Raw genomic sequence first — 114178 nt, 5'->3', positions numbered from 1 at the left:
GGGGCGGTCGCGGTGGCGTCATACCGGGGACACGCAGGGTACGGGCTTGGTACCGTGCATGTGCACACTTCGGGGCTGACGAGTCAGGGGTAGTGATGCTTCCAGCGGACATGGGCGGCAGTCTCAGCAACGCGAAAATGCTTGCTGACGGCGCTCAGGGCTTGCACGCGGCTGCGGCCAAGGGGGACATCGAGGTCGAGCCGACCGGCGGCCAGGCGCTGATCAGGGCCATCGACAAGCTCCAGGGCTTCATCAACGAGCAGGAGGGCAACGCTGTCAACCGGCAGCAGGAGCCGCCGCTCGGTGACAGCAACGGCGCTCGGGTGATCAAGCCCTTCGTGGCGAGCGTCGCCTCGGACCCCGGCCAGGGGTTCTACCCGATGCTGAAGCACCTGCGTACCCAGCTGAACACCTACAAGGACGCCATCACCATGGCGATGAACAACTACAAGGCGACGGATCTCAGGCAAGCCTCCGGTATGAACCGGATCAACAGGTGAGCCGGGCGGAGACGAACACGATTATGAAGCGGATTCTGCTGGCCGCGTCGACGTTCGCGCTGCTCGGGGCGGCTGTCGCGTGCTCGGAGAACGCCACTGGGACGCCGTCGGCGTCAGGCGGTGGATCGACGACCGCCACGGAGATGCCACCTCCGCCGCCACTTCCCACGGGAGGCGGCACGGCGCCGACCACGACCGACTCCGAGGGCTCCAGCGGCCCGCTGGCCGGCAAGTCCCCGTGTGCGCTGCTCAGCCCGGCGGAGCTGACCCAGATCGGGATCTCGGCCGCGGGCAAGGAGAGCAAGCAGGGCATCGTGCGTCAATGCCGCTGGTCGCAGGGGGACAGCCAGGCGTTGGGCATCGTCGACACCGCGGGGCTCGCGAACATCACGGGTGCGACTGAGAAGGCGCCGGTGCCCACGGTCGGCCGGCATCAGGCCGTCCGGTGGACCGCCGGCACCGGCAACACGTGCTCGGTGAGTCTCGAGCTGACGTCGACAGCGAGGGTGGACGCTCAGGTGGTGGCCACCGACGCGAGCAGTGCGTGTCCGAAGGCGATGAAGTTGGCTCAGCTCGTCGAGCCGAAGTTGCCGTGACCAGGGGGAGGGGTAGGTAGAGATGCCAGAGGGAAACACGCCGCCTGCGAACAACCCGGGCCAGTCCGGTAACCCGGCCGCGCCCGCGCCGAACACCATGCACGCCGGCCAGGGCAACAACTACACGATCGTCGAGGGCGAGCACGCCTCCACCAGCACCGAGCTGAACGAGAGCGCGCGCAACTCGTTCAAGCTCGACCGCGGCGGCACCGAGCCCGGCGCGAACAAGTCGATCAGCCAGCGCCAGCAGGAGTCGCTCGCCCGGCAGAACCAGCAGCTCACCGCCGAGGCGCAGTCCACCCGCCCCGCCCCGAGCCTGCCGGCGTCCAACTACATGGCCGTGCAGCACCCGGAGCTCAAGCAGCGGATCAACCAGAACGTCGACCCGTCCTCCGTACGCGAGTCCGGCGACAACTGGATCACCACCGGCAACGCGCTCGTGGACTTCCAGACCGACGTGAAGAGCGCGATCACGCAGAGCGAGACCGGCTGGCGCGGCTCCGCGGGCAACCAGGCCCGCCAGTACTTCGCCGAGATCGGCACCTGGGTGGGCAAGACCGGCACCGCGGCCAATCTCGCCGGCACGCAGATGCAGTCGCAGGCCGACGCGCTGCAGACGGCCAAGACCAACATGCCCGAGCCGATCCACTACGACGTCAACGAGGCGAACACGCGCATCCGCAACGCGCCGCCCGCCGAGGCGTGGAACGTGTACTACAAGGAACTGGACACCTACAACAAGCACGTCGAGGCGCACCAGAGGGCCGCGACCACGATGACGCAGTACGACTCCGCCCTCGGCGGCACCAAGATGCCCGCCTTCACCCAGCCGCCGGCCCTGTTCAGCGGCGGCGGTGGCAAGGAGAGCACCGGCAGGACGGCCAGCACCACCAGCTCCGGCACCGGCGCGCCGACGGTCAACCGCGGTGGCCCCGGTGGATCCTCCTCCGGCACGCCCGGCACCGGTAGCGGCGGTGGCAGCGGCACCAACCCGCCGCCGAACGTGGGCGGCAACCAGCCCGGCCCGGTGGTCGGCAGCGGCGGCACCGGCACCACCGACCCGTCGTTGCACAACCCGTCGGGCCCGCCGAATGTCAACACCGGCCCGAACATCGGCGGCGGTAACCAGAACCAGAATCTCGCCGGCGCCCCGCCGATGATGGGGCCGATGGGCCCAGGCGGCATGGGCGGCGACGACTCCGAGCGAGGCCGAGGCGGTCGCGGCTTCGGGCCGGGCGGCTCGGGCAACCGCGGGTTCGGCCCGGGTGGTTCCCCCGCCGGCCCCGGTTCCGGCGCGGGCGCGCGGCCGGGCGGTATGCCTGGTGCCGGAATGGCCGGTCCCGGTGGTGTGGCCGGCGGTCGTGGTGGCGGTGCCGGACGTGGCGGCATGGGCGGTATGCCGATGGGCGGTGCCGGTGCGCAGGGTGACGAGGACCAGGAGCACCAGCGGCCGACGTACCTGGTCGAGGCGGACCCAGACGCCCTGTTCGGCACGGACGAGAAGACCGCACCGCCGGTGATCGGCGGCTGATGATCAACTCGTTTTCGCTGTCGTTCGCGGCGGCGGACATCGTTTCCGAGATGCTCCAGGTGAACCTTCGGCTGTACCCCCTGCAGTTCCCCTCGTTCGGCGAGCTGATCGAGGACCGCAAGCGCATCGGCGGCGCGGTGATGACCGACCTGGACAAGCGCGGCCTCGCGCGCGGCGGGCGGCTGGACCCGGAGGTCGTCGAGGCGGTCCGCCTGGTCAACTTCTACGACCGGGCCATCGCGGTCCTCGGCAGCGCCGGTGAGCGCAAGATCTTCGCCAGGCTGGCCGCGGCCGGCAAGCAGGCGGTGCTCGTCCAGATGGAGGACCAGCACCTCAAGTTCGAGACGATCCGGCCCGAGTCGCTGGTGCACACGGCGGTCAACCTGCTGCCGGACCTCAAGCCGGGGCCCGGGCAGTCGGTGACGGTGGCCAAGGAGCCGCCGGAGCCGAAGCACCGTGCGGTCGACGACGAGGATCGCGGCTTCTTCGAGGCGGTGCAGGCGCCGAGCAACTCCTCCGACGCGCGCCGCCGCGCCGCCGAGGCGATGCTCGACCGGCCGCGAATCGGTGCCGGCTTCTTCGTGGTGAGCACCCGCGACCGGCTCGGCCGCGAGACCCAGGCACCCGGGCTGACCTGGTTCGACACCGACGCCGGGCGGTATCTCGTGCAGGCGCACGCCGGCCCGAACGGCGGCGACAGCGGCACGTACTCGCCGGCCGACAAGAACCGGATGGCCCAGCAACTGCAGGAGCTGCTGGACACCGTCGGCACCTCGTGACCTGGCACTGCTCCGGACGGCCGAACCTGTACGCGATCGGGAACCCCACCGACTAGGGCATCATCGAACCGGTGCACCGGAACGCACGAGTGGGGCGGTAGCGATGGCCGAGGACCGACACGGGAGTCCACCCGCTCAAACCAGCGAGCAGATGCGCGACGACGCCGCGCGGTCCGCCGAGCGGGACGACGTCGACGGCTGGTTTCTGATCGACCTGCTGAACAAGGTGCGCAACATCGGCCAGCGCGAGCAGATGTACGACCAGGCGCTGGCCGACCAGTCCCGCGCGCTGGCCGACGGGCAGACGCTGCGCGACACCCCGGCCGTGCCGAAATCGGTGTACCTGGCGGTGCCGCACCCCGAGCTGCGAAACCGGATCGACGGGGTGAGCCCGGAGCAGATCGTCGGGGTCGGGGACGACTGGATCGCCACCGGCAGGGCCATGCGCGACTTCGAGGCGGACGTCGGGCGGGCGGTCACCGCGTCCCGGACGTCCTGGCGGGGCACCGCCGGCGAGGCGGCGCGCGACTACCTGGAGGCGGTCGGCAAGTGGGTCGGCCGGGCCGGTGACGGCGCCGGCCTGACCGGCACGCAGATGAACATGCAGGCGGACGCGGCGAGCACGGCGCGCGCCACCATGCCGCCGCCGGTGCCGTTCGACGCGAACGCCGCGGCAGCCGAGGTCCGCGCCGAGCAGCACCCGATGCGGATCATGACACTGCACGCGCAGCACCTGGCCACGCACGCCGCTTCCCAAGTGGCACACCAGGAAGCCGCGCGGGTGATGGCGCAGTACGACAGCTCGCTGGCCGGCACGACGATGCCCGCGTTCGCCAAGCCGCCGACGTTCGGCAGCAAGGGCGGCGATCGCAAGGAGCTCAACGACGAGTGGTTCGGCCACGACAAGCCGGGCGCTGACAAGGTTCTGGTCAAGCCGCTTGACAAGACCGGTGAGCCCGCAACGGATTCCCGCGCCGGCGACGGTGACAGCGACGGGAAACGGATCGAGAAGACGCCGGACGTCCGCGACACCGACGATTCGAGATCGCGCGACGACCGCCGGCTCATCGACCCGTACCGCCCACCCATCGACGACGGCCGGCTCACCGATCCGCGCGGCTACCAGGACCGAGGAACGACCGACCCGTCCTGGACGGTCACCCCGGACGACCAGCGTCAGCAGCGGCCGACCTCGTACCAGCTTCCGCAGCAGCACGCCCAGCAGGCGCACACGCCGCCATTCGGCCCGCCGATCGGCGGCCCGCCGTCCGGGTACGGGCAGAACGGCGATCACGGGCGCACCGGCCGCGGCTACGGGCCGACCGGATCACCGGCCGGTCAGGGCGCGAACAGCGGCCACAACGCCGGCGCACGCGGTGCGAGTGGCGTTGGCGGGGAGCACGGCGCGGCCGGGCGCGCGGGCGGCGGGATCGCCGGTGGCGCGCGCGGCGGGCACGGCGGTCACCCCGCGGGCGCCCCGATGGGCGGGCGCGGCCAGGGTGAGGAGGACAGCGAGCACCAGCGGCCGTCCTACCTCGTGGAGGCCGACCCGCACGGCGTGTTCGGCACCGACGAGCGCACCGCACCACCGGTGATCGGCGGATGACCGCTTTCCACCTGTCCCTTCGTGAAGCGGACATCCTCGCCGAGCTGATCGCGGTCAACCTGCGCGTGTTCCCGTTCCAACTGCCCACGCACGGCGAGCTGGTCGCCGAGCGTCAGCAGCTCGGCTATCAGGTGGTGGCCGCACTCGAGGAGCGCGGGCTCGCCAGGCAGGGCACGCTGGAGCGGCACGTGGCGCAGGCGCTGCGGGTGCTGGCCACCTTTGAGCGCGCGGTCGTCGTGGTCGGCACCGCGGGGGAGCGCACGATCCTCGCCAGGCTCGCCGCGTCCGGCCGGCACGCCGTGCTGGTGAGCCAGTACGGCGGCGGCATGATGTTCGAGGAGATCACGCCGGAGTCGTTGGCGTACACGGCGGTGAGCCTGCTGCCGGACCTGCCGGGCGGCCCGGGGCAGCCGGTCACGATCAGCCGCCCGGACGAGCCGAGACCCGACACCTTCGCCGACGGCCCGGCACACGCCGTGCGCACCATGCTGGAGCGACCCAGAACCGGCGGCGGCTACTTCGTCACCGTGGCCCGCGACCGGATGGCCCGCGAGCGCCGGGCGCCAGGCCTCACCTGGTTCGACACGGACGCCGGCCGCTACATGGTGCGCCCGCACCCGGACGGCACCGGCACCTACACGCCGGCCGACCGCGCACGCCTGCGCCACCAGCTCGACGGCATGCTCGATTCGTTGCGGGACAGGTGATTCACATACCCGCCGCACCTACCGATCTCACGCAGCCGGGTGCGTTGACCGCACCGATCGAAAGCCACGCTGAGGTCGAAGCTCATTGTCGAGGGCGGTCGCCCTTACGGTGACGGAGAGACAGAGGGCGAGGAACGAGCCCACTGTCTCGGAGGAGGCGTGACTGAACCACCCACGAAACCCAGCCACCCACACTCGGCACCCAGCCACCCAAGCAAAAGACCACAACCCCGTTCGGCGAAGCCGAACCAGGCGACCCTGCCCTCGATAAAAGACAGAGCGACCTTGCCCGAGCTAAACATCATCGTGCGTCTCGGTGCCGGGCAGCTGGCCGGTCTTGATGAACACGACTCGCTTGGCGACCGACACGGAGTGGTCGGCGAACCGCTCGTAGAACCGGCCGAGCAGCGTCACGTCGACGGCGGCGGCGACCCCGTGCGGCCAGTCCCTGTCCATGATCACCGTGAACAGGTGCCGGTGCAGGTCGTCCATCTCGTCGTCGTCGTCCTCGAGCTGCTTGGCGAGCGCGACGTCCTGCGTCTCGATCGCCTGCTGCGCCTTGCGCGCCAGCTCCAGGGCCAGCTTGCCCATCTGCGCGAAGTAGCCCTTCACCTGCTCCGGCAGCACCGGCTCCGGGTGGCGGCGGCGGGCGGCCTTGGCGATGTGCAGGGCGAGGTCGCCCATCCGCTCAAGGCTCTCCGCGGCGTGGATGGCGGCGAGCACCGAGCGCAGGTCGGTGGCCACCGGCGCCTGCAGGGCCAGCAGCGCGTACGCGTGCTCCTCACAGGATGCCCTGGCGTCGTCGATCTTCGAGTCGTCGCCGATCACCTGTTCGGCGAGTGCGAGGTCGGACTCGAGCAACGCCCTCGTGGCGAGTTCCATGGCCGTGCCGGCCATTCCGCACATTCCGGCCAGCTGATCGGCCAGTTCTTCAAGCTGTTCGTGGTAGGCCTCGCGCATGCGCACAGCCTACGGGTGAGCCGACTCGAGTACCGCATTGTTCGGTGAACCTAGTGTGAACCACAGGGGGACAACGGGCGATCTTTACGGTCTTACGAGCAGGAGACGTCCGCGCCGTTGATCGTGGACAGGTCGCCCGGCAGCGGGGCCTGCCCAGGCTTGGGTGCCGCGATGTCGCCGTTGAACTCCGGCCCCAGCACCAACTGCAGCGTGCCGGCCAGCGACTGATCCTCCTGCAGCAACGCGTTCGGCACCGAGCCGGCCAGCGTGCGCGCCGCGTTCAACTGGTTCGGGCCGTACCGGATCGTCGTGCGCTGCACCCGCTCGTTCGAGTTGTCCACCCGTGTCACCTGAAAGCCGTGCTTGCGCAACTCGTCAGCGGTGCGGGTGGCGATCCGCTCCCTGGTATTGCCACCGTTGAGTACCTGCAGCTTGATCTGCCGAGGATCGGCCGGCGCGTAGTCCTCGCGCGTCGGCTCGTCCTGCGTCGGGGTGTGGCCGGACGGCCCGGTGTGCCCGGCCGGTGCCGGCGTCGGTGGTGCCGCCTGGCCGTTGCCGGTCCCGCCGCGCGCCTCACCCGGCAGTGGGGTGTCGCCGATGATCGCGTCGAACAGCGCGCGCGTGTCCGGCCCGCGGAGCACCTCGTTGCCGCGGCTGTTGGACTCGCCGACGGTCGGCACGGTGACGAAGGTGACCCGGCCGGCCTCGAGCCCCTGCAGCGACTGGCCGAGCTTGAGCAACTGGTCGGTGTCGACGTTGTCGCCGAACGTGGACTTGGCGAACGCGTTGACGAACGCGGTCAGCTGGCCGATGTCGAACAGCACCTTCGACGACATCGACTTGCGCAGCAGCGCGGACAGGAACCGCTGCTGCCGCTTGATGCGCCCGTAGTCCGAGGTGGGGTCGCCGATCACTTCCCGCGCCCGCACGAAGTTCAGCGCCTGGTCGCCGGTGAGCGTGACCGCCTTGCCCTTCTCCGGCACGATCAGACCGAGCTTTCCGTCCTTGAGCGGACGTTCGACGCACACGTCCACACCTCGCACGGCGTCCACCATGTCCTTGAAGCCGTGGAAGTCGATGCCGACGAAGTGGTTGATCCGCAGGCCGGACAGCTCCTGGGTCACCTTGGTGACGCAACGCGGGCCGCCGAGCTGGTACACCGAGTTCAGCTTCACCGGGCCTTTGGCCGGCAGCTTCTCGCTGGTGTAGTTGGCCGCCTTGTGGTCGAAGCGCTCGCACTCCGGACGGTTCACCTCGAGGTCGCGCGGGAAGGACACCATCACCACGCGCTCCCGGTTGGCCGGCACGTGCGCGATCATCACGGTGTCCGAGCGTGCGCCGGCGATCTGTGACTCGCTGCCGACGCCCTCGCCGGCCTCCGCGCCCGCCCGGGTGTCCGACCCGACGATCAGGAAGTTCTCGTCGCCGCGCTGGCCTTCGGCGTTCTGGATGGCCGAGGAGTTCTCGTCCAGCGCGGACACCTGGCGGAACTTGTCGTCCACCCAGGACTTGAAACCCCAGGCCAGTCCGGTGGCCAGGAACACCACCGCCGCGATGATCGCGGCGAGCGTCTTGCCGGCCAGCTTCGTGCGTTCCCGTTTGCGGGACTTCTTCTCCTGCAAGCGAGTTTCGGGTTTCTCATCGTCCTTTGTGGACGGTCCACTTGGGACTGGCGCGCGCCGCTCGCGCTTGCGTCGCTGCTCGTCCTCGAACTCGTCGTGCGCCGCGGAGAACCGGGCCAGCGTCTCGTCGACCCGGCGGCGCTTGCGCACGTCGTCGCCGACCGGCTCCAACTCGGAGGTGAGTTCCTTCGAGTCGGTATTGCCGGGAGGTGGTGGTGGGGCGGTCTTGCGCCGTCGCGAGGGCGGCGCGGCCGGGTTCAGCCGGTCGGCCAGCGGCGGGGTGCCAGGAGCCGGGCGCGGACCACTGCTCTGTGGCTTTCCTTGGGGCGGTGCCTTGCGGGGTCCACTTCCCTGCGGCTTTCCCTGGGGCGGCGCTTTGCGGGGTCCACTGGTCTGTGGCGCCTGCCGCGGGCCGCTGTCCTGCGGTGCCGGTCTGCCGTCCTGTGGCGCGCGGGCGGCCGGCAGCGGCACGGCACGCGGGCCGGACGGCTGGCGCCCGGTGGGCTGGCGGCCAGAGGGCTGACGCCCGGGCGGCGGCTGCTTGCGCGGTGGCTGGCCGTCGTGCGGCGGTTTGCCCCGGGCCGGCGCGCGTGACGCGGGCGGCGCGGGCCGGCCGTCCTGGCGCGGCGGCTGGTTCGGTGCGGCCGCGGGTGGCCGCGGCTGGGACCGGGACGGGGGTGGCGGCGGCTGCTGCCGGCGCGCGCCGGGCGGGGTGACACCGGTGTGCTTGCGCACGAGATCGGAAACACTGACCCGTCCGGGCTCGTCGGCCGAACGGCGGCGACGGGGTTCCTGACCAGGGGCGTGCTCGTTGGCGGGAAGGTCTCCTCGGGGACCGGCGCCGCGCGGGCGGTACTCGTCGGGCACCCGGTCTCCTTCCAAGCTTCGTGTCGCCGTGATCGTGATCGTTTCGCGGCTCGCCTGTGATACGCCGTCGACCGTCCGAAAGGTTGTCGACTCAGGGTGTGACTTTGTGCAGGCGATAGTACGGGCGGTTGTCACCCATGACGACGGCGTCCGGGTTATTGCCTACTCACGGTGCGCAGATGGATGCAGCAGCCTACGCCGATCGGGCTAACTCGGGAATTAGGGGGTTGTGATGTGCGGCGGCACGATCGCGCGCCGGGCCGCGGCCGCGCCGGCGAGCATCGGCCGGCTGCCGTCCAGATAGGCCACGGCGTTTCGTCCGGACTGCTTGGCCGTGTACAGCAGCCCGTCGGCCTCGCGGAGCTGTTGCTCCGGGTGTGCGCGCTGATGCCGCGCCTCGACGGGCGGCTCGTGCGCCAGGCCGATGCTCACGGTCACGTGCAGTTCGGGGGCGACCTGCGACCAGGTGTGCCGCTCGACCCTGCCGCGCGCGGCCTCGGCGACCGCGATGGCGGTGTCCTTGTCGATGCCGGGCAGCACGAGGACGAACTCCTCGCCGCCGTAGCGCGCGCAGAACGCGCCGTCGGGCAGACCGTCCTGCAGCAGCTCCACGACGCGCTGCAGCACCCGGTCGCCGATCAGGTGGCCGAAGGTGTCGTTGACCTGCTTGAACCAGTCCAGGTCGACCAGCGCGAGCGCCAGCCCGTTGGACGGCACGTCCTGCTCGGTGAGCAGCGCGACCAGGCGCTGGTCGAGGTAGCGGCGGTTGTAGCTGGCGGTGAGGCTGTCGCGCATGCTCTGCTCGCGGGCCTCGGCGTGCTCGCGCCGCAGCCGGTCGACCTCGCGGCGGAACTGCTCGGGGATCTGCGGCGGCTCGGTGCGGTCGGCGCACACCAGGTCGAGTGCGGAACGCAGGTGCTGGTAGGCCTGCCGCCACTGGCCGCGCGAGGCGAGCAGGGTCGCGATCGACTCGTGCAGTTGGACGAGGTTGGCGGTGTCGGCGTGCCGAGGGGCAGGGTGCAGGCGCTCGGTCCGCTCCGGTTGGCCGAAGTCGTCCGGACGGGTGTAGTCCTCGGCGTAGTCACCGCGGTAGGTCAGCGGCTCTTCGCGCGCCGCAGGGTCGGGACCGGTCATCTCGCGTCCCAGAACCACCACGGCGTTCACCTCCTACACCTCTCATGTCGTCCGCTCGGACGCGTCTCTTGAGCCCTTAGCCACTCCGAGAGGCGAATTTCCCTCGTCTGGTGTAACCAGCACTGCTCCAACACGGTGATATGCACAGTTCGTGCTGATGGCCGTGCTACCCGTAGTCGTCCCGTCACCGGTTGAGGCACGGGGAAAACCCGTATGCGGTGTCGTTCGTCACCACGACGCGTTGCGAGCCGACTTGCTCACCGACCGCAGTGCCATTACGCCGTACGGTTACCCGAACGCCGAGCACGTACACCCGTCCGCGTGGCGGGGCCGCCGTGCCGTCCGGCCGCCAGCGCGGGTCGGGTCGCAGCGTCGACAGGGCCGGCTCCATCGCGACGGTCAGCGCGCCGAGTTCGCACAGGCGGCTGGTGAAGTCGGGATGCTGGGTGGTGCGCAGGAATTCGGCCTGCGGTGCCGGTCCGGCCGCCCCGGCGGCGTTGAGGCGCTCGAAGTACCCGCGCACGAGCGCGCGATCCGCGTCGCCGACCGGGTCCGCCGGCGCGTCCGGTGTGCTCGAACAACCGGCCGCCGCGAGTGCCGCGGCGATCACGATGGCGCGCGCGAATCGTTGCGCGCCAAGGGGTTTGCGGTCAGCCGCCACTGTGCATGAGGTCGGCGCCGTGCGGCACGGACGCGTCGTCGGGGTCGTTCAGCCAGCCTTCGGGGAGCGTGACCTTGCCTGGCGAGCCCTGTCGGCCGCGCGGCCCGGTGGCCTCCTCGGGGAACGGTGCGTCGTGGTCGAGCTGGCCGATCAGGTCGTCCAGTTCGGCGAGGCTCTCCACCATGGCGAACGCGCGGCGCAGATCGCCGCCGAGTGGGAAGCCCATGAAGTACCACGCCATGTGTTTGCGCAGGTCACGCATGGCCTTGTGGGGGCCGTCGTGTTCGATCAGGAGGGTGGCGTGGCGGCGCAGGATGGCGGCGACCTTGCCGAGTGTTGGCGGTTCGGGGATCGGCTTGCCGCGCAGCGCGGCTTCGAGTTCGCCGAACAGCCACGGTCGGCCGAGGCAGCCGCGGCCGACGACCACGCCGTCGCAGCCGGTCTCCTCGATCATGCGCACGACGTCGCCGGCGGTGAAGATGTCGCCGTTGCCCAGCACCGGGATCGTGGTCACCGTCTCTTTGAGACGGCGGATGCGCGACCAGTCGGCCTGCCCGGAGTAGCGCTGTGCCGCGGTGCGCGCGTGCAGCGCGATCGCTTGTGCCCCTTCGGTTTCGGCGATACGGCCGGCGTCGAGGTAGGTGTGGTGCTCGTCGTCGATGCCGACCCGGAACTTCGCGGTTACCGGAGCTTTGAAGGGTTCGGCGGCGGCCACCGTGGCGGCGATGATGTTGCCGAACAGCTTGCGCTTGAACGGAAGCGCCGCGCCGCCGCCCTTGCGGGTGACCTTGGCGACCGGGCAGCCCCAGTTGGTGTCGATGTGGTCGGCCATGCCCTCGCCGAGCACGATCTTGGTGGCTTCGGCCATGGTGGCCGGGTCGACGCCGTACAACTGGAGCGATCGCGGGTGCTCGCCGTCCGCGAAGCTGATCATGTGCATGGTCTTGGCGTCCCGCTCGACCACGGCCCGCGCGGTGATCATCTCGCACACGTACAACGAGGTGGAGCTCCCGAACTCGCGGCACAGCTGCCGAAACGCGATGTTGGTGATTCCCGCCATCGGCGCGAGCACGACCGCCGGATCGACCCGGTAAGGCCCGATCCGCAGACTCCGCGTGCTGCCGGACATTGTCACGCAACCATTGTCGCTGGTGACGCTTGACACAAGTGAGAGGGCTGGTTCAGGACGACTTCGCCAACTGGCTGACCCGCTGAAACGACACACCGAGTAGCTCACCTGCTTCGCGCTGAGAAAGCCCAAGGGCAAGGAGTTCGTGCACCGCGGCCCGGCTTTCCGCGGCCGCCTCCGCTTGCTTGCGCTGCGCTTCCTCTCGCAGGACCTCAGCACGCGCCTGATGATCCGTTACCGAACTCGGCAGCTGGACCTCGAGGTGGAGGTTGTACTCGTCGCCACGCAGGCCTTCCATGATCTCGACGAGGTCGCTCGCCATGGCTTCGACGTCCTTGTACCGAAGGGCCTGGGTGGATCGATTGATCTCGCGGACTCGGATGAGCCAGAACTTTCCGTCGCGAGTGACTTCAGCGTGGTAGGTCTTCACTTCTTCCACCATCCCTTCCCCAGAACGCCCTCGCACTCCTTGAAGATCTCGACCGCGAAAGTCTCGCCCAGTTCGCTGTGGCGTGGGATGGGTACCAGCACACCGTTCAAGGTATAGACGGTGTGCCTGGCGCCTTCCCGGGCCAAGATCCACTCCACCTCGCGGTCCTTGGCCGCAGCCGCGATCTTCTTGATGACTTGCCGCCTCTTCACAGGCTATGTCTAGCCACAGCTAGACGCAACCGTCAATCGCGGACTAGACAGTTGCTTCGATCGTGTGAACGTCGGTGTCGGCCAAGGTTGCCGTGCTGACGGCTGTGATCCAGATCATGTAATTGATCAGGCCCCTTGGGAGACAACGAGATCAGGCGGTGCGGCCGGAAGATCCGGCGCGCCCGCGATTCCGACTGCACAGGGGAGAAGTTTTGAGAAAGTCCTTGAGACTGCTGCGCAATGCCGTCCTGGTCAGTGCCGCGATCGCGGTGGCCGCCGCTCCGGTCGCGGTCGCCGAGCAGCCGTCGACCACGACGCCGCCGACCACGACCTCCAAGCCGGCCGAGGACCCGGCCAAGGAGCTCGCGGAGCGGGTGGCGAAGTACACCGAGCGCAGCAACAAACTCGAGTCCGACGCCAACGCCGCGCTGAAGGCGGCGCAGAACGCGTCGAACCCGGCCCAGGCCAAGAGCGCCAAGGAAGCTGCGGAGAAGGTCAAGAAGGACGCCGCCGCGTTCCACGCCGAGCTGCAGAAGGCGCTGGACAACTGGCCGGACAACGTCCCGCCGCAGCAGAATCACGAGCTGCGCATCAAGGCGCTCCAGGCCCTGTCGCGGTCCGACCGCGCGGCGACCACCGCCGGCCAGGCCATCGAGATCGCCGACTCGAAGCTCGGCGGCGAGGTGCCCGACAAGAGCGAGATCATCGTCGACCCGGTCAAGGTCGCGCGCGGTGACGTGATCGCCGTCGCGGTGTTCTGCGCACAGGGCCAGGGCGGCATGTTCTCCTCCGACGTGATCGACTTCGTTGAGGAGTCCCGGTTCCACGAGGACCAGGTGTGGGCGATCGGCGGGTTCGTCAAGGACAACGCCACTCCCGGCAAGCACACGGTGACGGCCAACTGCGGCAAGGAGCAGCTGACCGCGACGTTCGAGGTGACCGGCGCGCCGGTCGTGGACCGTCCCGCCCCGACCCCGGACGACGTGCGGCGCAAGGTCGTCATCCGGCCCAGCGGCAAGATCGAGACCGGCGGCGGCGCGACCGCGCACGAGGTCCGCTGACGTGAACTCGTACCAACGTGGCGGCCGCTTTCTCGCGGCCGCCGCGTTCTCCATCGCGCTGCTGTCCGGATGCGGGTCGAGCGACACGCCGAGTGCGCCCGTCGGCCAGTCGAGTAGCCCTGCGGCCACCACCACCGCGGCCACGCCATCGGTGGCGAACGTCGCCGACGGCCGGCCGAAGCCGGCGACCGTGCGGATCCCCAAGATCAAGGCGGAGTCATCGCTCGTCGAGGTCGGGCTGACCAAGTCGAGGGGCATCGAGGTCCCGCCGGTCGAGACGCCCATGCAGGCGGCCTGGTACAAGTTCAGCCAGGTGCCGGGCGACCCCGGACCGGCGATCCTGCTCGGGCACGTCGACGGCAACCAGAAGCCGGGGATCTTCTACCGGCTCAAGGAGTTGGCCGTCGGCGACGAGATCCTGGTGGACCGCAAGGACGGCAAGACGCTGCGCTTCGTCGTGCACCGGACCCAGCAGGTGCCCAAGGAGAAGCTGCCGGAGGACGCGGTCTACGGCCAGACGACCGACCCGGAGTTGCGCCTGATCACCTGCGGCGGCGTGTTCGACAAGGCCGTGCACAGCTACAAGGACAACGTCATCGTCTACGCGAAGCTCGCCTGATCGGACCCGTGTCCGAAACGCGACGATGGTTCTAGGCCGGTCTGGGGAAACTGTGAAGAATGTTTAAAGAACCGTCGACCAGTCAAAACGCAATCAAAACCACGTTACACGCCTCCGTTTCGTTGGTCTGATGTTGATTTGATTGGAATCGCACTCCTATCGTCACCGCTCGTCACATCCGATGACGGAAGGCAGTGAGATGGCGAGGAGGAAGATCAGTCGGACAGTCGGGGTCCTTGTCGGAGCGGTCGCGCTGGGATTCGCGGGCACCGTGACCGCGTCGGCCGCTCCGACGAACGACACGGGCAGGCACTGCACGCTGGATGTCCGCGGTGGAGCGGAGCAGTGCTTCGGCTCTCTCGCGGAGGCCATCGCGGGTGCGCGGGGCGCGGCGAATCGCACGGCGTCCGACGGTGTCATCCAGGGCACCGTTTACGACGGCGTCGACTACCGGGGCGACTCGCTCACCATTTACGGCGCCGGGCTCTGCGAGAAGGACGGCGTGATCAACTACCAGTTGGACCTCACCGACGACTGGAAGAACAAGATCTCGTCCGTGCAGCCGTGGGGCAACTGCTGGTTGTGGCTGTATCCAGAACCCGATCTGAACGGCGACCGGGACGGCCCGTTCGACGAGAACACGCCGAACATCGGGTCCGTCATGGACAACCGCACCCAGTCAATCGGGTTCAGCTGAGGAGGCCGGCGATGAACAAGAGGATTCTCACCATCGGACCGGCCGTGCTGGCCGCGACCGGAGCGTTGCTGATCGCGCCAGGCGTCAGCGGTGCCGACGAGGACAAGCCGACCGCGCGGGAACTGCTCGACAAGTGCGACAACGGCACGGACAAGTGCATGTTCCGTCCGGTCCGCCGGAGCACCACACCGGGGAGGGCCACCAGGTCGGTGAGGCCGCCTACAACTGCACCCAGGATCTGCAGCGCAGCACCGTGAACTGGTCCGACACCACCACCGAGTCGAACAGCTTCGGGGTGTCACTGTCCGCCGAGTACGGCTTCTCGAAGGTGTTCAAGGTGTCGATCGAGACCTCCTATCAGCACACGTGGGAGTCGTCGCACACCGAGGGCAGGCCACCAACGTCGACATCCGGCCCAACGAGAAGGGCTGGGTCGAACGCGCGCCGAAGCTGCAGAAGGTCAGCGGGAAGTACGAGATGCATTTCCCGGACCCGTTCTACGGCCACTACATCTGGTACCTGGACTTCACCGCTGAGGGGCCGGAGCCGGATTCCACAGGTGACATCACGCAGAAGACCGCTGCGATGACCGAGCAGGAGAAGGCCGAGCACTGCGGCTGACTACGCACGGCGGGCCGGGCGTCCGGGGTGGGGCGCCCGGCCCGCGCATGCGTTCACAGGAACAGGCGCCAATCGTTGCAGCGTAAGAAGTTTCCCTTCGGGTACTCGAACTCGCACTCCTCGACCAGCTTGAAGCCGGCCTTGCGGCAGATCGCGTTGGACGCGGTGTTCGCGACCGGTGGGAACGCGTGCGCGGACCGGTGTTTCCCGGCGACGCGGGCGTGTTCGGCCGCCGCGACGGTCGCCGCCGTCGCGATGCCGCGGCCCTGGTGACCGGGCAGCACCATCCAGCCCATCTCGTAGACCGGCTCGCCGCGCCACTCCTTGGTCCAGTAGCCGATGCTGCCGACCGGCTCCGGCTCACCGGGCAGGTGCACGCGGAAGATCTGGCCCTCGCCGTCGGCGGGTAACGCGAGGTAGCGGTGGTGCCGCGCGACGATCTCCTCGTCTGGCCGCGGCCCGCCGTTGTGCGCGGTCATCTCCGGGGTGTTGAACAGCCGCTCCAAGCCGAGGTCGGCGTCCGTCCACGGCTCGAGCAGCACCGGTGCGGTGCTCGTCATGTGGACCACTCTGCCGCAGAGCCCTGACATTTTCGGCGACATTTCCCGCGCGCCGATTACGGTTGTCGCCGTGACCGAATCCTCGCCGCGCACCGCGGACCGCACCTGGCTCGTCGCGCTCGCCGCGGCCTTCTGGGGCACCGACGGACTGCTGCGCAAACCGCTCGCCGACGCGCTTCCCGCGGCGACCGTCGTGTTCTGGGAGCACTTGATCGTCGTCGTGCTGCTGATCCCGTGGCTGCCCGCCGCGATCAACGCGTTCCGCCGGTGCGGCGTCCGGGAGAAGCTCGCGGTGCTGGTGATCGGCGTGGGCAGCTCCGCGGTGGCCACGGCGTTGTTCACCGCGGCCTTCCGCACCGGCGACCCGATCACGCCGCTGGTGCTGCAGAAGCTGCAGCCGGTGTTCGTGGTGCTCGCCGCGCTGCTGCTGCTCGGCGAGCGGATCCGGTCCGGGTATCTGCTGTTCGCGTTGCCCGCGCTGGCCGGCGCGTGGCTGCTGGCGTTCAAGGATCCGTTGCAGATCAAGGTTTCCGCGTTGCAGACGGCGATGCTGGCGATCGGCGCGGCGGCGCTGTGGGCGGCCGGTACGGTGCTCGGGCGGTACCTGTCGCGGACCGTGTCACCGAGGGACACGACCGTGCTGCGGTTCGCGGTCGGGCTCCCCGCGGCGGCGATCATCGTTACGGTGCAAGGGAATCCGATCGCGGTCGGCTGGGGCAACGCGCTCGGACTGGTGCTGCTGGCGCTCATCCCCGGGCTGCTCGCGCTGAGCCTGTACTACATCGGCTTGCGCGCGACACCGGCCGCGCGTGCCACCCTCGCCGAGTTGGCCTTCCCGCTGACCGCCGCGCTGATCGGGGTGACCGCGCTGGGTACGAAGCTGACCGGCACGCAGTGGCTCGGTTTCGCGATCGTGTTGATCTCGGTGACGGCGCTTGGTTTGCACGAGCGGGTTCGGAGGAACCCCGTGGTGATCGAGAAGCTGGTGGAGGTCGGTTGACCGAGACTGAGGAACAACGGCTCACACGCAACGTCGCGGAGTTATTGCAGGAGTTGCGTGTGGCCCAGGCAGGCGTGCAGATCCTGTTCGGTTTCCTGCTCGCCGTGGCGTTCACCGAGGTGTACACCAGGGCCGACGATTTCCAGCGTGGTGTGCACCTGGTCACCGTGTTGTTCTCGGTGGCGGCCGTCGCGCTGCTGACCGCGCCGGCCGCGTGGCACCGGATGCTGTTCCGGCAGGGCCAGCGGCCGGTGATCCTGCGCGTGGCGAACACGCTGGCCATGTGGGGTATGGCCTGTCTCGCCGCCGCCATGACCGGCACGGTGCTGTTGTTGACCGATGTCGCGCTGGGCACCGGGTTCGCCGTCGCGGTGGCGGCGGTGACCGCAGTCGGATTCGTGACCCTCTGGTTCGTACTTCCCTTCCGGGCCAGGCGAGACAACGGCGAGGGCTCGCCCTGATCGCCCGAGCATCCGCCGTCACATTGGCCGCCCGCTACACTCGCCCCGTCGGGCCGTTAGCTCAATTGGTAGAGCTGCGGACTTTTAATCCGTAGGTTCTGGGTTCGAGCCCCAGGCGGCCCACCACGATCATGCTTCTGACCTGCGAAAACAGGACAGCTGATGATCTTCGAGTAAGTCCGTTGGGTCACGTGTGGCCGGTTGTGTGGCCAAGCACGGGCATGATGATCGGCGGCCGTGACGAAATAGGTTGGTACTGGGGGCTGCTCACGCTGAGGTGAACGGCTCCGAGATTCGACAGCGGCGGGTCTTTTTGTTGCTGTTGCTGGGAAAGTGGACCTCAGCGGGGGTAGCTGGCCCGCTGTCGTTCTGTCCTGACTCGGCGGTCCCCGGTGTGACGTTTGTGTGTCCGATCGTGAGTCCGAGGCAGTGCTTGCGTCGGATTGATAACGCCATTTTGAGCACGACGCGAGCAACGGAGCCCATATGGAGACACCGGTGCCCGCTCCTGAGCCCGCCCTGACACCATATTCCCAGGTCAAGCGCACGCACGAGGCATCGCGATGCCGCACACCCGCGGACTAATGGTCCGCGGGCTCAGGTTTCGCGGTAGTTGTCGGCCTGTGTGGGCACCGTGTGGCACTACCCGCTATGTGTCGGCAGTGGAGCGGGAGCAGGGTCCGGTGCACGCGGCCGGATGGTGCGGCGAACAGGGACGCGCCGATCTTCTCCGCGGCCTGGTGGCGGGTGCTGGGGTAGAGCGAGACGTAGTAGTCGGCGGTGAAAGACACCGAGGCGTGTCCGAGCATCTCCTGAATGCTCTTGAGGTCGTTGCCGGCGGCCAGGGACAGTGAGGCCGCGCCGTGGCGGAGATCGTGCAGCCGGATCGGCGGCAGCTGGGTGCGTTCGGCCAGCAGGTCCTCGAACTCGTGGGTGAACAGGTCGTGTCGGCATGGCATCCCCGTAGGAGTGGTGAACAGGTACCGCTCTCCTCCTGGTCCTGCGGGGAGCCCGGCTCGAGCCGTGAGGTAGCGCCGTACCAAGCCGACAGTGACATGGTCGAGAGCGATGGTCCGTGTGCTGCATCGGCTCTTCAGCTTCCCGTCACCGTCTACCTGCTCGCCGGGGTCCGGCCTGGTGATGACGAACAGTTCCTTGTTCCGCAGATCCACGTCGACCTCGCGCAAGGCGGCGGCTTCGCTGCGGCGCAGGCCGGTGAGGGCCACGAGGTGGTAATACAGGTAGCGCTTGTGCCCGGCGATAGCGTTGAGGAACTCCATCGTCTGCTCTCTCGTCCACACGCACACTGGTCCCGGACGCCATCCGGTTGCCCGCCAGCGCGCTACCCGCTCTTCGGTCCACACATACGGCCGCGGTCTCACGGCTTCCGGGAGGTCGATCTCCCGGCCTCGTGCTGGGTTGTGCGCCAGCAGTCCTTCCTCCACCGCAGCCCTCAGCGCGGAACTCAACGTCGCATGAACCCGCGCCACTGTTGACGGCGCCAGCCGTCCATACCGGGAACCGTCCCCGGCCGCGATCGCGGTAAACGCCTTCTGCGCATCGCTCACGCCGAGCGTCACCAAAGGCAGATCACCCAACTGCGGGATCAGATACGTGACGACATGCTGCCGGTAGTTCCGGCGCGTACTTGGACGTAGCCGGACGTTGCGGATCCAGTACTCCAGCCAGTGACCGGTAGTCAGCCCGATGCCTTTGGCCGTCGCTGCGACCTGGTCCCGGGCAGTCATCGCGGCCTTCTCCGAGGTGTAACCGCCGCGACGCACTCGTGTACGAGACCCGCCCGCAGCTCGGGGGCCTTCGACCGCGAACCACCATGACCCATGCTGCGGTTCATCCAATCGGCGACAACGCGCACCCAGTTGCCTCCCCGTCGCCGGGCATCGGCACCCGCACCGCTTGAACACACCCTTCGCCGACATGCCGCACCTCACTCTCGAACAACTCTGGGACAATCGAACTGTGAACCCGTCCGAGCCGGACGGCATGCCGGAGCGCGCGTCCTCCCATCGCTGAGTCAGGGTCTGTAAGACGAGCGGTGACTCCCGATCATGGAAGTGCACCTGATGACCGTCATGATGTCCGGCGTGGAAGACGCTGAGAGCGTGGAACCCGAGGCCAGCCTGGCTGGCCTGGATGAGCAGCTCGTGGAGCAGTTGATGGACCGCGCGAAGGCCGGCGAGCTGAAGCTGACCGGCGAAGGGGGTGCTGCAGCGTAGGAGGAGGGGCACTCGTCGAGGTGGTTTAAGCCAGGCGCAGCGCCTTCTCACGGACCCCGGGCGGGACGAGTAACGCTTCTACATGGCGACCATCTTCTTCACACAAGTTAGCGGCCCCAACCCGTAACGGTTCGCGGCGTTTCCAGCGTCGGCATTGGTCGTGAAACCGGCTCGAACGGTGCCGAGGCTAGAGCCCGCTCTGACTGCAGTACCCCGGTCGGTCGCTGCGTACGGCCTCTGCTGATCTGGTGATGGCCAATCACGCATTGGAACAATTGCTGGGCTGCGTGGTCGGTCGGGAGCACTATGGTCGAATACAGTGCTTACTCGCGGAGGGGAGGTGAGGTCGTGGCCACGGCTGACCAGGTAAAAGCCATGGTTAAGAGCCATGCGGAAGGGGACGACACTCGCTTCTACTCTGTGGCCCTGCAGGTCGCTGCCGGTGCGGCGCGGCAAGGACAGAACCGGTTCGCCCAGGATATGCGGGACCTTGTCGACACGCTGCGGACGCAGCAAGGCCGCAACTCGGCGGCAACGCGTCCGGTCCCGGTGGTCCAGCCGCGCGGCGAACTGGCACAGCTGCTGACGGTCACCTACCCACAGAACCTCCTCGCCGACCTCGCGCTCGACGAGAGCGTTCGGCAACGCCTCGAACGTGTGCTGCTGGAGCAACGACAAAGTGACCGCCTCCGGTCACACGGATTCCAACCTCTGCGGCGGTTGCTGCTGACCGGCCCCCCGGGAACCGGCAAGACCATGTCGGCACATGTACTGGCCGGCGAGCTGCGGCTCCCCCTTTTCATGATCCGGCTCGACGGGCTTATCACCAAGTTCATGGGGGAGACAGCCGCGAAGTTGCGGCTGATCTTCGACGCGTTGTCGGAGACCCGCGGCGTCTACCTGTTCGACGAGGTCGACGCCCTCGCGGGCGATCGCGGCGCCGGCAACGACGTGGGCGAGATCCGGCGGGTGCTGAACTCGTTTCTGCAATTCCTTGAAGTCGATACCTCGGACAGTCTGCTGGTGGCCACAACCAACCACCCGCAACTACTTGATCGGGCGATGTTCCGCCGGTTCGACGCGGTGATCGACTATCCACTGCCCGCCGGCGAGGTCGTGCGCGACGTGATCCGGACCCGCTTGGCCAACGTCCCCATCGACCGGCTGAGCTGGTCGAAGATCGACGCGGCTGCCGACGGTCTCAGCCACGGCGAGATCACCATCGCCGCGGATCTGGCGGCCAAGGCAGCGATCCTGGTCGACGACGGCCGGGTCACCACGACGAGCCTTTGTGCAGCGCTGCAGGAGCGGCGCCAGCACCTGCTCGGCTGACCCGCGGAACGTCATGCCAGAACCTCGCAATCGCCCCCATCTGTTCATCCCGTCCCCAGCGGAGGCCGCTGACTACTCACCACCGCCGCGCGCGATCGAGGGTCAAGCAGTTCCCGTGCCGGCGCACCGGCGCGAACACGGCCAGCAGTTGCACGACGCCCTCCGCCAGGTCGACGCTGACGCCGAGGTACGACGGCGTCAGCGCGATGTGCAGGTCGAGGGCGCGGTCGACGGCGTCTACGTCAGCTTCGAGAGCTTCCCCGGGGTGCACCTCGCGCTGAAGAAGCTCGACCCCCAGCAAGGCACCCTCCATCCGGAGCTGCGTTCGGTGCAGGAGGTCGATCTCGGCGACGGCGTCACTGTGGAGCGAGCCACCGTGTTCGTCCCGCAGGGCAAGCTCACCCACTTCCTGGATCGGATCACGCAATACGTCGAAACCGCGGACGCCGCGAAGCCCCGCAATCGGGATCTCGTGGATCGTGTCCAAGCAGTGCGGACGGCGTCGATCGCGGCGATGTGGACCGATCCGCCTGCCGAGTTCCCGGAGCCGGGCCAGCTGTTCTGGTGGGAGGCGTGGCTGCGGCGGCGCGACGGTAACGAGGTGAGCCGGTTTCGTGCGTTCGCCTCGGCCACCGACCTGCGCACCGGTTCTCGCAGCCTCGGGTTCGGGGACCGCACGGTAATGCTGGTCGAAGCGACCGTCGACCAGCTCGCCTCGGCCGTTGACGTTCTCGACGACCTGGCCGAGCTGCGCCGGCCGCACGACCCGACACAGTTCCTGGCGGAAACGGACGCGACTGAGCAGACCGCCTGGATCGGCGACCTCGTGGACAGACTCGAGCCCGCCGATCTCGAGGCACCCGCGGTCTGTGTCATCGACAGCGGCGTTCACCAGGAACATCCCCTGCTAAAAGCCTCCCTGCCGCTGGAGGACTGCCACGCCGCAGACCTGTCGTGGCCGGTCTACGACGACCGGGGCCACGGCACCGAGATGGCGGGCCTCGCCCTGTATGGCGACCTTGGCCAAGCCCTGAGCTCACCGCAGCCGCTGCGGCTGCGTCATCGGCTGGAGTCGATCAAGCTGCTCCCGCCGCCGCCCCAGCAGAACGCCCCCGACCTCTACGGTGCGGTCACTGCCGCCGGAACGAGCCGAGCGGAGATCCAGGCACCGGATCGCCGCCGGGTCTACTCGCTCGCCGTCACTGCACCCATGGCGACATCGACGAACGGTGCGGCTGCCCCGGCTGCGTCCGGGCAGCCGTCGTCCTGGTCGGCCAGCCTTGACGCACTCGCCGCCGGTCGCAGCGTTCTCGCCGACGATGATGGGCTGGTGTTCCTCGACGATGCCGATCATGACGCGAAGCGGCTGTTCGTCGTCTCGGCGGGCAACGTGCGGTCTTGGCATCCCGGTGAGGAGCACCTCGACCGCAGCGACCTTGAACCGGTGGAAGACCCCGCCCAGGCGTGGAACGTCCTGACCGTCGGCGCGTACACCGAACTGGACACCATGAACGGTGCCGCCGCCGACTTCGCCGGATGGACGCCCTGGGCGCCGCGCGGCGAACTGTCGCCGTTCAGCCGTACCTCAGTGGCGTTCAGCCGAGTCTGGCCGGTCAAACCCGACGTCGTGCTCGAAGGCGGCAACGTGGCCCGTTCTCCGGACGGCACCATGTTCGACACCCCTCCAAACCTGCAGCTCCTGACCACCAACGCGCCCCTGGGAACCACGCGACTGCTGACCACGACCCACGCCACCAGCGCCGCCACCGCCCAGGCCGCAGCACTGTCCGCGTCGGTGATAGCCGAGTATCCGGCGCTCTGGCCGGAGACCGTGCGGGCACTGATCGTGCACTCCGCCGAGTGGACACCCGCAATGAAGGGCCGATTCCCGGCCGGCAAGAAAAAGGCACCCCGCATCGCTCTCCACCGCCGCTACGGCATGGGCGTCCCGGACCTCGCCCGGGCCACCCGCAGCGCCACCGACGCCTTGACCCTCATCGCGCAGGACACCATCCATCCCTTCGCCTCCGGGGCCATGCGCGAAATCCATTACCACGACCTGCCGTGGCCCACCGAGGTCCTCGCCGGCCTCGGCGAAGCGCAGGTCCGCCTGCGGGTCACTCTGTCCTACTTCATCGAACCCAACCCCGGCCGACGCGGCTGGCGGCGTCGCTACAGCTACGCGTCTCACGGTCTTCGCTTCGACCTTCGCCGAGCTATCGAGTCCAACGCCGAGTTCCAGAAGCGAATCAACGAGAAGGCCCTATCTGAAGACGAGCAGCGCGCCAGCTCCAGCAACGACACCGGCGAGTGGTTCTTCGGTCCCGATCACCAGCGCGCGCCGGGGTCCTTGCACACAGACATCTGGATCGGCAACGCCGCCGACCTCGCCCAGCGCGGCGCTCTAGCCGTGTTCCCGGTGAGTGGCTGGTGGAAGGAAAACAAGGCACGCGACCGCAGCGCGGATGGTGCCCGCTACGCCCTGATCCTCTCGATCGAGACGCCCGCTCTCGATGTCGACGTTTGGACACCCGTCGCCCAGCAGATCAACGTTCCGGTCAGCATCACCACGGCAACGTGATTGCCGCCGTGGCTTCGTGCAGATCGGCGTCTGGCGTATCGAAACGGTCCGCGTGATCGTGCTGTCGAGTCCCATCGCCAGCCCGAAGCAGACCTGCCAGGACGCTGGTGAAGGGAATCCGCGGAACTGGGATGCCATCCGCAGCCAAACGCAGCAATGTGGCGAGCCGGTCGCCGCTGTCGACTTCGTGACACGCCGGTGTCGTGATTTGCAAAGATGTTCTCGTGAAACGCTGGCAGCTGCAGACCGTGTGCGCCTGTTCGGGCGGCGTGCACGAGCTCGCACTGGGCGTCCACCGTGCATCGTCGAGTGAGCTTTGTTAGGAGTTTTGTGAGCAACCTCGGTAGCTTCATCTGGAAGATCGCCGACCAGCTTCGGGGTCCCTACCGCCCCAACCAGTACGGCAACGTGATCCTTCCGCTCACGATCCTGCGCCGCCTCGACTGCATCCTCGAGCCCGACCGGGAGACGGTTCGGAAGTTGGCGGCGAAGTACGACAACCCGAACCGACTCAGGATCGGGGTCAAGAAGGCCACTGGCCGGCCGTTCTACAACACCTCGAACTACTCCTTCGTCAACCTGCTGGCTGACGCCGACGGGCTGGCGGACAACCTAGCCGACTACATCGACCGGTTCTCGAACGATGTCGACGTGTTCGAGTACTTCGACTTCAAGAAGGAGATCCTCGCCCTGGAGAAGGCTGAGCTCCTGCGCGAAGTCATCAGGTCCTTCAAGGCCGTCGACCTGCATCCGGGCGTCGTCTCCAACGCTGACATGGGCGATGCGTTCGAGTACATCATCCGCAAGTTCAACGAGGCCGCGAATGAGACCTCTGGCGACCACTACACCCCGCGGGACGCGATCCGGCTGCTGGTCGACCTGCTCTTCGCCGAGAAGGACGCCGCCCTGGCCGAGGCCGGCATCGTTCGCACGCTGTACGACCCCACCGCGGGTACCGGCGGCATGCTCGCCTTGGCCGAGGAGCACCTGCTCGGGCAGAACCCCGACGCGAAGCTGAGCCTGTATGGCCAGGAGTACAACCCGCAGTCGTACGCGATCTGCAAGTCCGACCTTCTGGCCAAGGGCCACGACGCGACCAACATCGCCTTCGGTAACACGCTGACCGATGACGCGTTCAAGGGCCGCCAGTTCGACTTCTGCATGTCCAACCCGCCGTACGGCGTCGACTGGAAGCAGTACGCCAAGGCGGTCACGAAGGAGCGCGACGAAGCGGGTCCCTACGGCCGGTTTGCCCCCGGTCTCCCGGCGACTTCGGACGGGCAGATGCTCTTCCTGCTCCACCTGGTTCACAAGATGCGGGCGCCGGAGGACGGCGGAGGCAGGGCTGGGATCGTGATGAACGGCTCGCCGCTCTTCAACGGCGCCGCCGAGTCCGGCCCCTCCAACATCCGCAAGTGGTTGCTGGAGAACGACCTGGTCGATGCGATCGTCGCGCTGCCGACGAGCATGTTCTTCAACACCGGCATCGCCACCTACATCTGGATCCTCGACAACGACAAGCATTCCGACCGCAAGGGCCTCGTCCAGCTCATCGACGGCACCGCGTTCTGGACCAAGATGCGCAAGAACCTGGGCTCCAAGGGCCGCGAGATCAGCGACGCCGACCGCGCCAAGATGGTGAAGTTGTACGCCGACTTCACCGACGCCGACCCCGACTACGCCAAGGTGCTGCGCAACGACGAGTTCGGCTACTGGACCATCACCGTCGAGCGCCCCCTCCTCGACGAGGAGGGCAACCCCGTCCTCGACCGCAAGGGCAAGCCCAAGCCGGACCCGAAGAAGCGCGACACCGAGAACGTCCCGTTCACCTACGGCGGCTCGACCACCGGTGCGGCTGGCAGAGTCGACGTCATCCAGGCGTACTTCGACGCCGAGGTGAAGCCGCACGTCTCCGACGCCTGGATCGACTGGGCCAAGGTCAAAACCGGCTACGAAATCCCCTTCACCCGCCGCTTCTACAAGTATGTCCCGCCGCGCCCCCTCTCCGAGATCGACGCCGACCTGGAAAAGCAGGTCGCCAAGATCCTCGATCTGCTCCGGGAGGTCGAGCAGTGATTGTGGGGCACTCGGAGTACGTCGCAGCCGATTCACTATGGCTAGACACCATCCCTGCCCATTGGCGTATGGGGAGGCTCGATCACGTGGCGCGAGCTTGGCCGAGCAACGTGGACAAGCATTCCGTCGCTGGTGAGCCACCAGTGAGGCTGTGCAACTACACCGACGTCTACAAGAACGCGTCGATCGTCCAGGGCATGGTCTTCATGGCGGCGACGGCACCGCCGGAGCAGATCGAGCGTTTCCGAATCGCCGTCGGCGATACCCTCCTGACAAAGGACTCAGAGACCGCAGATGACATCGGGGTGCCCGCCTACGTCGAATATGAGGCGGAGGACCTTATCTGTGGCTACCACCTCTCGATCGTCCGGCCGATCCCTGGAGCCGTCGAACCAAAGTTTCTCTACTGGGCTCTGTCGGCAGGCCCTACTACCGGGCAATGGACTGTTTTGGCATCAGGGGTCACCCGCGTGGGTATTCGGGCCGGGGACCTCGCGAAGCCAGCCTTGGCCCTGCCACCAATGGACGAGCAGCGCGCCATCGCCGAATACCTTGACCGCGAGATCGCCCGCATCGACACGCTCATCGAGGAGCAGCAGCGCCTGATCGAGATGTTTCGCGAGCGTCGTCAGGCTGTCATCGATGCGTCGTTCTCGACTCTTGGTGAACCCAGCGTCCAACTGCGCCGATACATCAAGTTCTTGACGAGCGGCTCCCGTGGCTGGGGCGACTACTACGCGGATCAGGGGGAGCGTTTCCTCCGGATCGGGAACCTGCCGCGAGCCAACCTTCAAATCCGTGGTGACATCCAGCTCGTGGACCTTCCGGCCGCCGTGACAGAGGGCTCGCGGACGATGCTCCGGGAAGGCGATTTGCTCTTCTCGATCACCGCATATCTGGGATCCGTGGCCGTGATCGATGGCGATTGGGTGGGCGCGTATGTCAGTCAGCACGTCGCTCTTTGCCGTTTGGAACGTGATCGGGTGGACCCCAGGTTCATCGGCTGGTTCATGCTCACCACGACAGGTCAGGACCAGCTCAACGAAGGCGCGGCGGGCGGCACGAAGATGCAGTTGGCGCTCGACGACATCCGAGGGCTTCGGGTGCCGACGGCTCCCATTGAGCAGCAGCGCCGCATTGCTTCACACCTGGACAGGCAGACTGCCAAGATCGATGCGCTGGTCGCTGAGACTGAGCGGTTCATTGAGCTGGCTCGTGAGCGGCGGGCGGCGCTGATCACGGCGGCGGTGACGGGGCAGATCGACGTACGGGAGATGGTGTGATGGCGGACCACCACGAGGGCGTCTTCGAGTCCGAGATCTGCGAGTATCTGGCCGCCCACGGGTGGCTGTACTCAGCAGATGACGCCGGGTACGACCGGGAGCGGGCGCTGTTCCCCGGGGACCTGTTCGCCTGGCTGGGGGCAACCCAGCAGGCGCCGTACGAGAAAGCCCTGAGGGCCGCGGGGTCGGAGGCGAAGTTCCTCGACGTGCTGACTACGGCGCTCGACAAGCCTCTTGAGCATGGTGGCGGGACGTTGAACATCCTGCGGAATGGGGTGCAGTACATCGGTGGTGGTCGGTTGAAGATGGCGCAGTTCCGACCGGAGACCAGTTTGAACGCGACCACCAACGAGCAGTACGCGGCGATGCGGGTGCGGGTGATGCGGCAGGTGCATTTCTCCACCGCTGATCAGCGCAGCATCGACCTGGTCTTCTTCATCAATGGGCTCCCGGTCGCCACCGTGGAGTTGAAGACCGAGTTCACGCAGTCGCTGGATGAGGCGATCAACCAGTACCGCAAGAACCGGTACCCGCTGACCAACGGTCGGCCGGAGCCGCTGTTGTCGTTCGGGCATCGGGCGGTGGTGCATTTCGCGGTCTCCAACGACTTGGCTGCGATGACTACCCGGCTTGAGGGTGAGAAGACGCATTTCCTGCCGTTCAACATGGGCCACGACAGTGGCGCCGGGAATCCGCCGGGTCAGAGCGGGCGGTCGGCGACGGCGTACCTGTGGGAGCGGGTCTGGGAGAAGCATGCCTGGCTCAACATCATCGGCCGGCTGATGATCGTGGAGACCAAGGAGGAGTGGGACGTCGCGACCGGGACGTCGGTGCGGCGTACGAGCATGCTCTTCCCCCGGTTCCACCAGTGGGAGGCCGTGACGAAGATCGTGGCCGCGGTGCGCGAGGAAGGGGTGGGCCAGCGCTACCTGATCGAGCACTCGGCGGGCTCGGGAAAGACGAACACCATCGCCTGGACCGCACACCGGCTGGCGCGGCTGCACGTAAACGACACGAAGGTTTTCGACTCGGTGATCGTGGTCGTGGACCGGACCGTGCTCGACGGGCAGCTCCAGGAGGCGATCCGGCAGATCGACGGGTCGGGGAAGATCGTGGCCACGATCAGCCCGGAGGATGTGCGCAAGGCGGGGGCGAAGTCGAAGTCCGGGCTGCTCGCGACCGCGTTGCAAAACGGTGAGCTGATCATCGCGGTGACGGTGCAGACCTTCCCGTTCGCCCTCGACGAGATCCGGGCCGACAAGGGTCTGAAAGGGACGCGGTTCGCGGTGATCGCGGACGAGGCGCACTCCTCACAGTCTGGCCAGATCTCCTCCAAGCTCAAGGCCGTGCTGACCGCGGAGGAGGTCAAGGAGATCGAGGAAGGCGGCTCCGTCGACGTCGAGTCGATCCTGGCCTCGGAGATGACTGAGCGGGCCGAGTCGAAGAACATCTCCTACTTCGCGTTCACCGCGACGCCGAAGAACAAGACTCTGGAGCTCTTCGGCCGCAAGGGCCCTGACGGGAAGCCGGTCGAGTTCCACCTCTACTCGATGCGGCAGGCGATCGAGGAGGGCTACATCCTCGACGTGCTCAACGGCTATCAGACCTACGACACCGCGCTGAAGATCGCCGGTCAGGCCGAGAGTGGCGATGGTGACGAGGTGGTGGACGAGGCCGCAGCGCGGAAGGGGCTCATGCGGTGGGTGAAGCTGCACCCGACCAACATCAGCCAGAAAGTGCAGATCATCGTCGAGCACTTCCACGCCAACGTCGCCCACCTGCTGGAGGGCAAGGCGAAGGCGATGGTCGTGACCGACTCGCGCAAGGCCGCGGTGAAGTACAAGAAGGCGATCGACGCCTACATCGCCAAGCGGACCGCCATGGACGCCTCGTACAACTACCGCACCCTGGTCGCCTTTTCCGGCTCGGTGACGATGGCCGAGGACGAGGTGTGGGTCTCGGACTGGGGGCCGCAGCCAAGCAAGGACGACGAGTTCACCGAGGCCAATCTGAACCCCGGTGCCGGTTCGGACCTGGCCGCCGCCTTCAAGGGCGCGACGTACAGGATCATGCTGGTCGCCAACAAGTTCCAGACAGGATTCGATCAGCCACTGCTCTCGGCGATGTACATCGACAAGAAGCTCTCCGGGGTCACGGCCGTGCAGACGCTCTCCCGGCTCAACCGTATCCATCGCACCGCGGGCGGGGAGCAGAAACGCAAGACGTTCGTCATTGACTTCGTGAACAAGCCCGAGGACATCCGGGCCGCGTTCGAGCCGTACTTCACCAACGCCACCCTCGAGACCGAGACCGACCCGTACGTCGTCTTTCACCTCGCCACCAAACTCGCCCAGGCCGGGGTCTACACGCCAGAGCAGGTGCGCGAGGTCGCCGAACTGTGGGTCACCCGGAAGGGCAACAACGCGCTCTCGGCTGCGATCAGCCCGGCCAAAAATGAGTTCGCCCGCCGTTACGCGGCTGCGATCGAGGCCGACGACAAGGTCACCCTCAACACCCTTGACCTGTTCCGCAAGGACGTCTCCACCCTGGTCCGGCTCTACGACTTCATGAGCCAGATCGTCGACTACGGCGACCCCTACATGGAGATGTTGTCGATCTTCCTACGACTCCTGGAGAAGGTCATCGCAGACTCATCCTGGGCCGCGGAGGTCGACCTCTCCGACGTGGTCCTGGTCGGGGTCAAGCACAACAAGGGGACCGCGGTCGATATCTCGCTGACCGGCGATGGCGAACTGAAGGGAATCGGCGCGGCGGGTACCGGAGCACGGAAAGAGCCGAAATACGTCGCTCTCCAGGTCGTCATCGACAAGATGAACGACCTCTTCGGCGCCGAGTCGTTCTCCGCGTCTCAGGTCCGCGAGTTCGTGCAGGGACTCGTGCAGCGGTTGCTCGCCTACCCGAACCTGGTCAACCAGACCAAGGTGAACTCGAAGAAGCAGTTCATGGAGTCACAGGACTTCCAGGCGGCGGTCACTGAGGCTGTCGTCGACAACCAAGAGGCCCACAACACCATGGCCGACTACTTCTTCAGCGACGGTCCTGGTATCAACGCTGTCATCGTGGCACTCGCGGACGCCTTTTACGAGGCCGCGATCGACCAGCCTAGGTATGCGTGAGCAGCTCCCAGGTCGCCGGAAGGCGCCTGCGAGGTGAGGCTACGAGCACGGCTGGCGTACTGTCGCCGACCACCCGAGCACAGCAGGAAGAACGGAGACATAACGGAGCCCAGCATCACCGTTAGCAGACGCGAACGCGACTACAAATAAAGCAAAGCTGCAGGTAAGAGCCCTACGGTTGAAACATGTTTCAAGATCGTCCCCATTGAACCCGCTGGCTTTTAATCCGTAGGTTCTGGGTTCGAGCCCCAGGCGGCCCACTCGCTCGGGCGACGTGTGTCGACGGAAAGCGTCGACCACGTCGCTCGTCATAATATTGGGGGCCGAGCCCCCAAACCCCCACGGTGCGGTAGCTTCCACCCCAGCGTGGTCAGGTTCGTCGTTGACCAGCACCGATGATGATCTCTGGACCGTTCGCGAGGACGGCATTGCGGTTCGTGTGCCGACCTTTTAGGTCCACTACTTCGCTGGCTTTCTATCGCTCCGTCTGGGTGTCGGGTTCGAGCACGACCGCTCGCAACGAATCTCGTAGGTGCTGGGCGAGCTGTGGACTGAGCGGTGCGAGGAAACGACGTTCCGCGTCATCGCTTGCCTTGGTGGCCCGGCGGAGTGCGTCCTGCCCGGCTTCGGTCAACTCGACCACGTTGCGGCGTCGATCGTCCTCGTGCGGATGACGTGACACCAGGCCCTTGTCGTTGAGGGCGTCGAGTAGCGCGACCATCGTCGTGCGATCGATACCGAGCCGCCGCGCCGCTTGCTGTTGCGACGCGGGTTCGCGGTTGTCGAGAACCAGCAGCACCGCCAGCTCACGCCCGTTGATGCCGTAGGGCGCCAGCGCGTCTTCGGTCAGCTCGGCCATGCGGAGCTGTGCGTGTTTGAGCAAGTAGCCAAGACGCCTGCTCAACTCGGGACCCGGCCCGCTGTTACTCGACACCCGCCGATTCTATCGCTAGCCTGATCGTCAGTAGCACTGATAATCAGTCCAACTGCAGGATGGTGACAGTGATGATCTTGGTTACGGGTGGCCTCGGCTTCATCGGCTCGCACACCGTGCGGGCCCTGCTTGACCTGGGCGAATCCGCCGTGCTGGTCCAGCGCCGCGCGGTCGGGGTGCCCGCTGATCTCGTCGGCGAACAGGTGGTGATGGAGCAGGCCGACATCACCGATCTGGAGGCATTGCGGGACATCGGCGCGCGCCACAAGATCACCGGCATCGTGCATCTCGCGGGTTCGGTGCCGTGGCCACCCGGTCCTGACGAGCCCATCGCCGGTGCGCGGACAGCCTGCTCAACGTCTTGCAGGTCGCCCAGGACTGGGGTGTGACGCGTGTGGGCGTCGCGAGCACGATCGGCGTGTACGCCGGCCTCGCCGAAACGGGGCCACGCCGCGAGGACGTGCTTTTGCCGATGACCTCGATCCACGTGATCCCGGCATTCAAGAAGGTCGGCGAATTGCTGAGCGACCACCTGGCCGGTGCCGCCGGAATCGATATCGTCAATTACCGCATTGCCGCCATCTGGGGTCCGCGCGGACCAGTCGCGTCACCGTTCTTCGCCGCGCCTCAACTCATTCATGCCGCAGCCCGCGGCACCGTGCCGGACTTCACCGCGCTGCCGTCCACCGTGTACGCGGAGGATTCGATCGACATGTGTTACGTGAAGGATTGCGGCCGGGCCATCGCGGCCCTGCAACTCGCGGACCGGCTCAACCACCGCACCTACAACGTGGCGTCCGGCCGTGCGACGACCAACGCCGAGATCGTCGCCGGCATCAGGAAGATCGTCCCCGATGCCCAGGCAGAACTGCCGACCGGCGGGCCTGACCAGCGGAGTTATCTCGACATCGAACGACTCCGCCAGGACACCGATTACCGGCCCGCCTATGACACCGAACGCGCGGTCGCCGACTACATCGCCTGGCTGCGCGCGGGCAACGAGCGGTGAGCGTGGGCGCTCGCGCCACGAAAGGCAGGGCAGCGGTCGCCCTGTCGGGCCGCTGCCCCCGCCTTCGCGATCGACTCGCCTGGCTCAGTGATCAGACGAGCGCGCGGATAACGTCTGCCAGGTGGCACGCCGCGCCGGTAAGGGTCTCGTAGCCGCTCGAGATGAGGTAGGTCAGCATGTTCTTCTCCTTTGAAGAGTGGCGCAACAATTAGTTGACGATCGGCCTTCGAAAGCTTTACCCGAACTGGCTGCCGAAAGAGAGTCTCGAACAGGCATGACGGGCAGTCAAACCTGGCACCGTGCAATTGCCGGAGCGTCCTGAAATAACTCACGTCGGAATCAACGCGGGCGCAGTGGATCATCATCCCGGTGAGCGTTGCCGCTCGGCGCCGCCGCGGGGCGCGCCCTACGAGAGCCGGCCTGACCTGCGAAAATTCGCGGAGAACCTAGACTCACGGGCAACGCTGGTGTCGGTGGGACAGGGGTAGGTGTTCGCGGTATGCCGGTTCGGGGATCCGTGGAGACCCTGCCGGTGGAGTTCACCAGCTACGTCGGCAGGCAGGCCGAGCTGGCCACCGCGCAGCGCCTGCTGACCGAGCACCGCGTGCTGACCCTGACCGGGGTCGGCGGGGTGGGCAAGTCACGCCTGGCGATGCGGATCACGACGGCCGTGCGGGACGGGTTCGCCGACGGTGCGGCGTATGTGGAGCTGGCCGAGCTGCGCAACGCGGACCTGCTGGCCACCACCGTGGCGGACCGGCTCGGGCTCTACGACCAGTCGGGGCGCGCCGCCCTCGACGTGATCATCGACCACCTGCGGGAACGGCAGGTCCTGCTGGTGCTCGACAACTGCGAGCATCTCGTCGCGGACTGCGCGCGGATGGTCTCGGCGCTGGTGGCGGCGTGCCCGGGGGTCACCGTGCTCTGCACCAGCCGCGAGTCGCTCGGTGCCGAGGGCGAGCAACTCCTTGTCGTGCCGCCGATGTCCGTCCCGGAGGGCGTGACCTCCACCGCCGACCTGACCGGCTACGAGGCGGTGCGACTCCTCGTGGAACGGGCGACCGCGGTGGTGCCGACCTTCCGCGTCACCGAGCACAACCAGGCGGCCATCGCGCGGGTGTGCGAACAGTTGGACGGTTTGCCACTGGCCATCGAGCTGGCCGCGGTGCGGCTGCGGTCGCTGTCGGTGGCGCAGTTGGCCGACCGCCTGTCAGACCGATTGTCACTGCTGACACTGGGCAGGCGATCCGCCCCGCGCCGGCAGCGGACGTTGCGCGCGATGCTCGACTGGAGCTACGAGCTGTGTTCCGAACCGGAGCGCGCGGTGCTGGCGCGAGCATCGGTGTTCTCCGGCGGGTTCGACCTCGCGGCCGCGCGACACGTCTGCCGCGACGAGGACATGACACCTGACGAGATCCCGGACGTGCTGGACAAGCTGGTGGCCAAGTCGCTGCTGGCCGCCGGCGAGTCCCGGTACCGGATGCTGGAGACGGTGCGGGAGTACGGCGCCGACCGGCTGCGGTCCGATGATCAGCAGCGGGTCGCGCGGCGGCACCGGGACTGGTTCGCCGGGCTGACCGCGGCTTACGAAGCCGGCTGGATGGGTGCCGACCAGGTGACCTGGGTCGAGCGAATCCAGCGCGAGCACCCGAACATCCGGGTCGCGCTGGACTACTGCGCCACCGAGCCCGGACAGGCCGCGGCCGGGCTGCGGATGGCCAACCAGCTCGACGTCTACTGGACCGTCCGCGGGTTTCTCAGTGAGGCGCGGCTCTGGCTGAACCGGATGCTGGTCACCGTGCCGCCGGACACGCCGGAGCGGGTATTCGCCCAGCGGCTGATGGCCTGGTGTGCCCTGCTGCAGGGCGATATCGAGGCGGGGACCGCCGCGCTGGAGACCGGCACCGAACTGGCCGACCGGGTCGGTGACGAGGTGTCCACCGCCTACGTCACGGTCGGCTGGGGACTGGCGAATCTGTTCACCCACAAGGAATCGCTGGCCCGCGACCAGTTCGCCGAAGCGCTCGCCGTGTTCCGCGAGCACGGCGTCGCACACGGCGAGGGGTACGCCGGATTCCTGCACGGACTGGCGACCGCGGTGACCGGCGACGTCGAGACGGGCCGGGCGCTGATCGATGAGCGAATCCAGGCGGGCGAGGCGATCGGGGAGAACTTCTGGCGGTCGTGGGGCCTGTGGGCGCTGGGTATCACCGAGCTGTTCTACGGCGACGAGGACGCGGCCGAGCGGGCCGCACTCGAGGCGTTTCGGCTCCAGGAACAGCTCGGCAACCGCTCCGCGCAGCCGTTCGCCGTCCACGTGATCGGCGCCGTCGCGGTACGCCGGGGGCGGATGGACCGGTCGGCGACGCTGTCCGGCATCGCGCTGCGGATGTGGCAGTCACTGGGTGCCAACCCGGATCGGTTCGGCCTGTTCACCACGAAGATCCTGTTCTACGGCAACCACGCTCTCGACGTTCTCGGCGAGGCCGAGTACTACCGGCACTACCTGTACGGCAACGCGATGACCTGGGACCAGGTGCTCGGCTACCTGCTCGGCGAGTCGGGCACCACGCCCCGGGAGAACCAGCTCACCAAACGGGAACACGAGATCGCCGGGCTGCTCGCCGAAGGTCTGTCCAATCAGCAGATCGCCGCCAAGCTGTTCATCGCCCCGCGCACCGCCGAGACCCACGTCGGCCGCATCCTGACCAAGCTGGGCTTTCACGACCGGGCCCAGGTGGCCGGCTGGCACGCCGCGCAGAATCCGCCCGCCTGATCGAACCGGCCGGATCCGGCATGCGTTGTCTTCGGCGACAGGTCATGCCTCAGCCGGAGGAGTTCCGATGCGTGGCTCAACGATCGTCGTCGCAATCGCCTTGTCCCTGCTCGTGTCGGCCGCCCCGGCCGGTGCGGTTCGCGACCGCTCAGCACCCGGCACGCCAACGAATCTGCGCGTCACGGCGCTGACGGAGACCAGCGTCTCGTTGGCCTGGGACCCGGCGCGGGACAACTCGTCGAACTGGTGGTACTGCGTGCAGCACAACTTCTCCGGCTGCATCGGCGTCGATCCGCCGAAGACCACGCTCACCCGGCCGCTGCTGATCCCCGACCACACGTACACGCTCAGTGTCTACGCCATCGACGCGAACGGAAACCGGTCGGGCGACAGCAACGCGGTCACGGTCACCACGCCACCGGACACCACGCCGCCGAGCCCCGCCCCGGTGCTCAGTCTCGTCGCGGTGCGCCCGACGCGGATCTCGCTCAACTGGACGTCGTCCAAGGACGACATCAGCCAGGTCTTCCACACCCTGGAGATGGACGGCGCGCCGGTGACCTCCGGCCAGATCGGACTCGGGGCGTACACCCTGCTCGACGTGGTCCCGGGGTCGACCCACACGTTCCAGGTCACCGCGAAGGACGCGTCGGACAACGCGGTGCGCAGCAACGTCCTGACCGTGACCACGCCGCCGGTGACCGAGACGGTGCCGCCGACCGCGCCGACGAACCTCACGCTGTCCTCGGAGAGCGGCGCGCCGGAGATCTGGCTGGACTGGACGCCGTCGACGGACAACGCGGACGCACCGAACCTGATCCTGTACGACGTCTACCTGAACGGCGTGTTCGCCGAGCACGGGATCATCGGCGGGGACGAGACGATCGTGTACTGCGTGGCCGGCGGCCCGACGAAGGTCGAGCTCCGGGCCGTCGACACGTCCGGCAACGTCTCCGGCCCGAGCAACGCGATCATGTTCGACTGCTAGCGGGTGCTGCTCAGCTTGGCGATGGCGTCATCGAGGTGAGTGGTGACGATCCGGCCGGCCTCGCGCGGGGTGAGGTTGCCGGTGAGGGTGAGCCCGCTGAGCCCGATGGCCAGCGCGAGCAGGGCGTGCGCCTCGGGCCGGAGGCTCCCCTCGGTGGCGTGCTCGCCGGTGGCGGATCGGAGCAGGAGTGCGAGAAGCGCGGCGAGTTGGTCGTAGCCCTCGGTGACGCGGTCCTTGAGGCTGGGCCGGGTCAGCGCGTAGGTCTCGAAAGCCTGCGCGACCCGGAAGAGTGTGCGGTCCTCGTCGGTGTGCGGGATCAGCTCGGCGAGGATCGCGTGCAGCGCGCGCCGTGGATCGTCGGTCGCGCCCTCGGCGGCGAGGCGCTCTTGCACTCGCCGGGTGCCGAGGTCGTTGATCGCGGCGAACGCCTCGGTCAGCAGCGCGTCCTTGCTGGGGAAGTAGTGCTGGACGCGGCCCACCGACACACCGGCGGCCTCCGCGACGTGCCGGATGCTGACCTGATCGGCGCCCGCGCTGTCGACGATCGAGAACACCGCTTCCAGGATGTCTCGGCGGCGCTGGTCGTGGGCCGCGCCGACGCCGCGTACCGGGGAGTGTTCGTCGGCCACTCTCGCGCCACCTTTTCGAGACGTTCGTATTGCCTTGTGATCCCGAGTGATGCTACCTTGCCGTCAAGCAAGTCAATACGAACGTATTGTTCAGGTGGGTGATGTCTCGACGTGTGGGAGTCCTGGCGCTGGCGGCCGCCGCGCTGGGTGCGGTGCTGCTCGGCGTGCCGGGCGAGGCCGAGCCGACGGGCGGCACGGTCGTGCTGACCGACAAGGGAGCGGTGCGGGGCAGCGACCGCGCCGGGTATCGCGAGTTCCTCGGGGTCCCGTTCGCCGCGCCGCCGGTCGGACACCTGCGGTGGAGGTCGCCGGTGCCGCGCGCGCCCTGGGCGGGGATCCGGGACGCGACCACGCCGGGCAGTTGGTGCGCCCAGCACGCGTCGAGCACCGGGACACCGCCCAGCCTCGACGAGGACTGCCTGTACCTCAACGTCACCGTGCCCGACTCGGCGAAGCCGACGCGGCCGAAGCCGGTCATGGTGTGGCTGCACGGCGGCGGCTTCATCGAGGGCTCGGGCAGCGAGTACGACCCGCGTCGGATGGCCGTCCAGGGAGACGTGGTCGTCGTGACGGTCAACTACCGGCTCGGCGTCTTCGGCAACTTCGGCCATCCCGACCTGCCCGGCTCCGGCGCCTTCGGCCTGGAGGACCAGCAGGCCGCGCTGCGCTGGGTGCGCCGCAACGCAAACGCGTTCGGCGGAGACGCCGGCAACGTCACGCTGTTCGGTCAGTCCGCCGGCGGGCAGAGCGTGTGCGCGCAGCTCGCCGCACCCGGCGCGGCGGGGCTGTTCCATCGCGCCGCCGTGCAGAGTGCGTTCTGTACCAAGGACATTCCGGCGAACCTGATCGCGCCCGGCCTGCCCTCGGTGCCACCGTGGGAGAAGCTCGCCGCCGTGACCGACCGGGCCCGCAGGACCGCGGTCGAGCTCGGCTGTGCCGACCCCGCCGACGCGCCGGCCTGCCTGCGCCGCCTGCCGGCCGAGCGGCTGATGCCCGTCTTCACGCGGTTCGCCGGCCTGTCCTACGGCGGCCGCACCCTGCCGGAGAACCCGTACGAGATGTTGAAAACCGGCCGCACGCACCAGGTGCCAGTGCTGTCCGGCGCGACCCGCGACGAGGTGACCTACATGCAGGCGCTCAACGATCTCGCCGGCCGGCCGCTCACCGCCGAGCGGTACCGGGAGTACCTGCGCGCGGCGTTCGGCACGCACGCCGACGCGGTCGCCGCGCGCTATCCGCTCCGCGACGGCGAGCCGCCCAGTCGCACCTGGGCCACGGTGGCCACCGACGACGGCGAGCCGCCCAGTCGCACCTGGGTCACGGTGGCCACCGACAGCGGGCTCGCCTGTCCGACCTTCGACCGCAACCGGCTGTCCGCCAGGCACGTGCCGACCTACGCGTTCGAGTTCGCCGATCGGACCGCGCCGCCGAGCCTGCCGGACGTCGGCTACCCGTACGACGCCTACCACTCGGCGGAGACCTTCTACCTGTTCGACATTCGAACGGGGAACGCTCCGCCCGCGCTCAACGCCGAGCAGCGCCGCCTGGGTGACGCGATGATCGCCTCCTGGACGGCGTTCGCCCACACCGGTGACCCAGGCTGGCCGCGAGTTCACCCCGACAAGCCCTACACACAGTCACTGGCCCCCGGACCGGGTGGCATCGGGCCCGTCGACTTCGCCACGAGTCATCAATGCGGGTTCTGGTCGAGTACTCCGGTGTTCTGACAGGCGACCAGGCGCCACCGGCCGTCCTCCTTGGACATGACGAACAGGGGAGTGCCCTCTCCCTCGGATTCCGACGGGCGGCCGTCGGTGCTCACGTACACCTGGCGCACCTTGACGGCGGCGACATCGTCTCGGATGAACAGCACGTGCACCACCTCCAGTGTCACGGCGAGACCCGTCATCCCTCCGGGCAGCACCTGTCTGGTGAACGCCGCGATCTCGTCGCGGCCGAAGAGACGCTTGCCGCCACCGGTTGTCCAGATCGCGTCGGCGCGGAACAGGTCGACGAATTCCTCCACGAGTTCGTTCTGCTGAGCGTGCTCGATGGTGGCGACCACCTGCTTGATCGACTCGACGTCGGTTGCTGTCGAATTCATTGGCACGCCTCAGGATTCGACGATCGGCGTGGTCTGCGCGGAGGCGATTCGCCAGTCGTCGCCGTCTTTCACCATCACGTAGATGAGACTGCCTCTCGTGGGGAGGGAGTCGGACTTCGGCGCGGTGTCGCGCTCGTCCGACACGTGCTTGACGCAGGTCACGATCGCGACGTCCGGGCTCGCGAACCGGATGTCCTCGATCTCGATCTTGGTGAGCACCTGCGCGAGCGGCGTTCGCAGCGCGGCAGTCATCGCCTCGTGGATCTTGTCCCGGCCGAGCACCCGACGCCCGGCGATGTTGACGATGATCGCCTCGCTGGTGTGCAGCGCGACGAACGGTTCGGGATCGACCTGGTAGTGCTCGGCGTCGGTCACCGTTCGCCGGATGGCGGCCGTCTCGTTCTGACTCATGACATCTCCTTGGCAGCTTATCGGAGCGAATCACTCCGTTTGATGCCGACGCTACTCGCGGAGCGATTCGCTCCGCAAGGAATACGATGCCCGAGTGAGCAAGCCCGCACGGAGAGCCCCGCGCCAGGCCGAGGCCGAACGCAACGACCGCGCCGTGCTCCAGGCCGCGCGCGAGGTGCTCGCCACGGACGGGGCACACGCGTCGGTCGCCGCGATCGCCGAGCGTGCCGGCGTCGGGATCGGCACCCTCTATCGGCGCTACCGGACCAAAGAGGAGCTGTTCCAACACCTCGTCGCGATCGTGCTCGGCGACTATCTCGCCGCCGCGCAGGAGGGGTTGGCGCACGAGGACCCGTGGGCAGGCCTGGTGCACTACGTCACGAGCGCGATCGGGCTCGCCTCCGGTTCGCTCGCGCCCATCGCCGGCACGATCGCGGTCACCCCGGAGATGGCGGACAGGAACGAGCGCGCCGACGACGCGGTGCGCGCACTGGTCGACCGCGCCCACGACTCGGGCGCGCTGCGGCCCGACGTGACCCAGGTCGACCTGGAGCTGCTGATCGAGCAACTGGCCAAGTCGCCGTTGCTCGAGCAGCTCAAGAAGCAGGGCCGGACCGACCTGCTGGACGCCGCCATGAACGCGCGAACCCGAATCACCGCCATCGCGGTCGACGGCCTCCGCGCCCCGGCACCGCACCCGCTGCCCGGAGACCCTCCGGGCTACGAGCTGTTCTCGGAGCGGTGGGAGCCCCCACCCGTGGGGTAGGTCAGCGCAGGAACTCCTCGACGACCGGGGTGAGCGCGTCCGGCGAGATCACATGGCCGTGGCCGGGGACCACCCGGTGGTGCCCGTCCGGCACCGCGTCGGCGAACCGCTTCGCCACGTCGATCATCCACTGTGGACTCTCGCCGCCGTTGACCAACAGCGTCGGCACGCTGATCTCGCCGGCCCGCGCCGCCGGATCGTCGCCCCAGCCGTCGATCTGGGCGTAGTCGTACCGCAGCGTGTGCGCGATCCGTTGTGTCTCAACGTCTTCGCACATCGGATCGACGATCTCGGCCGGCATGCCGGTGCCGGCGAAGTGCAGCCGCAGCGCCCCGACCCGGTCGCCGGAGTCGATCAGCGAGTAGAGCCGCTGGTTCGCCCGCCGCTGCTCCTCGCGCTCGGCGTCGGTCTGCTCCGGCGCGAACGGCGGCTCGTGCGCGATCAGCCTGGTGATCGGCAGCCCGTCCCGCGCCGCGTGCAACGCCAGCGCGGCGCCGGAGGAGTGGCCGTACACCGCCGCCGAGCCGCCGGCCGCCTCGATCAGCGCGGCCACGTCCTCGACCTCCCGCTCGATCGCGAACTGCGCGGTGTCACCGCTGTCGCCGCGTCCTCGTCGGTCGTAGTTGATCACGGTGAACGAGCGGCCGAGGTGCTCGGCGTGCTGCCGGGTCACCGCGCGGTGGCACAGCGCGCCGCTGACGAAGACCAGGGGCGGGCCGTCGCCGAGCCGCTCGTAGGCGATCGTGGTGCCGTCGGCCGAGGTCACGGTGTCCATGAGTGCTCCTTTCACAAGGGGGTTCACGCACTAGGACTCACCGCGCGGCCGAAATTCGTCGCACTCCGGGAAGAACGCGGCGAGCCCGGCACGTGATCCGTGCCGGGCTCGCCATCGCGCGTCGGTCAGGCGCGTGTCCCACGGACGTCGTAGGAGATGTTGACCGTCTCGTCCGCGCCGGGATTCGGCCGCCAGCCACCGGACATCGACGTGCCGTCCGCGCTGAACGTGCCGGTGTAGGTCGCGTCGAGCACGCCGTGCGTGACGGAGATCGAGAATCCGTCCTCGCGCACGGTCCACCGGTACGGCAGCGGCTCGGGCGCCATGTTGGAGTACACCGTGGACGGGAACGTGTCCGTCTCCGGGTCGTACCCGATCAGCTCGTGGCTCCGCACGTTCACCATGCCGGCGAAGTCGATCTCCACCTCCTGCACGAGGAAGAAGCCGCCGGGCAGCCACGTGTAGGTGGCCGTTCCGGTGATCGTCTCCTCGTCGGAGCCGATCAGGTTGCCGGTCATCGTCCAGGTGCCGACCAGGTGGTCGAGCCGCTTCAGTGCCGGGTGCGGCGTGGGCATGCCGGGGGTGGAGTTCGCCATGATCGTCTTCTTTCTCGTCCGTGGGGGAGTCGGTCAGGCCTTCGCCGCGTCGACCAGCTTCTGGATGTCGATCTTCCGCATCTTGTACATCGCCTGCGCCGCGCGCTCGGCGACGACCTTGTCCTCGTTGCCGACCAGCTCCAGCAGGACGCGCGGGGTGATCTGCCACGAGACGCCGTAGCGGTCCTTGAGCCAGCCGCACTGGCTCTCCTCGCCACCGTTGGAGGTCAGCTCGTTCCACAGTTGGTCGACCTCGTCCTGGGTGTCGACCCGTACGAAGATCGAGAACGCCTCGCTGTGGGTGAAGTGCGGGCCGCCGTTCAGCGCGATGAACCGCTGGCCGTCGAGCTCGAACTCGACGATCAGGACCTTGCCGTCCGCGCCGCGCATGGTGCTGGTGACCTTCGAGTTCTTCACCAGCGAGGTGTAGTAGCTCGCGACCTCCTCGGCGTTGTCGACGAACCACAGGTAGCTGGACACGCTGCTCATGATCTTTCTCCGATCGCTGTCTGTTGTACGGTCCACGAGTTGTTCGCTTCCCGTCGTTTCGCGGATACGTCGGAGCCACGCCGGCCGCTTCGACATGATCGGCGGAAAAATATCGAAAAAGTTGTTCGCCCAGGTCAGAGAGCATGGAGAGGCAGGCAGTCATGCGGAAGCTCACGTACTTGGTGGCGGCGACCATCGACGGGTTCATCGCGGCGGACAGCGACGAGGACCCGACCGGCGACGTGTTCCGCGTGGACGGTGACGAGGCGGCCTACCTGATCTCCGAGTTCCCGGAGATGATCCCGACGCACCTGCGTGAGCCGCTCGGCGTCACCGCGGAGCCCAGGGTGTTCGACACCGTGCTGGAGGGCGCCAACTCCTACCGGATGGCGCTCAAGGACGGTGTCGCGAACGGCTACCGACACCTGGAGCACTACGTCTTCTCGCGCACCATGGCCGGCGTTCCGGACCCGGCGATCCACGTGAGCGACGACCCGCTGGGGACCGTGCGCGAGTTGAAGCGCAAGGAGGGCAAGGGAATCTGGCTCGTCGGCGGTGGCGGGCTCGCGCGCTCGCTGCTGCCGGAGATCGACGAGATCATCGTGAAGCAGCACCCGATCGTGCTCGGCTCGGGTGTGCCGATGTTCGGCGAGCCGCGGGAACTGGTCCGGTTCTCGCTCACCGCGAGCACGCTGTTCGACAGCGGCGTCGCGGTCCTCAGCTACGCGCGGAGCTGATCAGGCAGGTCGTCGTGGCGTGCGCGATCAGCGTGCCGTCCTGGTCGACCACCCTGCCCTCCGCGGTCGCGATCGTCCGTCCGATGCGGACGGTCGTACCGGTGGCGGTGAGCTTGGCGCCGGCGGTGGACGCCGACCGGATGTAGTTGACCTTCAGTTCCAGTGTCGTGTACGTGGCCCCGGCGTCCAGCGTGGAGTGCACCGCGCAGGCCATGGCGGAGTCGAGCAGGGTGGCGCAGATCCCGCCGTGCACGGTGCCGAGCGGGTTGGCGAAGTCCGGCCGGGTGGACACGCTGATGACCACCTTGCCGTGCGCGATCTCGTCCATCGTCATGCCGAGCAGGTCGCCGATGAACGGCGGACGGTCCGGCAGGTCCGCGAACGAGCGCAGTAGGTCCAATCCGGCGGTCATGAGGCCACCCTTCGTTGATATAGAACGATCGGTCTATTCGGCTACACTCTGACACGTCATAGACTGGTCGGTCTATACCGAGTGAGGGAGACCTGGGTGACATCCGGACCGCGGCAGCGCCTGATCGACAGCGCGGTGACGCTGATCCGCGAGCGCGGCGTGCACGCCACCGGTGTGACCGAGCTGCTGGAGCACAGCACCACCGCGCGCGGCTCGATCTACCAGCATTTCCCCGGCGGCAAGGCCGAACTCGTGGAGCACGCCACCCGGCACGCCGGCGAGCAGGTCACCGCCAAGCTGGAGTCGATCACCGCGAATGGCACGCCGGCCGACTGGGTGGACGCGCTGGTCACCTGGTGGGAGAAGGCGCTGCGCGCCTCCGACTACGGCATGGGCTGCCCGATCGCCGCCGCCGCGCTCGCGCCCTCCGAGAACGGGGGAGCGCGCGCCGCCGCGGCCGAGGCGTTCGCCGCGTGGCGGGAGATCCTCCGCGCGGCGCTGGTCGGGCAGGGCGTGCCCGGCCCGCTCGCCCGCTCGGCGTCCGGCTTCGTGATCAGCGCGCTCGAAGGCGCGATCATCCAGGCGCGCGCGATGGAATCGACCCGCCCACTGCGCGACCTGCGCGCGAACCTGACCATCCTGCTGACCACCTACTGTCCACAATAGACAGTCGCGAGTGGACGGTCAGCGGGCGCGCTGCACCCGGCCCTCGTCCCACACCGGCTCGTCGGCCTCGTAGACCTGCCCGTCCGACCCGAAGATCAGGAACCGGTCGAAGTCGGCGGCGAACCAGCGGTCGTGGGTCACCGCGAGCACCGTGCCCTTGAACGACTCCAGGCCGTGCTGCAGTGCGTCCGCGCTGGCCAGGTCCAGGTTGTCGGTCGGCTCGTCGAGCAGCAGCAGCGTCGCGCCGGACAGCTCCAGCAACAGGATCTGCAGCCGCGCCTGCTGCCCGCCGGACAGCGTCTCGAACAGTTGCCGCCCCGTCGCCGCGAGCTCGTAGCGGGCCAGCGCCATCATCGCCTCGTTGAGCGTCAGCGCGTGCTCGGCCATCACGATCTCCGACGCGGTGCGGCCGTGCAGGTCCGGCCGCGAGTGCGTCTGCACGAAGTAGCCGGGCACCACCCGCGCACCGAGCCGCGCGACACCGGTGTGCGCGACCGACGGCCGAGGATCGGGACCGTAGGACTCCGCGAGCAGCCGCAGGAAGTGCGTCTTGCCCGAGCCGTTCGAGCCCAGTACGGCCACCCGCTCGCCGTACCAGATCTCCGTGTCGAACGAGCGCATCAGCCCGGACAGCTCCAGCGACTCGCAGATCACCGCCCGCTTGCCAGTCCGCCCGCCGCGCAGCCGCATGCGCACCTTCTGCTCGCGCGGCGGCGTCTCCGGCGGGCCGGCGTCCTCGAACCGCTTGAGCCGGGTCTGCGCCGCCTTGTACGCCGGAGCCATGCCGTCGTTGTAGGAAGCCTTCTGGCGCAACGTGTTCACCAGGACCTTGAGCTTCTTGTGCTCCTCGTCCCAGCGCCGGCGCAGCTCGTCCAGCCGGGCGATGCGTTCCTCGCGCGCCGTGGCGTAGGTGGCGAACCCGCCGCCGTGGATCCACACGTTGCGCGACTCGACGGTGACGATCCGGTCGGCCACGTTCGCGATCAGCTGGCGGTCGTGCGACACCAGCAGCACGGTCTTCTGGCTGGTCCGCAGGCGTTCCTCGAGCCACTGCTTGCCGGGCACGTCGAGGTAGTTGTCCGGCTCGTCGAGCAGCAGCACCTGGTCCGGGCCGCGCAGCAGCGCCTCCAGCACGAGGCGCTTCTGCTCGCCGCCGGACAGGGTGCCCACCGAACGGGCCTGCGCCTCGTCGTACGGGATGCCGAGCGCGGCCATCGTGCACGCGTCCCAGGTCACCTCGAGGTCGTAGCCGCCGGCGTCGACCAGCTCGGTGATCGCCTGGGCGTACCGGATCTGGCTGCGCTCGTCGTCGGCCCGCTCGACGGTCGCCTCCGCGTCCGCGACCGCCGTGGCGGCGGCCTGAACCCGGTGCGGCGCAACGGAAAGCAGCAGATCGCGCACGGTGGTCGTGTCCCGGATGCCGCCGACGAACTGGCGCATCACACCGAGCCCACCGGAGGACGCGACACCGCCGTCGGCCGGGTCGATGTCGCCGCCGATCAGGCGCAGCAGCGTCGTCTTGCCCGCGCCGTTCGGCCCGACCAGTGCGGCCTTCACACCGTCGCCGATGCGGAAGGAAACCTCGTTGAGCAGCACGCGTCCGTCCGGGAGCACGAAGCTCAGCCCGCTCACGTCCACGTGTCCCATGACGATGACGGTAGGTGGCCCTACTGTTCCTGGCGACCGAATTTGAGCGACCGAGGAGCATGCATGGACAAGCGGCGCACGGCGGTGCTCGCACTGCACTGGCAGGTCAACGTGATCAAGCCGGAGGGCTTCTTCGGCGGCATGCTCGCCGAACCGGTGGCCCGCAGCGGTGTCGTCGGCTGCGCCAGGCGGTTCCACGACAACGTGCGGGCCCTCGACGTTCCGGTGATCTTCGTCAGGTTCACGATCCCGGCCGGCGAGGGCGGCCTGGTCCGCAACACGCCGTTCATGACCATGGTCGGCGACGCGCAGGAGTCCTTCCGCCCGGACGCTCCCGGCACCGCGCTGATCGAGGAGATGCGCGCGCAGGCGGATCTCGTGGTGGACAACCAGAAGCTGTCCGGCCTCGCCGGCAGCGACCTGCCCGCCGTGCTCGCCGAACGCGGGATCGACACCGTGTTGATCACCGGGGTGGCGACCAACCTGACCGTTGAGCAGACCGCCCGGCACGGCACCGACCTCGGGCTCACCGTGCACCCGGTGCGCGACTGCGTGACCGCGGCGTCGGAAGCGGCGCACCTCGCCGCGCTGGACGGTATGCAGCTGACCACGGCCGGCTGCCTCGGCGCGAACGACGCGGTGGCCGCGCTCGCCTCATGACGTGCCCTCGAGTGCGGCGGACTGGGTGGCGATCGACTTCCAGCGCGCGACCAGCGCGGTGATCGCCGACCAGGTGCCGAGCTCCGCCGACGCCTGACACGTGCGCACGAACTCGGCCGTGAACCGGGCGCGCTCGGCCGGCGCCAGCACGTCCAGCCACGGGAACTCCTCGGCCAGCGCCGCCGCCGCACGCGGCTCGTCCACCAGGTAGAGCACGCTGCGCAACGCCCGCGCGGTGAGCGCGGCACCGCCGACCAGCGCGTCCCGCTGGTCCTGCCGGGTGAGCACCAGCGCCTCGCCGTCGCGCCGGCGCACCCGCACCTCGCCCTGGTCGGCCAGTGCCGCCACGGCCTTCGGATCCCGTTGCAGTTCGCTCCACTGCACCTCGGTCGGCACCGGTGACACCCGCCTCGGGCGCCGCGCGGTGCCGGCCGGCGCGGAAGCCGTTCGCAGTCCGAACAGTTCGCGGTACACACCATTGGCCGTGGCCAGCTCCAGGTGCGTGCCGCGCTCGGCGATCCGCCCCCGGTCGAGTACGACGATCTGATCGGCCCGCCGCACCGTGGACACCCGCTGCGCCACCACGATCCGGGTGCACCCGGCCCGGGCGAGCGCGGCGTGCACCTCGGCCTCGGCGGCCTCGTCGAGCGCACTGGTCGCGTCGTCCAGCAGCAGTACCGCCGGGCGGCCGGCCAACGCCCTGGCCAGTGCCACCCGCTGCCGCTGGCCCCCGGACAGTTCGGCGCCGCCGTCGGTGAGCACGGTGCGGTAGCCGTCCGGCAGCCGCAGCACCTCCTCGTTCAGGCCGGCCGTGGTCGCCGCCCACGCGATGTCCTCCTGCGAGGCGGCCGGCGCGTCCATTGCGATGTTGTCGGCGATCGTGCCGGCGACGATCTCCGGGTGCTGCGGCACGTACCCGCGGCCGGCGTTCAGCTCGGCGATGTCCACGCCGTCGAACCTGATCTTGCCCCTGGTCGGCCGGTGCCCGCCGGCGAGCAGCCGCAGCAGGGTCGACTTGCCCGAGCCGGAGCGGCCGACCACGGCGACGAACGAGCCGGCCGGACAGTCCAGCGACACGTCCCGAACGGCGGGCGGCCCGTCCCACCCGACCTTGCGCAGCTCCACCCGCCCGGTCAGCTCGATGATCTCGGCCCGTCCGCCGTTGGGCAGCAGCGCGGCGATCGTCTTCGGCAGCCTCGCGTCGGCGGCGACCTGTCGCAGCGGCGCGAGCAGGATCGCGGCGGCGACGGTGAAGGCGAGCATCCGGCCGGTGGACAACTGCTCGGCGAGCACCTGCTGCGTGCCGTACCCGAGCACCGCGATCACCATCAGCCCGTGCACCGCGTCGTGTGCCGCGCCCCGCCTGACCCCGCTGAGCATCAGTCCGATGTGGACGATCAGCGCGACGGTGACGATCAACCCGAAGTCCGCGGCGATCACCACGAACCCGGCGAGCCAGGGCAGCGCCGCCGCGGTGTCGAACACCGCCCCGAGCCCGGTTGCCCTGGTGCGCGCCCGCACCGGTGCCAGCATCGCCTCGCGGGCGCTGCCGAGCCCCAGCCGGACGATCACCGCGACGGCGGCCATGACCGCCAGCACGCCGAGCCGGTCCACCGATCCACTCGCGATCACCGAATCGACGGTGATCGCGAGCAGTGCGGCGAGCAGAACACACAATGCGCTCGACAGGATCGTGCACACCGCCGCACCGGCGATTCGCGCGCCGCTTCTCGTGGTGTTCACGGTGTCGCACTCTCCTGCTGTCGCACTGATTCCGGGGCCGGCGCGGTGAGGTAGGCGGTGCCGGCGCCGGCCGCGGCGATCAGCATTGCCACGAGTACCGCGAGGAACAGCAATCCCGGAGTCGAATCCCATTTCTCATAGGGCGCCGGCGTTTCGCTTTCCGCGGGCGCCACGTGAATCCTGTGCAGCGCTTTCGGCATCGTGGTCTCCTGGAATCAGAACTTGAACATGGGAAGGTCGATTCGCAGCTGGTACTTCTTGTCGTGCGACTTCTTCGTCGTGAACGTGATGAACGCGGGCTTGGTCGGCACGGCGACCGGCACGTGGACGATCTTGGTGTGCACGACCGGCACGGTGCGCACGATCGTCTTCACCGGGACCTGGCGCTGGATCTTCCGCTGCGCCTTCTGCTTCGTCTGGGCCTTCGTCGTGCAGACGCAGCTGACCGTGCGGACCGTCTTCTTCTTCGCCTTGCCGACCGGCGCGCGCTTGACGGTCTTGCGCTTGACGACCTTCTTGGGCGCCTTCTTGACCGGCTTGGCGGGACGCTTGGCCGGGGCCTTGGCGGGTGGCGCCGGCGGCAGCGGCAGGGCGGCGGGCGCGCCCTGCGGGAGCGGCCCGGAGACCGGCGTCGCGGGCGGCGGCGGGGTCAGCGGCATCGGTGTCGGCCGGTTCGCCGGCGAGGCCGACGCCTTGGGCGGGGTCTCCTTCCCGCTGAACAACTGCACCGCGCCGAATGCCAGTGCGAAGATCAACAGACCGGCGACGATGGAGGTCATCACCATCGCGGGCCTGGACTGTTTGATCGACTCGAGCGCCATGTTCACTCCCAGATCGTGTTCTGAACTTGCCTGGGCAGACCGTGTCGCCGGGCGGTTCACGCGAGGTCTCGCCGTGGTCAAGCGCTCGGATCGCGCCGATTGACCGATTGCCGGCCCGGCTCGGGGAACTCGCCTGGTCGCGCGCCTTGGGAACGCCGCTGACCTGCGGTTTGACCGGTTCTGGTCCGGTTTGACCCGGCCGATTGACCGCCTTGATACCGGCGCGCGCGAACGTCGCGGTTCGCCGGGGGTGTTCCGGCCACGGATGAACTACTCGGGAGTCGAGATGGTGCAACGGTCGAGGTCGGTGCTCGCGATGTACGCGGTCGCCGGCGGTCTCATGTTGGTCGGGGTCGGCGTCGCCGCGGCGACGATGCTGGACGAAACGCCGCAGGCGCGGGCCGGCACGCCGGTCGCGCCGCTACCGCCCGCGCCGCCGCCCGTGCCGGTGTCGGTGGTCGCGCCGATCCCGCCGAAGGAGTTGAACCCGGCGCCGCAGGGTCGTCCGTTCATCGGGCCGATCGCGGTCACCACCGCGCCGCCGAGGCCGGTTCCCGCGGTGAACGCCGCGCCACCGGCGCCGCCGGTGAAGGCCGTGCCCGCGCCGGCCGTGAAGCCGGCCCCTGTCGCGGTGCTCGCCGCCGCCAAGCCGGCGCCGGTGGTGACGAAGCCCGCGCCGGCGGTCAAGGCGCAATCGGTCAAGGCCCAGCCGGTCAAGGCGCTGGCCGCGGGACCGTCCGCGACGTCGTCGGCCACCGTGAAGGTGAGCGGCGGCGGCACGGGGACCGTCACGGTGAACGGCGTCAGCATGACGATCGGGTCGGGCAAGCCGATCACGCTTCCCGCGTGCAATCCGAAGCGGGATCAGCGGATCAATTTGCCGCTGTGCGACAACGTTCCTCCGCTCAAGCCGCTTCCGGTCAAGCCGATCAAACCGGTCAAGCCCGTGCAGCCGATTAAGCCCGCCAAGCCCGCGAAGCCGACGTGCAAGGCGTACCTGCCGGTGTGCGGCTACGAGAAGCCGGTCCCGCTGCCCATTCCCACCGTCGACCCGGAAAAGAAGATCCGTGAAATCGCCGACCGTGTGGTGAAGCACGTGACCGAGTTGGTGAAGAAGAACCCGGAGCTCACGAAGAAGGTGGAACAGCGACTGGAAAAGGCGCTCGACAAGGTCGTGTCCGACGTGAAGCCGAGCAACAAGAAGCAGGCGAAGAAGTCGGGCAAGCACAAGTCGTGCGATCTGCCGCACCCGGGAACGGGCATGCCGATCTGATCACCTGCGCCCCCACACATCGCGCCGCTCGCGGATCACCGCGGGCGGCGCGTTCTTGTGTCCGCTGACCTGTGCGTTCGCGACTTCTGAATCTGATCGGAGCGCGGTCTGACCCGGTGCTGACCGATCGGGGCGAGATTTCCACCGACAGACTCACCCCGATCAGGAGGACCACAATGCACGACTCATCGCACGACACCGGCAGCACGCACCGTCGTAGCCGGGCCGTCCCGTGGCTCGTCGGAGCCGTCGCCGTACTCGGTCTGCTGCTGACCGGTGGTCTGGCCTGGAACTGGTTCGGCGCGTCCGCCCCGGCGGCCAGCGCGACCCCGAAGGCCGGGGTCCTCGTGCCGCCGGCCCCTCCGGCCCCGCTGCCGCTGCCCGTGCCGGCGCCGCCTGTTCCGGTCCCGGCACCCGCGCCGGCTCCGAAGATTCTGCCGCCGCCGTCGAAGCAGACGACCAAGAAGCCGGCGCCGAAGAAGGTGACCAAGAAGAAGGTCACCAAGAAGGTCGTGACCCAGAAGCGGCCGGTCAAGAAGATCACCAAGCGGGTCGCCACGAAGCGGCCGGTGGTCCGGACCGTGCAGACCCGGCCGGTGACCCAGCGGGTCGTGCACGTCGTCTACACGACGCCGGCCAAGGAGGTCTGCACGTGCACCATCACCGTCCCGGCGAAGAAGGCGATCAAGAACGTCGTGCATAAGAAGGTCGTGAAGCACGACTCGAAGCCGGCCAAGAAGTCCGTCAAGAAGACGATCAAGCCGGTGAAGAAGCAGTGCCACAAGGCGCACAAGTGACCAGGTCTGTCCAGACGACAGGGAAGGGGTGAGCCGATGGACTGGTCGATGTTGGTGCCGTTGGCGTGGTGCATCCTGCTGGGTGCACTGCTGCTGTGGGTGTTGTCCGCCGTATGGGGGCCGACCGAACTGAGCCGATCGGCGGCCGTCGTACCGAGGCGCTGGTCGTCGCGGCGATGGGTGTACTACACGCTGGCCGGTGGTGCGGTCGCTGTGTTGTTCACGTTGTTCGGGTCGGGCGTCAGCGATCGCGCCGCGCCGCAGGCTTCCGCCGCGTCCAAGCCGGCCGCGAAGTCGAGCGGTGCGAAGTCCAGTGCTTCGAAGTCGGGCGGCTCGAAGAAGTCGAGCTCGTCCGGTGGGGCCAAGAAGTCGAGTTCGTCAGGCGGCGCGAAGAAGTCGAGCGGCTCGACGAAGAGTTCGAGTCCGACCAAGAAGAGTACCTCGACGAAGAGCACGGGTTCGACCAAGAAGGCGACCCCGGCCGGCCCGAGTTCACCCAAGAGGACGAACTCGGCCGGTTCGAGTTCTGCCAAGAAGACCGGTTCGGTGAAGTCGAACGCGGTGAAGGGCCGTGATCAGGGTCCGACACCGCAGCGTGCGGCGCAGCAGGCGCGTGATCGGAAGGCGAGTAGCGCGAGTTCGGACTCGGGCATGAGGTTCACCTCAACAAAGTCGGATGCGGTGAAGGGCCGCGACACCGGTCCGACGCCGCAGCGCGCGGCGCAGCAGGCCCGTGACCGGAAGGTGACGAAGTCGAGTTCCACCAACTCCAACGTGACGAAGAAGTCGTTGCAGGGCCCGACGCCGGAGCGTGCGGCGCAGCAGGCGCGTGATCGGAAGGCGGCCAGTTCGAGTTCGGCGAGCAAGTTCACGTCGACGAACAAGCCGTTGCAGGGCCCGACCCCCGAGCGCGCGGCGCAGCAGGCGCGGGACGTGAAGTTGGCGCGGGCTGATCAGGCGCGGAAGTCGCAGGGTCCGACGCCGGAGCGTGCGGCCCAGCAGGCGCGGGATGTGCGTGCCGCGCGGCAGACGGCACAGCCCCCCAAGCGGGTGTACGGGCCGTTTGCGCCCAAAACGGCACCGAAACCGCAGGAGAAGAGCCTTCGCGATCAGATCGGTGAGGGGTTGCTCAAGGCCGAGGACTCGGCCGAGCGTGCGATCGGGTATGGGCTCAAGGCGGTCAGGGACTGGGCCGAGCGCGAGGGCAACAAGGAGAGGGCTTACCCGAACAAGTTGTCTGACCCTGTCACCATGCGGACCCGCGTTCACGCGGGTGTGTACAAGTCCGTGTACGACAACGGCAAGGCCGCCGCGTCGGCCTTCGACACACTCGATCGCGCGTCAGGCGGTGACAAGAAGGCCCAGCAGGAGATCGTGCAAGGTGTCGAGGATTTCGGGAATGGTGTCGCGAAAACCGCCAACGACATCAAGAACGACCCAAAGGGATCGCTCAACAAGGTCGTGGAGAACGGCAAGCAGGCCTTTGACGACTTCACGAAGGCGCCCTCTTCCACCACTGGCGAGTTCATCGGCGATCTCGTCGGCTTTGGCAAGGTCACCAAGCCGGCGAAGGTTGCTGGTTCGGTGGCCGACGCGGGGCGGTCGGCCGGCCGTGGTGGCGACCGGGCTCCGGCCACCGATGAATCCCGAGCGGACGGCCCGAGCGGATCCGCGCCCGAGTCGGCACGGGGTTCTGGCGGCACCGGTCGGGGGACCGGCGGTTCGTCCGGCAAGGGCAGCGGTCCCGGCGGTGCGGGTCCCGGCGGTGGTGGCAAGGGCCCAGGCGGAGGCGGAAACGGTCCCGGCGGCGGAAACGGCGGCGGCAGGGGCGACTCCGGCTCCAACGGGGACAGCGGCACCGGTCCCCGCTCGAACCGGGGCGCGCCCCCGGTCGGCATCTCCCGCAAGGACGCGGGCCGGAAGAACAACGACAAGACGAAGGGGGAGCCCACTCAGACCGACAAGCACAAGAAGCACCTCAAGCGCTCCGACCTCGACGGCGCCCGGCGTGAGTCCGGCGGTGAGGTCGTGAAGAGGAAGGCCAAGACCGGTGTGCCCTATGACCACGTTGACGAGGTGCAGAATTCCCAGCGGGGTCTGCTGAACCAGATCGACTGGCTCAACAAGAAGCTGGACGACTCGCGCACGTCCGACGCGGACAAGAAGAAGATGGAGGCGGAACTCGGCGAGGCGAGCAAGCTGCTCGACCGTTCCGAGGGCTTCCTGCCGCGCTTGGGGCCAGACGCACCGCGCAGCAAGGCAAACCGACGCAAGGCCAAGAGCGGCGTTCCCGCTCGCGGCACCGCCGGTTCGAGTGCGAACCAATCCCGTAGGGGTGGTGTTCCGGGCGCCGTCGCGCCGCAGGGCGCGAAGGTAGACAGCGGGGTGCCCGCCAACGGTGACGCCGGTGGTCGAGGCGTTCCGATCCCGTCGGGTGCGGCGCCGTCGACGTTCCGGCCGATCTCCGCGACGCTCGACGGGGAGCGGCTCGGTCCGCCGGCATGGACCAGGTCAGAGACCAGGCAGGCACCGTCCCATGCGGAGGTGCAGGGTCGGGTGGACGACGCCGCGCTTCCGGACGACTTCACTCGCAGATCGACCGGTCTCCCGGCGCCGACCGGCAACCGCGCGCCGTCGCTGTGGGAGACCAAGCGCGAGCGGAAGCAGGACCCGGAGGGCAAGCTCTTCGAGGCCGAGGCCAGTGCGGTCACCGGTAAGCGGACGTGGCCGCTCCTCGGCGGCAGGGGAGAGGCCACCAGCCAGTTCGGCGCCGATGCTTCGGTGAACGCAGGTGCGGGCTGGGGCGTCGGGCGGAAGTTCACCGACACGGGGTGGCGGCACAACAACGCCGGTCCGGCCGCCGAGGCCGGTGCCAAGTTCAGCGGCGGATGGAAGGGCGACGCCAAGGTTGACCTCGAGCGTGGCCCGGTCCGTGGCCGGGTCAAGGGCAACATCGTGGTCGGCGCCGAGGCGAAGGGCAGCCTCAGGTCGAACAAGGAGGGCTTCACCGCCGCCGGAGATGCGATCGGCGGTGCGAAGCTCGGTATTCGCGGTCAGGTCGATGTCGCCGGGATCGGGGTCGGTGCCAACGCCGGCGTGATGGCCGGTCTCGGAGCCCGCGGCCACGTCACCGCGGGGAAGGGCGCGGACGGCCTGTGGCATCTCAGGGGCGAGGGCGGCGCCGCGCTCGGCGTCGGCGCCGAGGCAGGGTTCGATCTCTCGCTCGACGTGGCCAGGGCACGAGCGGCGGCCGTGGCCGCCGGTGAGGCCATCGGTGACGGTGCGGTTCGTGCCGGCCTGGTCAACGCGCCGCCGAACGGTGCCGCGACGGCGGACGTCACCAGACAGGCGAAGAAGGGTGTACCCGTCAAGAAGGCCAACAAGGGTAAGAAGAGCACCGCGAAGAAGGGCAAGACGAAGAAGTCGAACAAGGCCAGGGGAGGCAACCGTGGCCGCCGTTGAGACCACTCACCAAGGAGAGATGGCCATGGCAACCGAGCTGCCGATTTTGATCAGCTTCGAGCTGCCGGAGGGCTGGCAACCCGTGTCGCCGGACGAGGTCGGTGCGGAGGGGGCGGCGTTCGTCGCGCTGAACCTCGCCACGCAGGGGTCGGGGTTCACCGCGAACATCACGATCGACGGTGACCGCAGGCCGGACGCGACACTGGCCGACCTGGCCGACGCGTCGGCGCGTGATCTCGCGGCGGCGACGCAGGAGACCACCGTGGTGAACCGGGAGGAGGTGGGCGGTCCGGAGGCACCCGGGCTGACCCAACTGCTCCGGCTCACCACGCCGGTCAACGATGTCGTGCTGGAACTCGTGCAGTCGCAGGTGTACCTCGCGATGCCCGGCGCGGTCGTGATCAGGGCGATTCTGACTTCCACGGAGGATCAGTTCGCCACCGTGGTGCCGGACTTTCAGAAGTTCGTCTCCACGCTGCAGCCCGACATCGGCGATTGATCACCGGGTGGTGATCTGCTGAACCGCCCAGGCGTTCCCGTCGGGGTCGCTGAAGAACACGAAGCGGCCCCACGGGAACTCCTGGACCTCACTGACCTCGACGCCACGCCCGGCCAACTCGGCGTGCGCGGCGTCGGCGTCTTCGACGACCAGTTGCAGGCCTTTCACCGAGCCCGGCTCGGCGTCGGTGACTCCGGTGCCGATCGAGATCGAGCACGCCGATCCGGGCGGGGTGAGCTGGACGAAGCGGAGTTCGTCGTTGACCTGGTGGTCGTGGTCGGCGTTGAACCCGGCCTTCTCGGTGTAGAACGCCTTCGATCTGTCCACATCGGATACGGGCACGGCGATAAGTTCGAGCTTGAAGTCCATGGCGGAAGCCTGCCACGCGGAACCGACAAATCACAGGTCCGCGAGGTTCGCGGCTTTCATCTCGAGGTAGCGCTGCTCCTGCAGGCTGGCGGTGCGGCGGGCCGCCGTGCGGTACGCCTCACGCGCGGCGGAGGTGTCGCCGAGCATCTCCAGCAGGTGTGCGCGCACGGCGTCCACCCGGTGGTGCTTGGCGAGCCGCTTGTCGTCGTCCAAAGTGGACACCAGGTCGAGCCCGGCCCGCGGACCGTGCACCATCGCGGTGGCCACCGCCTTGTTCAGCGTCACCATCGGGTTGTCCTGCAACGATTCCAGTACCCCGTACAGCGCGAGGATCTGCGGCCAGTCGGTCTCCTCGGCGGTCGGCGCCTCGTCGTGCAGCGCGGAGATCGCGGCCTGCAGCCGGTACGGCCCGACGCCCGGCCGGGTCAGCGCCTCGGTCACCAGCGCCACCCCTTCGGCGATCGCCTCGCCGTCCCAGAGCGCGCGGTTCTGCTCGTCGAGCGGGATCAGCGTGCCGTCCGGCTCGGCCCGCGCGTCCCGCCGCGCGTCGGTGAGCAGCATCAGCGCGAGCAGCCCGGTCACCTCACCGTCCTCGGGCAGCAGCCCGCGCACGGCCCGCCCGAGCCGGATCGCCTCGGCGGTCAGCTCGACCCGTTGGGTCACCGGGCCGGAGGTGGACGCGTAGCCCTCGTTGAAGATCAGGTACAGCACGTGCAACACAGTGCGCAGCCGCTCGGCGCGCTCGCTGTCCGGCGGCATGACGAACCCCACTCCGGAGTCCTTGATCCGCTGCTTGGCCCGCGAGATCCGTTGTCCCATCGTGCTTTCCGGCACCAGGAACGCCTTGGCGATCTCCTCGGTGGCCAGGCCGCCGACCGCACGCAGGGTAAGCGCGATCTGCGACGGCGGGGTCAGCGCGGGGTGGCAGCACAGGAACAGCAGCACGAGCGTGTCGTCGGCGTCGCCGTGCCGGTCGAGGTCCGCACCGGGCGCGAGCAGCTCGTCGGCCGGTGTCTGCGCGACCACGGTGTCCTCGCGTCGGCGGCGCGAGGACTCGCTGCGCATCTGGTCGGTCAGCCGGCGCGAGGCGACCCTGATCAGCCAGCCGCGCGGGTTGTCCGGCACGCCCTCCTCCGGCCACTGGGTGGCGGCCGCGAGCAACGCCTCCTGCACGGCGTCCTCGGCCGCGTCGAACTGCCCGTAGTGGCGCACCACCGCGCCGAGCACCTGGGGCGCCAGCTCGCGGAGGACGTCCTCGATTCGCCTGTCGGACAACGGGATCACGCCCCTGGGGTCTCCTCTGCAATCGTCAGGAGCAGCCGGACGCAGTGTGCCACCAGCCGCTCCTTGCGCGGTCGCACCGTGCCGTTCAGATAGCTGATGAACAGGTTGGTGAACGCGCCGACCACGCTGGTGGCGATCATGTCCCGCTCGTCGGCGTCGATGCCGGGGGACAGGTGCTCGCGGATCAGCGCGGCGAACACGGCGGTGAACTCGAAACCCTTGTCATACAACGCGTGTTCGGTCATCGGCCCGAGCAGCAGTACCCGGCCCAGCCGAGGGTCGTCCAGGATCAGCTCGACGAACGCGGTGACCGCCGCGGTGGCCATCGCCTCGGGTTCCGGCTCGGACCGGGCGACCGCGCGCACGAGCGTGTCCCGTGCGGCCTCGGCGACGTGCTCGTACACCGCGATCAGCAGCGCGTCGCGGTCGGCGAAGCTCTCGTAGAAGTACCGCTCGGTGAGCTTCGCGCGCCGGCACGCCGCGCGCACGGACACCACACCGTCCTGCTCGCCGAGCAGGTCCACGCCGGCGCCGACCAGCTTCTGCCGGCGCTCGGCCTGCCGGTCGGCGAGCGTGGTGCCGCCCCAGACGCGCGGTGTCGGCATCCGGCTCCTTCGGTTGACGTGCGGTGTTCGCCATCCTAATCTGACAACGTGCGTGGTCAGTTTAATGAAGTGACAGCCGCCGACGAACTGCCGGCCGGCGAGCCGGTGCCGCTCGGCCCGGACTCGCTGACCTGGAAGCATTTCGGCGACTGGCGCGGCCTGTTGCCGGCGCTGTGGGCCGGCTCGATGCAGAACATGCATCCGGAGTTGGGCGCCGGCGTCGAGGAGCACTCGCGGTTCTTCGACGAGCGGTGGGAGCGGCTGTTCCGGTCGCTGTACCCGATCGGCGGGGTGGTCTACGACGGTCCGCGCGCGCCGGAGACCGCGCTGGAGGTTCGCGGGTACCACAACACGATCAAGGGTGTGGACTCCCGCGGCCGCCGGTACAGCGCGCTCAACCCGGACACCTACTACTGGGCGCACTCCACGTTCTTCGTCGGCATGCTGCTCACCGTCGAGTACTTCTGCGGCGGGCTGTCCGAACAGGACAAACGCACGATGTACGACGAGCACGTGCGGTGGTACCGGCTGTACCGGATGAGCATGCGCCCGGTGCCGGAGACCTGGGAGGAGTTCCAGGAGTACTACGACCGGATGTGCCGCGAGGTGCTCGAGGACAACAAGGCCGCCAGGGACGTGCTCGACATCGCCCGGCTCGCCAAACCCGTTGCCACGCCGTGGATGCCGGACTTCGTGTGGCGGATGCTGCGCCGGCCGATCGCCAGGGGCGGAGTGTGGATGACCGTCGGGCTGTACCACCCGGCGGTGCGCGAGAAGCTCGGCTACACCTGGACGCGGCGCGACGAGATGGCGTTGCGACTGCTGGGCAAGGTGATCAACGCGGCATTCACGGTGGTGCCCTTCGAGCGCCGCTACCATCCCCGGGCGCGCGCCGCGTGGCGGCGGGTGCGCGGTGCGGAGCCGGTTGACGCGCCGCTGGTGGAGACGCCGGCGCGCAACCTGCCGCCGGTGGCCGAGCGCGACGATCCGAAGCACTACTCGCCGAAGGTCTAACCGCCAGCGTCAACCCCAGGTTGTCCGCAGACCCGATCTTCGTCGGCGAGGGTGACCTGGAGGCGGCGCGGGCACTGGTGGCCGACGCGCACCTGTTCGCGGACAGCGGCCAGGTCGGCTAGCTTTCGCGGATCTTCTTCATCAGGGGGCCGAGTTCGGGGTCGGAGGACAGCTGCGCGAGGGCGGTGTCCAGGGTCCGCTCGTACACCTCGACCGCGTCGGCGAGCGTGGTCAGCCCGTCCTTGGTGATGCTGGTGTACACGCCGCGCCGGTCGTTCTCGCACATCTGGCGCTCGGTGAGGCCGGTGCGCTCCAGGCGCGCGACGAGCCTGCTCACCGAACTCTGGTTCAACGATGTGGCGTCGGCGAGTTCCTGCATGCGCAGTTCGCCGTCGTCCTCCTTGGACAGCGCGAGCAGGGCGAGCAGTTCGGAGAAGCCGATGCCGAGCCGGCGCTGCAGCGCCCGGTCGACGTCGCCGCGCACTTTGGCGTGCACCTCGGTCAGGCAAACCCACAGCTCCCCGGTGGTGGACAGCTCCACCGGCCGCCACGGGGCGGTGACCTTGTTGGCGACCTTCGCGGGTTTGGTCATACCTGGAAGTCTACGCCTATGCACATACATGGACCGTTCACGCGAACATCAATAGAAGTGGCGCAGTGACGGCCAGAGTCGCGACCACGTGTCGGTCGGCGCGTCGCACAGGGTGAACCGGGTTCCCTGCTCCTTGTTGTCGACGCCGAGGCCGTTGTCGTTCTGGCCGGCCGCGCGACAGCCGGTGAACCAGCGGCCCACGGTCGTCGGATCAGGGCCGATCAGCAGGACGGGACCGGTCATGGTGTCCGGCGGTGGGCCCCAGTCCGCGTAGGACATGTGGCCCGAGTACGCGCGGGGGAGCCCGTGCTCGTGGCCGTACATGTCGATCGCGCCGGCCTGCCCGTAGTTGCGGGTGAAGATCACCGCCGTGCCGCGCCGGGCCGCCGGGATCTCCCGCCACACGTGCGCCGTGTTCTCGGTGAACCGCTGCCAGCCGACCGTCTCGCCCGGCTCCTCGGTGATCGCCATCGCGATCCCCACCTGGTCCGGTGGCAGCACCGGCAGCGCCACGGCCACGGACACCACCACCCCGACCGCCGCCGCCACGCCGGCCGAGGCCCGGCGCGCCCGCCCGCCGCGAGACAGCCAGCGGACCGTCGGCGTCGCCCCGGCCGCCAGCAGCACGACGAGCATCGGCAGCGCGTAGTACGGCTTGCCGCCGACCGCGATGATGATCACCGCGAGCACCGGGTAGGCCACCGCGAACGAGCGCGCCCAGCGCATCGCCGGGTCCCGCCACAGGCGCACGAGCCCGGCGATCCACACCGGCACGAGCACCGGTGACAGATAGAGCAGTTGGTGCGGGACGAACATCAGCCGGTTTTCCAGCCCGTCGTCCTCGCTGATCCCGGAGGCGACGGTGAGCATCGGCCAGTCGTTCGCGGCCTGCCACACCAGCAGCGGCGCGACGATCACCGCCGCGATCGCGATCCCCGCGGCGAGCCACGCGCTGCGCAGCACCTCGCGTGGGCCGACCGCCAGGACGCCGACGCCGATCGCGACGACGAGCAGGAGCACCAGCCACTTGTTCGCCAGGCCGACGCCGATCACCGCGCCGATCGGGATCCACCACCGGCCGTCGCGGGTGCGCAGCAGGCACAGCGTCAGCAGGCTGATCGCCAGCCACAGCAGCAGGTCCACGCCCGCGGTGGACAGCCAGTGCGCGTTGCTCAGCACGTAGCCCGAGAGCGCCGTCGCCACCGAGGCGAGCACCTGCGCGGCCCGTCCGCCGCCGAGTTCGCGGGTGATCAGCGCGACCAGGACGACGACCCCGGCCGCGATCACCGTCGCGACGACCCGCAGCCCGGTCGGCGTGTTGCCGAACAGCGCCGTGGACAGCTTCGCCAGGATCGGGGTGATCGGCGGATTGTCGACGTAACCCCAGGCCGGCCGATTTCCCGAGGCGACGAAGTACAGCTCGTCGCGGTGGAAGCCGTAGCGGCCGGACAACGCGGTCAGGATGGCCACCTGGACGGCGACCACGGTCGCGATCGGGGCACTGGCGAAGCGGGGAAGCGCAGCGACGCCGGCGGGAGGCACGGCGGGTAACGGCGACTGGCGGGCGCGTGGACCCGTGGCTGTCATGCTGGGATTGTCTGCGTAAAACATGATCACGTTTCAACACCGATCGCGGCACGCAGTCGCGCGAGCACGCGCGCGATATGCGGCAGCCGGTCGGTGCCGGTGCGGGTGGCGAGGAACAGCGTGTTGATCGGCGGCTCGTCCGGCTCGTGCGCCATCACGAGTGCGCCGGATTCGAGCGCGTGCCGGCACAGGTAGGTCGGCAGCACGCTGACGCCGGCGCCCTCGATCACGGCGGCGAGCACCCCGCGCAGGTCGGGCACCACGACCGCCGGGCTGGCCGTGGCGCGGGTGCCGAACACCGCGCGCCAGTAGCGCCGGACGATCGGCAGGTCCTCGGCATAGGCGACGAGCGGGGCGGCGCGCAGCCGTGCCGGATCGCCGCCCCACTTGTCCATTGTGGACGGTGCGGCGACGAGCGCGAACTCCTCGTCGAACCACCGCGTGGCGGTGATTCCCTTGCCACGCGGGCGAATCGCGGCCAGCACGATGTCGAACCGGCCGGCCCGCAGGCCGACGAGTAGGTCGTCGGCGAGGCCGAGGGTGACGCGCAACCGCAGGCCGTCGGCGACCAGGCCCGCCAGCGCGGGCACGACCAACGTGGTGATCAGCTCGGCCGGACCGGCCAGGTGTACGGGCCGCGCGAACGGCGAGTGTTCGCCGAGCCCTCGCTCGGCGACGGCGGCGATCGCGTCCACGTGCTCGGCGATCTGACCGGCCAGCTCGTCGGCGACGGTGGTCGGGCTCACGCCGCGCGGCAGCCGCTCGAACAGCTGCTGGCCCAACTCCCGCTCCAGCGCCTTGACCTGCGCGGTCACCGCCGGCTGCGACAGTCCCAAGTGGACGGATGCGGTGGTCACCGAGCCGGCCCGGTACACCGTGAGAAAGGTCTTCAACAGGGAGAGATCCACGGCCGCACCTCATCAGAATTCTGATGGCTGGTCGTCGGAATCCTATTGGTTACCGATGGCTCGACCGGCCTAGCCTCGACGACGAAACGAAAGGAGAAGACGTGTCCACTGTTCTGTTCGCGCTCACCAGCCACGAGAAACTCGGCGAGACCGGGAAGTCGACGGGGTTCTACGTGTCCGAGGCCGCGCACCCGTGGCGGGTGCTGACCGACGCCGGCCACCGGGTGGAATCGGTGTCGGTGCGAGGCGGCCGGCCGCCGCTGGACGGCTACGACCCCGAGGACGCCGATCAGCGCGCGTTCGTGGAGCGGGCCGATCTCGATCACACGCTCGCGCCGGCGGAGGTCGACCCTGAGCGGTACGACGCCGTGCTGTACGTCGGCGGCCACGGCACGATGTGGGACTTCCCCGGCTCGGGCCTGGCCGCGATCAGCGGTGCCGTCTACGACCGCGGCGGTGTGGTCGCCGCGGTGTGTCACGGCCCGGCCGGGTTGCTCGACGTCACCCTGTCCGACGGCACGCATCTGCTGCGGGACAAGGACGTCACCGGGTTCACCAATGCCGAGGAGGCCGCCGTCGGGCTGACCGGCGTGGTGCCGTTCCTGCTCCAGGACGCGCTCGAGGAGCGGGGCGCCCGACACCACGCCGCGCCGGAGTTCACCGAGCACGTGGTGGTCGACGGGCGGCTCGTCACCGGCCAGAACCCTGCCTCGGCCACCGCCGTCGGGGAGGCGATAGCCCGCCTGCTGGCCTGACATCGCGAGTCCCGCGCCCTGCACCCGTGAGTCCCGCGTTCACGCAGCACGAGCGCGGGACTCGCCGTGCTCCAGCGCGGGACTCGCGAGAAAACAAGCAGGCGTGCTTGCTTCTTTCGGAGTCGGATGTCAGGCTGATGAGCGGCAACCCCGTGCGGAGAGGTGGCGCCCAGTGGCGATTACCAGTGTTCTCGTGGCCAACCGTGGTGAGATCGCGCGCCGGGTGATCAGCACCTGCCGCCGGCTCGGCATCGGCACGGTCGCCGTGTTCTCCGACGCGGACGCCGACGCGCCGCACGTGCGCGAGGCCGACGCCGCGGTGCGCCTGCCCGGGGTGAGCCCCGCCGAGACCTACCTGCGCCCCGAGTTGCTGATCAAGGCGGCGGCCGGAGCCGGCGCCGACGCGATCCACCCCGGCTACGGGTTCCTCTCCGAGAACGCCGGATTCGCCGAGCAGGTCGCCGGCGCCGGCCTGACCTGGATCGGCCCGCCGGCCAAGGCGATCGCCACGATGGGCTCCAAGATCGAGTCGAAGCGGCTGATGGCCGACGCCGGCGTGCCCGTACTGGCCGAGTTGGACCCGGACGAGATCACCGAGGATCAGCTTCCCGTGCTGGTGAAGGCGTCCGCCGGCGGTGGCGGGCGCGGCATGCGGGTGGTCCGCGAGCTGGACGAACTGGGTGCTGCGCTGATCTCCGCGCGTGCCGAGGCCGCCTCCGCGTTCGGCGAGGAAACCGTGTTCTGCGAACGGTTCCTGGCCACCGGCCGGCACATCGAGGTGCAGGTGATGGCCGACGCGCACGGCGCGGTGTGGGCGGTCGGCGAGCGCGAGTGCTCGATCCAACGGCGGCACCAGAAGGTGGTGGAGGAGGCGCCGTCACCGCTGGTCGAGCGGGTCGACGGGATGCGCGAGCGGCTGTTCGACGCGGCCGTGCGCGCCGCGTCCGCGGTCGGCTACCAGGGCGCCGGCACGGTGGAGTTCCTCGCCGACGAGCGCGGCGAGTTCTTCTTCCTGGAGATGAACACCCGCCTGCAGGTGGAGCACCCGGTCACCGAGTTGACCACCGGCACCGACCTCGTCGCGCTGCAGATCGCCGTCGCCGAGGGCGCGCCGCTGCCGGCCGAGCGGCCGGAGAGTCGCGGCCACGCCATCGAGGTGCGCCTCTACGCCGAGGACCCGGCGCAGGAGTGGCAGCCGCAGAGCGGCACGCTGCACACCGTCGAACTCGCCAACACCGTCCAGTTCGGACTGTCCACTCAGGACAGTGGGATTCGGCTGGATTCCGGTGTGGACAACGGATCCGTGGTGAGCGTGCACTACGACCCGATGCTGGCCAAGGTGATCGCCTGGGCGCCGGAGCGGACCGCCGCGGCGCGGTCACTGGCCGGCGCGCTGGCCGCGGCGAAGATCCACGGCGTGGTCACCAACCGGGACCTGCTGGTGCGCGTACTGCGGCACCCGGCCTTCCTGGCGGGTGACACCGACACCGCGTTCTTCGACCGGCACGGGCTCGACACGCTGTCCGAACCGTTGGCCGACGCCGAGACCGAGTCGCTCGCCGCACTCGCGGCCGCGCTCGCCGACGCCGAGCGGAACCGGGCCGCCGCGCGGGTCAACGGCCGGCTGCCGAGCGGCTGGCGCAACGTCGTCTCGCAGCCTCAGGTGAAGGTGTACGACTCGGCGTCCGGCACGCACGAGGTGCGCTATCTGTTGGGGCGCAGCGGTGTGACCGTCGAGGGGCGGGACGGTGTCCGACTTGTTGAGTCCACTATGGACAGTGTGGCGCTGGAGGCCGGCGGTGTGCTGCGCCGCTTCGAGGTGCGTCGCTACGGCGCGCTGGTGTGCGTCGACTCGCCGCTCGGCCCGGTCGCGCTGACCGCGGTGGAGCGGTTCACCGACCCGTCCGCCGTGCTGGCCGAGGGCTCGCTGGTGGCGCCGATGCCCGGCACGGTGATCAGGGTGGCCGTGGCGGAGGGCGACGAGGTCACCGAGAACCAGCCGCTGCTGTGGCTGGAGGCGATGAAGATGGAGCACGCCGTGCGCGCGCCCGCCGACGGCGTGGTGGCCGAGCTGGGTGTGTCCGCCGGTGCTCAGGTCGAACTGGGCGCTGTGCTCGCGGTGGTCACGCCGACCAGCTGAAACAGCCTGAACGGTCTGTTTTTTGTAGGGGAGCGACCGGCTGTCTAGGGGTTGTGCGTCGAATCACATCGGCAGATTCTCGAATCCATGGGAATTGCGTCTCGCGCTTCCGTGAATTGGAGCAGATCATGAGTCTGACGATGATGAACGTGACCGGCGGGCGCCCCGCGCCGTCCTGGTTACGCGAATTGGCCGATGCCAGATCGGTCTACGAGGAAACCCTCGGCTGGCCGGTGTCCCTGCAGGTCGGACGCCGCAGCCTGGTCGTCGCGGCGGGCGAGGTGCTGGACGCCGTGGCAATGCCCGCTTCGCTCGGCGCCCGGGTTCGCCGCGAACTGGAAATGATGATGTTGGACGGTCCGATCATCGCGAACCCGGACGGAACGCGGTGGACTTTTCTGATGCAGCCGGTAGGAGGGATCAGGGGCGATGTCGCGACCGAATTGCTGGATCTCGGTGTCCATCTCGCTCCGGACAACGCGTACGTCGTCATTCCGACGAATTCCGTTGCCGCCGGGAACACCTGGCGCTGGGTGGCCAAGCCGGACGCCGCCCGCGCACTCCCGTCCGCCTACGCGGTTGTCGGTGTGGTTCGCAGGCTGACCGGCGAGGCGTTCGCCCGAGGCGCCTGACTTCATCGAGTTTGCAAGATGACTCTTGCGCAACTCGTGCTGCTTCTTGCATGCTGGGTCCCCAGTTCGAGCAAGAGTGCGCACACCAACGCGGGAGTTCGTCCATGCGGAAAGTCGTCACCCTGCTCGTCGCGATCACCGTCACGGCGTTGTCGATCGCGACTGGACAGGTCGCCGTCGCGCAGGGGGCGGCGGCGACCCTGGGGGCCGCCACACCCAAGACCATCCCCGCGCTGCGGCACTGGACCGCCGCCGGCACCGGGTACGCCTTCGGCGCCGGCGCGCGGGTCCTCGCCCCGCCCGAGCTGGCGGACACGGCGCGCACGTTCGCCGAGGACCTCCGCGCGCTGACCGGCGTCCCGGTCGACACCGGGACCGGGCCGGCGCGGCCGGGGGACATCGAGCTGGGTACCGGCGCGGTCGACGGCGGTGACGAGGGCTACCGGCTCACCGTCGCACCGGTGATCTCCTTGCGGGCCAACACGAATCGCGGTGTCCTGCTGGGCACGCGGACCGTGCTGCAACTGCTGAAACAGAGCTGGGTGGTGCCCGGCGGCGTCGCCGAGGACTGGCCGCTGTACCGCGAGCGCGCGTTCATGGTGGACGTCGGCCGGCAGTACTTCTCGCTGGACTGGCTGCGCAAGCACATCAGGGACATGGCGTACCTGAAGATGAACCAGCTGCACCTGCACTTCAACGACTTCACCGGATTCCGGCTGGCCAGCCAGATCCACCCGGAGATCGTCGCAGCACGGCACTACACCAAGCAGGAGATCCGCGACCTGATCGCGTACGCGGCGCGCCACGGCGTGGACGTGATCCCCGAACTGGACTTCCCCGGCCACCTCGACCCGGTGCTGGCCGCGCACCCCGAACTGCGGCTGGTCGACAAGAACGGCGTGCCGCACAAGAGCAACCTTGACCTGTCCAATCCGGCGGCGTGGACGCTCATGCGCGACCTGATCACCGAGTTCCTGCCGCTGTTCCCGAGCCGCTTCTGGCACATCGGCGCGGACGAGTACGTCACCGACTACGCCGCCTACCCGCGGCTCGAGGCGTACGCGAGGGTCCACTTCGGACCGAACGCCACCGGCAAGGACGTGTACCACCACTACTTCAACTGGGCCAACGAGATCGTGCGCGCGGCCGGCAAGATCGCCCGGGCGCACAACGACGGCCTGCACCCCGGCGGCGCCACGATCACCGTCGACAGGAACATCGTGATCGAGCACTGGTCGCAGAGCGGCCCGCCGCCGTGGTTTGGCCCGGCCTACACCGGCAAGCAGTTGATCGCCAACGGCTACACGATCCAGAACGCCCCGTTCACCCCGACGCATCACACGGTCGGCGGCTGGGCGTCGCCGTTCAACGTGCCGGCGCCGCTCATGTACGACACCTGGGACCCGGGCATCACGGTCGACGGCGCGCGGCTGACCGAGGCGGAGAGCCGGTCGAACCTCGGCTCGAAACTGAAGCTCTGGTGCGACGAGAGCAACCAGACCGAGGCCCAGCTCGCCGTGGCGATCCACGACAAGCTGCGGGTGATGGCGCAGCACACCTGGCGCTCACCCGGGCCGGCGCTGTACCTGCTGTTCGCTCCGGTGATCAACGCCGTTGGCGACGCGCCCGCGTAGAAACCCTTGCCCCACAACGAGAACAGAGGTCTGTCCACATGCGACACAAAGCAACGATCTTCGCCGTGGCTGCCGCCGTCACCGCCGGCCTGCTGTCCGGCGGCACCGCGTCCGCGACGCCGAAGTACCGGAATTACGTGGCGCTCGGCGACTCCTATGTCTCCATCGCGTCGCTGCTGACCGTGGAGGACAAGGTCGGCTGCTTCCGGTCCCGCGACAACTACCCGCACGTGCTGGCCGCGAAGCTCGGCGTGGCGAGGTTGACCGACGTCAGCTGTGGTTCCGCCACGACCGAGCACATGACCACCCCGCAGCAGACGCCGCTGTTCGGCACCAACCCGCCGCAGTTCGACGCGCTGAACCCGGACGTCGACCTGGTCACGCTCACCGTCGGCGGCAACGACTTCGGGCTGGAGTCCACGTTCGGAAAGTGCGGGCTGCTCAGCGCGACCAACCCGTTCGGCAACCCGTGTCAGCAGGCGAACCGCAATCCGGACGGCAGCGACCAGTTCCTCGGCAAGATCGAGAAGGAGGTCGCGCCGAAGGTGGCCGCCGTGGTCCGCGGTGTCACCGAGCGCGCGCCGAACGCGACCGTCCTGCTTGTCGGCTACCTGCGCCTGCTGCCCGACACCAAGGGCTGCTGGCCGGCGATGCCGATCGCGGCCGGCGACGTGCCGTACCTGAACGTGGTGCAGCAGCGGTTGACCGACGCGCTGACTCGCAACACCGGCGGCAAGGTGGTCGCGTTCGATCCGACCTCGCTCACCGGCCACGACGCGTGCACGGCGCCGGGTACCCGTTGGGTGGAGCCGGTGTTGCCGGCCTCGCCCACCACGCCGGTGCACCCGAACGTGCTCGGACAGCGCAACCTCGGTGAGCGATTGGCGGCGGCGCTTCGGTAACCCCCGGGTCACCCGGACGCTGGTACCGGGCGAGCGGTCTTGAGCAACAGCACACCGAGGACGGCGGTCCACGCCCAGGTCAGCGCCGTGAACAGGACGACCACCGCGAAGTTCACCGCGACCGCGCCGGTCAGCCAGCCCGCACCGAGCACAACGCCGGCCCAGCCGAGCCATGCCGGTACGACCACTGAACGGGACAGCACGAAGCCCGTCAGCGCGATGGCCGCGCCGAGCATGGCCTGTGCGATGAACGCGGTGCTCCCGAGCAATACCAGCACCGTTTCCGCCCGCTCCAGTACGGCCGCCTGATCGGCACCCTGCTCGAAGTACTGGTCGACGACGGTGGTCAGGCCGAACGCGTGGATGCTGAAGTAGACAGCGAACACGGCTGCCGCGGCGGTGAAGACCACACCGTGGACTCGGCCGAGCGCGCGCGCCGCGGGTGCGACGACCGGGATCAGCGCGGTGAACGCACCCGCCCAGAGCAGCACGGCGGCGATGTTGACCAGGTGCACCAACCACCAGGACGGGCGCTGGTGTACATACTCGAGCGTGTCCCTCGCCGAATCGATCGGCGGGTTGCCGTGCAGCGCGCTCGGCACCACGTAGAGCGCGGTACCCACGAGCAGCGCGATCGCCGCGGCCCGCAGAACGGCGGGGCGCCGCGGTGGCGCGTCCGTTGACGTCATGATCGAACTCCCTCTCTGCCGGATAGTTCCAATCTAGTCATACTATGACTAATCGGCAAAAGGGGTGCCTCGGTGGGCGATTGGCGGCGGCGCTGCGGTAACCCTGGGAGGGCCGCGCCCGATGACCATGGTGTGTACAAACGACTACTGTGTGCTGCCATGGTCATCGGTGCGCTGACCCTCGCCGGCTGCGGTCAACAAGAATCGCCGACTATCACGCCCGGCGGGCCAAGCACCACCCCGACGGTCACGGCCGTGGTGAAGTCGGGCTCGGCGATGTTGACCGGCATGGTCGCGGCGCCCGTCCGGATGGTGATGCCGAACCTGGTCGGGCGGGGGTTGCAGGAGGCGCAGAACGCGATGCAGCGCGCGGCCGGGAACCCGGTGTTCATCAGCTTCTCGCACGACGCGACCGGGGCGAAGCGCAAGCAGGTCCTGGACTCGAACTGGAAGGTCTGCGCGCAGAACGTCGCGGCCGGCACGCCGTTCACCCAGGACACGCGAATCGACTTCGCTGTGGTGAAGCTGGCGGAGCGCTGTCCGTAGGCGGTCCGATCGGGCGATTGTCGAGCCGGCCAAATTGGTCTATACCTTATGCGCCCCACCGTCGGCGTTGGGAGAACCATGAGTGGCTCACGATTCAGGCGCGCCCCCGCGGCGTTAGTGATGGCCGTGGTCGCCGGAACGCTGTTCGCGGCGCCGGCGGCGGCCGAACAACCGACCAGCACCAGGATGACCTCGATCATCCCCGCACCGGTCTCGGCCCAGCCGAACCCGCGCGCGGACTACGAGATCACCGGCCGGACCGCGATCCACGCGCCGCGCGAGGCGAAGGGTGTCGCCGATTACCTGGTCGGCGTGCTGGGCTCGTCGACCGGCCACAAGCTGCGGATCGAGGCGCCGAAGCACAACCCCAAGCACGGGATCAACCTGGTGCTCGGCGGCCTGGACCGCAAGCGCGGACCGGAGGCCTACGACCTCGACGTCACCAAGCACGGTGTCGTGCTCCGCGCGAACGCCGACCGCGGCCTGTTCGCCGGCGTGCAGACGCTGCGCCAGTTGTTGCCGACCAAGTCCGACGCGCGCCGGCACGGCTGGCGGGTGTCCGGCGGTACGATCACCGACGAGCCGAGGTTCGGATACCGGGGCGCGATGCTCGACGTGGCACGGCATTTCTTCACCGTGGACGACGTCAAGCGGTACATCGACCTGATCTCGCAGTACAAGATCAACCACCTGCACCTGCACCTGGCCGACGACCAGGGCTGGCGGATCGAGATCAAGAGCTGGCCACGGCTGGCCACCTACGGCGGCAGTACCGAGGTCGGTGGCGGTCCCGGCGGGTACTACACGCAGGAGGACTACAAGGCGCTGGTCGCCTACGCGGCCGAGCGGCAGATCACGGTCGTGCCGGAGATCGACATGCCGGGGCACACGAACGCGGCGCTGGCCTCCTACGCCGAGCTGAACTGCGATGGCGTCGCGCCGCCGCTGTACACCGGCACCGACGTCGGGTTCAGCTCGCTGTGCATCGGCAAGGAGATCACCTACACGTTCATCGACGACGTGCTGCGTGAACTCTCCGCGCTGACCCCCGGGCCCTACCTGCACATCGGCTCGGACGAGGCGCACTCCACGCCGGAGCCGGACTACCTCAAGTTCATCGAGCGGGTCATGCCGATCGTGGCGAAGCACGGCAAGACGGTGGCCGGCTGGCACGAGTTCCTCAAGGCCACGCCGCCGACCTCGGCGCTGCCTCAGTACTGGGGCACGACGAACTCGAACACCGAGGTCACCGAGGCCGCGCAGCGCGGGAACAAGATCCTCATGTCGCCGGCGAACAAGGCGTACATGGACATGAAGTACGACCCGAGCACGCCGCTCGGGCTGAGCTGGGCCGGCTACATCGAGGTGGCCGACGCCTACGGCTGGAACCCCGGCACGCACATGCAGGGTGTGCCGGAGTCGGCCGTGATCGGGCTGGAAGCGCCGCTCTGGTCGGAGACGCTCGAGAACATCGACCACATCGAGTTCATGGCGTTCCCGAGGCTGCCGGCCTACGCGGAGTTGGGCTGGTCAGCGTGGAGCACGCACGACTGGGAGTCGTTCCGCCAGCGGCTGGCTCGGCAAGGTCCAAAGTGGACGGAGCAGGGCGTGGACTTCTACCGATCGCCCCAGATCCCTTGGCCCGCCTAGGAATCAGGTGATACCAGCCCGGCGTGGCGGGCGTACGTGGCCCGCTGCGTCGAGGCGTGCGGACTTGCCGGGAATACGTCGCGAGGCGTACGGGGAACTTACGTTCGTGACCGGACGACGATCACATACGCACGGTGAAGAATCGACATGAAGTTCGAGGGTGAAATCCTCGGCAGACTAATCTATCGAATAAATGGAGAAGTCATTCATGTTGCGTAAGATTACTGTCCTGACTGCCGGAATGGCACTGATCGGAACTGTCTTCGCGTCGTCGGCAAGCGCCGAAACAACCGCCAATACCGCATCGGGAAAGAGTGTCAAGTCTCAGGTTTCCGTTGCGGGACACTGGGTCGGCCCTTTCAGTACGGAGGCGGAGTGTGAAACCGCCAGGAGTGCATTGCCGCCAGGGGCGACCAGCGATTGTATCAATGTCGGGGGCGGTGTTCTTGATCGGTGGATCTTCTGGGCGAACTAGCGGCTAGCGGTGTATCTCGACAGGTCTGCTGACTGAAAGGATGTTTGAAATGGGGATCCGAAATCGCATTGTAGGTGCGATAGGTGCTGTAGTGGTGAGCGCAGGATTGATCGCAACTGCGGCACCCGCCACCGCTGCCTCGCCACGACTGGACGGCAACACTGTGGGAACGCAAGGCTGGGAGGGTTGTCCGCAGGGGAACGTGTGTGGCTGGGTCGGCATGAATGGTGAGGGGCTTTTGTCCGTCGTCACGCCAGCGCTGCAGCTGGGGCAGTGTCTCCGAATCCCGGGCTCATGGTCGGGTGCGAACCTGACAGGGGCGGCCCATGTTTTCTGGGAGGGTCACGACTGTACCGGTAATATGATTGTTTTGCCGCTAGGTGCTTACTACGGCATCCCTTTCATCGCCAACGGCATCAGCCTTCTTTGAACTCGGCCCGAACCGGTGCCTGCCAGTGGCAGTAACCGAAAGTCGTAGCAGACGGAGTTGGGCCCCGCTATCCGGTGTGGATGGTGGGGCCCAACACGTGCACTCTCGCTGTGTCGTCAGGCGCTTTCGCCGCGTTCCTGCGCGCGATCACCGTCTGCTGCCTGGGCCTCGGCGATCTTGGCGCGCACCTCGTTCATGTCCACCGCGCGCACCTGCGTGATCAGATCCTCCAGTGCGGGCGCGGGCAGCGCACCCGGCTGCGCGTAGAGCACGACGCCGTCCCGGACCGCCATCACGGTGGGGATGGACGAGATGCCGAACGCGCCGGCCAGCTGCTGCTGCGCCTCGGTGTCGACCTTGCCGAACACGATGTCGTCATGGGTCTCCGACGCCTGCTCGTACACGGGCGCGAACTGGCGGCACGGGCCGCACCAGGCCGCCCAGAAGTCGACCAGCACCATGCCTTCGGTACCGACGACATCGTCGAAGTTCTCGGCGGTCAGTTCGACCGTTGCCACAGCTGGCCTCCTCATGTTGGTGTACCTCCTGTCAACGGTAGGGCAACACATGTGATTCCCGTGTGTCCCGATCGTGTCGTCGGATCGGTTACGTTCGGCTGCTGACCAGCGCTACTGTCACCGCTGTGGTCCAGACCAAAGCTGGCTGCGTGGTTGACGCGTCACGCGGCAGCAGGCAGGATTGCTGAAATGCTCGAAAGTGATCGAAACAGGGAGTTATCGATCTAAACTGCGCAGCCGGCCGAAGCTCGGCCAGCCAGACAGTCAGACCTGGCGAAAGGTAGAAACAGTGAGGCGACTCAGGAAAGCCCCCTTGATCGCCACGGCGATCATGAGCGCGCTCGCCCTCGCGCTCACCGCGTGCGGCGGGAGCAGCGACAGCGGAAGCGGCGAGGGCGGCACCACCGAGCTGGAGCTGCTCGTCCCCTCCTACGGCGACAAGACCAAGCCGTACTGGGAACAGCTCATCAAGGACTTCGAGGCGAAGAACACCAACATCAAGGTCAAGCTCGAGGTCCAGAGCTGGGACGACATCTACAAGGTGTTGGACACCAAGGTTCAGGGGAAGAAGCAGCCCGACATCCTCGAACTCGACTCGGCCGGCCCCGCCTACGGCAAGGAAGACCTGCTCTACAAGGCCGACGAGATCGTCTCGCCCGCCACGATGAGCGACATCGTCTCCTCGTTCGTGGACAGCGCGAAGATCGACGGCACCGCTTATGGCGTGCCCACCGTCGCTTCGACCCGCGCGCTGTTCTACAACAAGGACCTGTTCGCCAAGGCTGGTATCCAGTCGCCGCCGAAGACCTGGGACGAGTTGCTCGACGCGGCCAAGAAGATCAAGGCCCTGGGCGGCGATGTAGCCGGTGGCTACGGCATGCCCTTGGGCAGCGAGGAAGCGCAGGGCGAGACCTCGATCTGGGCCTACGGCGCCGGCGCGTCCTGGTCGGACGGTTCGAAGATCACGGTGAACACGCCGCAGGCGACCGAGGCGCTCACGTTCATGAAGCGGATGGTCAGCGAGAAGGCGACGCAGGCCAACCCCGGCGCGACCAACCGCACGCCGCTGATCAACGTGTTCATTCAAGGAAAGATCGGCATGATCACCGGCCTTCCGCCGGTCGTCGGTCAGATCAAGGAGAAGAACCCGGCGCTGCAGTACGGCATCGCGCCGAGCCCGACCAAGGACGGCAAGCCGGTCACGCTCGGCGTCGCTGACTATTTCGTGGCCTTCAAGAAGGATCAGGACAAGAAGGACGCGATCCGCAAGTTCTTGGACTTCTTCTATCAGAAGGACAACTACGTCAAGTTCAACGACAACGAGGGCTTCATCCCGGCGACCAAGTCCGGCGGTGCCGCGGTGGCCGCGAAACCGGAACTGAAAACCTTCCTCGACGCGGTTCCGGCCGCGAAGTTCTACCCCGCCAGCCTCGCGGCCTGGGGTTCTACCTCTGGCGCCTTCAAGTCGCTGGTCGGGCAGATCGAGACGAAGTCCGCTGGTGACGTGCTCAAGGAGATTCAGCAGAAGGCTGACTCCGGCGGCTGACCATCGACGGTTTCGGTCCCCGGCAGCTGTCGGGGACCGAAGCCTTTGGCGTGTAAGGAGATTCGAGGTGAGCGACGCTCCGTCCACTGTGGACGTGAAGCCGCGAAAGCGAAAGGCCCGCCGGGAGACGACGCTGCAGGCGTTGCCCTGGCTGGCACCGGCGCTGATCCTCATCGGCGGCGTGGTGATCTACCCGGCCGGCTACATGATCTACACGTCGTTCCGGGACATCACCCGCTTCGGCACCGATCGCGGCTGGGCGGGCTGGACCAACTACGAGGCCGTGTTCAACCTGGCGCACCTGCCGAAGGTGTTCCTGAACACCGGGGTGTGGGTGGTCGGGGTGGTCGCGGTGAGCATCGCGCTCTCCATGGTACTCGCGCAGTTCCTGAACAAGCGCTTCCCCGGGCGGCGGGTCGTCCGGCTGGTGATCATCGTGCCGTGGGCCGCGTCGGTCGTGATGACCTCGACGATCTTCGTGTACGGCCTCGACCCGTTCTACGGGATCATCAACCGGCTGCTCACCGACGTCGGGCTGATCAGCGAGCCGTACGGCTTCCTGAAGAACGCCACCGCCGGATTCTTCTCCGCCGCGGCCGTCGCGGTGTTCGTGTCGGTCCCGTTCACCACGTTCGTGATCCTCTCCGGGTTGCAGACGATCTCCGACGACACGCTCGAGGCGGCGCAGATCGACGGCGCCAGCCGCACCCAGACGTACTGGCAGGTGGTGTTTCCGATGCTGCGGCCGGCGCTGGCCGTGGCGACGATCATCAACGTCATCAACGTGTTCAACTCGCTGCCGATCCTGCGCACGATGACCGGCGCGATCCCCGGCTACGACGCGGACACCACGACCACACTGACCTTCAAGATCATCCAGGCCGACCGGCAGATCGACACCGCGAGCGCGTTGAGCGTGATCAACTTCCTCGTGGTGCTTGTCGTGATCGGCGTCTACCTCCGGGTCGTGCGCCCGATGCGGGAGGACTGACCGGTGACCACTCTTACCGAGCGCCTTCCGTCCACTGTGGACGCTCCGCGCCCGCCGAAGCGCGGACGCGGCCAGCGAAAGCGTTGGGAGCTCACGGCTGTCGGCGTGATCGTCGCGCTGGTGTTCCTGTTCCCGTACATCGTGATGTTGATCGGGTCGCTGAAATCGCGGCCGGAGATCCTCCAGGTGCCGCCGACATACCTGCCCCAGGAGTGGCACCCGGAGAACTACGTCAACATGTGGAACACGCCGGAGACGCCACTGGGGAGCAACCTGCTCTCCACGGTGGTCATCTCCCTCGGCGGCACGGCGTTGGCGTTGCTCGCCGCGCTGCCGGCGGCGTACTTCACCGCCCGGCACAACTTCCGGTTGAAGATGCCGTTCCTGCTGCTGGTGCTGATCACCCAGATGCTCCAGCCGACCGTGCTGGCGTCCGGCCTGTTCCGCGAGTTCGTGACGCTCGGGCTCAACGACACGCTGTTCTCGATGATCCTGGTGAACGCGGCGTTCAACCTGTCCTTCGCGGTGTGGATCATGCACAGCTTCTTCCGCGGCGTGCCCAAGGAGATCGAGGAGGCGGCGTGGCTGGACGGGTGTACGCGCACCCAGTCCATGCGGCGGGTGATGCTGCCGCTGGTCTGGCCGGGCATCGTCACCACGGTGATCTTCACGTTCATCGCGTGCTGGAACGAGTTCGCGGCGAGCCTGATCCTGCTGCCGACCGACACGAACCAGCCGCTGACCGTCGCGCTGACCAAGTTCGTCGGCCAGTACGACTCGGCGTGGCAGTACGTCTTCGGCGTCTCGCTGATCGGCATCCTGCCGGTGGTGATCCTGTTCTCGATGATCGAGAAGCACCTGGTCGCCGGCCTCACCGCGGGCGGCGTGAAGTAGTAGCCGTCGCCGCCGAACTTGAAGCGCGTCGGGTCCTGCAGGGTCTTGCCGGTCTGCACGCACAGCAGCTCAGCCGCCGAGGTGGCGTTCGATCGAACCGCGAACCGTCGCTGAACGCCGGCGACGGCGTGTTCCCTGATGGTTCAGCGGTGTTGTGCGGCTGCGGGGGCGAACAGTTGGCGCAGGAACTGTGTGGTGTCGGGCAGTGCGGCTTCGAGGGCGCCCATGTGGTCGACGGGGTAGGTGCGGTAGGTGTAGGGCTGCTGGTGGGCGGCGAGGTCGTCGACGAGCTGCTGGGTCAGGAACGGGAACACGGTCTTGTCGTCGGTGCCCTGGGCGATGAAGATCGGCCGGTCGTAGCCGCTGGTGGGCACGTTGAAGATCGAACCCCAGGCCTGTTCGAATTCCGGGCCGAGCTGCCGGGTGAACAGCTCGCCGAGCCCGATTCCTTCCATCCGTTCGCGCATGTCGTCGTTGCAGAGCACCTCCGCGTCGGCGACGACCTGTTTGCCCAGCGGGGTGAGGTAGGAGGCCAGGTCGAAGTCGGGCCGTGCCGCGTGCAGCCCGGCGAGGATGTAGGTGATGAGCGACTTCATCCCCGGGTTCAGCAGGGAGGGTGGGATCGACGGGCCGAGGATGGACACCAGCCCGGCGAGGTTGGACGGCGGGCCGTGTGCGACGGCGCCGCGGAAGTCCAGTTCCGGCGCGTATTTGGTGGCCAGGTTCGCGGTGAACAGGGCGGTGTGCCCGCCTTGGGAGTTGCCGAGCGTGGCCCAGCGCGCGGACAGTGTGGGGACGACGGTCCGCGCGGCGCGGACCATGTCGATCACGCCGTATGCCGCGACTTTCCCGTCCAGGTACGGGTGCACACCGGGGGTGCCGATTCCGGCGTAGTCGCTGGTCACGATCGCGTAGCCCTGGGCGAGCCACTTGCCCAGGTACTCGTAGTTGCCGTCGGGGTTGGGGAACGCGGTGGAGGGCGCGCACGCGTCGCCGAGGCCGACGGTGCCGTGTGCCCGGGAGATCACCGGCCAGCCTCCGGCGGGTGGGGCGCCTTGCGGCAGATACACCGCCCCGGTCACCGGGGTGGGGCGATCGCCGAGCCCGGTGGACCAGTAGGCGACCCGTTTCGCATCGCCGGTGCCGGGCAGCCATTGATCATGCGGCAGCGGCGTCACGCTCTGCACCTCACCCGGCCGCTGATCGCTGTGCTGATCGGCGGGCCGGGCCGAGGCGCTGGGGGTGCCGAGCAGGACGGCCAGCAGGGCGACCACGATCGCGAGCACACCCGCACGGATACTACGCATGGCCATTCCCCGTACATTCCGCAAGACCATGTGGGCGAGGCTAACACCGCCCGCGCGGGCCACGTCTGTACCAAATATCGAAATTGTCAGCCGCGCACGATCTCGGCATCACGGACACCGCGCTCCGGTGTGCGTTTCCGGGTCCTTCGCCAGAAGTCGATATGAAGTCAGCCGTGAGAAATAAAGCCAGCCGAAAACCGCACACATTGTTCGGCGGTAACACAATGCTCTTTCGAATGGACCAAGGGCACAATGCGCAGTTGGGATTTCCGGATCGCGGCATACCGATCGTTCGGCAGCCCAGTGGAAGTCGCGCTCGGAGTTCGCCCGGCTCCACGCCTTCCCAACCGCCGATGGTTCAGCAGGTCGGGGGCGGCGCGGTCGCGGGCGCGGTGAACTCCAGGCGCAGCGAGTCGGCGGTCGGGACGACCACGGCGCGGGCCCGCGGCGTCCAGTCGCGGGGGAGCAGGAAGTACTTGCCGCCGGACTGGATCACCAGCGTGAGGCCGTCGTACCGGAACCGGTACGCCGCCTCCGCGCCCTGGCAGTGGACTCGTGGCACACCGGCCAGGCGCAGGTCGTCCTTGCTGTACACGGTCGCGCCGGCCATCCGGGACAGATTCGCCTCGAACGCCTGACCTCTGCCCTTGCCGACCGCCGCCGAGTAGTCCCCGACCGCCCAGAACAGGCCCAGGCTGACCAGCACGAACGTCGCCGTCCACTCCGCGACGGCCGCCGGCGGGGAGCCGCGGGGCCTGCTGTCGCGCCGCGACTCGGTGATCGACGCGCGCAGCCGTGCCACCGAGGCGAGCAGCAGCACGCCGATCGTCAGACACAGCCCGGGGATGGCGACGAACTCGATGAACGGCGCCGGATCGAGCACCGCGATCACCGCGAAGACGATCAGCGCCAGGCCGCCGACCGCCGCGATCGGGGCGAGCACGCGCAGCAGCACCAGCCACGCGTAATCGCTCAGCCGGGGGCGCAACAGCCGGTAACCCCACAGCCCGGCCAGCGTGGCGATCGCGACGGCGGTCATCGGCGGGTACAGGCCGTCGATGCTGCGCAGCAGATAGTCCTCTGTGGACAGTCCCATAACGGAGTGGTGCACGCCGAAGTAGCGGAAGAAGTGGTGCGCCTGCTGCTGTCCGAAGAAGTACAGCAGCGCGGCGAGCAACGTCGTCGGCGCGGCCACCGTGCGGAGCACCCGCAGCGCGCGGGACGGCTCGGAGCCCTCCGGCTCGTCCACCCCGTCCGGCGTCCGACCGTTCCGACTGTCCCGAGTGGACAGTCGGCCGGGCGGACGCAGCGCGGTCCTGCGCACGGTCACTCGGATTCGGTGGTCGTGGTGGTCGTGGTCCGCCTCGTCGTCGTGGTCGTCTCCCCGGAACCGCCTGTGTCGCAAGGGTTCTTGACGACGAACGTGACCACCCCGCCGACCCGGACGTCGGTCGGCGAGTGCCGGACGATCTCGCAGTCACCCGGCGTCCGGCTCTGGAAGCTGATCTCCAGCTTGACGCAGTCCGCCTTCGCACCGGCGGCGCGACACAGCCGGCGCAACTCCGAGCGGATCGAACTCTCGTCCAGCGGCGAGCCGGTCTGGAACGCCGGATCGAGGTTCAGCGGCGCGCCAGGCGGCCCCTTGCCCTGGTTCCCCCGCGTGGTGCCGCCCGAACCGCCGCCGTTCCCACCGTCCAGTGTGGACGGTGAATCGTATGGAGGCGCGTCGTCGCCGCCACAGCCGGCCGCGAGCAGGCAGCAGGCCAGAACGCTGGCGTATCTGATCAGTCGAACCACCGCGACCACCGTCCTCCGCACGGGCGAACACGCTCGTAGGAAAAGAGCAGCGCGGAGGCGTCCAGATACGTCTCAGCCCTTCGGTAGTACGGCTCCCTGCACGTGCTTGAAGCCGCCGGTGTTGTCGCCGAGCTTGCCGTCCAGGAAATCGCTCCTCGGGATCGGCTTGGTCTCACCGGAACTGGGGTCGTAGATCATGATCTGGTCGCCGGAGTGGCCGACGGCCAGTACGTAGTGCCTCGGCTCGTTGTCGCCCACCAGCAGCGGTACCTGGTGGCCGTTGTCCACCGCGCTGGACACGTCGCGCATGGTCGGGCTGATGTCGCGCTGGTTGGTGTCGTCGGCCCAGCGGTACTCGTACTCCACGCCGTTGCCCGCGTTCTTGTTCATCCAGTCGGTCATGCCCCACGGCGAGGTGCCGGCCGCCTCCGGCCACAGCGTGTTCGTGTTGTCGTGCACCTTCTTCTGCTCGGCCTCGAAGTTCTTGTGGAAGTCGCCCTCGGTCAGCCCCAGCGCGTAGAGCGGGTCGTTCTCCGCCTTCGCCATGATCAGCGCGGTCGACCCGCAGGTGGTCGGATCGAGCTGCTCGACGAGCGTGGTGTTGCCCCGGTACTGCTCGCCGGTCCCGCCGCGGTCGATCAGCGACAGGTGCTCGTCGAGCCACTTGTCGTCCTTGTCGCGGATCTTGTCCGCGAACGGGCCGAGCTTGTCCACGCCGTGCCCGGCGGCCAGTGCCTTCATCAGCCAGGCGCGCTGGGTGTCCGTCTTCGCGTTGTCCAGCAGACCCTGGAACTTCGCGCGGTCCTCGGGGCTGAGCGCAGCCAGCTTCTCGCCGGCCCGCTTGAGCTGCGCGGTGTTCAGCAGGCCGTCGTCGAACCCGTCGCCGTTCAGCGTCTTGATCTTCATATCGGCGAGCACCACGGCGTCGTCCGCGGCGAGCCCGCCCTTGACCGCCGCCGCGGCCAGCGCCTGCCCCTTCACGTCGGCGAACGACGCGGCCGCCGCGTCGGCCGCGTTCAGGCTGGCCGTGTACACCTCGATCAGGCCGTTGATCACCGTGCCGACCTTGCCGACCAGCTTGCCCATGCCGACCGGGTCCGGGATGGGCAGGCCGCCGATGCTGGTCGCGTCGTGCGCCGCGTCGCCCAGCTCCTTGATCAGGTCCTTGTACTTCTTCTGCTGATCGCGGATCGAGGTGGCCAGCGTGGTCAGCGCGGTGGACGCCGTGGTGAACGCGGGCACCGTGCGGTCCACCGCGTGCGCCGTCGCCGCGATCACCTTGGTCGCCTCCTGCGCGGCGCCGCCCTTCCACGCCTCGGGGAGCTTGGAGGTGCCGAGCTTGGCCACGTCCGCGCCGATCGGCTTGATCGCGTTGGCGGCGGCGGTGTACGCCCTGGCCATCGAGTCCAGCGATTCGGGATTGCCCGGCGGCGGGGACAGCACGCCGATCAGGGTGCGCACGTGGTCCACCACGTTGAGCGGGTTGAGCAGGCTGCCGATGTTCTGCAGGCGCCGGATCAGCGTGCCGACCTGCACGTAGTCGTCACTGGACATGGCCGCCTCGCCTGCCGAAGGCGTCGCCGACGGCCGTGTCGATGCCGCCGTAGGTGTTCGCGGACGCGCGCAACTCCTTGCAGAGCTGCTCCAGCAGCGTGATGTGCACGCCGATCTCGTCGAACCAGGTGTCGTGCATGCCGGTGTACGCGTTCCGGGCCACGCTCAGCCCGCACGCGCCACCGTCCTTGGTCGCGCCGTTCCACGTGGTTCGCGCGGTGCGCAACGCCTCGGCGAGGTCGCACGCGGTGCGCCCGGCACCCGCGACCTCTCCCGGTCTGACCTCGAATCCCTCTGGCACGCCCGTCCCCCTCGCCTCAGACGGTGACCTCGCGGCGCGCGGCCGCGAGTGTGTCTCGGTAGTTGTCCCGCGACCGCCGTTCGGCCTCGGTGATCGCGCGCAGCACCGCGTCGCCGACGGCCCGCGCGCTCATGTAGGTGATCGCCTGCTGATCCAGCCGTACGTCGAGCAGCAGCCCGGCGCCGTCCACGATCACGGTGCCGATGCCGCCGGTGATCTTCTGCTCGAACCGGCGCGCGACGGCGGAGTCGCGGGCCTGCTCGGCCCGCTCGATGTTGGCCTTGATCTCGGCGGTCAGCGCGTACGCCTCGTCCTCGAAGCTCACCAGGACTCCTCGGGACGGACGTGGCTGCGCTGCGAGAAGTCCTCGTCGGCGGGTGGTGGCGGCTCATCGGCGAAGGTTTCCCGGAGAGAGGTGTCGTACGCCGCGCCGGCCGACTCGCGGGCGGCGTGCACGGCACGCACGATCGCCGTGCCGAGCGATTCGGGGTGCGGCCCGCGCAGCACGTCCTCGGACAGCGACAGCGTCACCAGGGTGCCGCGCCCGTCGACCACGGCGGTGGCGGCACGGTCCGACGACTCGCCGGTGTGCCGCCGTTCGCCGAGCTGTTCGTCCAGCTCGGCCAGCACTTCACGCACGTCAGCCGCCATGTCGGCAGACGCTAGCAGCGTCCTGACACGGCTGTTCATGGATTGGCCAAGGTGCCGCGGGCGGGTTTGCCGTCGTTGCGGACACCACGGACCGGGGGTTTGTGGGTCTTGAAGACCCACAAACGTGGGGGCGGGTTAGCCGGGGAGGCGGGCGCCGGTCTCCGGGTCGAACAGGTGCACCGCGCCGGTCTTCGGGATCAGCCCGATCTTGTCGCCGCGCTGGGCCGGCGACATGCCCGGCGTGCGCACGGTGAGCGAGTGCGGCGCCTCGGCCTCGTCCGCGGTCTCCTCGGCGATCTCCGTCGGGTCGATGAGCACCGGCTCGGTCGCCGAGCAGTACAGGTACTGGTCGCTGCCCAGCTCCTCGACAACCTCGACGGTCGCCGAGATGCCGTTGTCCTCGGTTGTGACCTCCCAGCCCTCGGGCCGGATGCCGATCACGATCTTGTCGCTGGTCAGCGCCGACCGCTGGGCCGGGGTGAGCCCGACGGTGTGCCCGTTGATCCGCGCGCCGTCGCCGTCCACCTTGGCGCGCAACAGGTTCATGGCCGGCGAGCCGATGAACCCGGCGACGAACAGGTTGGCCGGCTTGGCGAACAGGCCGACCGGGGTGTCGCACTGCTGCAGCAGGCCCTCCTTGAGCACCGCTACGCGGTCGCCCATGGTCATCGCCTCGACCTGGTCGTGTGTCACGTAGATCGTGGTGACGCCGAGCCGCCGCTGCAGCGACGCGATCTGGGTGCGGGTCTGCACTCGCAGCTTCGCGTCCAAGTTGGACAGTGGCTCGTCCATGCAGAACACCTGCGGCTCGCGGACGATCGCGCGGCCCATCGCCACGCGCTGCCGCTGGCCGCCGGAAAGCTTGGCGGGCTTGCGATCCAGGTACTCGGTGAGGTCGAGCAGCTTCGCCGCCTCGCGCACCCGCTCCATCCGCTCGGCCTTCGGCACGCGCTTGATCTTGAGGTGGAAGCCGATGTTGTCGGCCACCGTCATGTGCGGGTAGAGCGCGTAGTTCTGGAACACCATGGCGATGTCCCGGTCCTTGGGCGGCAGGTTTGTCACGTCCCGCTCACCGATCGACACCTGGCCGGCGTCCACCGGCTCAAGGCCGGCGAGCATGCGCAGCGTTGTCGACTTTCCGCAGCCGGACGGGCCGACGAGCACGAGGAACTCGCCATCGGCGACCTCGAGATCGAGGCTGTCCACGGCGGGCCGGTCGACGCCCGCGTAGTAGCGGCTCGTTCCCTCGAATGTCACGGCTGCCATATCGGGTCCCTTCTGCGGCGATGCGCTCGCACGCTATCGCAAAACGGGGGTCAGTTGAGGATCACGGAACGCTCGAGATTGCGCGGGTGGTCGGGATCCAGCCCGCGGGCGCGGGCGAGTTCGACGGCCAGCCGCTGCGCCAGCACCAGTTCGACCTGCGCGTCGTTGTCCGTGGCCCGCACGGCGGCGCCGGTGGCCTTCACCTCGTCGACCAGCCCGGCCGGCGCCGGGCCGAACACCCACACCAGCGAGCGCTCGTCGGTGATGGAGATCGGGCCGTGCCGGTACTCCATGCCGGGGTAGGACTCGGTCCACGCCTGGGCGGCCTCGCGGAGCTTGAGCGCGGCCTCGTTGGCCAGGCCCACGGTCGCGCCGGCGCCGAGGAAGGTGAACTGCGTGCGGTTCACCGCGTCGTCCGGCAGCGGCTGGGTGAGCAGCTCGAATGCCTTGGCGCACAAGGGTTCCACGTCATCGCCGAGGTGCGCGCGGAGCAGCGTGAGCGTGGTGGTGGCGAACCGGGTCTGGACCACCGAGCGCTCGTCGGCGAAGTCGAGCACGATCAGCGCGTCGGCGGCGTCCTTGACCGGTGTGGTGCCGTCCGCGGTGATCGCGACGGTCCGGGCGGGCGTGTTCCGCAGCGCGTCGAGCACCTCGGTGGTGGTGCCGGAGCGGGTGATCGCGACGACCCGGTCGTAGCCGCGGCCGGTCGGGAACTCCGAGGCGGCCCACGCGTCGGTCTCGCCCTGGCCGGCGCGCTCGCGCAGCACGGCGTAGCTCTGGGCGATGTAGAGCGAGGTACCGCAGCCGATCACCGCGACTCGCTCGCCGGCCTGGGGCAGCTCGCCGGCCGCGCCGGTGGCCACCACCTCGGCCGCGCGCCGCCAGCACTCCGGCTGGCTCGCGATCTCCTGATCGACGTAGGACATGCGTTCTCCACCACAGGACGTAGTTGCACGTTTATGCGTTATTTCTAGCAAAAAGTTGCACAAGCATGCAATGGTCTAGACCGTAATTACCTCCACACCCTCTGCCTCGAACGCCTGGACCAGTGGCGAGGACGCGGCCGAGTCGGTGATCAGCGTGTCCAGCTGGGACACCGGGCAGATCTGCGCGAACGCGGTGGCGCCCAGCTTGGTGCTGTCCGCGACGATCACCACCTTCTTCGACCGGTCGGCCATCAGCCGGTTGATGCTGGCCTCGCCCTCGTGGTGGGCGTAGGCGCCGTTGTTCGGGTCGATCGCGTCCACGCCGAGGAACACCACGTCCAGCGTGATCTCGGTGAGGATGCGGGTGCCGAGCGGGCCGGTCAGCTCGAAGGACTGCGGCCGCGCCACCCCGCCGGTGACCACGATCTTCACGTGCGGCCGGACCGCCAGCTCGTTGGCGATGTTCAGCGCGTTGGTGACCACGGTCAGCGTGGGGCCGTCCGCCTTGGTGCTCAGGTCGGGATGCGTGGCCAGCGTCCGGCCGACCTCGGTGGCCGTGGTGCCGCCGGACAGGCCGACCACGCTGCCCCGGCCGACCATGCTCGCCGCCGCCCGCGCGATGCGCTCCTTCTCCGAGGCACGCCGGGCGGTCTTGTACCGCAGCGGCAGGTCGTAGGCGACGTTGTTGGCCACCGCGCCGCCCCTGGTGCGGGTGAGCAACTGCTGCTCGGCCAGGTGGTCGAGGTCGCGCCGGATCGTCGCGGCGGACACGTCGAGTTCCTCCGCGAGATCGTCGACATCGACCTTGCCGCGCTGCCCGAGCATCTCCAGCAGCGCGCTGAGCCGTTCATAACGGTCCACGCTGATCTCCGTCCTGCGTGCTGACACGAGCACCCTTGGTGCTGTTTCATACAGTTTCGCGCACGGTATGCACAGCACGCTCGCACATAGGGTGCTTCATAGTGCACTATTTTGGGCCGTAACGAACAAGATTGCGCGTCGACAGGCTGGCGCGGCATCGCGGGAGGTACACATCGTGGCCAACCTGGACCGCGTGGTCGCCGTGGATCTGGGCGGTACCGGCCTCAAGGCGGCACTGGTCGACCGGGAATTGCGCACCTCCAACGTGGTGCGCACGCCGACCGAGCGCCGAGGCGGGATCGCCCGGCCGGACCAGGTGGTCGACGTCGTCGCGCAGTTGCAGGCCGTCGGTGACCAGCAGGGCTTTCGGGTCCGCGCGGCCGGGCTCGCCGTGCCCGGGATCGTGGACGACGACCTCGGGCTGGTGCGGTTCTCGGCCAACCTCGGCTGGCGCAACCTCGCCGTGCGCGAGCTGGTCGCGGCCAGCACCCACCTGCCGGTCGCGGTCGGGCACGACGTGCGTATCGGCGGGCTCGCCGAGTTCCGCGTCGGCGCCGCCAAGGAGGCGCGCAACGTGCTGTTCGTACCGATCGGTACCGGCATCGCGTCGGCGATCTTCCTGGACGGCCAGCCGTTCGTGGCCGGTGGCTACGCCGGCGAGATCGGGCACATCGTGGTCGAGCCCGGCGGGCCGAAGTGCGGGTGCGGCAACCGGGGGTGCCTGGAGACGATCGCGTCCGCCGCCGCCGTGGCGCGCCGGTACAACGCGCGCAGCGGATCGCGGGTGACCGGCGCGATCGACGTGGTCGAGCGGATGGCCGACGACAGCGACGCGCGTGCGGTGTGGGCCGAGGCGATCGAGGCGCTCGCGTACGCGCTGGTCATCGCGATCACCGTGCTCGGACCGGAGGTCGTGGTGATCGGCGGCGGGCTCGCCGAGTCCGGCGACGTGCTGCTGGCCCCGCTGCGCGAGACGCTGCTCAAGCGGCTGACCTTCCAGCGCCGGCCGGACGTCGTGCTGGCCGCGCTGGGCGACCGCGCCGGCTACATGGGCGCCGGGCTGCTGGGGTGGGAGCAGGTCGGCGTGACGCCGAAGGGTGTGCGCCGGTGATCCTCACCGTGACGCTGAACCTGGCGCTGGACGTGACCTACGAGGTGCCGCGCCTGGTGCCGCACCACTCGCATCGGGTGAATGCCGTGCACGCGCGCGCCGGTGGCAAAGGGATCAACGTCGCGCGGGTGCTGCGGCGGCTCGGCGAGACCGCCGTGGTGACCGGATTCGCCGGCGGGGCAACGGGTTCGGCCGTCCGTGCCGATCTCGTCGAGGTGATCGACGCGCTGGTGCCGGTGGCCGGCGAGACCCGGCGCACGGTCGCCGTGGTGTCCACTGCGGACGGTGACGCGACCGTGCTGAACGAGCCCGGTCCGGTGGTCTCGCCGGAGGAGTGGGCGGCGTTCCTGACCCGGTACGCGCAGCTGCTGGCCGACGCCGACGTGGTCGTGCTGTCCGGCAGCCTGCCGCCAGGGCTCGCCGGCGACGCGTACGCGGTGCTGGTGCGGCTGGCTCGCGAGCACGGTGTTCTGTCCATTGTGGACACATCGGGTGACCCGCTGCGGGCCGCCGTCGCCGCGCGCCCGGATTTGGTGAAGCCGAACGCGGTGGAGTTGTTCGAGGTGACCGGCGAGACGGATCACCTGGCCGCAGCCGGGGCGCTGCGCACGGCCGGTGCCGGGGCGGTGGCCGCGTCGCTCGGCGGCAACGGGTTGCTGCTGTCCACAGTGGACGGTTCGTGGCTTGCCCGGGTGCCGGAACCGTTGCGCGGCAACCCGACCGGCGCGGGAGACGCCTGCGTGGCCGCGCTCGCCGCCGGCCTGCGGCGGGGGGAGGCGTGGCCGGACGTGCTCGCCGAGGCGACCGCCGTGTCCGCCGCCGCCGTGCTCGCCCCGGTCGCCGGCGAGATCGACGTCGAGGCGCGCCGGGGGATTCGACCGACCGTTCACCTGGAGGAACTCAGTGCCGCTCACACCGACAGCTGACATCGTGGGGCCGGCCGCGGCGGCCGGCAAGGGCGTCGGCGCGTTCAACGTCATCCAGCTCGAACACGCCGAGGCACTGGTCGCCGGTGCGGAGCGGGCCGGCGCACCGGTGATCCTGCAGATCAGCGAGAACGCGGTGCGCTACCACGGCGCGCTGGAGCCGATCGGGCTGGCCACACTCGCCGTCGCGCGCGCCTCGACCGCGCCGACCGCCGTGCACCTCGATCACGCGACCGACCTTTCCCTTGTGCGCCAAGCGGTCCAGCTCGGATTCGGGTCGGTCATGTACGACGCGTCCACGATGTCGTATGAGGACAACGTGCGCTCGACGGCCGACGTGGTGCGCGAGTGCCGGGCGGCCGGCGTGTACGTCGAGGCCGAGCTGGGCGAGGTGGGCGGCAAGGACGGGGTGCACGCGCCGGGCGCGCGCACCGACCCGGCCGAGGCACTGTCCTATGTGGACTCCACGGGTGTTGACGCGCTGGCCGTGGCGGTCGGCACCTCGCACGCGATGCTCACCAGGGACGCGTCGGTCGACTTCGAGCTGATCACCAAGCTGCGTGACGCGTTGCCGGTGCCACTGGTGCTGCACGGCTCGTCGGGCGTGCCGGACGCCGATCTCACCCGTTCGGTGCACGCCGGCATGACGAAGGTGAACATCGCGACGCACTTGAACAAGGCGTTCACCCTCGCGGTGCGCGACTACCTGGCGGCCAACCCCGAGGTCGTGGACACCCGCAAGTACCTGCGCCCCGGCCGCGACGCCGTCGCCGCCGAGGTGGCCCGCCTCCTGGACGTCCTCGACGCCTGACCTCGCGAGTCCCGCGCTCCGCACCGGTGAGTCCCGCGCTGTGCACCATTGGTGGACAGTGGTGTTCGTAATCGATACGGTGGTGCGCGGTGGGTTCACGATCGGAGTCGGGGATGCTGAAGAGAGTCGCGCTGGCGGCCGTGACCGCCGCCGTCACGGCAGCACTGGTGACCAGTACGCCCGCGATGGCCGACACGCACGGTGAGCGTGCCGAGAAGGCGGCCCGCGGCCTGGTCGCCCCTGTCCAGGGTGCCAACGACTGGGCCTGCAAGCCGCGCGACGGCGGGCGCCCGGTGATCTTCGTGCACGGCGCGACGGGCGTGCCCGGCGTCCCGGCCGACCCCGGCCCGTTCGCCGAGCTGACCCGCAAGCTCACCGAGGACGGTCACTGCGTCTTCGCGTTGAACCACAACTGGTTCCTGTCGATGTACCACGCGGCACCCAACTACGACGATCCCGCGCTCGACCTGACCGTGCGCGTCGCGCCGAGCACCACACAGCTCGACGTGTTCGTGCGCGGCGTCCAGCACGCGACGGGCGCGGACAAGGTGCACGTGATCGCGCACAGCCTGGGCGCGCCGATCACGCGGTCCTACCTCAAGGGTTCGGGCAACGCCGCGAGGGTGGACGACGTGATCAGCCTCGGCGGCCCGAACCACGGCATCGACGCGAACAGCTCGCCGCTGACCCTGATCGGCTGCGTGCCGCTGCTCCCGGCGTGCCCGGAGATCCTGAAACTGGACGGCGGCAGGTTCCTGGGGTACGTCAACGATCCGGAGGCGCGGCCCGGCGTCTCGTACACCTCGATCGGGATCAACGAGGAGGCGTGGGCCGGTAACCCGTTCGTGGCGGGGGAGAGCACGGCCAACGTGTTCATCGGCCCGGCCGCGATCGCCGGCAAGACCGACGACATCTTCGCCGACCCGAACCACCGGTACCTGGTCGAGGGGCCGCACGCGCCGCGCCGGGTGTGCGAGGCGGAACCCGTTACACACCAACAGGAACCGGCCAACCCGCACGTGCAGACGATGGTGCTCGCCGCGCTGCGCGCGTCCGGACCGCTGCCGGACGACGTGGTGCCCTGTTAGTACTGATTAGTACTGGTCGCGGGGGAGGAGCCACTGCATGGTGGGCGTCTGCGGCCAGCCGTCCGGTGAGTCCTCCCATTCCTCCTGCCGGCCGTACGGCGTCATGTCGAGCAGGTTGAAGTCCAGCCGGAGCCGGTCGACTCCGCGTCCGGTGGTGCCGTACGTGCGGAACACCTCGTCGCCGTCGCGCAGCAACACGGTCAGCGCGAAGCCGTCGCCGAGGCCGAGCTCGCCGTAGAAACCGTCGTCGCAAGTCGAGTACCAGGGCACGGTCCAGCCATACCGCCGGCGCAGCACCTCGATCTCGTCCTGCGGCGCGGGTGACATCAGGATCAGGGTGGTGTCACGCGCGTTGAGGTGCGACTGATCGCCGATGTTGTCGGTGAACGACGCGCACCCGCCGCACGTCCAGTCCTGCCCCGGCGCCAGCATGAAGTGGTAGATCACCAGCTGGCGGCGACCGTCGAACAGGTCGGTGAGGCTCGCCGTGCCGCCGTCCGGCGCGGTGAACTCGTGGCCGGTGTCCAGCGCGACCATCGGCAGCCTGCGACGTTCCGCGGCCAGCGCGTCGAGCGCTCTGGTGTGCTCCTTCTCCTTGACCAGCAACGCTTCCCGTGCGGTTTGCCATTCCTGCGCGGACACGACAGGCAGGCGGTTCATCGGTACACCTCCTCGGACGAAGGTCAGTTCCTTCAGGGAACGAATCTAGCAGAGTGCATTCCTTGAGGGAACCATCTCGCGTAGGATTCGCGCATGCAGCGCACCCGGTTCGGCGACATGGCGTGCTCGATCGCCCGCACGCTCGATGTCATCGGCGAGCCGTGGTCCCCGCTGATCCTGCGGGACGTCTACGTGGGCATCTCCCGCTTCGAGCAGATCCAGCAGGACCTCGGGATCTCCCGCAAGGTGCTCGCCGAGCGGCTGAGATGGCTGGTCGAGAACGGCGTGCTGGAGCGCCGTGAGTACTCCAGCCGCCCGCCGCGGCACGAGTACGTGCTCACCGCGAAAGGCACCGAGCTGTGCGACCTGCTGCTGGTGATGGTGCGCTGGGGTGATCGCTTCACGGCGGGCGAGGCCGGCCCGCCGGTGTTGTACCGGCACCACGCGTGCGGCGAGATCAGCCACGTCGAGCTGCGTTGTTCGGTGTGCGACAAGCCGATGCGCGCCACCGACATCGACATCCTGCCCGGCCCGGGGATCGCGTCGGCTGGCCAGACGGAGCGCGCCCCAGGAGACTGATCCCCATGGGTGTCGGTGTGTGGACCTGGGTCATTACCGCGGCGATTCTCGGCGCGTTCCTCGCCTTCGACGTGTTCATCCTCGGCAGGCGGCCGCACGTGCCGTCCACCAAGGAATGCGTGCTCGCGATCTCCTTCTACATCGGGCTCGCGGTCATATTCGGAATCATGGTCGGCTCGATAGCAGGTTCTCGATACGCCGGTGAGTTCTTCGCCGGATGGGTGACCGAGTACAGCCTCTCGGTGGACAACCTGTTCATTTTTCTCATCATCATGAGCAGATTCAAGGTGCCGAAGGAGTACCAGCAGACGGCCCTGCTCATCGGCATCATCATCGCCCTGCTGCTGCGCGGGATAATGATCGCGCTCGGCGCCGGATTCATCGCGCTGTTCTCCTGGATCTTCTACATCTTCGGCCTCATCCTGCTGATCACCGCGATTCGAATGGCGAAACCGCATACCGAATCCGAGGATGCCGACGCGGGCGACAACCCGGCGATCCGGTGGGCCACCCGGCACATGAACGCCACGTCCGACTACAACGGCGTGAAGCTGTCGGTAATCGAGAACGGAAAGCGGCTCGTCACGCCGATGTTCTTCGTGGTGATCGCGATGTCCACGGCCGACCTGCTGTTCGCGGTCGACTCGATTCCGGCCATCTTCGGGCTCACCAGAGAGCCGTACATCGTGTTCACGGCCAACGTGTTCGCCCTGATGGGTCTGCGGCAGCTCTATTTCCTGCTCGGCGGGCTGCTGCGCCGGCTCGTCTATCTCTCCTACGGGCTCGCGCTCATTCTCGCGTTCATCGGCGTGAAACTGATCCTCGAAGCGCTGCACACGAACACGCTGCCGTTCATCAACGACGGCCAGCCGCTGAAATCGGTGCCCGAGGTGCCGATCGGCCTCTCGATGGGGATCATCGGAGGAATCCTGCTCGTGACCACCGTGGCGAGTCTGCTCGCCGCCCGACGCGCCGAGGCCGACGAGGCGGCGTAGACACGGATACATACCGATTTCGACGCCGGAGCGCCACCATCCGGCTACATCGCGCCAAAATGCCACGGTGATGACCTCGCGTGACATAGTTTGGTCTGGTTCTCGCCGCCCGTGAACGGGCGAAGTGGTGGCTAGCCGACTTCGCCTGCACTAAGTTCACCCCGTGGGGCGGACTAGGGATGGTGGCCCGGTAGACCGCCGGGGGAAAGCGGGCGTCGTGCGCAGGTGGGTGTCGACCGCATGGTGACGACGTTGACCGCCGCGCCGGCGGAAACCGACGGTGGTGACCGGAAGCTGCTTGGCGCACCCGCGCGCGCGGTGCGCAAGCTGACCCGCTCCTCACGCACCACACCCGGCCGGCTGACGATCATCTCGATCACGCTCGCCGTGCTGGCCGTGATCACCGGTGTCACCGGCGCGCTGTCCGTGCAGCAGAAGCAGGACACGATCACCGACCTGGCCGAGCACCGCGAGCCGCTGGCCGCCGCCGCGCAGCAGATCTACCGGTCGCTGTCCGACGCGGACGCCACCGCGGCGAGCGCGTTCCTGTCCGGCGGCACCGAGCCGGAGGAGCTGCGCTCCCGCTACGAGATCAACGTCGCCCAGGCCGGCGCGGCGCTGGCCAAGGCGTCCTCCGACATCGGCGGCATTCCGGAGGCCGAGCAGCAGGTCAACCGGCTCGCCCAGCAACTGCCGGTCTACACCGGGCTGGTGGAGACCGCGCGGGCCAACAACCGGCAGGGCTTCCCCGCGGGTGCGGCGTACCTGCGCGAGGCGTCCGGCCTGATGCAGAACAAGATCCTTCCGGCCGCCGAGAAGCTGTACGTGATCGACGTGGACCGGCTGGCCGCGGAGCAGGACGACGCGACCGACCTGCCGTGGATCCCGCTCGCGCTGACCGTGTTGCTGCTCGGCGGCCTGATCGCCGCGCAGGTGTACCTGCGGCGCAGGACCAACCGCGTGTTCAACATCGGGCTGGTGATCGCCACCGTCGCGGTGGTGGTGAGCCTGGCCTGGGGCGCGGTCGCGGTACTCGTCGAGTCCACCCGCATCGACGACAGCCGAGGCGAGGGCTCGCAGCCGGTGGACCTGCTGGTGCGAGCGCGCATCGACGCGTTGAAGGCCCGTACGAACGAGACACTGACCCTGGTCGCCCGGGGCAGCGGCGAGAGCTACGAGCAGGACTTCGTGCGGTTGTCCAAGAGTTTCAGCGGTGACGGCAACCTGCTGCAGCGGGGCAAGGGCATGGGCGGCGGCGCGATGACCAACCAGGTCGACCAGGCGACGAAGAACGCGGACGCCTGGCTGGCCGTGCACCGCAAGATCCGCGAGCTGGACGTCAAGGGCGGCTACGACGACGCGGTGAAGCTGGCCGTCGGGCAGGCGCCGGACGGCGCCGCGGTCGTGTTCGGCAGGCTCGACGCGAACCTGAACACCGCGATCACCGAGGGCCGCAAGTCGTTCAGTGAGGCGACCTCGCAGGGGAGCAACGCGCTGACGCTGCTCGCGCCGGGGCTCGCCGTGCTGGCGCTGGTGGCGGCCGCCGGGATCACGTTGGGCATCAGAGAACGACTCCGGGAGTACCGGTGACCACAATGGACAGTCGCAAGTGGACGAAGCGCGCCGGCGCGGTGCTGGCCGCCGCGCTGGTGCTCGCGGTGCCGGCGTGTTCGAGCGGCGGCGAGGTGGTCGACCTCGCCGTGGTCACCTCGGTCGAGCGGCCGGAGCCGGTGCGCAAGGGCACGCCGCCCGCGCCGGGCAAGCCCGCCCCGCAGTGCGACCCGAAGGCGAGCCTGCGGCCGAGCAGCTCGTACTCGCCCGGCAACTTCCCGGCCGGCTCCACCATGGACCAGATCTACAAGCGCGGGCACCTGATCGCCGGCGTGGACCAGAACACCTATCTGTTCGGGTTCCGGGACGCGCGCACCGGTGCGATCGTCGGCTTCGACATCGACATGGTGAACGCGGTGGCGAAGGCGATCTTCGGCACGGTCGAGGGCAAGGTCGTGTACCGGGCGATCAGCTCGGCGGACCGGGTGCCGCTGTTGAAGAACCGCGAGGTGGACATCGTGGTCCGCACGATGACCATGAACTGCGATCGCTGGAGCGAGATCAACTTCTCCTCGGAGTACTACACGGCGGTGCAGAAGGTGTTGGTGGACCGGAGCAATCCGGCGACCGGCATGGAGGGGCTCGGCGGCAAGCCGGTATGTGCCAACACCGGGTCGACCTCGTTGAAGCGGATCAAGGATCACCCGAGCAAGCCGGTCGCGGTCGAGGTGGACAACTGGTCGGACTGCCTTGTGCTGCTGCAGCAGGGCCAGGTCGCCGCGGTCAGCACCGACGACGTGATCCTGGCCGGCATGGTCGCGCAGGACCCGAACCTCAAGATGATCGGCGCGCAGCTCGGTGACGAGCCGTACGGCATCGGCATCCCGCAGCCGGCCCAGGACATGACCAAGTTCGTGAACGCCGTGCTGGACAAGGTCCGCTCCGACGGCACCTGGATGGCCAGCTACAACAGCTGGCTCGGGCGCACGGGCCAGACGGCGCAGATGCCGCAGCCGAAATACAAGGACTGACCCATGAGCAGGCACTCGCAGCACGACCCGGAGGACGCACCGTCCACTTCGGACGGTGATGACGCCGGGTGGTTCGGGTCGATCGGGGAGCGGCTCACCGGCTCGCGGCCTTCACCGGCAGCGCCCGAGGAGCGGCCGGCCGACCGTCCACATGAGACACCGCCGCGGCAGGGTCCGCCGCCGAGTCAGCCGCAGGGCATGCCGCCCCAGGTGAACCCGCAGGCGCACCAACAACAACAGCGTCCGCACGGTCCGCCGACCGGCGGGCAGCCGTGGCCGCACACGGGTCCGCAGGGTCCGCCACAGGGGCCACCACCGCGCACCGGCTCGCAGCAGGCGCCTCCGCCCGGCGTGCGCACCGGTCCGCCGAGCGGCCCGCAGCCGGTGACCGGCCCGCCGCCGGGGCCGCCGCGCCCGCAACCCGGTGCGGGACAACAACTTCCGCCGCAGGGCTGGCAGCAGGGCCCGCCCCGGCAGGGACCACCTCAGGGACCACCACCAGCGTTGCCGCCGCGTCCGGGTGGGCCGGCGCAGCAGCTTCCGCCGATGACCGGCGCGCAACTCCCGCCCGGCGCGCAGATGCCGGCCGTGGCGCCGAGGGCGCCCGGCGTGCGCCCGCCGGAGGCGCTGGACGAGGACGCGCCGCAGCCGACCAGCGTGCTCGGCCTGACCCCGCCGACGCAGAGCCTGCTGCCGCCGAAGCCGGCTCCCTCGGCGCCGGAAACCTCGGTGCCGCACCCAGGTCAGCCCGGCCCGTCCACCGACTCCGCGGCGTTTCCCGCGCACGGCAGGCGGACCGGGTCACGCTCGACCGGTCGCGGCCGGCTCGGCGCGGGTCTGGTGGACGTGCCGATGGTGCCCGTGCGCGATCCGTCCTCCGCGGTGCTGCCCGACCCGATGGTCGCGGAGAACAAGCGCTGGTGCTCCAGCTGTGGCGCCGAGGTCGGACGCGCGCGCAACGGCCAGCCCGCGCGCACCGAGGGCGAGTGCGAGAAGTGCGGCACGCCGTTCAACTTCCGGCCCCGGCTGCAGCGCGGTGACCTGGTCGGCGGGCAGTACGAGGTGCTCGGCTGCCTGGCATACGGCGGTCTCGGCTGGATCTACCTGGCCAAGGACCACAACGTGTCCGACCGCTGGGTGGTGCTCAAGGGCCTGATCGACACCGGCGACGCCACCTCGATGGCCTCGGCGGTCGCCGAGCGGCGGTTCCTCGCCGAGGTCGAGCACCCGAACGTGGTCAAGATCTACAACTTCGTGCAGCACCCGGACGCGAAGACCGGCACGGCGGTCGGCTACATCGTGATGGAGTACGTGGGCGGCCAGTCGCTGCGCCAGCTCGCGCTGCAGCACCACCGCGAGGCCGGCCGCGCCGAGCCGCTGCCGATCGGCCAGGTGATCGCCTACGGCCTGGAGATCCTGCCCGCGATCGGCTACCTGCACAGCCAGGACGTGCTGTACTGCGACCTCAAGCCGGACAACGTGATCCAGGCCGGCGAGCAGCTCAAGCTGATCGACCTCGGCGCGGTGCGGCGGGTCGACGACTGGGACAGCCCGCTGTTCTTCACGCTCGGCTACTCCGCGCCGGAGCTGGCCACCGAGGGCGCGTCGGTCGCGTCGGACATCTACACGGTCGGCCGCACGCTCGCGGTGCTGTCCATCGAGTTCACCGGCTACACCACGAAGTACGTGCACACCCTGCCCGGGCCGGACGAGGTGCCGCTGTTCGCGCTGTTCGGCTCGTACTACCGGGTGCTCAAGCGCGCCACGCACGAGGACCCGGCGCGGCGGTTCCTGTCCGGCGAGGACATGGCCGACCAGCTCACCGGCGTGCTGCGCGAGGTGATGGCGCTGGGCACCGGGCGGCCGAGACCCGGTATGTCGACCGTGTTCGGGCAGGAGAACCGCACGTTCGGCGCGAACCCGATCGTGGCGGAGCGGGGCGCGTGGCTGGTTCCGCCGGAGCCCGCGGATGTGGCCGTCGCGCTGCCGCTGCCGCAGGTGGACACCGACGACCCGGCGGCCGGCGTGCTGGCGGCGACCACGGTGACCGAGCCGGGCGAGCTGGTCGAGGCGCTCGCGGGCGCGTCGCAGGAGTCGATCGAGGTGCGGCTGCGGATGTTGCGCGCGCACCTGGAGCTGGGTGACCTGCGCTCGGCGGACGCCGATCTGTCCGGCGCGCGCAAGCTCGCGATCTACCAGCACGACTGGCGGCTGGACTGGTACCGCGGTCTGATCCTGTTGTCCGCCAAGCGTTTCAAGGAGGCGCACGCCGCGTTCGACGCGGTGTACGACGCGCTGCCCGGCGAGATCGCGCCCAAGCTGGCGCTGGCGATCAGTGCCGAGTACGCTGGCGACTACTTCCCGGCGGCGCGGTTCTACGAGCTGGTGTGGCGCACCGACCGGTCGTACGTGAGTGCGGCGTTCGGGCTGGCGCGGGTGTACCTGGCGCAGGGCGCGCGCGGCGGGGCGATCGAGGTGCTGGAATCGGTGCCGGACTCGTCCAGCCACTATGTCAGTGCGCAGGTCGCGGCGATCAAGATCAAGACTCGGGTCAACGAGGTTGATCAGCTCGGCGAGAACGACCTGCACGACGCGGCGCGCAAGCTGGAGCGGCTGGCGCTGGACGCCGAGCGGCGCACGCATCTGTCCACCGAGGTGCTGGAGGCGGCCTACGGCTGGGTGCGCGCCGGCCGGCCGGGTTCGGATGGAGCCGGGCAGGCGGCGGCGCGCACGGTGCTCGGCTGCGGGCTGTCCGAGCGAGAACTGCGGCTGGGCCTCGAGCGCTGCTACCGCGCACTGGCGCGACTGGCCAGTACGCCGGATCAACGGCACGACCTGGTCGACAAGGCCAACGCGATCCGCCCGCGCACCCTGACCTGATCGCCCGCAATGTTGGTGATGTATGCTTGCTATCAACATCGCCAACATTGGAGGTCGGTATGACGGTGACGCAGATCGACCTCGATGACGGCGCGCTGGGCGAGGCCATGCGCCTTTCGGGAGCGAAGACCAAGAAGGAGACGGTGAACCTCGCCCTGCGCGAGTATGCCGCGCGCCATCGCCGGATCGCGGCGTGGGACAAGCACGTCGACGCCGCCAAGGGATGGGACTACGAGGGCTGGCGGAAGCTCCGTGACGCCGAGAAGAACCAGTTCTCTTGATTCGCTACCTGATCGACTCTTCGGCATTGTGGCGAATTCTGCGTGACGACGATCTTCGTGCCGGCTGGGAGGAAGTTCTGCACGCGGGCGTGGTCGGGTCGTGTCATCCGCAGCGCGTCGAGTTCCGCCGTTCCGCCCGTGGTGTCGACGAGTACGAGCAGATGTCCGAGATGTTCGTTGATCTGCTTCCTGATGTGCCGGTGCCCAAGGGGGCCTGGCTGTGGTCCGAGTCCGCGCAGTACCGGCTGGCGCGTGCGGGGGCGCACCGAGCGTTGTCTCCGGTGGACCTGCTCGTGTGCGCGACCGCCGCCGCGCGGGGTCTGGTGATCCTGCACGACGACAACGACTTCGCGACGGCGGCAAAGCACCTGACCGATGTCACGGAGCGTCGGGTGCACGACGTCCCGCCGCCGGCCGCGTGATTCAGCCGAGCAGATCGCAGGTGTTGAGGCTGGCCGGCCGGCCGATGATCGTCTTGTGGCCGGTTGGGCTGATGTCGATGCCCCACGCCGGCCCGTCGAACACCCAGAGCCCGATGTTGGTGCCCTGCCCGGGCCGGATGCCGACCAGGACCGGCCCGCTCACCGCCCACTGCTGCCCACCCGACGGCGGGTAGTGGATGAACGCGTGCCCGCTGATGTCGACGGTGGTGACGGCGCCGGTGTCGGCGCGGGTCACCGTGTCGATCAGCTTTCCTTTGTACTCCTCGAGTTTCGGCTTGCCGTCCGGGTAGGACTCCAGCACTCGGAAGACCACCTCGTCCACGATCGGCTCGGCGCGGACCGGGAACGCGCAGACAGTGTTCGCCGGGTAGTCGAGCACCGGCTGCGGCGCCGGCTTCCAGGGGCCCGGATCACCCTCGGCCTGAGCGGGCGCGCCCGCGAGCACGATCGACAGGAGCACCACCGCGGCCAGGAGCAACCTTCGCATGACGCGGCAGAGTAGGCGGTCCGGCTGAAGAAATCTGAAATCGACCGCCGGCTACTGTGGACTGTCCGTGCATAAGAAACGGCCCCCGCGAGGGGGCCGTCGGGCCGAGGCTGCTCGCCTCGGCGTGGTGTAGTTACACGATAACACGGTTGGCCAACAGGCTTGGTCAACCGTGTTGGCCGATCTGGGGAGGTTGGGGTGGACCGGGTGCGGGTCTACGTCGATGGATTCAACCTGTACTTCGGCCTCCGGGCGAAGCATGGTCGACGGCTGCATTGGCTCGACCTGGAGAAGCTGGCCACCAGTCTGCTGAAGCCATCTCAACGACTCGAGCGGGTCGTCTACTTCACAGCGCGGGTGCGGAACGATCCACCGGCCGAACAACGGCAGTCGGACTACATCGACGCCTTGACGGCCCATTGCTCGCGACTGACTCTGCTCGATGGGAGATACCAGGCGAAGACGCGGCACTGTCGTGCTTGCGGCAGCCGCTGGACGGTCTACGAGGAGAAGGAGACTGACGTCAACATCGCCGTCTCGCTCATCGAGGACGCTGTCACCGACCGGTTCGACATGGCGTTGTTGGTATCCGCTGACAGCGATCTCTGTCCCGCGGTGAAGGCGTTGAAGCGGCTACGACCGGACAAGCGGATTATCGCGGCGTTTCCACCATCCAGGAGTTCCGGTGAACTGCGGCGCGTGGTGGACGGCGCGTTCACCATCGGCGACGCGAAGCTGCGGCAGTCACAGCTCCCGGACGCCGTCACCACACCGGCCGGCATCGTGTTGAGACGGCCGGCTCGCTGGAGTTGACCGTCCTATGTGGACAGTAGTTGGGCGCAGCGGATCAGGCCGAGGTGCGAGTACGCCTGCGGGTGGTTGCCGAGCGACCGTTCCGCGATCGGGTCGTACTCCTCGGGCAGCAGACCGGTCGGGCCGGCCGCGTCGACCAGTTGCTCGAACAGGTCCTCCGCCTCGGTGCGTCGCCCGGTCAGCAGGTACGCCTCGATCATCCACGCCGCGCACAGGTGGAACCCGCCCTCGTTGCCGGGCAGGCCGTCGTCGCGGTGATACCGGTAGACCGTCGACCCCGATCGCAGCTCCGCCTCGATCGCCGTCACCGTCGACTGGAACCGCTCGTCGGACGGGTCGATCAGGCCGACCAGCCCCACGTGCAGCGTCGCCGAGTCCAGGTCGGTGCCGTCGTAGGCCGTGGTGAACGCGCGGACCTCGCTGTTCCAGCCCTTGTTCAGCACGTCCTGGGCGATCCGGTCGCGCAGCTCCGCCCACCCCGGCACCGGCTCGCGGCCGTAGGTCTCGGCGAGGGTGATCGCGCGGTCGATGGTCAGCCAGCACATCACCTTGGAGTACACGTGGTGGCGCGGCCGGTGCCGCTCCTCCCAGATGCCGTGGTCGGGCTCGTGCCACCGCCGGGTGACCGCCTCGGCCATCGCGTTGACCATGCGCCAGTCATCGTCGATCAGCTTGCCTCGGGCCAGCGACAGCGCGGCGACGAGATCGACCACCGGGCCGAACACGTCCAGCTGAACCTGCTGGTTTGCGAGGTTGCCGACACGCACCGGCCGCGAGCCGGCGTACCCGGGAAGGGTGTCGATCACCGCCTCGGGCGGCAGCGTCGTCCCGGCGATCGTGTACAGCGGGTGCAGGCGCTCCGGCCCGGGCAGCGTCCCGAGCACCCGGTGCAGCCAGCCGAGGTACGCCTCCGCCTCGCCCGTGGATCCCAGTGACACCAACGCTTTCGCGGTCATCGCCGCGTCGCGCAGCCAGCAGTACCGGTAGTCCCAGTTGCGGATGCCGCCGATCTCCTCGGGCAGCGACGTGGTGGCCGCCGCCATGATCGCGCCGGTCTCGCTGTGGCACAGGCCGCGCAGCGTGAGCGCCGACCTGGCGACCAGCTCGCGCTCGGCCGAGGGCAGCGTCAGCGTGTCCAGCCACTCGGTCCAGTAGGCGTTCGCGCGCGCCTTGCGATCTTCCTGGGCGACCGGACTCGCGCCCAGATCCGTTGTGCCGCAACGGAGTTCGAGCACGACGGGCTGATCGCCGGTCGGGCGTATGACGGTCCGCGCGGTGTCGTGCATGCCGTCGGAGGTGATCTCCCACTCCAGGCCGGGTGCGCGCAGCACGACCGGATCGGAGGTGCCGAACACCCGCAGCCCGTCCGGCGAGGCGTGCAGCCGCACCTGCACCTGGCCGAACTCCGGGCGCGGCGCGAACTCCACCACGGCCGGCGTGTTCCCGGAGATCACCCGCACCACCTCGGTGCGGTGCGGGTCCGGGTAGTGCTCCAGGTAGTCCGTCACCAGCAGGCCCGACCAGCGCGTCTCCACGGTCATCGTGCCGGGCAGGTAGCGCTGGCCCAGCGGCAGCCCGCCACGCTCCGGCCTGATCGAGAAGTGCCCGGCGCCCGGCCCGCCGAGCAGGTCCGCGAACACCGCCGCGGAGTCCGGCTCGGGGTGGCACATCCAGGTCAGCTTCGCGTCCGGGGTGAGCAGCGCGACCGACCGTTCGTTGGCCAGCATGGACAGCCGCTCGATCGGCGGCGCCTGCTCGCCGTAGAGCCAGTGCCGGCGCTCCTCGAGCAGGAACGCCAGGGTCATCGCGACCGCGGTCGAGTCGGTGATGCGGAACTCGGCCAGCGAGTCGCCGTCGCCGACCTTGATGCCCAGGTCCGGGCCGGCCAGGCGGGCGAACGCCTTCTCGTCGGTCACGTCGTCGCCGACGAAGATCGCCGCGGTGGCGCCGACCTGGTGCCGCAGCACGTCCAGCGCGTGGCCCTTGTCGGTCTGCACGACCGCGAGCTCGATCACCGCCTTGCCCTCGGTGACCTGCACGCCGTCCCAGGTCGCCGGGCCGGTGCTCACCTGGTCCAGAACCCGTTGTCCCACAGCGGCTTCGGCGCGCCGCACGTGCACCGCGACGCTGGCCGGCTTGACCTCCAGGTGCACGCCGTCGGCGTCGGTGACCAGCTGCTCCAGCTCGATCTCGACACGCTTGTGCAACTCGCGGGCACGGCCGTCCAGCGCGTGCACGAAGCCGATGTCGAACTCCGAGCCGTGGCTGCCGACCAGGTGCACCTCGCCGGGCAGGCGGGACAGTGTCGCCAGATCGCGCAGCGCGCGACCGGAGATCACGGCCGTGGTGGTCTCGTGCAGGCCGGCGAGCGACCGCAGCGAGCTGACCGACTCGGGCAGTGGGCGCGCCGTCTCCGGGTCTTGCACGATCGGAGCGAGCGTGCCGTCGTAGTCGCAGGCGACCAGCAGCCGTGGCGTCCTGGCGATCTGCACGATCGCTCGACGCAACTCGGCGGGAAGGGCCTCGGCGGCCACGGATCCTCCTCGCAGGGCGCTCGGCATCCCATGATCGCCGAGTCGGGGGGTGCAGACTACTGATTGACCAGTTCGGTCTGCTCGGACCCTAGAGCCTCAAGAAACGATCGGGCCCACCGGTCCACATTGTGCGTGAGAACCTGTCGCCGCAGTGCGCGCATTCTACGGCGACCCTCGGCCGGATCGAGCGTGAGCGCGTCCTGCATCGCGTTCTTGACCCCGTCCAGGTCGTGCGGGTTCACCAGGAACGCGCTGGTCAGCTCGGCCGCCGCACCGGCGAACTCGCTGAGCACCAGTGCGCCGCCGAGGTCGTAGCGGCACGCCACGTACTCCTTGCACACCAGGTTCATGCCGTCCCGAAGCGGTGTCACGAGCATGACGTCGGCCGCCGCGAAGAAGGCCACCAACTCGTCACGCTGCACGGACTGGTGCAGATAGTGCACGACCGGCCGGCCGACCGTGGCGAACTCACCGTTGATCCGCCCGACCATGCGCTCGATGTCGCCGCGCATCCGCTGGTAGTGCTCGACGCGCTCGCGGCTCGGCGTGGCGAGCTGCACCATGGCCACCTCGGCCGGGTCCACCCGCCCCTCGTGCAGCAGCTCGTGCAGGGCGTTCAGCCGCAGGTCGATGCCCTTGGTGTAGTCCAGCCGGTCCACGCCGAGGATGATCTTCTTCGGATTGCCGAGGTCCGCGCGCACCCGCCGGGTGTGCTCCACGACGTCCTTGCGGCGCGCGGTGGCGTCCAGCGAGTCGGAGTCGATCGAGATCGGGAACGCGCCGACGCGCACCGGACGGTCGCCGACGTGCACCACGCCGGGCCGGGTGCGCACGCCGACCGAGCCGCGGCTCGGCTCGAGGCCGGTCAGCCGGCGCGCCAGCCACAGGAAGTTCTGCGCGCCGCCGGGCCGGTGGAACCCGACCAGGTCGGCGCCGAGCAGCCCGCGGATGATCTCCGCACGCCAGGGGAGCTGCATGAACAGTTCCACCGGAGGGAACGGGATGTGCAGGAAGAACCCGATCCGCAGGTCCGGCCGCTGCTCGCGGAGCACGGCCGGCACGAGCTGCAGCTGGTAGTCCTGCACCCACACGGTCGCGCCGGGTGCCGCGACCTGCGCGCACGCGTCGGCGAACCGGTGGTTGACCTTCACGTAGGCGTCCCACCAGCCGCGGTCGAACACCGGGGGCTCGACCACGTCGTGGTACAGCGGCCAGAGTGTGGCGTTGGAAAAGCCCTCGTAGTAGTCGCGGACCTCGGTGCTGGACAGCGCGATGGGGTGCAGCCGCATGCCCTCGTCGGTGAACTCGTCGACGTCGATGTCCGGCACGCCGGGCCAGCCGACCCAGGCGCCGGTGTGGTTGCGCAGGAACGGGGCGAGCGCGCTGACCAGACCGCCGGGGCTGTGCTTCCACTTCTGCGTTCCGTCGGGCAGTCGTTCGAGGTCAACCGGCAATCGGTTGGCCACCACGATGAAGTCGGCACCCTTCGGGCTGTTCACACCGAACGCCTCCCCTGGTCGCGGTCGAGCCTAGTCGGCGCGCCCCCGCCGCGGCGCGTTGAGCGAATGAGATCACTCACCTGCCGCAGCGGTCCTACAATCCGCGTCGTGTCGCACATGGCCGGGCTGCTGCGCCCCGGATTTCCCGTTCCGGAGGCTGTTGAATCCGCGTGGACCTGGATGGAGCGGCAGGGGTTCGGGAGCACCACACAGCACGGGTACTTCCTCACGCCGTACGCCGGACAGCGACGGCTCGGGGTCGTGTTCACCCCGGACGCGTCGCTCGACGGCTGGTTCCCGGAAGACGCCGCCGGCCTCGACCGGCTCCTGCCGATCGCGCAGGTCGGCGGCGACGGATCGGTCGGAGCGCTGTGGCTCGATGACGACGGCTCGACGCGGGTCGTCGGCCTCGGGTCGGAGGGCGAGGCGTTCCTCCTGGCCGACTCGGCGGTGGAGTTCCTGACCTTGGTGGCGATCGGTTACGGCGAGCTGTCGCCGTACGTCCTCGGACTCCCGCCCGACGACGCGGACTCGGTGCGGGCCGTCGGCGGCTTCCGGACGTGGGTGCGGGACACGTTCTCCGTCGCGGTGCCCGACGAATGGCCCGCCGTGGGCAGCGACGCGTTCACGACATGGGTGCGGACCGTGCTCGGCGAGCCGGAGCCGCCGCGACCTGACGAGATAGTTGTCGACGGTCCGAGTGCACCAGTCACAGGCGAGATCACTGCTCTCGTTCGCGCATTGGGTTGTCCGGACGGCGGCCCAGAGGTCGGTGCCGTCGCGGCGGCGGCCGGCGTGGAGCTGTCCGACGGCGGCGTGCGCTGGTCCGGCGGCGTGCTCCGCAAGGTGGGCCTGGAGGTGATCCTCGACCGTGGTGTGGTGAGCACGATCTTCGCCAGAGTGCACGAGTATCCGGGGCGACTCGTGGACGGCCTGCCGGCGGCGCCGTCCCGGACAGAGATCACCGCCGCGCTCGGCGAGCCCGAACGCGGCGGTGACAGCTGGGTCCGTTACCTCGTAGAGGGGCGCTATCTCCATTTCCAGCTCGATGACAGCGACCGGGTCACGATGATCACCGCGATGGTCGAGGCGCCCTAGCCCGGCGGTCACTCCAGGCGGCGTCCGGTCGGTCGAAGTGGGCCGGACATGCGCGGACCGACCAGCCGCCGCTCCAGCCGGCCGAGTCCGCTGCGCGCCGGTTGCGCCAGGTACTCGCCGAGCACCACGCCGGCGGCCAGGGCGAGCGCGGTCGCGCCGGCCAGCATCAGCGTCGGCACGCCCTGGGTGTCGGTCTCCACGGAAAGCTGGAACAGCGACCGGTACATCGTGTACCCGGGCAGCAGCGGCACCATGCCGGAGACCGCGACGACCAGCGGCGGGATGCGCAGCCGGCGGGAGATCACACCGCCGGCGAACCCGATCACGGTCGCGGCGACGGCGGCCGAGGTGATCGGCCCGGCATCGGCGAGAACCAGCGCGCCGAAGCCGGCGGCACCCGCGCCGCCCGCGACGGCGGCGACCAGCATCGCACGCGGCGTGGCGTAGCTGGCCAGCGCGAAGCAGCCGGCCGCGGCGGCACCGGCGAGCGTCTGTACGGGCAGCCGATTCGCGGTGGCCGCGATCGGATCGGCCAGCGGCTGCTGTTCCATCCCGAGGTTCCTGGCCACCGTGAAGGCGAACAACACGCCGGCGATCAGGCCGGCGGTCATCAGTGACACCTCGGTGGCACGCCCGGCGGCCGTGACGTTGTAGCCGGTGATCGCGTCCTGCACGGTACCGACGACCGACAGGCCGGACAGCAGCACCGTGATCGCGGCGGCGATCACGAGGGTGGGTCGCACGTCCGGCAGCAGGCCGCTGGACAGCAGGGCGAGCGCGCCGCCGGTGGCCAGCGCGCCGCCGACGACCTGCTGGAAGAAGAACGGCAGCGCGCGCCGGTTGAGCAGCCGGCCGACCCGGTCGACCACGGCGGTGATCAGCGCCGCGAACAGCGCCACCAGCCAGTCGCCGCCGATCAGCACGGTGATCGCGGCCGCCATGCCGCCGAAGGCGAGGGTGGACAGCCAGCGCGGGTACGGGTGCGCGGCCTCGGTGGCCCGGCTCAGCTGGGCGTGCGCGTCGGTGGCGCTGATCTTGCCCCGGGTGATGTCCCGGACCAGATTCTCGACCACGGCGAGCCGGGTGTAGTCGAGCCCGCGCGAGCGCACCACGCGCAGCGAGGTGACCGGGGCGAGGTCGGTGCCGCGGTGGCAGGCCACGGTGATCGACGTGAAGATCACGTCGACCTCACAGTGCGGCAGGCCGTAGGCGGAGGCGACGGCGAGGATGGTCGCGGTGGCGTCGGAAGCACCGGCGCCCGAGGAGATCTGCACCTCGCCGATCCGCAGGGCCAGGTCCAGTACGAGGTGGACGGTCGCGTCGTCGGGCAGCTGGGGACCGATGACCGCCTGGGACTCCTCGACGGGTTGATCGCCGTCAACGTGCTGCGGCGCGGCCTTGCGAGCCGACGGCCACAGCGGCCGGTGTGTTCGCGCACCGGGGCTGTTGTTGACGTCCTTCGGTTGCCGGCGGTGCGCCAGCCACACGACCATCACCTCCCACAGAAATTTCGACGTTCTTCTCCTTCGGCATCGGAGTGCAATACCCGACCGTTGCACGACTCGAACGTGGCGTCCACCACGTTGGCCCATAATGGTCCAGACCGCAGGCTCCTGCTCGCCGAACGGGACCTCGTCAGTCCGATGTGGACAGTCCGGCTTCGCTGAGGTGGCAAGGCTGGTCGTCGCGCCAGTCAGGCGGTCCCATCACCGTCCATTGTGGACTGAACGAGTGATCGAACGCGCTCGGCGGCACGGAAGCGCCCGTCCCGCGGCAGCGCCCGCTACGATGACCTCGGTCGATGAACCGACCGTGCCGGTGTAGCTCAATTGGCAGAGCATTCGCCTTGTAAGCGAAAGGTTCCGGGTTCGAGTCCCGCCACCGGCTCCATGTGGGTCTAGGGCGATCGCCGGTACACCGCGATCCCCGTCGCACCGCCCACGTCGAATACCACGTGCTGGTCGGACACCGCCAGCGGTACGCCGGGCAGAGCGGCGCCGAGGGGGTTCGCGGATCGGTCGACAGCGATCGGCTTGTCGCCCTTCGCGTGAATGTCCGCCAGGAACACCATGCCTCGCCAGGCCCCCTCGGGCTTCTGGTAGCCGGGAACGGCCTTCGTCGACACGCGTGCCTTTCGCTCGTCCGTCCGGAAGGACGTGAGCAGGTCACCGTCGGGTCGCATCACCGTGCACGCCAGCAGCGTCTCCCGGTCGCCGACGCAGTTCAGGCTCAGCATCCCGCCGTCCGGGTCGAGGTCCGCCACCCGTTCGCCGGTGCGGGTGTCGACCACGACCGCGTGCTGGCGCTGCGGCCCGTCGTCGATCGGAATGAGCACGGCACCGTTGACGACCTGGAGGGTCGGGCTCTTCAGCGGCCGCCCCTGCGCCTCCCAGCGCTGCTGTCCGGTGGTGCGATCGAACGCGACCACCGGCCCCGGGTCGTCGCTGTTCGGCACGACCCGATAGGCCAGCACGACGTCACCGGCGATCGCGGCGGGGCGGACCGCGTCGGTCTCCCAGAGCTTCGCGCCGGTCGCGGCGTCGACCGCGGCCATCCGTACCACGCCGTCCCGCTTGTACCCGATCGCCGCGGTGCGGTCGTCGGCGCGCAGCGGATACTGCTCGTTGAGCGTGACGGTCGCGCCTTCCCGCTTCGATCGGGTCGGCACGAACGGGAACTTCCACCGGATCGTGCCGTCCCGCCCGGACAACGCCGCCAGTCCGAACTCGTCGGTCTTGTCCCGCTGCTCGGGCGTGCAGTCCGGCGCCCACGGGCAGAACCGGTGTTCGTAGAGGCCGAGGACCGACCAGTCGCCGTCCCGCCCGACGACCGGCGGCGGTGGCGGGTCGGCCAGCACCGGCTCGTCGGCATAGTCCTGGAAGGTGGCGCCGGCGCCACCACGGAGGGGCTCGTTCTTCTTGTACGCCCAGCGTTGACGTCCGTTCGCCAGATCGGCGACGACCAACCGGTTCTGGCTCGCGAGCACGGCCGCGTCGCCGTGCAGCCCGACGCTGTCCGGGTGGAAGTCGGGGAACGCGACAGCACCCGTCCACAGCGGCGTCGGTGCGAGGGTGAGCGGCTTCAGCGACGGCGCCTCGTCGACGCGGTCCAAGCCGCCGGGCTTGGGCCCGCCGTCACCGCTGTCGGACGAGCAGCCGACGGCGGTGGCCAAGGCCAGGATGGCGACGGCGGTCCGTGACCACGAGCGCACTGATGTCATGGCGTGCACAGTATTGAATTGGCTGCTCCACGTTCAGGTGAACGTGAGGATTCGGTCGGCGGTGGGCCCTGGAGTCCTCGCTTGGCTCCTGCCATAGTCGAAGGTATGCGAATCCGATTCGTCTTTCCGGTGGTGGTCGCGGCGGTGGCGGCGCTCGTGACAGCGGGGCAATCCTCCGCCGAACCGGCCGCGCGTGCCGTCGCCGTCGCGCCGAAGATCGCGTCCTACAACGTGTTCATGCTGTCCAGGAATCTGTATCCGAACTGGGGGCAGCTGGCCAGGGCCGACCTGATCGACCGGCAGGGCGTGCTGGACGGCCAGGACGTCGTCGTGCTCAACGAGGCCTTCGACAACGCCGCCTCGGACAAGCTGCTGGCCAACCTCGCCGACACCTACCCGAACCAGACGCCGGTACTCGGCCGCTCGCGCACCGGCTGGGACGCCACGCACGGCGAGTACTCGGACCTCACACCCGAGGACGGCGGCGTCGCGGTGCTCAGCCGGTGGCCGATCAGCCGCAAGGAGCAGTACGTGTACGCCGACGGCTGCGGCGCCGACGCGTTGGCCAACAAGGGTTTCGTCTACGTCGTGCTCGCCACGCCACAGGGCCCGCTGCACGTGGTCGGCACGCACATGCAGGCCGACGACTCCCTGTGCGGCTCGCCGGGCGCGGTCCGAGCCACCCAGCGCGCCGAGATCCGGAAGTTCCTCGCGGCACGACAGATCCCGGCCGCCGAGCCGGTGTACGTCGCCGGTGACATGAACGTGATCGAGGCCGGCGAGGAGTACCCGGCGATGCTGCGCGAGCTGGGCGCCACCGCGCCGACGCACACCGGACACCCGCACTCGTGGGACTGCGACGACAACACCGTCTGCGTCGGCCAGTACGGCAGCGGCCAGCCGTCCCAGCATCTCGACTACGTGCTGCCGCTCGCCGGCCACCCGGCGCCCGCGGTGTACGAGAACGAGACCCGCCGCGTGAAGAGTCCACAGTGGACGGTCGTGGGCGAGACGTACGACGACTACTCCGACCACTACCCGGTCTTCGGTGCGGGACAATGACCGGGTGGCTGGCAAACAGAGCGCGGGAATCCTGTTGTACCGCACGGAAAACGGGCGCCTGGAGGTGCTACTGGGGCACATGGGCGGGCCGTTCTGGGCGCGCAAGGACGCCGGCGCGTGGTCGGTCCCGAAGGGGGAGTACACCGACGACGAGGCACCGGAGGCGGCCGCGCGGCGCGAGTTCACCGAGGAACTGGGACTGCCGGTACCGGACGGCGACCTCGAGCCGCTCGGTGAGGTGCGCCAGTCCGGCGGGAAGACGGTCACCGTGTGGGCGCTGGAAGGCGATCTCGATCCGGCGGCCGTCGTGCTGGGCACGTTCACCATGGAGTGGCCCAAGGGCTCGGGCAACGTCCGCGAGTTTCCCGAGGTGGATCGCGTGGAATGGTTCGACCTCGACACCGCGCGGGAGAAGATCGTCAAGGCGCAGCAGGTGTTCCTGGACAGGCTGAACGGCCGCGAGTGACGCCACCCGCGGCCGTTCGGCGCCCGGTCACCGGGGGGACAGCGCCTCTCCGGTCTCGATCAGCGACTTGAGGTCGCTGAGGATCCACGCCCAGCCGCCGCCCGCGCCCAGCTCCTCCTGCGAGCCGGAGGTGACCGCGGCCAGTACCGGCGCACCCTCCAGGTCGTGGGTGACGGTCAGCTTTACCCCGCCGGGGACCTCCTTGATCTCGTAGGTGAGCTTGGTGAAGCTCTCCTTGGCGGTCTCCGGGTCCATCAGCATGTGCCAGGTCAGCGCCAGCTTCGTGGGCGGGTCGTACGCCAGGATCTCGCCCTCGATGATCACGTCAGGGATCTCGTAGCCGTTCGCCTTGCCGGCGTCGATCATGTCCTGGCTCGGGTGCGTCTCGAATCGTCCGGTGCCCTTGCTGTAGTCCGCGTACCCGCCGTAGCCGTACTTCTCGGTCCATTCGCGCTGGGTGATCGCGTCCCACACCTTCTTCGCGTCGGCCTTGATGTAGACGCTGTAGATCTGGGTGGTCTCGGTCTTCGTCGCGTTCGTCATTGTTCCTGCTCCAGTTGCCTTTTGAGGTCCGCCAGCGCGGATGCCCGTCGCTCGGTGTACTTGTCGATCCACCGGTCGTGGATCAGCCGGATCGGGATCGGGTTGATGTAGTGGAACTTCTCCCGGCCCGATTTGCGCGTGACGACGAGATCCGCCTCCTCGAGCACGCGCAGATGCTTCATCACGCCGAAGCGCGACATCTCCAGCTCCGACTCGAGTTCGGTGAGCGTGCGGCCGTCACGCGCGAACAGCAGGTCGAGCAAGAAGCGACGGGTGGGATCGGCCAGCGCCTTGAAGACTGCGTCATCGAGGACTTTGTCGTCGTCCGTCACGCGACGAAGGATAGGTGACCAAAAGGTCACATGTCAACGGGTGACCTCAGCGAGCCGTGACGTGAGGAACCGGCGCTCGGCGTCGGTGCCCGCCAGCTCCAGCGCCGCGCGGTACTCCGCGGCCGCCTCGTCGTCACGTCCGAGCCGCCGTAGAAAGTCCGCGCGAGTCGCCGGCAGCAGGTGGTACCCGTCGAGATCTCCCTTGTCCCGCAACGAATCCACCAGCACGAGCCCCGCCGCCGGCCCGTCCGCCATGCCCACCGCGACGGCCCGGTTCAGCTCCACGACCGCCGACGGCACGAACCGGGCGAGCTGCCCGTACAGCGCCGCGATCTGCACCCAGTCGGTCTCCGCCGCGGTGCGCGCGGTCGCGTGACACGCGGCGATCGCCGCCTGCACCTGGTACGGCCCCGGCCGACCGGCCGCCAGCGTGCGCTCCAGCAGCGCCACACCCTCGGCGATCTCCTCGGCGTCCCACCGCGTGCGGTCCTGATCCTCGAGCAGCACCAGCTCGCCGTCCGGCCCCAGCCGGGTCGCCCGGCGCGCGTCGTGCAGCAGCATCAGCGCGAGCAGCCCGCGCGCCTCCGTCTCCTCCGGCATCAGCCGGGCCAGCATGCGCGCCAGCCGGACCGCCTCCGCGATGAGCCCGTGCCGCACCAGATCCGCGCCGGCCGTGGCCGTGTACCCCTCGTTGAACAGCAGGTACAGCACGCCGAGCACGGCCGACGTGCGCTCCGGCAGCAGGTGCGCCGGCGGCACCCGGTACGGGATCTTCGCGTTGCGGATCTTGCGCTTGGCCCGCACGATCCGCTGCTGCATCGCCTGCTCGACGACCAGGAACGCGCGCGCGATCTCCGCGGTCGTCAGGCCGGCCAGCGTGCGCAGGGTCAGCGCCACCCGCGACTCGAACGGCAGCGCGGGGTGGCAGCAGGTGAAGATCAGCCGCAGCCGGTCGTCCGACACGCCGCTGTCGTCGTCCCTGTCGTAGGCGGTGCCGTCCGGCTGGGCGACCGGTGTCATCGCGGCCAGCTCGCGCAGCTTGGCCGCGCCGACGGCCTCGCGGCGCAGCCGGTCGGTCGCCCGGTTGCGCGCCGCCGTGGTCAGCCACGCGCCCGGCTTGCGCGGCACGCCGTCGCGCGCCCACGCGGTCAGCGCCTGGGCGAACGCCTCCTGCGCGCACTCCTCGGCGAGGTCCCAGTCGCCGGTGATCCTGATCAGCGTGGCGACGATCTGGCCCCACTCGTCGCGGAAGGCGGCGGAGGCGGCCGATGTGACGGCGTCGAGGTTCTGGCTCACGTCACCTGTGGTACACCAATCCCCGTGGAGGAGCGACGATCGCGGCCGGACGTGGACGGCCTGATCACCGGTGCCGGGCGGGCGGCCGGCTGGCTGGCCAAGGCCGGCTGGAACGTCACAAAGAAGCTGCCCGGTGGCGACATCGCCGATCGCCAGCTCAAACGACTCGAATACGCCGTGGTGGACGAGGTGCGCAAGCGCCTCGACTACCCGGGCAACGCGCTGGCCTCGCCGGAGCGCACGGCCGGCTGGCGGCGGCAGGCGATCGAGGGCGAGGTCACCGACTCCGGCAACGGATCACCCGCACAACTCGTCGAGCCGCTACGCGCCGCGATGGCCGAGTTGCTGAGCGCGTCGGTCACCTACGGCCGCGAGGCCAGCCGGGACTACCTGTTCGCCGCCGTGCTGCGTCAGGTCGTGCCGGACGAGGCGCGGATTCTCGCGGCGACCGCGGACGGCACGGTGTACCCGCTGGTGCACCTGGTGACGCGCGGCCCGCTCGGCGGCACCCGGCGCACCTTGCTGGAGAACTTCTCCAGCGTGGCCCGCGAGGCCGGGGTCGCCCTGGTCGACCAGGGGCCGGTCTACGTGGGCAGGTTGGTGCGGTTCGGGCTGCTGGACATCGGCGGCGAGAACACCGCGCAGGCCGGCTACTACGACATGTTGCTCGCCGACAGTCGAATTCGGGGGATTATCGACGGTGGCAAGCGGGTACAGGTACAGCGGAGGACGCTCGGCATCTCCGCGTTCGGAGCGGAGCTGTGGGAGGCCTGTGACCCGTCCAAGCTCGGACAGCCCGAGTTGGACCGGCCCTGACCGGCGGGTTGTAACACTCGACCCCCCGGCGACGAAACACGGGCGAATAGCGCTGGATTTTGACGAAAAAACAACGCCGAGTAATGGCGGCCGCGCTATATAGCACATTAATTGCCTTGATCGCAATACTTTCGTGGGCTTTATCACATACAATTCTTTGAATGCCCAGGTAGCCCGTGTGATCTTGTTCCAGTCGGGCTGAACGCAGGAAAAGCTTCTGTTACGTTGCTTTGGTATGTCCGGAAAGCACACGAGCCGGGCTGGCGGTGAAAACCAGGTGACCGGGGAGACGCTGATCGAGCAACCGTCCAAAATGGACGGAGCAGCGATCTGGCGGATCGCGCGCGATTCGGGGAAGCTCGACCTGAACTCCTCGTACGCCTACTTGTTGTGGTGTCACGATTTCGCCGACAGTTCGGTTGTCGCAAGAGTCGACGGTGATGTGGTCGGCTTCATAATAGGCTATGTCAAACCTCGATCGCCGGACACGGTGGTCGTGTGGCAGGTCGCCGTCGACGCGTCGCAGCGTGGCAAGGGCCTGGCGGGCAAGCTGCTCGACCAGCTGCTGCGGCAGCTCGCCGACCAGGGTGTTCGCCACATGGAAACGACCATCACGCCGGACAACACGGCGTCCCAGAGGCTGTTCGGCTCGCTGGCCGAGCGGTGGGGCGCCACGCTGGAGCGCACGGAGTTGTTCGATTCCGCACAGTTCCCGGACGAACACGAATCCGAGGACTTGTATCGCATCGGACCGTTCGTGCGGGCACCTGAGCAGGTGTCGGCCTGATCGACTCGCGAGATCAGCGGATCCTTTCGGGACTCAAAGACGAGACCAGACTTTCCAAGATCGGACGGAGTATCGTGAACGTCTTCGAAACACTCGAATCCGAGGTGCGCAGCTACTGCCGTAGCTGGCCCACCGTGTTCGACAAGGCCGTCGGCAGTTATCTGTACGGCGAGGACGGACGGCCATACCTCGACTTTTTCGCCGGCGCGGGCGCGCTCAACTACGGACACAACAATCCGATCTTGAAGACCGCCCTGATCGACTACATCCAGCGTGACGGTGTGACCCACGGACTCGACCAGCAGACCGTCGCCAAGCGTGACTTCCTGGAGACTTTCCAGGAGTTGGTGCTCAAGCCGCGCGAACTCGACTACAAGATCATGTTCCCCGGTCCGGCCGGCGCGAACGCCGTCGAGGCCGCGCTGAAACTGGCTCGCAAGCGCACCGGCCGCGAGTCGATCATCAACTTCACCAACGCGTTCCACGGCATGACGCTGGGCGCGCTGTCAGTGACCGGTAACTCGATGAAGCGCGGCGGCGCCGGCATCCCGCTGGTGCACGCCACGCCGATGCCCTACGACAACTACTTCGACGGCGCCACGCCCGACTTCCTGTTCTTCGAGCGCCTGCTCAACGACAGCGGCTCGGGCCTGAACGAGCCGGCCGCCGTGATCGTGGAGACCGTGCAGGGCGAGGGCGGCATCAACGCCGCGCGCCTGGAGTGGCTGCAGGGCCTGTCCGAGCTGTGCGAACGCCACGACATCCTGCTGATCGTCGACGACGTGCAGATGGGCTGCGGCCGCACCGGCCCGTTCTTCAGCTTCGAGGCGGCCGGCATCAAACCGGACATCGTGTGCCTGTCCAAGTCGATCGGCGGCTACGGCCTGCCGATGGCGCTCACCCTGTTCAAGCCCGAGCTGGACATCTGGGAGCCGGGCGAGCACAACGGCACCTTCCGCGGCATCAACCCCGCGTTCGTCACCTCGACCGAGGCGCTGCGCACCTACTGGGCCGACGACAAGCTGGAGAAGTCCACGCTGGCCAAGGGCGAGCAGGTCGGCCGGGTGCTCGGCGAGCTGGCCGAGGCGAACACGAGCGTGTCGATGGAGTCCAAGGGCCGAGGCCTCGCGCGCGGGCTCGGCTTCGAGACCGGCGAGCAGGCCAGCGCCGTGTGCAAGGCCGCCTTCGAGCGCGGCCTGCTGATGGAGACGTCGGGGCCGGACGGGCAGGTCGCCAAGATCATGCCGCCGCTCACGGTCACCGATGACGAACTGGCGAAGGGACTCGACATCGTCGCGGACTCGGTCCGCGCGGCTGTCTGAGCCACCGGAAACCGAGGAGGAAAAGCGCGTGATCGTCCGTTCCATGTCCGACATCCAGCCGGGCCACGAGCGCTACACGCAGTCGGAGAACTGGCACAGCAGGCGGATCGTCCTCGCCCAGGAGGGCGTCGGCTTCTCCCTGCACGAAACGGTTCTGTACGCCGGGACCGTGAACGACATGTGGTACGCCAACCACGTCGAGGCGGTGTACTGCATCGGCGGCAAGGGCGACCTGCTGGACAAGGAAACCGGCGAGTCGTACCGCATCGAGCCGGGCACCATGTACCTGCTCGACGGCCACGAGAAGCACCGGCTCAGCTGTGAGACCGAGATGACCATGGTGTGCGTATTCAACCCGCCGGTCACCGGTCAGGAGGTGCACGACGAGCACGGCGTGTACCCGCTGATCATCCCGAACGACGTTCCCACCACCACCGAGGGAGCAAAGGAGGCCAGCGCATGACGGTGATCGACACCAAGACCGAGGATCGTTATCCCACAAGGACGTCGTACGGGCTGGAGTTGATCGAGCGTACTGATCCGACGGTGTGGAGCAACGGCTGCCACGATGGCCCGATCGATCCGGCCACACTGGCGTCGCACGACACCAAGGGCTATTCGATCTACGAGGGACTGCTCAGCCCGGCCGAGGTGCAGGCCTACTGGCAGGAGCTGGAGCGGCTGACCAACGACGAGTCGCTCAAGGCCGACGAGCGGGTGATCGTCGAGAAGTCGTCCAACCAGGTCCGGTCGGTCTTCGAGGTGCACAAGATCAGCGAGCTGATCGCCGAGCTGGTCAGTGATCCTCGGGTGCTCGACCGCGCGCGCCAGATCCTCGGTTCCGAGGTGTACGTGCACCAGAGCCGGGTCAACTACATGCCGGGCTTCAAGGGCAAGGGCTTCTACTGGCACTCGGACTTCGAGACCTGGCACGCCGAGGACGGCATGCCGGCGCCGCGCGCGGTGAGCGCGTCGATCGCGTTGACCGACAACTACCCGTTCAACGGCGGGCTGATGGTCATGCCGGGGTCGCAGCGCACCTTCGTTCCGTGCCAGGGCGAAACGCCGGAGGACCACTACAAGGCGTCACTCAAGGAGCAGGAGTTCGGCGTCCCGAACGAGGACGACATCACCAAGCTCGTCGCCGAGCACGGCATCGACCAGTTCACCGGGCCGGCCGGCTCGACGCTGTTCTTCGACTCGAACATCATGCACGGGTCGGGCAACAACATCACGCCGTTCCCGCGCTCGAACATCTTCGTGGTGTTCAACAGTGTGGAGAACACGCTGGTCGAGCCGTTCGCGGCGCCGACCGCCAGGCCGACCTTCATCGGCGCGCGTGACTTCACGCCGGTGACTCGGTAACAAGTTGGCATGACCCTCTTGTAACGGGCCGCATGCGGCCTGTTAGATTGGCTGAGTCGGTACTGGGCAGTACCGCCACAATCTGGCTCCGCCAATCATTGATCAAGAGCACGTCGTGGCCCCCGCTCGGGGTGGGCCCGATGCGCTGTTGATCAACTTGTCGGAGTCGAAGGCCCCGCACCGTCCGGATCGGGAACGGATGGCGCGGGGCCTTCGCCCGTCCGGAGGTATGACCTCCCTCGACGGCTACTCCATAAGCGTGACTCTCTGTGGTCCGCGCCCCTCGTGAGTGTATTTCGCGTCGTTTTCCCTCTACGTTGTCAGGGATCCGCTTCGAGGTGGGGGCCTGGGGGCTCGACGGACGTGGGAGCTGGGGGTGAAACATGCCTGGGGACGGAGAGCAGGAAGCGGGACTACAGTTCTGCCTGCTCGGACCAATCCAGGTGCTGCGGGACGGCCGGCAAGTGCCGATGGGGGACCGGGGAAGCAGGGCGGTTCTCGCCATGCTGCTGCTCGAAGCCAACCGCACGGTGGCGATCGATCGGATCGTCGACGTGCTGTGGGCACACGAGCCGCCGGCGACGGCGCGCACCATGGTGCAGGGCTATGTCTCCCGTCTGCGGCAGCGGCTGACCGCGCACGACCCGGAGGACGGTGGCGCGCGAATCGTCACCCGCCGTCCGGGCTATCAACTCGTCGTCGACGAGGCGCGCATCGACCGGCACCGGGCGCAGCGGCTGCTGGCCGACGCGCGCCGCGAGCCGG

The 114178-nt window shown here is 68.7% G+C and carries 113 protein-coding genes and 2 tRNA genes (1 of these 115 cut by a window edge); 67 read left to right on the top strand and 48 right to left on the bottom strand.

Translation table 11 applies throughout. The features are described 5' to 3' along the window. Positions 1–95: 95 nt before the first annotated feature. From EV193_RS03975 to EV193_RS03950, 6 genes are all read left to right on the top strand, one after another. Positions 96–500, top strand: a complete 405-nt coding sequence (locus EV193_RS03975) for a hypothetical protein (RefSeq protein WP_130342534.1) — start codon at positions 96–98, stop codon at positions 498–500. Between the two features lie 23 nt (positions 501–523). Then, positions 524–1096, top strand: coding sequence for a DUF3558 family protein (locus EV193_RS03970; protein ID WP_130342533.1), 573 nt, complete (start codon positions 524–526; stop codon positions 1094–1096). A gap of 22 nt (positions 1097–1118) precedes the next feature. Next, positions 1119–2627 (top strand): WXG100 family type VII secretion target, encoded by a 1509-nt coding sequence (locus tag EV193_RS03965; protein WP_130342532.1) that lies wholly within the window; start codon positions 1119–1121, stop codon positions 2625–2627. Beyond that, the gene (locus tag EV193_RS03960; protein ID WP_130342531.1) at positions 2627–3406 is read left to right on the top strand and encodes an ESX secretion-associated protein EspG; all 780 of its coding nucleotides are present in this window, start codon (positions 2627–2629) and stop codon (positions 3404–3406) included. Before EV193_RS03965 ends, EV193_RS03960 begins: the two co-directional genes overlap by 1 nt. A 103-nt stretch (positions 3407–3509) precedes the next feature. Further along, complete coding sequence (locus EV193_RS03955) at positions 3510–5012, top strand: PPE domain-containing protein (RefSeq protein WP_130342530.1); 1503 nt, start codon at positions 3510–3512, stop codon at positions 5010–5012. Further along, complete coding sequence (locus tag EV193_RS03950) at positions 5009–5719, top strand: ESX secretion-associated protein EspG (RefSeq protein ID WP_130342529.1); 711 nt, start codon at positions 5009–5011, stop codon at positions 5717–5719. The genes EV193_RS03955 and EV193_RS03950 overlap by 4 nt, the downstream gene beginning before the upstream one ends. Positions 5720–6013: 294 nt before the next feature. Here EV193_RS03950 and phoU read toward each other — a convergent pair whose 3' ends face one another. The 7 genes from phoU to EV193_RS03915 all read right to left on the bottom strand — a co-directional run bounded on the left by phoU (position 6014) and on the right by EV193_RS03915 (position 12734). Continuing rightward, positions 6014–6679: a phosphate signaling complex protein PhoU gene (gene phoU, locus EV193_RS03945; RefSeq protein ID WP_130342528.1), complete on the bottom strand. Its 666-nt coding sequence runs from the start codon at positions 6677–6679 to the stop codon at positions 6014–6016. A gap of 92 nt (positions 6680–6771) precedes the next feature. Further along, positions 6772–9168 (bottom strand): LCP family protein, encoded by a 2397-nt coding sequence (locus EV193_RS03940; RefSeq protein ID WP_130342527.1) that lies wholly within the window; start codon positions 9166–9168, stop codon positions 6772–6774. A 219-nt stretch (positions 9169–9387) separates the two neighbouring features. Then, complete coding sequence (locus EV193_RS03935; RefSeq protein ID WP_242613120.1) at positions 9388–10332, bottom strand: GGDEF domain-containing protein; 945 nt, start codon at positions 10330–10332, stop codon at positions 9388–9390. A gap of 154 nt (positions 10333–10486) precedes the next feature. Further along, positions 10487–10963 (bottom strand): hypothetical protein, encoded by a 477-nt coding sequence (locus EV193_RS03930; RefSeq protein ID WP_242613119.1) that lies wholly within the window; start codon positions 10961–10963, stop codon positions 10487–10489. Next, complete coding sequence (dusB, locus tag EV193_RS03925; RefSeq protein WP_207222480.1) at positions 10953–12092, bottom strand: tRNA dihydrouridine synthase DusB; 1140 nt, start codon at positions 12090–12092, stop codon at positions 10953–10955. The genes EV193_RS03930 and dusB overlap by 11 nt, the downstream gene beginning before the upstream one ends. A gap of 52 nt (positions 12093–12144) precedes the next feature. Beyond that, the gene (locus tag EV193_RS03920) at positions 12145–12522 is read right to left on the bottom strand and encodes a HicB family toxin-antitoxin system (protein WP_130342525.1); all 378 of its coding nucleotides are present in this window, start codon (positions 12520–12522) and stop codon (positions 12145–12147) included. After that, positions 12519–12734 carry a hypothetical protein gene (locus tag EV193_RS03915; protein ID WP_130342524.1) on the bottom strand — a complete coding sequence of 72 codons (216 nt, stop codon included), beginning with the start codon at positions 12732–12734 and terminating at the stop codon, positions 12519–12521. The genes EV193_RS03920 and EV193_RS03915 overlap by 4 nt, the downstream gene beginning before the upstream one ends. A gap of 212 nt (positions 12735–12946) precedes the next feature. Here EV193_RS03915 and EV193_RS03910 point away from each other — a divergent pair, with 212 nt between their 5' ends. From EV193_RS03910 to EV193_RS33635, 5 genes are all read left to right on the top strand, one after another. Next, entirely contained in the window at positions 12947–13795 is an 849-nt protein-coding gene (locus EV193_RS03910; protein ID WP_130342523.1) for a hypothetical protein, read from the top strand. Position 13796: 1 nt separating this feature from the next. After that, positions 13797–14414, top strand: a complete 618-nt coding sequence (locus tag EV193_RS03905) for a class F sortase (RefSeq protein WP_242613118.1) — start codon at positions 13797–13799, stop codon at positions 14412–14414. 271 nt (positions 14415–14685) lie between these two features. Beyond that, the gene (locus EV193_RS03900; protein WP_242613117.1) at positions 14686–15111 is read left to right on the top strand and encodes a hypothetical protein; all 426 of its coding nucleotides are present in this window, start codon (positions 14686–14688) and stop codon (positions 15109–15111) included. An 11-nt stretch (positions 15112–15122) separates the two neighbouring features. Further along, positions 15123–15368 carry a hypothetical protein gene (locus tag EV193_RS33640; RefSeq protein ID WP_207222479.1) on the top strand — a complete coding sequence of 82 codons (246 nt, stop codon included), beginning with the start codon at positions 15123–15125 and terminating at the stop codon, positions 15366–15368. Between the two features lie 109 nt (positions 15369–15477). Further along, positions 15478–15732, top strand: a complete 255-nt coding sequence (locus EV193_RS33635; protein WP_207222478.1) for a hypothetical protein — start codon at positions 15478–15480, stop codon at positions 15730–15732. 53 nt (positions 15733–15785) lie between these two features. On the opposite strand, the gene EV193_RS03890 is transcribed toward EV193_RS33635, so the two are convergent. Beyond that, positions 15786–16292: a GNAT family N-acetyltransferase gene (locus tag EV193_RS03890; protein WP_130342521.1), complete on the bottom strand. Its 507-nt coding sequence runs from the start codon at positions 16290–16292 to the stop codon at positions 15786–15788. Positions 16293–16362: 70 nt separating this feature from the next. Here EV193_RS03890 and EV193_RS03885 point away from each other — a divergent pair, with 70 nt between their 5' ends. The 3 genes from EV193_RS03885 to EV193_RS03875 all read left to right on the top strand — a co-directional run bounded on the left by EV193_RS03885 (position 16363) and on the right by EV193_RS03875 (position 17879). After that, entirely contained in the window at positions 16363–17292 is a 930-nt protein-coding gene (locus tag EV193_RS03885; protein ID WP_242613116.1) for a DMT family transporter, read from the top strand. Next, positions 17289–17753 carry a DUF6328 family protein gene (locus EV193_RS03880; RefSeq protein ID WP_130342519.1) on the top strand — a complete coding sequence of 155 codons (465 nt, stop codon included), beginning with the start codon at positions 17289–17291 and terminating at the stop codon, positions 17751–17753. The genes EV193_RS03885 and EV193_RS03880 overlap by 4 nt, the downstream gene beginning before the upstream one ends. 50 nt (positions 17754–17803) lie before the next feature. Continuing rightward, positions 17804–17879 (top strand) — tRNA-Lys (locus EV193_RS03875). 455 nt (positions 17880–18334) lie between these two features. On the opposite strand, the gene EV193_RS03870 is transcribed toward EV193_RS03875, so the two are convergent. Further along, entirely contained in the window at positions 18335–19501 is a 1167-nt protein-coding gene (locus EV193_RS03870) for a tyrosine-type recombinase/integrase (protein ID WP_165401211.1), read from the bottom strand. A 321-nt stretch (positions 19502–19822) separates the two neighbouring features. Between EV193_RS03870 and EV193_RS33100 the strand changes: the two genes are divergently transcribed. The 6 genes from EV193_RS33100 to EV193_RS03845 all read left to right on the top strand — a co-directional run bounded on the left by EV193_RS33100 (position 19823) and on the right by EV193_RS03845 (position 30399). Continuing rightward, positions 19823–19990, top strand: a complete 168-nt coding sequence (locus EV193_RS33100; protein WP_165401210.1) for a hypothetical protein — start codon at positions 19823–19825, stop codon at positions 19988–19990. Positions 19991–20338: 348 nt separating this feature from the next. Further along, on the top strand, positions 20339–21322 hold the full coding sequence (locus EV193_RS03865; protein ID WP_130342517.1) for an AAA family ATPase: 984 nt from the start codon (positions 20339–20341) through the stop codon (positions 21320–21322). A gap of 115 nt (positions 21323–21437) precedes the next feature. Then, positions 21438–23903 carry a S8 family peptidase gene (locus tag EV193_RS03860; protein ID WP_207222477.1) on the top strand — a complete coding sequence of 822 codons (2466 nt, stop codon included), beginning with the start codon at positions 21438–21440 and terminating at the stop codon, positions 23901–23903. A gap of 330 nt (positions 23904–24233) precedes the next feature. Continuing rightward, a complete protein-coding gene (locus EV193_RS03855; RefSeq protein ID WP_130342515.1) occupies positions 24234–25979 on the top strand; it encodes a type I restriction-modification system subunit M in 1746 nt (581 codons plus the stop codon). Positions 25980–26089: 110 nt separating this feature from the next. Next, positions 26090–27262 carry a restriction endonuclease subunit S gene (locus EV193_RS03850; RefSeq protein ID WP_165401209.1) on the top strand — a complete coding sequence of 391 codons (1173 nt, stop codon included), beginning with the start codon at positions 26090–26092 and terminating at the stop codon, positions 27260–27262. Beyond that, complete coding sequence (locus EV193_RS03845) at positions 27262–30399, top strand: type I restriction endonuclease subunit R (protein ID WP_130342513.1); 3138 nt, start codon at positions 27262–27264, stop codon at positions 30397–30399. The genes EV193_RS03850 and EV193_RS03845 overlap by 1 nt, the downstream gene beginning before the upstream one ends. Positions 30400–30874: 475 nt before the next feature. Here the strand turns inward: EV193_RS03845 and EV193_RS03840 are convergent, their stop codons facing one another. Next, positions 30875–31258: a MarR family winged helix-turn-helix transcriptional regulator gene (locus EV193_RS03840; protein ID WP_130342512.1), complete on the bottom strand. Its 384-nt coding sequence runs from the start codon at positions 31256–31258 to the stop codon at positions 30875–30877. 134 nt (positions 31259–31392) lie between these two features. Here EV193_RS03840 and EV193_RS34375 point away from each other — a divergent pair, with 134 nt between their 5' ends. The 4 genes from EV193_RS34375 (at position 31393) to EV193_RS03825 (ending at position 36106) form a co-directional block, all read left to right on the top strand. Next, on the top strand, positions 31393–31722 hold the full coding sequence (locus EV193_RS34375; RefSeq protein ID WP_207222476.1) for an NAD-dependent epimerase/dehydratase family protein: 330 nt from the start codon (positions 31393–31395) through the stop codon (positions 31720–31722). Positions 31723–31727: 5 nt separating this feature from the next. Then, the gene (locus EV193_RS03835) at positions 31728–32342 is read left to right on the top strand and encodes an NAD-dependent epimerase/dehydratase family protein (RefSeq protein ID WP_278044153.1); all 615 of its coding nucleotides are present in this window, start codon (positions 31728–31730) and stop codon (positions 32340–32342) included. Positions 32343–32841: 499 nt separating this feature from the next. Next, on the top strand, positions 32842–35118 hold the full coding sequence (locus tag EV193_RS03830) for an ATP-binding protein (protein ID WP_130342511.1): 2277 nt from the start codon (positions 32842–32844) through the stop codon (positions 35116–35118). A gap of 67 nt (positions 35119–35185) precedes the next feature. Beyond that, positions 35186–36106: a fibronectin type III domain-containing protein gene (locus EV193_RS03825; RefSeq protein ID WP_130342510.1), complete on the top strand. Its 921-nt coding sequence runs from the start codon at positions 35186–35188 to the stop codon at positions 36104–36106. Here the strand turns inward: EV193_RS03825 and EV193_RS03820 are convergent. After that, on the bottom strand, positions 36103–36735 hold the full coding sequence (locus EV193_RS03820) for a TetR/AcrR family transcriptional regulator (RefSeq protein ID WP_130342509.1): 633 nt from the start codon (positions 36733–36735) through the stop codon (positions 36103–36105). The genes EV193_RS03825 and EV193_RS03820 overlap by 4 nt on opposite strands. A 101-nt stretch (positions 36736–36836) precedes the next feature. Here EV193_RS03820 and EV193_RS03815 point away from each other — a divergent pair, with 101 nt between their 5' ends. Then, positions 36837–38462 (top strand): carboxylesterase/lipase family protein, encoded by a 1626-nt coding sequence (locus EV193_RS03815; protein ID WP_130342508.1) that lies wholly within the window; start codon positions 36837–36839, stop codon positions 38460–38462. On the opposite strand, the gene EV193_RS03810 is transcribed toward EV193_RS03815, so the two are convergent. Both EV193_RS03810 and EV193_RS03805 read right to left on the bottom strand, forming a co-directional pair. Next, complete coding sequence (locus tag EV193_RS03810) at positions 38426–38839, bottom strand: SgcJ/EcaC family oxidoreductase (RefSeq protein WP_130342507.1); 414 nt, start codon at positions 38837–38839, stop codon at positions 38426–38428. The genes EV193_RS03815 and EV193_RS03810 overlap by 37 nt on opposite strands. A gap of 9 nt (positions 38840–38848) precedes the next feature. Continuing rightward, complete coding sequence (locus tag EV193_RS03805; protein WP_130342506.1) at positions 38849–39250, bottom strand: nuclear transport factor 2 family protein; 402 nt, start codon at positions 39248–39250, stop codon at positions 38849–38851. Positions 39251–39344: 94 nt separating this feature from the next. Here EV193_RS03805 and EV193_RS03800 point away from each other — a divergent pair, with 94 nt between their 5' ends. Beyond that, positions 39345–40016: a TetR/AcrR family transcriptional regulator gene (locus EV193_RS03800; protein ID WP_130342505.1), complete on the top strand. Its 672-nt coding sequence runs from the start codon at positions 39345–39347 to the stop codon at positions 40014–40016. A gap of 1 nt (position 40017) precedes the next feature. Here the strand turns inward: EV193_RS03800 and EV193_RS03795 are convergent, their stop codons facing one another. From EV193_RS03795 to EV193_RS03785, 3 genes are all read right to left on the bottom strand, one after another. Next, positions 40018–40791, bottom strand: coding sequence for an alpha/beta fold hydrolase (locus EV193_RS03795; RefSeq protein WP_130342504.1), 774 nt, complete (start codon positions 40789–40791; stop codon positions 40018–40020). A 125-nt stretch (positions 40792–40916) separates the two neighbouring features. Next, positions 40917–41387 (bottom strand): DUF1579 family protein, encoded by a 471-nt coding sequence (locus EV193_RS03790; RefSeq protein WP_207222474.1) that lies wholly within the window; start codon positions 41385–41387, stop codon positions 40917–40919. Between the two features lie 33 nt (positions 41388–41420). Further along, on the bottom strand, positions 41421–41876 hold the full coding sequence (locus tag EV193_RS03785) for a VOC family protein (RefSeq protein ID WP_130342503.1): 456 nt from the start codon (positions 41874–41876) through the stop codon (positions 41421–41423). A gap of 161 nt (positions 41877–42037) precedes the next feature. Between EV193_RS03785 and EV193_RS03780 the strand changes: the two genes are divergently transcribed. Continuing rightward, positions 42038–42613, top strand: a complete 576-nt coding sequence (locus EV193_RS03780; protein WP_130342502.1) for a dihydrofolate reductase family protein — start codon at positions 42038–42040, stop codon at positions 42611–42613. Here the strand turns inward: EV193_RS03780 and EV193_RS03775 are convergent. Next, entirely contained in the window at positions 42594–43025 is a 432-nt protein-coding gene (locus EV193_RS03775) for a PaaI family thioesterase (RefSeq protein WP_130342501.1), read from the bottom strand. The two genes, EV193_RS03780 and EV193_RS03775, sit on opposite strands and share 20 nt — an antisense overlap. A 96-nt stretch (positions 43026–43121) precedes the next feature. On the opposite strand from EV193_RS03775, the gene EV193_RS03770 reads away from it, so the two are divergent. Next, positions 43122–43691, top strand: a complete 570-nt coding sequence (locus tag EV193_RS03770) for a TetR/AcrR family transcriptional regulator (protein ID WP_130342500.1) — start codon at positions 43122–43124, stop codon at positions 43689–43691. Positions 43692–43709: 18 nt separating this feature from the next. Here EV193_RS03770 and EV193_RS03765 read toward each other — a convergent pair whose 3' ends face one another. Beyond that, complete coding sequence (locus EV193_RS03765) at positions 43710–45338, bottom strand: ABC-F family ATP-binding cassette domain-containing protein (protein WP_130342499.1); 1629 nt, start codon at positions 45336–45338, stop codon at positions 43710–43712. Positions 45339–45401: 63 nt separating this feature from the next. On the opposite strand from EV193_RS03765, the gene EV193_RS03760 reads away from it, so the two are divergent. Beyond that, complete coding sequence (locus EV193_RS03760; protein WP_130342498.1) at positions 45402–45998, top strand: cysteine hydrolase family protein; 597 nt, start codon at positions 45402–45404, stop codon at positions 45996–45998. On the opposite strand, the gene EV193_RS03755 is transcribed toward EV193_RS03760, so the two are convergent. From EV193_RS03755 to EV193_RS03750, 3 genes are read right to left on the bottom strand one after another with little or no spacing between them, the layout of a single operon-like run. Continuing rightward, positions 45993–47741, bottom strand: coding sequence for an ATP-binding cassette domain-containing protein (locus EV193_RS03755; protein ID WP_165401208.1), 1749 nt, complete (start codon positions 47739–47741; stop codon positions 45993–45995). The genes EV193_RS03760 and EV193_RS03755 overlap by 6 nt on opposite strands. Beyond that, on the bottom strand, positions 47738–47941 hold the full coding sequence (locus EV193_RS33095; protein WP_165401207.1) for a hypothetical protein: 204 nt from the start codon (positions 47939–47941) through the stop codon (positions 47738–47740). Before EV193_RS33095 ends, EV193_RS03755 begins: the two co-directional genes overlap by 4 nt. A 15-nt stretch (positions 47942–47956) precedes the next feature. Continuing rightward, entirely contained in the window at positions 47957–48562 is a 606-nt protein-coding gene (locus EV193_RS03750; RefSeq protein ID WP_130342496.1) for a hypothetical protein, read from the bottom strand. A 265-nt stretch (positions 48563–48827) separates the two neighbouring features. On the opposite strand from EV193_RS03750, the gene EV193_RS33090 reads away from it, so the two are divergent. From EV193_RS33090 to EV193_RS03725, 5 genes are all read left to right on the top strand, one after another. After that, positions 48828–49835: a hypothetical protein gene (locus tag EV193_RS33090; protein ID WP_165401206.1), complete on the top strand. Its 1008-nt coding sequence runs from the start codon at positions 48828–48830 to the stop codon at positions 49833–49835. Between the two features lie 176 nt (positions 49836–50011). Beyond that, positions 50012–50632, top strand: coding sequence for a hypothetical protein (locus EV193_RS33085; protein WP_165401205.1), 621 nt, complete (start codon positions 50012–50014; stop codon positions 50630–50632). 113 nt (positions 50633–50745) lie between these two features. Continuing rightward, the gene (locus EV193_RS03735; protein WP_130342493.1) at positions 50746–51207 is read left to right on the top strand and encodes a hypothetical protein; all 462 of its coding nucleotides are present in this window, start codon (positions 50746–50748) and stop codon (positions 51205–51207) included. A gap of 106 nt (positions 51208–51313) precedes the next feature. Beyond that, positions 51314–54094, top strand: a complete 2781-nt coding sequence (locus EV193_RS03730; protein ID WP_130342492.1) for a polymorphic toxin type 28 domain-containing protein — start codon at positions 51314–51316, stop codon at positions 54092–54094. A 25-nt stretch (positions 54095–54119) separates the two neighbouring features. Continuing rightward, positions 54120–54593: a hypothetical protein gene (locus EV193_RS03725; RefSeq protein ID WP_130342491.1), complete on the top strand. Its 474-nt coding sequence runs from the start codon at positions 54120–54122 to the stop codon at positions 54591–54593. On the opposite strand, the gene EV193_RS03720 is transcribed toward EV193_RS03725, so the two are convergent. Genes EV193_RS03720 through EV193_RS03710 form a run of 3 tightly spaced genes read right to left on the bottom strand, consistent with a single transcriptional unit; the run spans position 54594 to position 56851 of the window. Continuing rightward, positions 54594–54962: a glyoxalase superfamily protein gene (locus EV193_RS03720; RefSeq protein WP_130342490.1), complete on the bottom strand. Its 369-nt coding sequence runs from the start codon at positions 54960–54962 to the stop codon at positions 54594–54596. It lies immediately after the preceding gene. 30 nt (positions 54963–54992) lie between these two features. Continuing rightward, positions 54993–56237, bottom strand: coding sequence for an RNA polymerase sigma factor (locus tag EV193_RS03715; protein ID WP_130342894.1), 1245 nt, complete (start codon positions 56235–56237; stop codon positions 54993–54995). Positions 56238–56242: 5 nt separating this feature from the next. Beyond that, positions 56243–56851 carry a TetR/AcrR family transcriptional regulator gene (locus EV193_RS03710; protein WP_130342489.1) on the bottom strand — a complete coding sequence of 203 codons (609 nt, stop codon included), beginning with the start codon at positions 56849–56851 and terminating at the stop codon, positions 56243–56245. 69 nt (positions 56852–56920) lie between these two features. Here EV193_RS03710 and EV193_RS03705 point away from each other — a divergent pair, with 69 nt between their 5' ends. After that, positions 56921–57865, top strand: a complete 945-nt coding sequence (locus tag EV193_RS03705) for an oxygenase MpaB family protein (protein ID WP_242613115.1) — start codon at positions 56921–56923, stop codon at positions 57863–57865. Between the two features lie 118 nt (positions 57866–57983). On the opposite strand, the gene EV193_RS03700 is transcribed toward EV193_RS03705, so the two are convergent. Genes EV193_RS03700 through EV193_RS03690 form a run of 3 tightly spaced genes read right to left on the bottom strand, consistent with a single transcriptional unit; the run spans position 57984 to position 60952 of the window. Next, positions 57984–58457: a MarR family winged helix-turn-helix transcriptional regulator gene (locus EV193_RS03700; RefSeq protein WP_130342488.1), complete on the bottom strand. Its 474-nt coding sequence runs from the start codon at positions 58455–58457 to the stop codon at positions 57984–57986. Positions 58458–58505: 48 nt separating this feature from the next. Further along, on the bottom strand, positions 58506–60044 hold the full coding sequence (locus tag EV193_RS03695; RefSeq protein WP_130342487.1) for an ArnT family glycosyltransferase: 1539 nt from the start codon (positions 60042–60044) through the stop codon (positions 58506–58508). A 26-nt stretch (positions 60045–60070) separates the two neighbouring features. Next, positions 60071–60952, bottom strand: coding sequence for a LysR family transcriptional regulator (locus EV193_RS03690; RefSeq protein ID WP_130342486.1), 882 nt, complete (start codon positions 60950–60952; stop codon positions 60071–60073). A 101-nt stretch (positions 60953–61053) separates the two neighbouring features. On the opposite strand from EV193_RS03690, the gene EV193_RS03685 reads away from it, so the two are divergent. From EV193_RS03685 to EV193_RS03665, 5 genes are all read left to right on the top strand, one after another. After that, positions 61054–61707, top strand: a complete 654-nt coding sequence (locus EV193_RS03685) for a type 1 glutamine amidotransferase domain-containing protein (protein ID WP_207222473.1) — start codon at positions 61054–61056, stop codon at positions 61705–61707. 172 nt (positions 61708–61879) lie between these two features. Further along, complete coding sequence (locus tag EV193_RS03680; RefSeq protein WP_130342484.1) at positions 61880–63847, top strand: acetyl/propionyl/methylcrotonyl-CoA carboxylase subunit alpha; 1968 nt, start codon at positions 61880–61882, stop codon at positions 63845–63847. 128 nt (positions 63848–63975) lie between these two features. Continuing rightward, complete coding sequence (locus EV193_RS03675; RefSeq protein WP_130342483.1) at positions 63976–64479, top strand: hypothetical protein; 504 nt, start codon at positions 63976–63978, stop codon at positions 64477–64479. Positions 64480–64583: 104 nt separating this feature from the next. Then, on the top strand, positions 64584–66113 hold the full coding sequence (locus EV193_RS03670; protein ID WP_165401204.1) for a family 20 glycosylhydrolase: 1530 nt from the start codon (positions 64584–64586) through the stop codon (positions 66111–66113). Between the two features lie 38 nt (positions 66114–66151). Beyond that, positions 66152–67015, top strand: a complete 864-nt coding sequence (locus EV193_RS03665; protein ID WP_130342481.1) for an SGNH/GDSL hydrolase family protein — start codon at positions 66152–66154, stop codon at positions 67013–67015. Between the two features lie 8 nt (positions 67016–67023). Here the strand turns inward: EV193_RS03665 and EV193_RS03660 are convergent, their stop codons facing one another. Continuing rightward, positions 67024–67704, bottom strand: coding sequence for a DUF4386 family protein (locus EV193_RS03660; protein WP_130342480.1), 681 nt, complete (start codon positions 67702–67704; stop codon positions 67024–67026). 159 nt (positions 67705–67863) lie between these two features. Between EV193_RS03660 and EV193_RS03655 the strand changes: the two genes are divergently transcribed. Together EV193_RS03655 and EV193_RS03650 are read left to right on the top strand one after the other, a co-directional pair. Beyond that, positions 67864–68250: a PASTA domain-containing protein gene (locus tag EV193_RS03655; protein ID WP_130342479.1), complete on the top strand. Its 387-nt coding sequence runs from the start codon at positions 67864–67866 to the stop codon at positions 68248–68250. Positions 68251–68370: 120 nt separating this feature from the next. After that, the gene (locus EV193_RS03650; RefSeq protein ID WP_130342892.1) at positions 68371–69900 is read left to right on the top strand and encodes a family 20 glycosylhydrolase; all 1530 of its coding nucleotides are present in this window, start codon (positions 68371–68373) and stop codon (positions 69898–69900) included. Between the two features lie 1021 nt (positions 69901–70921). On the opposite strand, the gene trxA is transcribed toward EV193_RS03650, so the two are convergent. Next, entirely contained in the window at positions 70922–71323 is a 402-nt protein-coding gene (gene trxA / locus EV193_RS03645; protein WP_130342478.1) for a thioredoxin, read from the bottom strand. 289 nt (positions 71324–71612) lie between these two features. Here trxA and EV193_RS03640 point away from each other — a divergent pair, with 289 nt between their 5' ends. From EV193_RS03640 to EV193_RS03630, 3 genes are all read left to right on the top strand, one after another. Then, the gene (locus tag EV193_RS03640) at positions 71613–72869 is read left to right on the top strand and encodes an extracellular solute-binding protein (protein WP_242613114.1); all 1257 of its coding nucleotides are present in this window, start codon (positions 71613–71615) and stop codon (positions 72867–72869) included. 67 nt (positions 72870–72936) lie between these two features. Continuing rightward, a complete protein-coding gene (locus EV193_RS03635; protein WP_242613113.1) occupies positions 72937–73860 on the top strand; it encodes a carbohydrate ABC transporter permease in 924 nt (307 codons plus the stop codon). 3 nt (positions 73861–73863) lie between these two features. Next, positions 73864–74754, top strand: a complete 891-nt coding sequence (locus EV193_RS03630) for a carbohydrate ABC transporter permease (RefSeq protein ID WP_242613112.1) — start codon at positions 73864–73866, stop codon at positions 74752–74754. Positions 74755–74897: 143 nt separating this feature from the next. Here EV193_RS03630 and EV193_RS03625 read toward each other — a convergent pair whose 3' ends face one another. The 10 genes from EV193_RS03625 to EV193_RS03580 all read right to left on the bottom strand — a co-directional run bounded on the left by EV193_RS03625 (position 74898) and on the right by EV193_RS03580 (position 83417). Further along, on the bottom strand, positions 74898–76061 hold the full coding sequence (locus EV193_RS03625) for a lipase family protein (protein ID WP_242613111.1): 1164 nt from the start codon (positions 76059–76061) through the stop codon (positions 74898–74900). Between the two features lie 358 nt (positions 76062–76419). Then, complete coding sequence (locus EV193_RS03620; protein WP_130342477.1) at positions 76420–77391, bottom strand: hypothetical protein; 972 nt, start codon at positions 77389–77391, stop codon at positions 76420–76422. Beyond that, positions 77388–77858: a hypothetical protein gene (locus tag EV193_RS03615; protein WP_130342476.1), complete on the bottom strand. Its 471-nt coding sequence runs from the start codon at positions 77856–77858 to the stop codon at positions 77388–77390. Before EV193_RS03615 ends, EV193_RS03620 begins: the two co-directional genes overlap by 4 nt. A 72-nt stretch (positions 77859–77930) precedes the next feature. Further along, entirely contained in the window at positions 77931–79412 is a 1482-nt protein-coding gene (locus EV193_RS03610) for a cysteine peptidase family C39 domain-containing protein (RefSeq protein ID WP_130342475.1), read from the bottom strand. Further along, on the bottom strand, positions 79402–79713 hold the full coding sequence (locus EV193_RS03605) for a hypothetical protein (protein WP_130342474.1): 312 nt from the start codon (positions 79711–79713) through the stop codon (positions 79402–79404). Before EV193_RS03605 ends, EV193_RS03610 begins: the two co-directional genes overlap by 11 nt. A 16-nt stretch (positions 79714–79729) precedes the next feature. Beyond that, on the bottom strand, positions 79730–80038 hold the full coding sequence (locus EV193_RS03600) for a YbaB/EbfC family nucleoid-associated protein (protein WP_130342473.1): 309 nt from the start codon (positions 80036–80038) through the stop codon (positions 79730–79732). Further along, a complete protein-coding gene (locus EV193_RS03595) occupies positions 80035–80364 on the bottom strand; it encodes a YbaB/EbfC family nucleoid-associated protein (protein WP_165401201.1) in 330 nt (109 codons plus the stop codon). Before EV193_RS03595 ends, EV193_RS03600 begins: the two co-directional genes overlap by 4 nt. A 135-nt stretch (positions 80365–80499) precedes the next feature. Beyond that, a complete protein-coding gene (locus EV193_RS03590; RefSeq protein WP_130342471.1) occupies positions 80500–81630 on the bottom strand; it encodes an ABC transporter ATP-binding protein in 1131 nt (376 codons plus the stop codon). A 50-nt stretch (positions 81631–81680) separates the two neighbouring features. Then, positions 81681–82556, bottom strand: coding sequence for an SIS domain-containing protein (locus EV193_RS03585; protein ID WP_130342470.1), 876 nt, complete (start codon positions 82554–82556; stop codon positions 81681–81683). A 75-nt stretch (positions 82557–82631) separates the two neighbouring features. After that, a complete protein-coding gene (locus tag EV193_RS03580; RefSeq protein WP_130342469.1) occupies positions 82632–83417 on the bottom strand; it encodes a DeoR/GlpR family DNA-binding transcription regulator in 786 nt (261 codons plus the stop codon). Between the two features lie 175 nt (positions 83418–83592). Here EV193_RS03580 and EV193_RS03575 point away from each other — a divergent pair, with 175 nt between their 5' ends. The 4 genes from EV193_RS03575 (at position 83593) to EV193_RS03560 (ending at position 87353) form a co-directional block, all read left to right on the top strand. Further along, complete coding sequence (locus tag EV193_RS03575) at positions 83593–84528, top strand: ROK family protein (protein WP_242613110.1); 936 nt, start codon at positions 83593–83595, stop codon at positions 84526–84528. Continuing rightward, positions 84525–85454 carry a 1-phosphofructokinase family hexose kinase gene (locus EV193_RS03570; protein ID WP_130342468.1) on the top strand — a complete coding sequence of 310 codons (930 nt, stop codon included), beginning with the start codon at positions 84525–84527 and terminating at the stop codon, positions 85452–85454. The genes EV193_RS03575 and EV193_RS03570 overlap by 4 nt, the downstream gene beginning before the upstream one ends. Beyond that, positions 85432–86265: a class II fructose-bisphosphate aldolase gene (locus EV193_RS03565; RefSeq protein ID WP_130342467.1), complete on the top strand. Its 834-nt coding sequence runs from the start codon at positions 85432–85434 to the stop codon at positions 86263–86265. The genes EV193_RS03570 and EV193_RS03565 overlap by 23 nt, the downstream gene beginning before the upstream one ends. Before the next feature lie 113 nt (positions 86266–86378). Beyond that, entirely contained in the window at positions 86379–87353 is a 975-nt protein-coding gene (locus EV193_RS03560; RefSeq protein ID WP_130342466.1) for an esterase/lipase family protein, read from the top strand. 6 nt (positions 87354–87359) lie between these two features. Here EV193_RS03560 and EV193_RS03555 read toward each other — a convergent pair whose 3' ends face one another. Next, positions 87360–88013, bottom strand: a complete 654-nt coding sequence (locus EV193_RS03555) for a DUF899 domain-containing protein (RefSeq protein ID WP_130342465.1) — start codon at positions 88011–88013, stop codon at positions 87360–87362. Between the two features lie 93 nt (positions 88014–88106). Here EV193_RS03555 and EV193_RS03550 point away from each other — a divergent pair, with 93 nt between their 5' ends. From EV193_RS03550 to EV193_RS03520, 7 genes are all read left to right on the top strand, one after another. Next, complete coding sequence (locus EV193_RS03550) at positions 88107–88592, top strand: winged helix-turn-helix transcriptional regulator (protein WP_130342464.1); 486 nt, start codon at positions 88107–88109, stop codon at positions 88590–88592. A 5-nt stretch (positions 88593–88597) separates the two neighbouring features. Next, positions 88598–89587 (top strand): TerC/Alx family metal homeostasis membrane protein, encoded by a 990-nt coding sequence (locus EV193_RS03545; protein ID WP_130342463.1) that lies wholly within the window; start codon positions 88598–88600, stop codon positions 89585–89587. A gap of 240 nt (positions 89588–89827) precedes the next feature. Further along, positions 89828–91177, top strand: a complete 1350-nt coding sequence (locus tag EV193_RS03540; RefSeq protein ID WP_130342462.1) for a hypothetical protein — start codon at positions 89828–89830, stop codon at positions 91175–91177. Between the two features lie 5 nt (positions 91178–91182). Continuing rightward, positions 91183–92169 (top strand): glutamate ABC transporter substrate-binding protein, encoded by a 987-nt coding sequence (locus tag EV193_RS03535; RefSeq protein WP_130342886.1) that lies wholly within the window; start codon positions 91183–91185, stop codon positions 92167–92169. A gap of 3 nt (positions 92170–92172) precedes the next feature. Continuing rightward, the gene (locus EV193_RS03530) at positions 92173–95049 is read left to right on the top strand and encodes a serine/threonine-protein kinase (RefSeq protein ID WP_242613109.1); all 2877 of its coding nucleotides are present in this window, start codon (positions 92173–92175) and stop codon (positions 95047–95049) included. Between the two features lie 59 nt (positions 95050–95108). After that, positions 95109–95330: a type II toxin-antitoxin system VapB family antitoxin gene (locus EV193_RS03525; RefSeq protein ID WP_130342461.1), complete on the top strand. Its 222-nt coding sequence runs from the start codon at positions 95109–95111 to the stop codon at positions 95328–95330. Beyond that, positions 95327–95752, top strand: coding sequence for a PIN domain-containing protein (locus tag EV193_RS03520; RefSeq protein ID WP_130342460.1), 426 nt, complete (start codon positions 95327–95329; stop codon positions 95750–95752). Before EV193_RS03525 ends, EV193_RS03520 begins: the two co-directional genes overlap by 4 nt. Position 95753: 1 nt before the next feature. Here EV193_RS03520 and EV193_RS03515 read toward each other — a convergent pair whose 3' ends face one another. Further along, entirely contained in the window at positions 95754–96260 is a 507-nt protein-coding gene (locus tag EV193_RS03515; protein WP_130342459.1) for a hypothetical protein, read from the bottom strand. A 198-nt stretch (positions 96261–96458) separates the two neighbouring features. Between EV193_RS03515 and EV193_RS03510 the strand changes: the two genes are divergently transcribed. Beyond that, entirely contained in the window at positions 96459–97073 is a 615-nt protein-coding gene (locus tag EV193_RS03510; RefSeq protein WP_130342458.1) for an NYN domain-containing protein, read from the top strand. A gap of 5 nt (positions 97074–97078) precedes the next feature. Here EV193_RS03510 and otsB read toward each other — a convergent pair whose 3' ends face one another. Beyond that, entirely contained in the window at positions 97079–99607 is a 2529-nt protein-coding gene (gene otsB / locus EV193_RS03505; RefSeq protein WP_207222471.1) for a trehalose-phosphatase, read from the bottom strand. A 56-nt stretch (positions 99608–99663) separates the two neighbouring features. Then, entirely contained in the window at positions 99664–101106 is a 1443-nt protein-coding gene (locus tag EV193_RS03500) for an alpha,alpha-trehalose-phosphate synthase (UDP-forming) (protein WP_130342456.1), read from the bottom strand. A 108-nt stretch (positions 101107–101214) separates the two neighbouring features. On the opposite strand from EV193_RS03500, the gene EV193_RS03495 reads away from it, so the two are divergent. After that, on the top strand, positions 101215–102204 hold the full coding sequence (locus tag EV193_RS03495) for a hypothetical protein (RefSeq protein ID WP_130342455.1): 990 nt from the start codon (positions 101215–101217) through the stop codon (positions 102202–102204). An 8-nt stretch (positions 102205–102212) separates the two neighbouring features. On the opposite strand, the gene EV193_RS03490 is transcribed toward EV193_RS03495, so the two are convergent. Beyond that, on the bottom strand, positions 102213–103697 hold the full coding sequence (locus EV193_RS03490; protein ID WP_130342454.1) for a threonine/serine exporter family protein: 1485 nt from the start codon (positions 103695–103697) through the stop codon (positions 102213–102215). Positions 103698–104018: 321 nt separating this feature from the next. Here EV193_RS03490 and EV193_RS03485 point away from each other — a divergent pair. Next, a tRNA-Thr gene (locus tag EV193_RS03485) sits at positions 104019–104094 on the top strand. Between the two features lie 7 nt (positions 104095–104101). On the opposite strand, the gene EV193_RS03480 is transcribed toward EV193_RS03485, so the two are convergent. Continuing rightward, positions 104102–105424: an outer membrane protein assembly factor BamB family protein gene (locus EV193_RS03480; protein WP_130342453.1), complete on the bottom strand. Its 1323-nt coding sequence runs from the start codon at positions 105422–105424 to the stop codon at positions 104102–104104. A 105-nt stretch (positions 105425–105529) separates the two neighbouring features. Between EV193_RS03480 and sph the strand changes: the two genes are divergently transcribed. Next, a complete protein-coding gene (gene sph, locus EV193_RS03475) occupies positions 105530–106486 on the top strand; it encodes a sphingomyelin phosphodiesterase (RefSeq protein WP_130342452.1) in 957 nt (318 codons plus the stop codon). Positions 106487–106490: 4 nt separating this feature from the next. Beyond that, entirely contained in the window at positions 106491–106952 is a 462-nt protein-coding gene (locus EV193_RS03470; RefSeq protein ID WP_130342451.1) for an NUDIX hydrolase, read from the top strand. A 27-nt stretch (positions 106953–106979) separates the two neighbouring features. Here EV193_RS03470 and EV193_RS03465 read toward each other — a convergent pair whose 3' ends face one another. The 3 genes from EV193_RS03465 to EV193_RS03455 are packed head-to-tail and all read right to left on the bottom strand — an operon-like array spanning position 106980 to position 109123. Continuing rightward, positions 106980–107495: an SRPBCC domain-containing protein gene (locus EV193_RS03465; protein ID WP_130342450.1), complete on the bottom strand. Its 516-nt coding sequence runs from the start codon at positions 107493–107495 to the stop codon at positions 106980–106982. Continuing rightward, on the bottom strand, positions 107492–107827 hold the full coding sequence (locus EV193_RS03460; RefSeq protein WP_130342449.1) for an ArsR/SmtB family transcription factor: 336 nt from the start codon (positions 107825–107827) through the stop codon (positions 107492–107494). Before EV193_RS03460 ends, EV193_RS03465 begins: the two co-directional genes overlap by 4 nt. A gap of 33 nt (positions 107828–107860) precedes the next feature. Then, positions 107861–109123, bottom strand: a complete 1263-nt coding sequence (locus EV193_RS03455) for an RNA polymerase sigma factor (protein ID WP_130342448.1) — start codon at positions 109121–109123, stop codon at positions 107861–107863. Between the two features lie 24 nt (positions 109124–109147). On the opposite strand from EV193_RS03455, the gene EV193_RS03450 reads away from it, so the two are divergent. The 6 genes from EV193_RS03450 to EV193_RS03425 form a co-directional block, all read left to right on the top strand. Beyond that, positions 109148–109939, top strand: a complete 792-nt coding sequence (locus EV193_RS03450; RefSeq protein ID WP_130342447.1) for an Abi-alpha family protein — start codon at positions 109148–109150, stop codon at positions 109937–109939. A gap of 235 nt (positions 109940–110174) precedes the next feature. Further along, a complete protein-coding gene (ectA, locus tag EV193_RS03445; protein ID WP_207222470.1) occupies positions 110175–110726 on the top strand; it encodes a diaminobutyrate acetyltransferase in 552 nt (183 codons plus the stop codon). A gap of 74 nt (positions 110727–110800) precedes the next feature. After that, complete coding sequence (gene ectB / locus EV193_RS03440; protein WP_130342446.1) at positions 110801–112048, top strand: diaminobutyrate--2-oxoglutarate transaminase; 1248 nt, start codon at positions 110801–110803, stop codon at positions 112046–112048. Positions 112049–112076: 28 nt separating this feature from the next. Beyond that, positions 112077–112511 (top strand): ectoine synthase, encoded by a 435-nt coding sequence (locus EV193_RS03435; protein ID WP_130342445.1) that lies wholly within the window; start codon positions 112077–112079, stop codon positions 112509–112511. Next, the gene (gene thpD / locus EV193_RS03430; protein ID WP_130342444.1) at positions 112508–113413 is read left to right on the top strand and encodes an ectoine hydroxylase; all 906 of its coding nucleotides are present in this window, start codon (positions 112508–112510) and stop codon (positions 113411–113413) included. The genes EV193_RS03435 and thpD overlap by 4 nt, the downstream gene beginning before the upstream one ends. Positions 113414–113796: 383 nt before the next feature. Further along, positions 113797–114178, top strand: the beginning of a protein-coding gene (locus tag EV193_RS03425) for an AfsR/SARP family transcriptional regulator (protein WP_130342443.1). The gene runs 2423 nt beyond the window's last position; the window shows 382 of its 2805 coding nt (coding positions 1–382); the start codon lies at positions 113797–113799; the stop codon falls past the right edge of the window.

The sequence above is a fragment of the Herbihabitans rhizosphaerae genome, assembly GCF_004216555.1.
Classification (GTDB): Bacteria; Actinomycetota; Actinomycetes; order Mycobacteriales; family Pseudonocardiaceae; genus Herbihabitans; species Herbihabitans rhizosphaerae.
The sequence above is the reverse complement of the archived record's forward strand: the minus strand, read 5'-3'. Positions and strand labels throughout refer to the sequence as shown.

Bases quoted from the DNA above. Each gene is read 5' to 3' on its own strand.
- EV193_RS03655 (WP_130342479.1), top strand. From the start codon at position 67,864: ATGGTCATCGGTGCGCTGACCCTCGCCGGCTGCGGTCAACAAGAATCG.
- EV193_RS03550 (WP_130342464.1), top strand. From the start codon at position 88,107: ATGCAGCGCACCCGGTTCGGCGACATGGCGTGCTCGATCGCCCGCACG.
- EV193_RS03760 (WP_130342498.1), top strand. From the start codon at position 45,402: ATGGACAAGCGGCGCACGGCGGTGCTCGCACTGCACTGGCAGGTCAAC.
- EV193_RS03610 (WP_130342475.1), bottom strand. From the start codon at position 79,412: ATGTCCAGTGACGACTACGTGCAGGTCGGCACGCTGATCCGGCGCCTG.
- EV193_RS03735 (WP_130342493.1), top strand. From the start codon at position 50,746: ATGGGGGCCGACCGAACTGAGCCGATCGGCGGCCGTCGTACCGAGGCG.
- EV193_RS03830 (WP_130342511.1), top strand. From the start codon at position 32,842: ATGCCGGTTCGGGGATCCGTGGAGACCCTGCCGGTGGAGTTCACCAGC.
- ectA (WP_207222470.1), top strand. From the start codon at position 110,175: ATGTCCGGAAAGCACACGAGCCGGGCTGGCGGTGAAAACCAGGTGACC.
- EV193_RS03750 (WP_130342496.1), bottom strand. From the start codon at position 48,562: ATGGCGCTCGAGTCGATCAAACAGTCCAGGCCCGCGATGGTGATGACC.
- EV193_RS03890 (WP_130342521.1), bottom strand. From the start codon at position 16,292: ATGACGAGCACCGCACCGGTGCTGCTCGAGCCGTGGACGGACGCCGAC.
- EV193_RS03955 (WP_130342530.1), top strand. From the start codon at position 3,510: ATGGCCGAGGACCGACACGGGAGTCCACCCGCTCAAACCAGCGAGCAG.
- EV193_RS34375 (WP_207222476.1), top strand. From the start codon at position 31,393: ATGGTGACAGTGATGATCTTGGTTACGGGTGGCCTCGGCTTCATCGGC.
- EV193_RS03790 (WP_207222474.1), bottom strand. From the start codon at position 41,387: ATGGCGAACTCCACCCCCGGCATGCCCACGCCGCACCCGGCACTGAAG.
- EV193_RS03595 (WP_165401201.1), bottom strand. From the start codon at position 80,364: ATGGCGGCTGACGTGCGTGAAGTGCTGGCCGAGCTGGACGAACAGCTC.
- EV193_RS03540 (WP_130342462.1), top strand. From the start codon at position 89,828: ATGGTGACGACGTTGACCGCCGCGCCGGCGGAAACCGACGGTGGTGAC.
- thpD (WP_130342444.1), top strand. From the start codon at position 112,508: ATGACGGTGATCGACACCAAGACCGAGGATCGTTATCCCACAAGGACG.
- EV193_RS33085 (WP_165401205.1), top strand. From the start codon at position 50,012: ATGCACGACTCATCGCACGACACCGGCAGCACGCACCGTCGTAGCCGG.
- EV193_RS03720 (WP_130342490.1), bottom strand. From the start codon at position 54,962: ATGGACTTCAAGCTCGAACTTATCGCCGTGCCCGTATCCGATGTGGAC.
- EV193_RS03960 (WP_130342531.1), top strand. From the start codon at position 2,627: ATGATCAACTCGTTTTCGCTGTCGTTCGCGGCGGCGGACATCGTTTCC.
- EV193_RS03965 (WP_130342532.1), top strand. From the start codon at position 1,119: ATGCCAGAGGGAAACACGCCGCCTGCGAACAACCCGGGCCAGTCCGGT.
- EV193_RS03670 (WP_165401204.1), top strand. From the start codon at position 64,584: ATGCGGAAAGTCGTCACCCTGCTCGTCGCGATCACCGTCACGGCGTTG.
- EV193_RS03785 (WP_130342503.1), bottom strand. From the start codon at position 41,876: ATGAGCAGCGTGTCCAGCTACCTGTGGTTCGTCGACAACGCCGAGGAG.
- EV193_RS03805 (WP_130342506.1), bottom strand. From the start codon at position 39,250: ATGAGTCAGAACGAGACGGCCGCCATCCGGCGAACGGTGACCGACGCC.
- EV193_RS03780 (WP_130342502.1), top strand. From the start codon at position 42,038: ATGCGGAAGCTCACGTACTTGGTGGCGGCGACCATCGACGGGTTCATC.
- EV193_RS33640 (WP_207222479.1), top strand. From the start codon at position 15,123: ATGAACAAGAGGATTCTCACCATCGGACCGGCCGTGCTGGCCGCGACC.
- EV193_RS03845 (WP_130342513.1), top strand. From the start codon at position 27,262: ATGGCGGACCACCACGAGGGCGTCTTCGAGTCCGAGATCTGCGAGTAT.
- EV193_RS03840 (WP_130342512.1), bottom strand. From the start codon at position 31,258: ATGGCCGAGCTGACCGAAGACGCGCTGGCGCCCTACGGCATCAACGGG.
- EV193_RS03950 (WP_130342529.1), top strand. From the start codon at position 5,009: ATGACCGCTTTCCACCTGTCCCTTCGTGAAGCGGACATCCTCGCCGAG.
- EV193_RS03675 (WP_130342483.1), top strand. From the start codon at position 63,976: ATGAGTCTGACGATGATGAACGTGACCGGCGGGCGCCCCGCGCCGTCC.
- dusB (WP_207222480.1), bottom strand. From the start codon at position 12,092: ATGTCCGGCAGCACGCGGAGTCTGCGGATCGGGCCTTACCGGGTCGAT.
- EV193_RS03650 (WP_130342892.1), top strand. From the start codon at position 68,371: ATGGCCGTGGTCGCCGGAACGCTGTTCGCGGCGCCGGCGGCGGCCGAA.
- EV193_RS03825 (WP_130342510.1), top strand. From the start codon at position 35,186: ATGCGTGGCTCAACGATCGTCGTCGCAATCGCCTTGTCCCTGCTCGTG.
- EV193_RS03710 (WP_130342489.1), bottom strand. From the start codon at position 56,851: ATGCCGACACCGCGCGTCTGGGGCGGCACCACGCTCGCCGACCGGCAG.
- EV193_RS03870 (WP_165401211.1), bottom strand. From the start codon at position 19,501: ATGACTGCCCGGGACCAGGTCGCAGCGACGGCCAAAGGCATCGGGCTG.
- EV193_RS03490 (WP_130342454.1), bottom strand. From the start codon at position 103,697: ATGGTCGTGTGGCTGGCGCACCGCCGGCAACCGAAGGACGTCAACAAC.
- EV193_RS03535 (WP_130342886.1), top strand. From the start codon at position 91,183: ATGGACAGTCGCAAGTGGACGAAGCGCGCCGGCGCGGTGCTGGCCGCC.
- phoU (WP_130342528.1), bottom strand. From the start codon at position 6,679: ATGCGCGAGGCCTACCACGAACAGCTTGAAGAACTGGCCGATCAGCTG.
- EV193_RS03970 (WP_130342533.1), top strand. From the start codon at position 524: ATGAAGCGGATTCTGCTGGCCGCGTCGACGTTCGCGCTGCTCGGGGCG.
- EV193_RS33100 (WP_165401210.1), top strand. From the start codon at position 19,823: ATGGAAGTGCACCTGATGACCGTCATGATGTCCGGCGTGGAAGACGCT.
- EV193_RS03625 (WP_242613111.1), bottom strand. From the start codon at position 76,061: ATGCGTAGTATCCGTGCGGGTGTGCTCGCGATCGTGGTCGCCCTGCTG.
- EV193_RS33090 (WP_165401206.1), top strand. From the start codon at position 48,828: ATGAACTACTCGGGAGTCGAGATGGTGCAACGGTCGAGGTCGGTGCTC.
- EV193_RS03810 (WP_130342507.1), bottom strand. From the start codon at position 38,839: ATGAATTCGACAGCAACCGACGTCGAGTCGATCAAGCAGGTGGTCGCC.
- EV193_RS03555 (WP_130342465.1), bottom strand. From the start codon at position 88,013: ATGAACCGCCTGCCTGTCGTGTCCGCGCAGGAATGGCAAACCGCACGG.
- EV193_RS03725 (WP_130342491.1), top strand. From the start codon at position 54,120: ATGGCAACCGAGCTGCCGATTTTGATCAGCTTCGAGCTGCCGGAGGGC.
- EV193_RS03795 (WP_130342504.1), bottom strand. From the start codon at position 40,791: ATGGACACCGTGACCTCGGCCGACGGCACCACGATCGCCTACGAGCGG.
- EV193_RS03525 (WP_130342461.1), top strand. From the start codon at position 95,109: ATGACGGTGACGCAGATCGACCTCGATGACGGCGCGCTGGGCGAGGCC.
- EV193_RS03665 (WP_130342481.1), top strand. From the start codon at position 66,152: ATGCGACACAAAGCAACGATCTTCGCCGTGGCTGCCGCCGTCACCGCC.
- EV193_RS03660 (WP_130342480.1), bottom strand. From the start codon at position 67,704: ATGACGTCAACGGACGCGCCACCGCGGCGCCCCGCCGTTCTGCGGGCC.
- EV193_RS03545 (WP_130342463.1), top strand. From the start codon at position 88,598: ATGGGTGTCGGTGTGTGGACCTGGGTCATTACCGCGGCGATTCTCGGC.
- EV193_RS03480 (WP_130342453.1), bottom strand. From the start codon at position 105,424: ATGACATCAGTGCGCTCGTGGTCACGGACCGCCGTCGCCATCCTGGCC.
- EV193_RS03590 (WP_130342471.1), bottom strand. From the start codon at position 81,630: ATGGCAGCCGTGACATTCGAGGGAACGAGCCGCTACTACGCGGGCGTC.
- EV193_RS03975 (WP_130342534.1), top strand. From the start codon at position 96: ATGCTTCCAGCGGACATGGGCGGCAGTCTCAGCAACGCGAAAATGCTT.
- EV193_RS03560 (WP_130342466.1), top strand. From the start codon at position 86,379: ATGCTGAAGAGAGTCGCGCTGGCGGCCGTGACCGCCGCCGTCACGGCA.
- sph (WP_130342452.1), top strand. From the start codon at position 105,530: ATGCGAATCCGATTCGTCTTTCCGGTGGTGGTCGCGGCGGTGGCGGCG.
- EV193_RS03700 (WP_130342488.1), bottom strand. From the start codon at position 58,457: ATGACCAAACCCGCGAAGGTCGCCAACAAGGTCACCGCCCCGTGGCGG.
- EV193_RS03530 (WP_242613109.1), top strand. From the start codon at position 92,173: ATGAGCAGGCACTCGCAGCACGACCCGGAGGACGCACCGTCCACTTCG.
- EV193_RS03515 (WP_130342459.1), bottom strand. From the start codon at position 96,260: ATGCGAAGGTTGCTCCTGGCCGCGGTGGTGCTCCTGTCGATCGTGCTC.
- EV193_RS03815 (WP_130342508.1), top strand. From the start codon at position 36,837: ATGTCTCGACGTGTGGGAGTCCTGGCGCTGGCGGCCGCCGCGCTGGGT.
- EV193_RS33095 (WP_165401207.1), bottom strand. From the start codon at position 47,941: ATGCCGAAAGCGCTGCACAGGATTCACGTGGCGCCCGCGGAAAGCGAA.
- EV193_RS03465 (WP_130342450.1), bottom strand. From the start codon at position 107,495: ATGACGAACGCGACGAAGACCGAGACCACCCAGATCTACAGCGTCTAC.
- EV193_RS03585 (WP_130342470.1), bottom strand. From the start codon at position 82,556: ATGTCCTACGTCGATCAGGAGATCGCGAGCCAGCCGGAGTGCTGGCGG.
- EV193_RS03765 (WP_130342499.1), bottom strand. From the start codon at position 45,338: ATGGGACACGTGGACGTGAGCGGGCTGAGCTTCGTGCTCCCGGACGGA.
- EV193_RS03775 (WP_130342501.1), bottom strand. From the start codon at position 43,025: ATGACCGCCGGATTGGACCTACTGCGCTCGTTCGCGGACCTGCCGGAC.
- EV193_RS03695 (WP_130342487.1), bottom strand. From the start codon at position 60,044: ATGACAGCCACGGGTCCACGCGCCCGCCAGTCGCCGTTACCCGCCGTG.